Consider the following 114,415-nt stretch of genomic DNA (forward strand, 5'->3'; position numbering starts at 1 on the left):
TGGCGGCGCATCCGCTGGTGGCGGATGTGGCGGTGGTGGTGCGGGAGGACCGGCCGGGGGATCGGCGGTTGGTGGCGTACGTGGTGGAGGCCGCGGCGGACGTGGCGGTGGAGTCGGCCGGTGGCTCGGCTGGGGATGGGAGGGCATCGGGGGTATCGGGTGCGCCCGCCTTCCCGGATGTTGCGGGCCCGTCGGGTGTGCTGGGTGCGGAGCCGTCGGGCATGTCCGGTGCACTGGCTCCGTCGGCCCTGTCGGGTGGGTTGGATGTGGGGCGGTTGCGGCGGTTCGCGGGGGAGGTGTTGCCCGATTACATGGTGCCGTCGGCGGTGGTGGTGGTGGGGGCGTTGCCGTTGACGGGGAACGGGAAGCTGGATCGGGCGGCGTTACCGGCGCCTTCGGGGTCGGGGGTGGTGGGGGCCGGGCCGGTGTCGGGTGGGGGGCCGTTGTCGGTGCGGGAGGAGGTGTTGTGCGGCCTGTTCGCCGAGGTGCTCGGGGTCGAGCGGGTGGGGGTTGACGATGGGTTCTTTGATCTGGGTGGGGACAGCATCGTGGCGATTCGGTTGGTGGCTCGGGGGCGTGCGGCGGGGGTGGTGTTCTCGCCCAGGGATGTGTTCCGGTATCAGAGCGTGCGGGAGTTGGCTGCGGTCGCGGTCGAGGAGTGGCAGCAGGGTGAGCCGGAGGGGGCGGGGATCGGCTGGTTCCCCGAGACCCCGATCATGGCCTGGTTGCGTGACCTGACCGGGCCGATCGGTGACTTCAGCCAGACGGTCGTCCTGCAGGTTCCTCCCGGGCTGGGGCTGGATCGTCTGATCTCCGCGGTGCAGGTGGTGCTGGATCACCATGACGTGTTGCGGTTGCGGGTGTCGGCGGAGGGGGGGTACGAGGCCGCTTTGCGGGGGGCGGTGGTGGCGGACGGGTGTGTGCGCCGGGTGGAGGTGTCGGGGGATCTGGCCGCCGTGGTGGCCGAGGAGGCGGTCGTCTCGCGGTCGGGGTTGGATCCGGTGTCCGGGCAGCTGGTCCGGGTGGCGTGGTTGGACGCCGGGCCGGAGGTGTCGGGCCGGTTGGTGGTGACGGTGCATCATCTGGCGGTGGACGGGGTGTCCTGGCGCATCCTGCTGCCGGACCTGTTCACCGCCTGGAGCGCGACCGGTCAGGAAGCGGTCCCGCAGGTGGCGGTTCACGAAGGGGCCAGCCAACGATCGGCTCCGGGAAAGACGGCGGCGCACGAAGGGGCCGGTCAGGAAGCGGTCCCGCAGGTGGCGGTTCACGAAAGGGTCGCCCAACGATCGGCTCCGGGAAAGACGGCGGCGCACGAAGGGGCCGGTCAGGAAGCGGTCCCGCAGGTGGCGGTTCACGAAGGGGTCGCCCAACGATCGGCCCCGGGAAAGACGACAGCGCACGAAGGGGGCACCCGGCAAGACGCGACCGCTCAAGAAGGGCTCCTTCAGGGAACGGTCGCTCAGGTGAGCGTCCCGGTGCTGGAGCCGGTGCCCACCTCCTTCCGTACCTGGGCACGCCGCCTGCACGACGAGGCGGCCCGCAGGACCGGCGAGCTCGATCACTGGACCCGCACGCTCGGTGGCGGCACCGGGCGGCTGGACCCGTCCACGGACACCTTCGCCACCCAGTGTCACCTCACGCTCGAACTTCCCGCCGATGTCACCGTTCCGCTGCTCACCCGGCTCCCGGCGGCGTTCCGCGGCCGGGTCAACGACGTGCTGCTCGCCGGGCTCGCCCTGGCCGTGACCCGCTGCACCGGGCGGCGGGAGGTCCTGCTCGACCTGGAGGGGCACGGCCGTGCGGAGATCTTCCCCGACGTCGACCTGTCCAGGACCGTGGGCTGGTTCACCACCATCCACCCCGTCAGGCTCGACGCGGGCCCCGCCGACTGGACCGACCTTTCGGGTCCCACCGCCGCGCGGGCGATAAAACGGGTCAAGGAGCAGCTCCGTGCGACTCCCGGCGAAGGCATCGGTTACGGCCTGCTCCGCCACCTCAACCCCGTCACCGCGCGGGAACTGGCCCGCTGTCCCGTACCGGAGCTGGCTTTCAACTACCTCGGCCGCGTCGAGGCCGCCACAGGTGCGGACTGGTCCCCGGCGCCTGAGTCGGAGGCGGTGGGCGGAGGGCACGCGGCCGACCTCGCACTCCCGCACGCGCTGGAGGTCAACGCCCTCACCAGGGACCTGCCGGACGGGCCGCGCCTCTCGGCGACCTGGTCGTGGGCCGGGCGCCTGTACGGCGAGGAGCAGGTCAGGGAACTGGCCGAGGCGTGGTTCACCGCCCTCACCGGCCTGTCCCGACACACCGGAGACGGCCTGACCCCGTCGGATCTGCTGATTTCCATCGGCCAGGAAGAGATCGACGCGTTCGCGGCGGAACTTGACGCGGAGTGGAGCGCACGGTGAGCCAGCTTGAGGACATCCTGCCGTTGTCGCCGCTGCAACAGGGCCTGTTCTTCCACGCCCTGTTCGACGAGGCGGCGCCCGACGTCTACACCGCGCAGCTCGTGCTGGAGCTGGAGGGCGCCCTCGACGTCCCCGCGCTGCGGGACGCGGCCTGTCGGCTGGTGCACCGTCACGCCAACCTGCGGGCCTCGTTCCGGCAGCGGGCGGGGGGCGATCCCGTGCAGCTGGTGCACCGGCGGGTGGAGGTGCCGTGGCGGGAGGTGGCGGGGACCGACGCCGAGACGGTGGCCGCCGAGGAGCGGGCCCGGCGGTTCGACCTGTCCCGGCCGCCGTTGATGCGGTTCGTGCTGGTACGGAGTGGTCCCCAGAGATACCGGCTGGTTTTCACCAACCATCACATCCTGCTGGACGGCTGGTCGACACCGCTGCTGGCGGCCGAGCTGTTCGCGCTGTACTCGGGCCGGGAACCCGCCCCCGCGCCGCCGTACCGCGACCATCTGGCCTGGCTGGCACGCCAGGACCGGGCCGCCGCGCGGGAGGCGTGGTGCCGTGCCCTGGACGGGGTCGCCGGGCCGACCCTCGTCGCGGCGGACCTCGCCACCCGGACGCCGGTGAATCCCGGATGCGTCCGAGCCCAGCTCGACGAGGATCTCACCGGCCGCCTCGGCTCCGTCCTGCGCGCCCGATCGCTCACCCTCAACACGGCGGTCCAGGGGGCCTGGGCTCTGCTGCTGGCCCAGCTGACCGGCCGCGACGACGTCGTCTTCGGCGGTACGGTCTCCGGCCGCCCACCCGAGCTGCCCGGCGCCGAACGCATGATCGGACTGTTCATCAACACCCTGCCGGTCCGGGTCCGGCTGCACCCCGCCGAGACCCTGGCCGGGCTGCTCGAACGCCTCCAGGCGGAGCAGTCCGAGCTGTTCGCCCATCACCACCTCGGCCTGTCCGACATCCAGCGCGCCTGCGGGCTGGGACAGCTCTTCGACACCATGACGGTCCTGGAGAACTACCCTCTCGACACCGCGACCCTGAACGGCCGTTCCGTGGAGGCGGGCGTGGGAGCGGGACCGCGGCTCGCGGGCGCCTCGGGCAGCGACGCGACCCACTACCCGCTGGCCCTGGCGGTCGTCCCCGGTGAGCGGCTCTCCCTGCGACTCGACCACCGCCCCGACGTCGTTCCCCACGCCGAGGCCGCCAGGCTCCTGGACAGGCTCGTCCTTCTTCTCAAGGCCGTCGCCACCGACCCCGAACTGCCGCTCGCCCGGCTCGACCCGCTCTCCGCCGACGAGCGCGTCCGGATCCTTGACGAGTGGAACGGCCCCGAACCCCCGCCCGTGCCCGGGGCCGCGACGACGATCGCGGGTGCCTTCGCCGAGCGGGTGCGGCGGGCACCGGACGCCGAGGCCGTCGTCGGCGACGGTTTCTCCCTCAGCTACGCCGAGCTGGACGGCCGGGCCAACCGGCTGGCTCGCCGGCTGGTCAGGCTGGGCGTCCGCGCTGAGACGCCGGTCGCGGTCCTGCTCGACAGGTCCGCCGACGTGGTCGTGACGACCCTGGCCATCGCCAAGGCGGGGGGAGCCTACGTCCCGATCCACCACGGCCACCCACCGGACCGGATGAGCTGGGTGATGGCCGACACCGGCGCTCCGGTACTGGTCACCGACCGCACTCCCGGATTCGAGCACGCCGCCGAGGTGGTCCGGGTGGACGAGCCCGTCCCGGCCGATCCGGCACCGCCGGAGCCGCGGGTCGAGGTTCACCCCGAGCATCTCGCGTACGTCATCTACACCTCGGGTTCGACGGGAACGCCGAAGGGGGTCGCGGTGCGCCAGCGCGACGTCGTGGCCCTGGCCGCGGATCGCAGGTGGGAGCGGCACCGGCGGGTGCTGATGCACTCGCCGCACGCCTTCGACGCCTCCACCTACGAGATCTGGGTGCCACTGCTCCGTGGCGGTACCGTCGTCGTCGCGCCGCCGGGCGACCTCGGGCCCGACGCGTTCGCCGGCCTCGTCGCCAGGCACCGCCTGACCGCGCTGTTCATCACGACGGCACTGTTCAACCTGGTCGCGGAGGAGGCGCCGGGCACGTTCGCGCCGCTCGCCGAGGTCCTCACCGGAGGTGAGGCCGCCTCGGCCGCGGCCATGCGCCGAGTACTGGCGGCCTGCCCGCGGACCCTGCTCGGCCATGTCTACGGGCCCACCGAGACCACGACGTACGCCACCCACCACCCCGTCTCCGCTGTCTCCCGCGTCGGCACGCCGCCCATCGGGCGGGCCATGGACGGCATGCGCGCCTACGTGCTGGACGGCTTCCTGCGGCCGGTCCCGCCGGGGGTGCCGGGCGAGCTGTACCTGGCGGGCGCCGGGCTGGCCCGCGGTTATCTCGGTCGCCCGGCGCTGACCGCGGAACGGTTCGTCGCCTGCCCGTACGGCGGGCGGATGTACCGGACCGGGGACGTGGTCAGGTGGTCGGCGGACGGCGTGCTGGAGTACCTGGCCCGTGCCGACCGCCAGGTCAAGATCCGGGGGTTCCGCATCGAGCCGGCGGAGATCGAGGCGGCCCTGGCAGGGCACCCGGGCGTCGTCCAGGTGGCCGTGACCGTCCGCGACCGCCGCCTGCTCGCCTACGTGGTCGGCGCCGTGGCGCCCGAGGAACTGCGGCGGTTCGCCGAACGGACGCTCCCCGAGTACATGGTGCCGTCGTCGGTGCTCGGCCTGGACGCGCTGCCGCTCACCCCGAACGGGAAGGTGGACCGCGCCGCCCTGCCCTCGGGGTCCGCCCCCACCGCGGGGCGCGACCCCGGCACCCCCGAGGAGGAGTCGCTCTGCCGGCTGTTCGCCCAGGTGCTCGGCCTGGAGCGGGTCGGCGCCGACGACGGATTCTTCGACCTGGGGGGTGACAGCATCGGGGTGATCCGGCTGGTCTCCCTCGCGGCGCGGGAGGGGCTGGTGATCAGCCCGCGCGAGGTGTTCGCCCACCAGACGGCCGAGGCGCTCGCCCGCGCGCAGGGGGAGAGCACGCGGGACCTGGGAGAGGGAGGCCTGGAGATGCTGCTCCCGCTACGTGCCTCGGGCTCCCGGCCGCCGCTGTTCTGCGTGCACCCCGGTGCCGGGCTCGGCTGGCCGTACGCGGGACTGCTCCGCCATCTCGGCCCTGACCAGCCCCTTTACGCCTTCCAGGCCAGGGTGCTGGCCGAGCCCGACTACGTGGCCCCGTCGATCGAGGCGATGGCCCTGGACTACCTGGAGCGTCTGCTCCAGGTCCGGCCGCACGGGCCGTACCGGCTGGCGGGCTGGTCCATGGGCGGCCTGATCGCCCACGCCATGGCCGTGGAGCTGCGCGAGCGAGGGGAGGAGGTCGCGCTGCTGGCGCTGCTCGACTCCTACCCGGGCCAGGAGATCAACCCGGACGAGCGTGACGTGCTGGTCGAGTTGCTCTCGGCCATCGACTACGACGGGCCGGGCGAGATCGGCGACGTCGTGGAGTTCCTGCGCGAGCAGGGCGGCCCGTACGCCACGCTGGACGAGCGGACGCTGACGGCGGTCTACCGGAACTACCGGAACGGTGTGAAGATTTCCGAGGAGTACACGCCGAGGATGTTCGAGGGGGATGTGCTCTTCGTGACCGCGGCTCACGGCCACGAGGAGGGCGGCCCCACGGCCGCCGACTGGAAGCCGTACGTCACCGGCGCCATCCATGATCATCAGGTCGCCTGCGACCATGCGAACATGTTGAGTCCCGGGCCCATCGCGGAGATCGCCGCCCTTCTCAGAGAGGACACAGAGTGAGCAGCAACCCATTCGAGGACCCCGAGGGCGTCTATCTGGCGTTGATCAACGACGAGGGCCAGTACTCTCTCTGGCCCGCCTGGTCGGAGATCCCGGCGGGCTGGACCGTCGCCTTTGGTGAGGACTCCAGGCAGGCCTGCCTGGACCACGTCGAGGCCAACTGGACCGACATGCGGCCCAACAGCCTGATCAGGGCAGTGGAACAGTGAGCGGCCGAGTGCGCGGAGGAAACGCATGACCTGGCTGCGCTGCGCCTCCCCCCGTCCGGGGGCGACCACGCGGCTGTTCTGCTTCACGCACGCGGGCGGGTCGGCCACCGCCTACCGGGACTGGCCCGCGCTGCTACCCGACTCCGTCGAGCTCCACGCGACGCAGCTGCCGGGCAGGGCGGACCGGTTCGGAGAACCGTCGCCGGAGGACATGGACACGCTGGCCGACCTGGTGACCGAGGCGATGTCGCCGCTGCTGGACCGGCGTTTCGCGCTGTTCGGGCACAGCATGGGAGCGATGCTCGCCTACGAGGTCACCCGCCGCCTGGAGGCCAGGGGACTCGCCCCGGCACGGCTGCTGGTGTCCGGGGCGAGGGCACCGCACGATCCCCGGGAGAGGATCGCGGTCTCGGATTACGACGACGACCGCCTCGTCGCCGAGCTGGCCAAGCTCGGCGGTACCGAGGTGGAGATCCTCTCCCACCGGGCGATGCGCGAGATCGTCCTGCCCTACATCCGCGCCGACTTCCGACTGGTCGAGGCCTACCGCCATCGCCCGGGACCCCCGCTGCACACCCCGATCTCCGCTCTCGTCGGCGACGCGGACCCGGAGGTCACCCCGGCCCAGGCCAAGTCGTGGGAGGCCCGCACGATCACCGACTTCTCCCTCACGGTCTTTCCCGGCGACCACTTCTACCTGCAGCCGCAGCGCGCGCCGGTGGTCAGGGAGATCATCCGGCTGCTCGCGGGATGAACGAGCCGATCAGAGGATGAGCGCGAAGCAGTCCGGCCGGTAGCCGCGAGGCATCGGCCCGGGAGTCTCCAGCGCCTTGTTGACATAGGAGAGCATCACCGGATCGAGCGCCTCCAGGTTGTGCCCGATGGCACCCTCGATGATCCCCTTGAGCGGGCAGTCGTCCTGGAGCATCCGGTTGGTCACCTGCTCGGGCGGCCCCTCGACGAAGGTCGAGGCGGCCTCCTGCTCTGCCTTCAGCCCGAGCGCGGTGTAGTCGACGCCGGGCTCGACCATGGAGGGGGTGTTGAGCTCCTGCATCAGGGCCGAGTCCGAGTGGAGCTCGTCGCAGACCGTCTCCCCGCCGCAGCTCCTGCGCAGCTCCCCGGTCAGTTCGTGGTGCGGCGCCCCCAGGGTGACCAGCTCGGACACCTTGCCCGACCCGCCCTCCGAGCGCAGGTACGCCCGGGGGACGATCCCCCCGAGGCTGTGCCCGACGATCGCCACCTTCTCGGCCCCGGTGGCCTGGAGCACCCCGTCCACGAAGTTCCCCAGCGTCCGGGCCGAGCGTCTGATCGAGTTGCTCCAGCCGTAGTCGAGGGCGAAGACGCAGTAGCCCTGCTTGCTCAGGTAGGGGGCCGCGATGGGCCAGGTCGCCGCCCCCGTGCTTCTCGCGCCGTGGACGAGCACCACCGGGTACGGCGCGTCCTGGCGGGGCCGGCAGTCGAAGTCGTTGGCCTTCGACAGTCCTTCCGAGGCCAGCCGTCTGGCCTCGGCGACCATGTCCACCTTGGGCGGCGGGGACGCGGACCGCCCACCGGTGAGCGTGCCGGCCGCGACGGTGAGCACCGCGAACCCCGTCACGACACACAGGACGATCACGATGACGTGGCCGAGACGGAGCTGCCCCACTCGATCTCTCCTCAGAAAGAACGCCGGACAAGAGCCTTTCTCGCCACCCCGCACCGGAGCTATGCCCTGCCCGCGCCTGTTGCCGTCGCAAAGTTGGCACTCTCGCAACAAGCGGGGCCGGGGAACGTCCTCTCCCGGCGTCACAGCCGGGGGCGTCTACACCTCTGGAGACCACTCGGCTGGCGGATTGTGTCGAAGAGTTGGCCTTCCTTGGGCAGTGAGTGCCCATGAGACGAGGCGTGGGGGCCGTTAGCGTCAGCCTGTGGGTGAACGAGTACTGATCGCGCTCGGTGGCAACGCGATGACGGGGCCCGACGGCGGGGCCTCACCCGGCGACCAGCGCCGCGCGGTCGAGCAGGCCGTCCGCCATGTCGCCGCGCTCATCGCCGACGGCCACCAGGTGACCCTCACCCATGGCAACGGCCCCCAGGTCGGCAACCTGATCCTGAAGAACCAGCTCGCCGCGCACGTCGTGCCCCCGGTGCCGCTCGACTGGTGCGGGGCACAGACGCAGGCCACCATAGGCACCCTCGTCCTCAACGCGCTCGACGGCCGCGCGGCCGTCGTGGTCACCCGCACGCTCGTCGACCCCGCCGACCCGGCCTTCCAGGACCCGGTCAAGCCGATCGGCCGCTACTTCAATGAGGCGGAGGCCCGTCGTTTCGAGGAACTCGGGCAGACCTGGCGCCGCTTCGACCGGGGCTGGCGCCGCGTGGTGGCCTCCCCCGAGCCGCTGGAGATCCTCGACGCCCCCGCGATCGCCGCGCTGGTGGCCGCGGGCTTCACTGTCGTGGCCGCGGGTGGTGGCGGTGTGCCGGTGGCCCGCGACGCCGGAGGGCGGCTGGGCGGGGTCGAGGCCGTGATCGACAAGGATCTGGCGGCGGCGGTGCTCGCCCGGGACGTGCGGGCCACGGTCCTGGTCATCGCGACGGACGTCCCCGGGGCCGTCGTCGGGTTCGGCACGGCCCAGGCCAGACCCCTGGGCGCCGTCACCGCGGCCGAGTTGCGCGTACTACACGCCGCCGGGCACTTCGCCGGCGGCAGCATGGGGCCGAAGGTCGAGGCCGCGTTGCGCTTCGTCGAGCAGGGCGGCGACCGGTCGGTGATCACCTCCCTGGAGAACATCGGGGCGGCGCTCACCGGCGAGAGCGGCACCGTGGTGCGAAAGTGAACATGACGCGATTGAAAGGTGGCAGGGATGCCGGAACCCATTGAAGTGCGCAAGGTGCCCATCGAGAGCGTGACCGACGCCTCCGGGCTGGCCCGGCTCATCGACGACGGGGTGATCGAGGCGCACCGGGTGCTCGCGGTGATCGGCAAGACCGAGGGCAACGGCGGGGTGAACGACTACACCCGGATCCTGGCCGACAGGGCCTTTCGCGAGGTGCTGGAGGCCAAGGGGCATCCTTCCCCCGAGAGCGTGCCGCTGGTGTGGTCGGGTGGCACCGACGGCGTGCTCAGCCCGCATGCCACGATCTTCGCCACCACGGCGAACGCCGAGCCGAGCGACGAGCCGCGGGTGAGCGTCGGCATCGCGATGAGCGATGTGATCCTGCCCGAGGACATCGGCCGGCCCGCGATGGTGGAGAAGGTGGCCGCCGGAGTGCGTGAGGCCATGAAGCTCGCCGGGATCGACGATCCCGCCGACGTCCACTACGTCCAGACCAAGACCCCGCTGCTCACCCTGTCCACGATCAACGACGCCAAGTCGCGCGGCAAGGACGTGGTGATCGAGGACACCGGCCCGTCGATGGACATCTCCAACTCCACCACCGCGCTCGGCATCGCCGTCGCGCTCGGTGAGATCGAGATGCCCGCCGCCGACCAGATCCACCGCGACCTGTCGCTCTACTCCTCCGTCGCCTCGTGCTCCTCCGGCGTCGAGCTGGACCGGGCCCAGATCGTGGTCGTCGGCAACGTACGGGGCATCGGTGGCCGCTACCGGATCGGCCACTCGGTCATGCGGGACGCGCTGGACGCCGACGGCATCTGGGAGGCCATCCGCTCCAGTGGCATCGAGCTGCCCGACCGCCCCCACCCGTCCGACCTGGGTGACCGGCTGGTCAACGTCTTCATGAAGTGCGAGGCCGACCCGTCGGGCAGCGTACGGGGCCGCCGCAACATCATGCTCGACGACTCGGACGTGCACTGGCACCGCCAGATCAAGGCCACCGTGGGCGGCGTCGCGGCCAGCGTCACCGGTGACCCGGCCGTGTTCGTCTCGGTCGCCGCGGTCCACCAGGGCCCGAGCGGCGGCGGCCCGGTGGCCGCCATCGCCGACCTCGGCTGACGGGTACGCGCTCGGGTGGGGCGGAAATCCTCCCCGAGCGCCACCGCGGGTAGGCTCCCGGTTCGTGCCGAGTATTCCGCAGCCCCTGGTCCCCGGCGACGACGGCGCCGCCGACGCCACCGTGACATCCGCGCTCGCCGCCTTCGCCGCGGGGGAGGCGGAGGCCGGTGCGGTCGTCGCCGCGCTGAGCGGGACACGGCTGCTCGTGCCCGTGGTCGCCCTGCTGAAGGAGTCGGAGATCGGCGAGCACGGGTTGCGGCAGGAGAAGGAGAGCGAGATGGCCCTGCCGAAGCTCGTCGGCGCGGACGGGCGCGAGGCGGTGCTCTCCTTCACCGGGATGGAGCCGCTGCGGAGGTGGCGCCGGGACGCCAGGCCCATCCAGGCCACCATCCTTCAGGTCTGCCAGGCGGCGGTGCACGAGAACACCGCCGCGGTGGTGATCGACGTCGCGGGCCCGGTGCCCTTCGTGATCGAAGGTGCTCTGCTGCGGGCACTCGCCGCGGTCGAGTCGGGCACCCTTGACGAGCTGGGCCCCGAGGTCACAGTGGCACGGATGGAAGAGATCGCCGAGCCTCCCAGGCGTCGGCGGTTCGGTTGGCCACCGCGTGGACGAGGTTGACCGTCAGAATCGCCGGGGCGATCACGGCGACGAATCCGCCGAAGTCGCGCTCGAAGACCAGGGCGAGGATCACCGCGGTCACGCCGTTCTGCTGGGCGAGCCCCAGGTGCACCCGGTCGATCAGCGGCAGGCCGTGGGTGAGCACCAGCGCGGCGACCATCTGCGCGGCGTACGCGGCCAGCCCGAGCAGCACCCCCATGCCCATGTTCGTCCCGCCGACGAGCAGCAGGCCCATCAGGAACGCCGACAGCGCGAACGCCACGCTCACCGCCCGCCCCAGCCAGCGCGCGTCGGGCATGCGCAGGTAGAGCCCGGCGGTCGCCAGGCCGAGCATGAGGGAGCTCCACGCGGCCGACACGACGGCCCCGGCCGCCGTCAGGTAGGTCAGCACCGGCGGGGCGTTCCTGATCAGCCGCCAGAGCAGGTAGATCCCGGCCGCGAACAGCGCGTTCAACCCCAGGTCGGCGAAGTACGAGGCCGACAGGCCGCCCCCTCCCGAGCCGCTGACCAGCGCCGCCGCGTAAACGGCCAGGATGATCGTCACCGGGTCGTCGAAGGAGGACCACGCCCCGAGGATCGTCTTCGCCTGGCTTGAGAGCCGGCTGTTCCGCATCACCCCGGCGACCGAGAGCGGGTCGATCTGGGCGACCACCACCGCCATGATCAGTGCCCGGGGGTCGCCCGAGACGAGGTAGACGACACCGGCGATGAAGGCCGTCTTGAGCAGCACCCCGACGGTGACCGCGAGCACGATCAGCCGGGAGTGCTCCCTGGCCTCGGCGCGGTCGATCCCGTGCGTGCTGCCGTACAGGCCGATCGCCAGCAGCAGGCTGCTGAACAGCACGTACGCGCTTGAGTGTTCCAGGTCACGCAGGTCGCCCAGGTCGGCGGCCAGCCAGCCGAGGCCGACGACGACGATCAAGAGCCCGATTCGGGCCACCGCTCACTCCCTGGGATGGGTCGCAGGTGCCCCTGATGTCTCGCGGGGCGTTGTCGCTGGTTGATCGGCGGAAGGGTGAAGTGCCCGCGGATCGTGTCCACGAGCTTGGCCAGCTTGTCGTCGGAGACGTCGACCTTGCGCTGGTCCAGCGTCACCCCGATCAGGTAACGGGTCTCGTCGATCCAGTAGAAGAACATGGCCCCGCGCTCCACGTCGAGGACCGTGCGGATCAGGACGCCGCCCTCCAGCCCGCGCAGCTGCTGGTTGAGCCGCTGGGTGAGCCAGTTGAGCTGGTTGCCCGCCTTGAGATAGATCCTTCGGCGCTCTTCCGGGTCGGTGTCGTGGAAGAAGTGGGCCAGGTCCGCGTCGTCGAGCACGTCGGTGTAGAAGCAGCACCGCTGGTCGCCGAAGTAGGCCACGAAGTGCAGGTCCTCCTGGTCGACCATGGCGACGCAGCTGGTCAGCGCCTTCTCCACCGAGGGGCCGATGCCCGGCAGGGTACGGATCAGGATCTCCGACTCGCCGATCACCCTGCGCTTGGTGGCGGTGGGCAGCGGGCCCATCCCGGCCTCCAGGTACGGGAGATAGAGGCCCCGGCGATATTGGACGAGCAGGTAGACGCCGGTGACGACGGCGAACGCGCTCACCCCCGTGGTGACCAGGCCGTGCAGCTCGCCGGGCAGCCCGCCCCGCCAGAGCACGGGACCGAACGCCGCCACGAAGCCCAGCACCACCTCGATCGCCGCGGTGCCGGTCAGCGCGATCACCATCAGTATCGGAAGCCGCGCCCGGATCCGGCCGAGCACGGTGGAGATGAGGGCGAGCATCACGATCACCGAGACCACGGTGGCCGCGCGGGCCACGTCGTACTCCTCGCCCTCGATGTACCAGGCGAGGAGTTCGAGCAGCACCGGAAGGAGCACGAATGACGCGATGACCGCGGGCAGCTTGCTGAAGCGATCCGTGTCCATGCGCACCGTCCCTCCGGATATAGGGATCGGGTACAGCCTCTGTGATCATCGCGAGTCCCGTCAATGACCTTCGAGGTCACTTGGAGCCCTCAGATCCCCGGCGGGGCCGGGGTTCGCGGATTATGGTCGCTCCGTGAGCGAGTACGCCGAGCCGGCACACCGGCCCCCCAGTCCTCCTCGTACCGTCAGGCGCCCCCGGGTCTTCGGGGCGGTGGTGGTCTCGTGAGCCTCGTGGCGGCGCCGCTCCTCCCGGTCCTGGCGGCGGCCGCGTCGGGGGCGGTGATCGGGCTGTGGACGCGGCGCGTGGTGGCCCGCCACTCGGTGCCCGACGGGGAGCGGTCCGGGCGGCCCCGGCCGGTGGCGGGGGTCGTGGAGGTGACCACCGCGGTGGTGCTGGCCGCTCTCGCGCTGCGGGCGCTCTGGCCCGGCGTACCGGCCCAGGCGGTGACCACCCCGGCCGGGAGGGCCGGAGAACTGCTCGCCTTCGGCGGGCTGGCGGTGGTCGCCGTCGCCCTGTCCTTCGTCGACGCCGCCGTCCACCGGCTGCCCGACCGGCTCACCCTGGCCGCCTACCTGGGAACCGCCGTACCGCTCGCCGCGTCGGCCCTCGTCGACGGCCGCCTCGGCGATCTGCTCGGCGCGGGTCTCGGCGGTCTCGCCCTGGCGGGCTTCTACCTGGTGCTGCTCCTGATCAACCCGGAGGGAATGGGGCTGGGCGACGTCAAGTTCGCGGCGAGCCTGGGCACCGCCCTCGGCTGGCTGGGCTGGGACACCCTGGTCGCCGGGACCTTCCTCGGCCTGGTGGCCGGGGGCGTCTACGGGGCCGCCCTGATGGTCCTGCGCCGCGCGGGCCGCAAGAGCGAGATCCCCTTCGGCCCCTTCATGGCGATTGGCGCCCTCGCCGCGGTCCTCACCGCGCTCTGACCGCCGGCGGATGTCTCACTCCGTGAACCGGGGCCATTCCAGTGGGCGACACGTGGAAGACTTGTCAGCATGTTGCGTTGGTTGACCGCCGGAGAGTCTCACGGCCCCGAACTCGTCGCGATCCTGGAAGGCCTGCCCGCGGGGGTGGAGGTGACCACCGCCCAGCTGGACGAGGCGCTGCGCCGTCGCCGCCTCGGTTACGGTCGCGGGGCACGGATGAAGTTCGAGCAGGACGTCGTTACCATCGTGGGCGGGGTCCGCCACGGCCGCACGCTCGGCAGTCCCGTCGCCATCCGGGTGGGCAACACCGAGTGGCCCAAGTGGGAGACGGTCATGGCGGCCGACCCCGTCGACCCGGCCGTGCTGGAGGGGCAGGCGCGCAACGCGCCGCGCTCCCGCCCTCGCCCCGGCCACGCCGACCTCGCGGGCATGCAGAAGTACGGCTTCGACGACGCCCGCCCGGTGCTCGACCGGGCCAGTGCCCGGGAGACCGCGGCCCGTGTCGCGCTCGGCCAGGTGGCGCGGAGCTTCCTCAAGCAGGCCCTCGGCGTCGACATCGTCAGCCACGTCGTCTCGATCGGCGGGGCGGCGACCACCCCTGGTGTCATCCCCGGCCCCGGTGACCTGGCGGCGATCGACGCCGACCCGGTGCGCTGCGCCGATCCGGAGGGCAGTGCGGCGATGGTCGCCGAGATCGACAAGGCGCACAAGGACGGCGACACCCTCGGCGGCGTCGTCGAGGTGGTCGCCTACGGCCTGCCGCCGGGCCTGGGCAGCTACACCCACTGGGACCGCCGGCTCGACGCCCGCCTCGCGGCCGGCCTGATGGGCATCCAGGCGATCAAGGGTGTCGCCGTCGGCGACGGCTTCGAGACGGCCCGCCGCCCCGGCTCCCTGGCCCACGACGAGATCGAGAACACCGCGGACGGCATCCGCCGGATCACCAACCGGGCCGGTGGCGTCGAGGGCGGCATGACCAACGGCGAGCCGCTGCGCGTCAGTGCGGCGATGAAGCCGATCTCCACGGTCCCCAGGGCGCTGGCCACCGTCGACGTGCTGACCGGCGAGGCGGCCAAGGCCCACCACGAGCGCTCGGACGTGTGCGCGGTCCCGGCCGCCGCGATCGTCGCCGAGGCCATGGTGGCGCTGATCCTGGCCGACGCCGCGATCGAGAAGTTCGGCGGAGACTCCGTCGAGGAGGTCGCCCGCAACCTGTCCGGCTACCTCTCCTCGTTGGTGATCAAGTGAGCGGGCGCCAGGCCGGCGAGCCGCGGTCCAAGGAGGCCGGATGAGTCCCCGTGCAGTACTGATCGGCCCTCCGGGGTCGGGCAAGTCGACCATCGGACAGCTCCTGGCCGACCGGCTCGGGGTCGCCTTCCGCGACACCGACACCGACGTCGAGCTCACGGCGGGCAAGCCGGTGAGCGACATCTTCATCGAGGACGGCGAGGAGATCTTCCGCGAGCTGGAAGCCGACGCCGTACGGCGGGCGCTGGCCGAGCACGACGGCGTGCTCTCCCTCGGTGGCGGCGCGATCCTCGCCGAGGCCACCTGCGAGCTGCTGGCCGACCATCCGGTGGTCTACCTGGAGGTCGGTCTCTCCAACGCCGTCCAGCGGGTGGGCCTGGCCTCGGCGCGGCCGTTGCTCGTGCTGAACCCGCGCAGCCGGCTGAAGAAGCTGATGGACGCCCGTCGTCCCATCTACGAGAAGCTGGCCAGGATCGTCGTGGTGACCGACGAGCGCGAGCCCGGCCAGATCGTCGACGAGATCGTGAGAGGCCTGGAGCCATGACGATCTCCAGGATCAAGGTCGCCGGCGAGAGCCCGTACGACGTGGTGGTCGGCACCGGAGTGCTCGGCGAGCTGCCCGGCCTGCTCGGGCCGAAGGTCCGCACCGTCGCCGTGATCCACCCCGAGAGCCTGCCGGAGATCGCCCGCCCGGTCTGCGGCGCGATCGAGGCGGCCGGGTACGAGGTGGTCCCGTTGCCGGTGCCCGACGCCGAGCGTGCCAAGACCGTCGAGGTGGCCGCAGGGCTCTGGTCGGCCTTCGGCCGCGCGGGCATCACCCGGTCCGACGCCGTGGTCGGCGTCGGCGGGGGGGCGACCACCGACCTGGCGGGGTTCGCCGCCGCCACCTGGCTGCGCGGTGTCAAGGTGGTGCAGGTGCCGACGACACTGCTCGGCATGGTCGACGCGGCCGTGGGCGGCAAGACCGGTATCAACACCCCCGAGGGCAAGAACCTGGTCGGGTCCTTCCACCCGCCGGCGGGGGTCCTGTGCGACCTGGCCACCCTGGTCTCGGTGCCCCGCGACGACTACGTGGGCGGCCTCGCGGAGATCATCAAGGGTGGTTTCATCGCGGACCCGAAGATCCTCTCGCTCATCGAGGACGACCCCGAGGGGGCCAGGCTCCCCGAGGGGCGGCACACCCGCGAGCTGATCGAGCGCAAGATCCAGGTCAAGGCCGACGTCGTCGGCGCCGACCTGCGCGAGGGCGGCCTGCGGGAGATCCTCAACTACGGCCACACCCTGGCCCACGCCATCGAGCGCGTCGAGCGGTACCGGATGCGCCACGGCGAGGCCGTCGCGATCGGCATGGTCTACGCGGCTGAGCTGTCTCATCTGGACGGCAGGATCGGCACCGACCTCGTGGAGCGGACCAGGTCCATTCTGACCTCGGTCGGGCTGCCCACCGCCTACCGCCGCGAGGCCTGGCCCGAGCTCCGCGACCACATGCGCCTCGACAAGAAGAGCCGCGGTGCCACGCTGCGCTTCGTCCTCCTGGACGACCTGGCGAAGGTGTCCTCGCTGTCGGACCCCTCGGAGGAGCTTCTCGAAGCCGCCTACCGGGAGATCGCCCGGTGAGCTTCACGACACCGGTGCTCCCGGCGGGTATCGCGGGCCTCGGCCTGAGGTCGTACCTGCCGGCCCTGCACGCCGTCGCCGAGAGCACCTCCTGAATCCGGGCGACTCGGAACTTCCCGCGCTCCGGCGGCCGCACCCGGCCCCCGGCGATCCCGGTGCCGGGGTCGCCGGGGGCCGGGGCGGTTTCAGGAGGCGCTGAGGCGTTTGAGGGCGCTGCGGACCTTCGCCGGGTCGTTCGTGGGCCAGAAGGGCGGCAGGGAGTCGCGCAGGAACCCGGCGTAGCGGGCCGTCGCCAGCCGCGGGTCCAGCACCGCGACCACCCCCTTGTCGTGCTGGCTGCGGAGCAGGCGGCCCGCGCCCTGTGCGAGGAGCAGCGCGGCGTGGGTGGCGGCGACCGACATGAACCCGTTGCCGCCCTTGGCGGCCACGTGGCGCTGGCGAGCGGAGCTGAGCGGGTCGTCCGGGCGGGGGAAGGGGATGCGGTCGATGATGACCAGGCGCAGCGAGGGGCCGGGGACGTCGACGCCCTGCCAGAGGGAGAGCGTGCCGAACAGGCAGGTCGGCTCGTCCTCGGCGAACTGCTTGACCAGCAGCATCGTGGAGTCGTCGCCCTGGCAGAGCAGCGGCACGCTCAGCCGGTCGCGCAGGGCCTCGGTGGCCGCCTTGGCGGCCCGCATCGAGGAGAACAGGCCGAGAGTGCGGCCCCCCGCGGCTTCGATCAGCTCGGTGATCTCGTCGATGTAGGCCTCGGGCAGGCCGTCACGGCCCGGCTGGGGCAGGTGCTTGGCGACGTAGAGGATGCCGCTGCGGGGGTGGTCGAAGGGGGAGCCGACGTCGATGCCGTTCCAGCCGGCCCGGCTCTTGCCGGCCTTCTTCCCGGACTTGGGGGCGGCGCGCTCCTCGCCCGTCTCGTCCTCCTCGGCCGGCTTCCCGCCGCCCTCGGCGCCAAGGCCCCACTGGCGGGCCAGCCCGTCGAAGGCGCCGCCCAGGGCGAGCGTGGCCGAGGTCAGGATGACCGTACGGTCGCCGAAGAGCCTGTCGCGGAGCATGCCCGCCACGGTCAGCGGCGCCACCCGCAGCAGGGGCGGCCGCCGGTCGGTGCCCGCCTCCAGCCAGACCACCTCGGCCCGGTCGATCTCCTCGGCGTGGCCGAAGGCGTCGAGCATGCGCTGCGCGGTGTCGTGTACCTCGTCCAGGGAGGTGAAGGCCGCCTTGCGCAGTCCCGCGCCCTCCGGGTCGTCCTTGTCGCCGGTGCGCGGGCCAAGGGCGGTGATGCACGCCCACGCCGAGTCGCGGATCAGGGCGAGCGTCAGCCCGAGCACATCGGGAAGCTCGTCGAGGCGCCCGGCGGGGGCGGCGGCGAGGAGGGCCCTGAGGTCCTCTCCGGCCTCCATGAGCCGGTCGGCCAGGTGCTGCTCGATGAGCTTGCCGACCCGCCGCACGGCCACCGTGACCATGGTCTCCGACAGCTCGCCGCTGACCACCGAGGTGACGCGGTCGACCAGCTCGTGAGCCTCGTCGACCACGACCACCTCGTGCTCGGGCAGGAGCGGGAAGTCCTCCATCGCGTCGATGGCGAGCAGCGCGTGGTTGGTCACGACCACGTCGGACTCGCCGGCGCGGGCGCGGGCCAGTTCGGCGAAGCACTCCATGCCACTCGGGCAGCGCGTGGCTCCCAGGCACTCCCTGGCGCTGACCGAGAACTGGCGCCAGGCCTGCTCGTTGACGCCGGGGACCAGCTCGTCGCGGTCACCGGTCTCGGTCTCGTTCGACCACTCCTGGATGCGCTGGACCATCCGGCCCGTCGCGTTGACCTCCCGGGGGTCGAAGAGCTGGTCCTGCTCCTCGTCGGGCCACCCCGCGCTCGCCTTGTAGCGGCACAGGTAGTTGCGGCGGCCCTTGAGGATCGCGAACGTGGGCTCGTGCGGCAGCTGTGGGGCGAGGGCCTTGGCGAGGCGGGGCAGGTCACGGTCGACGAGCTGGCGCTGGAGCGCGATGGTGGCGGTGGAGACGACCACGGCTCCCTTGGAGGTCATCGCGTGCCTGATCGAGGGGATCAGGTAGGCCAGCGACTTGCCGGTGCCGGTGCCCGCCTGGACGGCCAGGTGGTCGCCCGACTCGATCGCGTGCTGCACCGCCCTCACCATGGTGATCTGTCCGGGGCGTTCGACCCCGCCCACCGCCTCGACGGCGGTGCTCAGCAGGTCCTCAACCGGGGGGATGTCCACCTTTGAGGAGACGTCTTCGGGAGCGGTGATGGAGTCGGTCGGCACGACAGCCAACCGTACCGGCTCGCTCCGACAAGCGTGGCGGCTCCGGCGGGAGCGGTGCGTCCCCGCCTTCCTCGGTCCTGTCGTGATCCACCGGCTGACTCCGGCACGTGTCACAGGTCCTGCTCCCGGTTCGGAAAGACGACCTGCCGGACCCTTCCGGGTGCTTTCACGTTCGGTCATCGGAATCGCCGGATGGAGGCCCCGTCGTTCACGGCGGGGAGGAAACGCGGAAAACGATGCCGTCCGGTGGCGGTGAGTGACAGACTCGGTACGTGCTGGTGACGGAAATGCTCAAGCTCGCGCCCTCGCCTGAGCAGGAGCAAGGGCAGGGGCAGGGGCAGGGGCAGCGTGCCGACCTGCACTCGTGGGATTTCCCTCGACTGCGGACGTTCGTGACGTGCAAAGCGGTTTCGGCCGGGGTGGCGGTGCGGCCGGTGGATTCGCGTGACACCTCCCGCACCTGCCCGGGGGGCGGCCACATCGACAAACGGAATCGTCCTACCCGGGATGACTTTCGTGGTGTTTCGTGCGGGCTCGCCGGCCCGGTGGATTACTTCGCGGCGATCGATATCGGTCGCCGGGCGGTGCGTCACGCTGCCGGCGACGCGGCCTGAACCGTCGAATCCATCGACGGCGAGAAACCACGGGCTCGGCCCCCGGGACAGAGAAGCTGACCTGGGCGTATGGCCTTCCCCTTGTGAGGGTCAAGCCTGGGGGGACATCTGGGCCCTGGAGCAGGTTCCCCCGCTCTTGAGCTTACGCTCGGATATAGTCCCCTTTAGGTGTTCTATTGCGTACCCTTTGCTCGTTAGGCGGTGACCGAGAGTGATGGTCGGCGTGACGGTGTCCGCCGCGATTGCACCGCGATTGCACCGCGTGAGGTGCGATTGCCCTGCAAAGTCCCTGCTCGAACTGGATGTTTGGGGCGTTTGAGTACATTATGTCCTCCATGTCGGAAGTTGTCCCGTTGCCGTCGTTCGGCGAGGTGTTCTTTGACGAGCGTGGCCAGGAGCGGGTGCTCCGGGTCACCTGGCACGAAGGCACGCTGGTGCTGAGCCTGTGGCGTGGCGAGATGTGCACCGCGAGTTTCCGCATGCCCATGAACGACGTGGGGCGGCTGGTCGACACCCTTGACGAGGGCTTCGTCCAAGCCGGTGGGCAGTACCCCGACGAGGTGGGCGAGCCCGTTCACACCGAGCAGCAGATCCACAGCGAGTATCCCGGCACCGGTCAGTACGCCAGACCTCGGCCCGAGGACTACGCCCAGCCCCAGCAGTATCCCGACCCGGCCGGTCACGTCCCCGTGCCGGACGAGCCCCGCCAGGCCGCCGCGCTCGGGCCGAACGACGTGCTCGTCGCGCGGGGAGTGGTGCCTCCGCCGGATCGGCCCGACTGGTCTCAGGATCGGATGGCGCCGGGGCACGGCTCCGCCGACGCCGTGCCGCGCGAGAACATGATCGTGAACGACGCCCTGCCCTACGGGCAGCCGCAGTCCTTCGATCCGCTCGGTACGGGCCCGGTGCCCGGCGAGGCCGCCTACCAGATGCCGGGCGACCGCTATCCGCCCGCGCAGCAGCCCGCTCCGTACGGCGCCCAGCAGCCGGACCCCTACGGCACGCCCGCGCAGCAGCCCGCCGACCGGTTCGGCGCCCAGCAGCCCGATCCGTACGGCGTGCCGCCCCAGCAGCGGCCCGTCGACCCGTTCGCGTCGCACGCCGACCAGTTCCCCAACCCCGCCCGCCGGCCGGATCCCGACCCCTACGGGCAGGGGCAGCAGAACTCGACGGACCCCTTCGGGTTCGCCGCCCAGCAGCAGGCCGGGGGCCACGGGACCCAGCAACCCGACCCGTACGGCTACCCGGCCCCCGCGCAGCCGGATCCCTACGCGTTCGGCACCGCGCAGCCGCACCAGGCCGGTCACCCCGCCGACCTCCGAGACCTGTACGGCTCGCCACCCGCCTACCCGCAGCAGGACGTCGATCCGTCCGACCCGCTGGGCCTGGGAGGCCAGTCCGCACCCGACCAGAGGCTGCCGCGCCCCTACCTCCAGGACCCGCCGCACTCCACGGGCGAGAGACTCCGCCCCGAACAGGGCTACGACGACCGGTACGACCGCCGTCGTGACGAGCACCAGTACGACGACAGGCGCCGCGAGGGCCGGCGCCGCGACGATCGGGAAGAACGCCGGGAGTGGTGACCCTCCAGGGGATGTGAGTTCCCCGGAGGGGGGTTCCGTCGTGTCCCGGGCGCGAGATCCACGTCTGGAGGTAGCGTCGTCCTGGCCGCCGGGGGCGAAACCCGGCGCTCCGCTGTTGCGGGTGGTTCGCGAGGCGCGCGGAGGCATGGAAGCCGATCGATCCCTACCGGGCGGGGTGGCGTGGACCAGTCGACCGTGGTGCAGACGCTGGCTGTGTCCGTCCTCGGCATCGCGGTGGCCGCGGTCGCCAGGCGCAGGGGGTGGCCGGCGCCGCTGCTGCTGGTGCTCGCGGGCCTGGTGCTGTCGCCCGTCCTCCCCGAGTACGAGCTCGACCCCGACCTGGTCCTGCTGGTCTTCCTGCCCCCGCTGCTCTACTCGGCGGCGGTCGACAGCTCCTACCTGAGGCTCAAGGACTTCCGCAGGCCGATCGGGCTGCTCTCGATCGGCTTGGTGCTGTTCACCACGCTGGTCATCGGGTGGATCACCCACCTGCTCCTGCCCGAGCTGCCGCCGGCCGCCGCGTTCGCGCTGGGCGCGATCGTGGCCCCGCCCGACGCGGTCGCCGCCGTCGCCGTGGCCCGCAGGCTCGGGCTGCCCCGCAAGACGGTCACCATCCTGGTGGGGGAGAGCCTGTTCAACGACGCCACCGCGCTCACCGCCTACCGGGTGGCGGTCGCGGCCGCGCTGGGCGGGGGCATCACCTGGCCGGAGGTCACCGCCGACTTCGCCCGGTCCGCGGTGGGCGGCGTGCTGATGGGCCTCGGGCTCGCCTGGATCCTGGCCCGGGTGCTGATCCGGTTGCGCGACCCGCTCATCGAGAACACCGTCATGCTGCTCGTCCCGTTCGCCGTCTACCTGGCGGCCGAGAGCGTGCACGTCTCCGGTGTGATCGTCGTGGTGATCGTCGGGCTCTACATCGGCCATCGCCTGCCCAGGGCGGGCTTCAGTACCCGGCTGCTGTCCGAGGCGGTCTGGCGGGTCCTCGGGTTCTTCCTGGAGACGATCGTCTTCGCGCTGATCGGCCTGCAGTTCTGGCCGATCATGAGAGGGCTGGAGTGGGCCAACCCGTGGAAGCTCGCCGGGATGGCGCTGGTCGTCTTCGCCGCCGTGGTGGTCACCAGGGCGCTCTGGGTCGTGCCCAGCCTCTACCTGCCCCGGATGCTGTCCGCGAAGATCCGCGAGAGCGAGCCCCACGCGCCGTCCTGGAAGCAGGTGACCATCGTGAGCTGGGCGGGCATGCGCGGAGTGGTCTCCCTCGCCGCGGCCTTCGCCATTCCGCAGACCCTGCGGGGCCGCGACCTGCTGCTCTTTCTCACCTTCTCGGTGGTGATCGGCACCCTCCTGCTCCAGGGCCTGACGTTCCCGGCGCTGATCCGCAGGTTGAAGATCTCCAACGAACGGGAGATCTACACCGACAACCTGGCCGAGGCGGCCGCCCAGCAGGCGGCCACCTCCGCCTCGCTGGCCCGGCTGGACGAGCTGGTGGGCGAGGGCGTCGACGAGGTCTATCGGGAGGTCGTCGACCAGCTCAGGGCACGTGCCGAGCGCCGTACTCTCGCCGCCTGGGAGCGACTGGGCAGCGGCACGGGACCACAGGGGGAGGAGACGCCCAGCACGGTCTACCGGCGGCTCCGCCGTGAGATGCTGGTGGTCGAGCGCGAGGTTTTCGTACGCCTCCGCGACGAGCGGCGCATCGACGACGAGGTGCTCCGCCGGGTTCTCCACGAGATCGACTTCGAGGAGGCCATTCTGGAGCGCGACTAGCCTCTGTCAGCCGCCCTGGGTGTAGACGGTCTTCCATCGCGAGCACCGCCCGGTCGGCCGTGCGGAGGTGCCCCGGCAGGTCCTCGCCTTGATCTGCAGGACCCCGCCGACGTTCTTGCGGAACGTTCCCGGGCCGGGAACGCAGTTGTAGTAGGACGCCGTGTGCCACCGGCCGTTCCGAGCGCTCAGGTAACGTATCTGGGCCCACGCGCAGCCCGAGCCACGGGTGTCCTCCAGCGTGCCGTACACGACGAGGCCCGACTGGCCGACGGCGACCTTGCCCCAGGCCGCGGCGAGCCCGTCGGTGGAGTGCAGGGGGCCCCATTTCCAGACCGTGGGGGCGGCGGTGGAGGCCAGCGCCGGGGCCGAACCGCCGAGAGCGAGCGCCGCGGCGGTGGTCAGGCCCAGCAGGACACGAAGACCGGTACGCATGGAGGGGTTCCAAACTCTTGAACATCGTTACATGTCAAGAGATAGGCCCCCGCGCTTGGAAAAGACTTGCGGCTGACATCCCCGCGGGGCGGAGGGACCCCCGCCGCCGCCGGTCAGCCGATGATTTTGTCCACGTAGCACCACCGCCAGTCCTCGCCCGGTTCGAACGAGGCGACGACCGGATGGCCGATCACCGTCGCGTGGGCGGTGGCGTGCTTGTTGGGAGAGGAGTCACAGCAGCCGATGTGCCCGCAGGACAGGCACTTGCGCAGGTGAACCCAGCGATCTCCGGTCGCGAGGCACTCCTCGCACCCCTGCGGTGTGCGTGGCTCCGGGTCCTGGGCCTGCGCGAGATGTTGACAGATCTGCATGGTCTTCCCTTCGTTCGAACACTGACGATCGTACGGCCGGAGCCGCGGTGCGGTCCCCAACGCCTCGCAGTCCGGGTAACGAGCCGGTACGACAGGCGCCTGCCGCACCGGCCCGTTGGGTAGGGTCTGGGCATGCGACCCCTTCCGCGACGAATCCCCGCCCTCGCCGCCTCAGCGCTCGCCGCCGCCCTGATCACCACAGGTTGCTCAGAGATCCAGGAGGTGAGCCAGGGTATCGACAAGGCACAGCAGTGCGTGCAGGCCGCGGGCATCGTCACCGAGACCGTCTCGAAGGTCTCCGGCCTGCTCAACGACCCCGCCGCGATGGAGCAGGCGCTGAAGGACGGGGGCACCAAGCTGGGCGACCTGGCCGACAAGGCGGCCAACACCTCGCTGAAGGAGGCGGCCGACAGCGTCTCCAACACCCTGGAGGGCTTCAACGTCCCCGATGCCAACAGCGCCATCGACACCGCGCAGAAGGTGGCGACCGACTCGGTGCGGTGGGTCGAGCAACTGACCGGCGCCTGCGGATAGCCCTCACCTGCGGAGGCTCCGTCAACCCGGGTTCTCGATGGGGAATGTGGCTGAAATAGCGTCGTTCTCATGAAGCCTCCGGAGCGTGAACCGGACCCCCGGTTCACCCTTGCCAACGAACGCACCTACCTGACCTGGCTGAGCACATCGCTCGCGCTGAGCGCGGGCGGTGTGGCCATGGCCGCGGTCTCCGCCGATGTCTTCGTCCCCTGGATGCGGACCCTGCTCGCGGTGGTCCTGGTGTCGTTGTCGGCTCTGGCGGCCGCGATGGCCTACCCCCGCTGGCGTCGTGTCCAGCATGCCCTGCGCAACTCCGCCCCGCTGCCGCCTCCCGCCCTCGCGCCCCTGTTCGGGTACGGCGTGGCGACGGTCGCGGTGCTCGCCCTGATCCTCATTCTGCTGTCGCGATGAACAGCCCCTGGGACGAGGGCCTGCAGAGCGAGCGGACCCAGCTCGCCTGGATACGTACCAGCGCCATGCTGGCCGTCACCGCCCTGGCCGGTGCGGGCATCGCCCTGCGCGCCGGCACGCCCCTGATAGCGATCATCCCCTTCGTTCCGGCCCTGCTCTGCGCCGGCCTCCTGCTGACCCACACGGGCATCCGGTTCCGCCGCGTCCAGGAGGCGCTCCACCAGAGCCGTCCCCTCGACAACCGGGCCGACGCCCTCATCGCCTGGCTCGGCACCCTTGCCACCGCGGCCGGAGCCATCGCCTTCGTGCTGGCGAGGTTCGGAGAATAGGGACCTCGCGGCGTGTCACGATTGGATGATCCGTCCGGCCGCCCGGCGCCGATCTCGGTGTACCTCGTCGCGAGCTGCGGGCCGTCCGCGCCGACCGGCTCCTCGGCCTGCCGCCGGGGCCCGTGCACGACCGGATCGAGGCGGAGACGAATCACCGCGCCGCGTGGCCGTACGAGATCCTGACCACCCGTGACCGGCGGACCCTGCTGCCCGGCCGGGGCGTCCCCGGCCCGCCGTGCGGCCGTGAAACGGCCCGGCCGGCACCGGAGGCGCCCCGTGAACCGGATCGGGCTCGGTGTCGAGGGCGGGTCCGGGCCGGACCAGGGCCGGATCATGGCCGGATCAGGTCCGGTGGGGGCCGGTCAGGAGCGGGGGTCGCCGCCGAGGGCGACGGTCTCGGCGACCTCCGCGTGGCGCTCGGCCTCCTCGGCGGCGAACCGCTCGGTGTCGAGCTTCTCGGCGATGTCCTCGTCCTGCCGCATCAGCGCATCCAGGCTCTGGCCCGCCATGTCCAGCACGCCCATGTCGGCGTAGGCCTGCTGCAGGCGGGGGCTCCACAGCCCGATGTCCTTGACGCAGGGAACGATGCGGCTGAAGAGCAGCGAGCGGAACAGCTTGAGATATTGGGATTTGTCAACGGATTCCATGGCATCGGCGACCTCGGCCTTGTTCAGGCCCAGGTTCTCCCAGGTCTCCTGGCCGCGCAGCCGGTCGCGCATCAGGTAACAGCCCTCGATGACGAAGTCCTCGCGCTCGCGCAGCTCCGACTCGCTGAGCTGGCGGTAGTAGTCGCGCAGCGCCATCCGGCCGAAGGCCACGTGCCTGGCCTCGTCCTGCATCACGTAGGCGAGGATCTGCTTGGGCAGCGGTTTGGTGGTGATGTCGCGCATCACGCCGAAGGCGGCCAGGGCGAGGCCCTCGATGAGCACCTGCATACCGAGGTAGGGCATGTCCCAGCGGGAGTCGCTCAGCGTGCTGTCGAGCAGCGACTTCAGGTGCGGGTTGATGGGGTAGGCCAGCCCCACCTTCTCCTGGAGGAAGCGGGCGTAGGTCTCGGCGTGGCGGGCCTCGTCCATGGTCTGGGTGGCGGCGTAGAACTTGGAGTCGAGGTCGGGGACCGACTCCACGATCCTGGCCGAGCAGATCATCGCGCCCTGTTCCCCGTGCAGGAACTGGGAGAACTGCCAGGAGGCGCCGTGCAGGCGCACCTCCTTGCGCTGCTTTTCGTCCATCCGCTCCCAGAGCGGGGTGCCGTGGATCGCGATGGTCTCGTCGGGGATGCCGAGCACGTTGTACGGGTCGACCTCCAGGTCCCAGTCGATGCGTTTGACCGAGTCCCACTGCTTGTCCTTGCCCTTCTGGTAAAGGGCGAGCATGCGGTCCCTGCCGTTGTCGTACTCCCAGGTGAAGCGGGCGGCTCCGGCCGCCTCGACGTCCCACGTGGAAAGCTCGGCGGGGATGGTGTAGAGATCGTGTGTCGACATGCGGCCTCCAGAGACGTACACCGTACGTACGCAACGAGCGTGCCACGTACACTGTACGTACGTCAATGGAACCAATGAGGGGACAATGGTCATATGCCTGCCGAGCCACTGTCCCGAGCGCGCATCGTCGCCACGGCGATCGACCTGATCGAGCGGGAAGGCGCCGACGCGGTGTCCATGCGCGCGATCGCCGCCGAACTGGGTGTGGGCGTGATGTCGCTCTACAACCATGTGCCGAACAAGGAGGCGCTGCTGGACGCGGTGGCCGAGAGCGTGCTGTCGCAGATCGAGTTCACCGACGACCCGGACGCCGAATGGACCGACCGGGTGCGCATGCAGGCGCTCGCCTTCCGGCAGATCGCGCATCACTACCCGCGGTGCACGATGGTGGTGGTCAGCCGCCAGCTCCGTTCCACCGCCGGGCTGCTCCCGGTGGAGCGGGCGCTGGCCACGCTGCGCGGCGCGGGCTTCGGGGGCGACGAGGCGGTGCGCGCCCTGCGGGTGTTCATCGCCTACATCGTGGGCTCGCTGCTGAGGGAGGTCGGGGTGACCCCGACGTTCGCCCCGGTGCACCGATCCGACGTCCGCGTCAGCGAGGTCGACCCCCTGCTGTTCCCGCAGGTCGGTGAGCTGGCTCCGGCACTCCACGAGTGCGACCACGAGGCGGAGTTCGCCTTCGGCCTCGAACTGCTCATCCAGGCGATGGCCCTGCAGCTCAAGAGGTGACGCCCGGGACCTCGCGGCCCCGGGCGCCGGAGAGTGTTCCCTTCCCCTGGACACTCTCCATGCGGGTCAGTACCAGTTGCTCGACCGGAAGTGACCCCACGCGCCGCACGGTGACCCGTAGCGGCTCTTGATGTAGCTCAGACCCCAGTGGATCTGCGTGATCGGGTTGTACCGCCAGTCCCCGCCGCTACCGCCCATTTTCGAGCCGGGCAGTGCCTGCGGGATGCCGTACGCCCCCGAGGAGTGGTTGTAGGCGCGGTGGTTCCAGTTGCTCTCCCTGGTCCAGAGGCTGTCCAGGCAGCGGAACTGGCTGTGCGGCCACGCGCGGCGGGAGACGAGACGATAGGCGATCGTCTTGTTCCTGCTCTTGGCGGTCCTCGCGACCGCCTTCACTCTTGGCTTCACCTGGGTGACCCAGGTGAGGCGATGAACGGTTCTCGCCGTCCCTTTCCTGGACGACTCGGCCGTGCTGTCGGCCTGTCCCGACGTCGAGGACCCGACCATCGCCGAGGCGGCGAGAACGGTCACGACTGTGTTGCGCAGAACGCGGTAGCTGTTCACATGGATCCTTGTCCTTGGGCCGCGTGCGGAAGTCGCAGGAGGGCACGTAGGTGCCTCTCGTACGGTCGGCGATCCGGCGCCCGTGGCTCGGGCGGGGAACGTCCGCGCGGTCTCGCCGGCCTGTTTCCGGCATGAGACGCCGCGGCGGTATCTCTAGGCGGCTTTCTAGTACGCGAGAGAGTGTCGGACGACGGATGGGACACGCGAAGGGAAGGTGTTTGCCCGATCTTCTTGATCTACGGGAGATTCGGCGAGGGGCCGGTTACGACCGGCGAATCGCCCATGCGTGGAGACGGTGTGAAAATCACCCCGTCATGGGGTTTCAGATCACCGCTTCGGGATCAGTGGATCAGTACCAGCCCCGCGAGCCGAAGTGCGCCCACGCCCGGCACGGTGATCCGTAGCGCTGCTTGATGTATCCGAGTCCCCATCTGATCTGTGTCCTGGGGTTGGTGCGCCAGTCGCGGCCGGCGCCGGCCATCTTGCCCGCGGGCAGTGCCTGCGGGATTCCGTAAGCCCCCGAGTAGCGGTTGCGGGCGCGGTGGTTCCAGTTGCTCTCCCTGGTCCAGAGTCTGCTGAGGCAGTTGAACTGGGCTCTGCTCCAGCCGTGCGCGGCCACCATCGGCCTGGCGACGGCCTGGTTGCCCGTTCTCGCCGAGGACGCCTGGGCGACCGTGGTGGTGGTGCCGAGGGTGAGCGCCGAGGCGATCATCAGCACACCGGTACGGCGTAGCGTCGACATGGGACTCCCTTGTGCCTTGGGGTTGAGGGACGGCCGCCACGATGCCCGGCGAGCCGCGGCCGGGCCAGTCGACAGTTTCTGTCAGGAGCCATGTCAAAGATCGGTAAGAAAATGATCAAAGCCTTGGTGAGGGGGGCGTCGTCTCACCTGTGGCCTCTATCACATTTCACTTTATGGACGACATAACTCTCAAATGTGACAGGGGGATTAGGGTGCGGAGCATGGGAATCCGTGATACCGCCATCCACACTCTTTCCGACGTGCCCACCACCCTGGCCGAGCTGGCCGGAGAGCGGGCGGTCCTCGTCGTCAACGTCGCTTCCAAATGTGGCCTGACCCCCCAGTACGCCGCTCTCGTTGACCTCCAGCGGACCTACGGCGATCGGGGCTTCACGGTCGTGGGGGTGCCCTGTAACCAGTTCTACGGACAGGAGCCGGGCACCGCGGAGGAGATTCAGGAGTTCTGCTCCACCACCTACGGCGTCGACTTCCCGCTCCTCGCCAAGAGCGAGGTCAACGGCGAGGGCCGGCACCCGCTCTACGACCTGCTCACCCAGACCCCCGACGGCGAGGGCAAGGCCGGCGACGTCGAGTGGAACTTCGAGAAGTTCCTCGTCTCGAAGGACGGGGAGGTGCTCGCCAGGTTCCGGCCGCGCGTCCTGCCCGACGACCCTGCGGTCATCGAGGCGATCGAGAGGTCCCTCTAGCCGCGCAGCTGCCCCTGACGATCAGCTCGGTGGGCAGCAGCACCCCGCGCGGCCGCCTGGTACCGCCGCGCAGCACCAGTTCGGCGGCGCGGTAGCCGATGTCCTGGGCCGGCTGGGCGATCACCGTCAGCGGCGGTGAGCACAGCTCCGCCCAGGGCACGTCGTCGAACATGATCAGAGACAGGTCCCTGGGGATGCGCAGGTCCAGCTCCCTGGCCGCCAGCACCGCCGCCTCGCCCAGCAGGTTTCCCCCCGCCAGCACCGCGGTCAGGTCGGGCCGGTGCTGGAAGAGCCCGGCCGCGGCGGCGTACGCGGAGTCGCGGCTGCCACGGGCGACGACGACCAACTCCTCGTCGACAAGGGGTCCGAGCGCCTGCCGGAAGAAGGACAGGCGCTGTTCCTGCCCGGGGCCGCCCAGGTAGGCGATACGGCGGTGCCCCAGCCCCTTCAGGTAGTCGACCGCGGTCCTGATCCCCGCGCGGTCGTCGGCCAGCACCGCGGGGATGTCGTCGTGCCCGGGGGAGAGCCGGTGCGCGAACACGGTGGTCAGCCCGGCCCGCAGGGTCGGCGCCCAGCCGTCGCCGTCACCGGAGGGGACCGCGATCACCCGGTCCACGCCCTGTTCGAGCAGCGTGCCGATCAGCTCGGCCTCACGCTCGGGATCGTCGCCGGTGGCGCCCAGGATCACCGGCTCTCCCGCCGAGCGCGCGCAGGTGAGCACGCCATCGGCCAGACGGCCGTAGAAGGTGTCGGTGATGTCGGGCAGCAGCAGCCCGATCCCGCCCGAGCGCCGCTGGCGCAGGTTGCGCCCGAGCGCGCTGGGCCGGTAGTCGAGCTGGGCCGCGACGTTCAGCACCCGTTCCCTGGTCTCGGGACTCGCCGATCCACCGGACAGAACCCGGGACACCGTGGCGACCCCCACCCCGGCCGCCTCGGCGACATCCTTGATCGTCGTACGACGCATGTTCATGGAAACGATTCCATCATGCTTTCCGTATTCGATCCAGCGCGAAGCGATAACGACTGCCCTGCTGACAGGCTAGAACCGGCCATCCCCTTGACAGGGGTATCCGTTTCCGGTGAGATGCATGAAAACGTATCCAATATCGGGTGAACACGGGGTTGCCCGAGGCGCTAAGGACTTCCATGGCATCCATCGTTCTCAGCAAAGTCGACAAGATCTACGCGGGCGGCGTCAAAGCCGTGAACGGCCTCGACCTTGAGATCAAGGACGGGGAGTTCATGGTGCTGGTCGGGCCGTCCGGCTGCGGCAAGTCCACCGCCCTGCGCATGATCGCCGGGCTTGAGGACATCAGCGGAGGCGAGATCGCCATCGGCGACCGGGTGGTCAACCACCTGCCTCCGAAGGACCGCGACATCGCCATGGTCTTCCAGAACTACGCGCTCTACCCGCACATGACCGTCGAGGAGAACCTCGCCTTCGGTCTGAAGCTCCGCAAGATGCCCAAGGCGGAGATCGCCAAGCGTGTCAACGAGGCCGCCAAGATGCTCGGCCTCGACCAGTACCTCAAGCGCAAGCCCGCCGCCCTCTCCGGTGGCCAGCGCCAGCGTGTCGCCATGGGCCGCGCCATCGTGCGTGAGCCGCAGGCCTTCCTCATGGACGAGCCGCTCTCCAACCTGGACGCCAAGCTCCGCGTCTCCATGCGGGCCTCCCTCAACACCCTGCACGAGCGCCTGGGCGTGACGACCGTCTACGTCACCCACGACCAGGTCGAGGCCATGACCCTCGGCGACCGCGTCTGCGTGCTCCGCGACGGCCTGCTCCAGCAGGTCGACACCCCGCAGAACCTCTTCGACAAGCCGGTCAACCTGTTCGTCGCCGGCTTCATGGGCTCCCCGTCGATGAACTTCGTCAACGCCGAGCTGGTGCGCGGCGACGGCGGCGCAGCCGTCGCCTTCGCGGGCTTCAATCTGCCGGTGCCGAACGAGACCTTCACCGAGAAGCGCGGCCTTGACCAGTACTTCGGCAAGAAGATCATCCTGGGCATCCGCCCCTCCGACTTCGAGGACTCGGTCGCCGCCAACGGCGCCTCGGGCGGCTGGACCCGCCTGCAGGTCCGCGCCGAGGTCACCGAGGAGCTGGGCTCCGAGATCAACGTGCTCTTCCTGATCGACGCCCCGCCCGTCCAGCACCAGGACACCGTGGCCGCCGCCGACGCCGACGGCGACGAGGAGGCGACGCTGCCGCTGGTGGGCGACAAGTCGCTGTGGACCGCCCGGGTCAACTCCCGCAGCCACGTCCGTCCCGGTCAGAGCGTCGAGCTGGTCGTCGACACGCACAACCTGCACTTCTTCGACCCGGTCTCGGGTCTGGCGATCGGCCACGAGGCCAACACCCGCGTCTGATCGGCCCGGCGGGCCCGGGGCCCGCCCTCGACCACCCTCGCAGGCCGGAAAGGGCCCGCGCCACGACCCCCTCCCGTGGCGCGGGCCCTTTCTGTCGGCAGTGTCAGGCCGGTGTCGTCAGGCCGGTGACGTCAGGCCGGTGTCGTCGTGTCAGTGGTGTCCGGTCAGCGGCGGCCGAAACGGCGGGAGACCAGGGCGATCACGTTGGCCGGAAGCAACCTGCTGACCCCGACGATGGCCTTGTAGCGAAGGTCGGGGACGCTCACCAGCACACCGCGGGCCAGATCGCGCATGGCCTCACGGGCGACGTTGTCCGCCGACAGCCACAGGAAGCCGGGGATGCCCGACTTGTCTATCGAGGCGCGCTCGTGGAACTCGGTGTGCACGAAACCCGGGCACAGGGCCATGACCCGCACGCGGCTGCCGGTCAGCTCCACGGCCGTGGACTCGCTGAAGTTGACCACCCACGCCTTGGAGGCGCTGTAGGAGCCCCCGGGCAAGAACGCCGCCACCGACGCCACATTGATCACCGCGCCTCGGTCCCGCTCCCTCATACCCGGCAGCGCGGCCAGCGTCAGCCGCAGCACCGCCTCGCAGTGCAGCTTGAGCATCCGCACCTCCTCCTCCACGGGGACGTCGAGAAAGTGGCCCCGATGGCCGAAGCCCGCGTTGTTGACCAGCAGGTCGACCCCCTCGCGGAGCCGTCGTTCCACCGCCTCCAGGCCCTCCTCGGTCGCCAGGTCGGCGGTGAGCACCTCGCTGCTCACCCCGTAGCGCAGGCGTAGCTCCTCGGCGGCCGAGGTGAGGCGTTTCTCGTCGCGGGCGACCAGGACGAGTGAGAATCCGTCGGCGGCCAGACGGCGGGCGAAGGCGGCGCCGATGCCGGCCGTCGCCCCGGTGATCAATGCGGTTGGCATACCCGCAGTCTAGGGACGACACGCTGGGGGAGGGGCGGGCGAACGCCCCGGGGCTTCCGGCCGGTGGCCGTGGCGACCTGTGATCGTCAAAGGGCGGAGAACAGTTGGCGATCTTTCGGTAAGTGTCACGAGGCGGCGAGCCCGTTCCCGACGAGGTTGCATATAACGGGTTCCAGGGACATGTCGCCCGCATTCCGGGTGTCGTTTCCGCAGCTTGAAATGCCGCCACCGGGGAGCTTGAAATGGCTGGAAAGTGTTTGGTACCCACCGTCTTGACGGTGACCGCCGGGGCCGTACTGGCCTTCGGAATATCGACGGCGGCCTCCGCCGCGACTTTGACCACCGTGACCGGTCTGTCCGCGCCGGCGGTCCAGCCGGGGCCGTACCCACCGCGTCCCGCGGAGCAGGTCAACGCGATCGCCCAGGACCAGGTCAACACGATCGACCAGAACCAGAAGCAGGGAAACCACATCCGCCTGGAAAACCGCAGGAGGCATCACCATCGTAACTGTGCGGAGGGCTGCCGTAACTGCGGAGGGAACTGCCGCGGTGGCGGCTGTGGGAGAAGTGGGAGAAGCTGCAGGCCGCGCGCGGTAGCGGGGAAGCAGTTGCCGTTCACGGGAGCACCCATGGGGTCGATGGCCGCGCTCGGCGGTGGCCTGCTGGCCGTGGGAGCGACCGGCACGCTGATCTCGGTACGGCGCCGTCGATCTGCCAGTGCCGAGTAGGCGACGACGCCGGATAGTCGTGGTGGGCCTGCTGGTCCCCGCAGCCCTGGGGCTGGCGGGGGGCTGGTCGGTCCACCTCGGCATGCGCGTGCGCGATCACCTGGAGGCGGCCAGGGGCGCGCTGGTCCAGTTGCGCGCGGTGGTGGGCGCGGGCGATCCGCGCCCGCTGACCGAGGCGCTGGCAGAGGCCCGGCGGCACGCGGCCGAGGCCCGGCGGCTCACCGAGGGCCCGGACTGGTGGGTGATCGCGCACACCCCGATCGCGGGGAACGCCGCGACCACCGTGCGCGGCCTCGCCGGGGCCACCGCCGAGCTGACCGATGTGCTCGCCGGCGTGCGGGAGGCAGCCGACCCGCTCCTGACGATCAGGACGCGCTCCCCGGGCGACCTGCGGCATCAGCTGGTCGCGCTCGACGCCGCGGCGCCGGCCCTGGACGACGGCGTCACCCGTCTCGGGCGGGTGCTCGCCCACCTGGCGGCCGCCCCGGACAACACCGGCCTGGGCAGGCTGGACGAGGCGCGTGACACGGCGCTGGGCGAGATCGGCCGGCTGCGTGGCCTGCTCCGTGACGCGGCGGACGCGGCCGCCCTGCTACCCCCTATGCTCGGCCGCGACGGCCCCCGCCGCTACTTCCTGGCGTTCCAGACCAACGCCGAGGCGCGAGGCACCGGGGGGCTGGTCGGGGCCTTCGGCATCCTGCGAGCCGACCGCGGCAGGGTCTCCGTCGAGCGCCTCTCCGCCAACAACGGCCTGGCCGCGAGTCCGGTCCCCGTCGCCGACCACGGCCAGGACTTCCTCGGGCGCTACGGAACGAGCGCGACCAGGATGCTCTCCGTCTCCAACCTCTCCCCGCACTTCCCGTACGCCGCGGCCACCTGGACGGGGCTGTGGGAACGGCAGGCCGGCGGGCGGCTGGACGGCGCCATCGCCACCGACCCGGTGGGCCTCGCCCACCTGCTGAGGGTGATCGGGCCGGTCCCGCTCCCCGGCGGGGGTGAGATCACCGCCGAGAACGTCGTCGATCTCACCGAGCGGGAGGCCTACGCCCGCTATCCCGACCCCGTGGCACGCAAGCGGTTCCTCATCGAGATCGCCGGCGCCGTCAGCGAGGCGCTGCCCAGGTCCCTCGCCGACCCCACCAGGCTGCTGCCCGCGCTGTCCGACATGGTGAGCGAGCGGCGGATCCAGATCTGGAGCCGCCACGAGGCCGAGCAGCGGCGGCTGGCGCGTACCCCGGTCGGCGGTGTGCTGCCGTCGAGTCCGGGCCCGTTCGCGGGACTGGTGGTCAACAATTCCGCCGGAGGCAAGCTCGACTACTACCTGGAGCGCTCCCTCGACTACGAGCTGGGCCCCTGCCGGGGCGGGCTGCGCTCCTCGACGGTGCGGATCCGGCTCACCAACGACGTTCCGGGAGGGACGCTGCCCTCCTACGTCACCGGCAGGCTCGACGCCCCGCAAAGCAGCCACACCCCCGGTTCCAACCTGCTGTGGGTGTCGCTGTACGGCGGACTCGACGCGAGGATGACCGCGGTCCGCCTCGACGGTGACCAGGTGAAGGTGATCAGGGAGGCCGAACGCTCCCACCCCGTCTACTCGGCCCTGCTGGAGTTCGCCCCGGGGCAGTCCAGGAGGCTGGAGTTCGACTTCACCGAACTCGCCTCCGACGATCCGCCAATGGTTCCGGTGCAGCCGCTGGTCCGTCCCCAGCGAACTCGCGTCACCCAGGACCCGCGGGGTTGCGCCTTCTGACGCCGAACTCCCCGGCGGGACGGCGGGTGGACCCGCCCGGCACCTGTCCTCGCGGGGCGCCGGCGCGCCGTATCGGCAGAAAAGAACAAAGAGGCGCGTGCCACGGGCGGTGGCGCACCGCGGGCGATCTACCCTCGCACCATGAGGGCTTCACCGGAGACCGATGGGATCGCACGGCACCCCGTGACCGTGGAAGGCGCCGGAGCACCGGGCGGGCACGAGGGCTGCGGGCAGCGCTGCTGGCGGGAGACAGGGGAGGCGCGGGTGCCGCGGGACGGTGCCCGCTTCCGCATCCTCTTCGTGTGCACCGGCAACGTCTGCCGCTCCCCGATGGCCGAGCGGCTGACCCGCTCCGCCATCGGGCCGTGCCCTGCGGTCCAGGTGATCAGCGCGGGCACCCACGCCGAACCGGGGCGGGAGATGACCGAGCATGCCCGGCGGGTCCTGATACGGCTCGGCGGCGATCCCACCGGCTTCGGCTCCCGCCCGCTCAGCCCCGAGCTGGTGGCCGCCGCGGACCTCGTGCTGACGGCCACCTGCGCGCACCGCGCGGAATCGGTGGCCATGCACCTCGCGGCGGCCACCCGGACCTTCACCATCACCGAGTTCGGCACGCTGGCGCGGGCCGTGTCGCCCGAGGAGATCGTCCGGCACCGGGAGCCCGCCCGGCGGGCCCGCGCACTGGTCGACGAGACGCGGGCGCTGCGCGGGCTGGTCCGGGTCGACCGGTTCGACATCGCCGACCCATACGGGCGATCCCGGCTGGTCTATCAGATGGTGGGACGGCGCATCGCGAGATCGCTCGCCGTCCCGCTCCGGTTGCTCACACGCTGACCGGCTTCTCGGCCGGTTTCTTGGCCTCAGCCTCGTAGCCATACCCGTAGTTGTAGCCGTAGTACGTGCCGCTACGGGCTGGGACGAAGTTCAGGACGGTCCCTACCACGCGGGCGTTGATCGACAACAGCAGTTCCGAGGCGCGGGCCATGTGCTCCCGGCGGGTCCTGCCGTACCGGGCGATGAGCAGCGCGCCGTCGCAGAGCGCGGTGATCGCCGCCGCGTCGGTGATGGGCAGCAGCGGCGGCGCGTCGATGATCACCATGTCATACGCCGCGGTGAGCTGGGCGAGCACCTCACGCATCCCGCCCGAGCCGAGCAGCTCGCTCGGGTTCGGTGGGATCTGGCCGCTCGGCAGGACGGACAGACCGGCTTCGCCCCAGACCTGGATGACCTCGTTCAGGCGTGCTCTGTCGATCAGCACGTCCGTCAGGCCGGTCGTCCCCTCGATGCCGAGGTAGCGAGGAATGCTGGGACGGCGCAGGTCGCCGTCCACCAGGATGACCCGCCAGCCGGCCTGGGCCAGCGTGATCGCCAGGTTGGCGGAGGTCGAGGACTTCCCCTCGCCCGGAAGGCAGCTGGTGACCACGAGTGACTTCGGCTGCCGGTCGACGCCGATGAACTGCAGGTTGGTCCGGAGCGCGCGGAACGCCTCGGACCTGGACGACCGGCCGTGGTTGCGCAGGATCAGGGGGTAGTGCCGCGCGTCCCGCTCGTAGCCGATGACCCCGAGGGTCGAGCTCCCCGACGCCTCCTGGAGCGCCTGGGAGGACTTGATGGTCGTGTCCAGCCGGTCGCGGAGGATGATCACGGCCATGGCGGAGAGCAGTGCGGCCAGCACGGCGACCACCAGGTTGGTCAGCGGCTTGGGGCTGACGGGCTCCAGCGGGACGTCGGCCTTGTCCACTATCGTGATCTTGACGGTGGGGAGGCTGCGAGGGGCGGGCCTCTCGATCTGATCGATCAGCTCGGTGAACCGGGCCCCCAGGTCATTGGCCAGCTGGGCGGCCCGTTCGGGGTCGGTGTCGGTGACCGTGGCACGCAGAAACACAGTGCCGGGAACGGCCGCGGCGGTGATGTTCTCCTGGAGGTGCCCGATGTCCTCGTCCTTGACGATCTGGCCGACCACCCGGCGGCTGGACAGCAGGTTGGCATAGGACTGTACCCGCTGGGCCGACAGCATGCCTGCCTGGTAGGCGGTGGAGAGGCTGCCCTCCCTGTCGTAGCCCGACACCAGCATGGAGATCGTCGCGACGTATTTCGGCGGTGTGTTCGCCGTGACGGCGAGCGCCGCGCCCACCGCCAGGGTCACCGAGAGGAGGATGAGCAGCCAGTTTCTACGCGTTAGCCGTACGTAGTAGAGCAGATCCACGGGGTCAACGCCGCCTTTCACGGATTTTCTGAGGGGTCTTGGGGCGCTGGACCGGCGAGTCGACGCTCACACCGCGCAGCAGACCGATGAGAACGACGGCGATCACACTCGCGACGACCAACGCGATGAGCGGTGACAGCCAGTCCAGGACCATCGCCAGGCAGAGGGCACCGGTGATCGTCGTGATCGTGCCCAGTGTGGTGGCGACCGTACGGGTTCCCAGACCCGTGCGGCGTAGCCGGTGCGACACGTGGTCGGTGCCGCCCTGCAACGGTGAGCGGTTCGTCAGTATGCGGGAGAGGAAGACCACGCAGGTGTCGACGGTCGCGACGAAGGTCGGCAGGAGCAATCCGGCGATCGTCTCGTCCGGCGGCCGTCCCGTGACCAGGACGGTCGCCGAGCAGGCCAGCGTGAATCCGAGGAACAGCGATCCGGAGTCCCCCATGAACATTCTCGCGGGTGCCCAGTTGTGCGGCAGGAAGCCCAGACAGGCGCAGGTGAGCGCGGCCAGCAGCACCGCGAGCGCGATATGGCCCTGGACCAGGGCCGTGGCCGCGAGGAGGCCGGCGGTCACGGCGGCGACGGTTCCCAGCGCACCGTCCATGTTGTCCAGCAGGTTGAAGGAGTTCGTCATCACGACGACCCACACCACGGTGAGGGCGCCGTCCAGCCACGTCCCGGTCACGGTCACCTGGACGCCGGAGAGCACCACCCCGATCGCCACCACGGCTTCCACGGTCAATCTGGTGGCCGCGGGCAGGGGGGCGATGTCGTCGATCAGTCCGAGGACGCACACCGCGGTGGCGGCCAGCAGGATCGCGGTGATCTGCAGGTCGGCGAAGCCGAGTGCGATCGCGGTGGGTACGGCCGTGCCCACCGCGATCGCGATACCGCCGAGGTAAGGGGTCGGGCGGGTGTGGGCCCTGTGCCCGCCGGGACGGTCGACGAGATCCCAGTGCAGCGCCAGGCGCCTCAGTGGTACGGCGACTGTCACGGTGAGGATGCAGGCGGTGCCCGCGGCGAGGGCGATCGTCCCGCTCACCGGGGGAGCACCACCGGATCGCCGGAGAACTCTCCGATGATCTCGGTGAGGATGTTGTCGAGAGAGCGCTGCGGAACCCAGCCGGTGAGCGCGTGGAGCTTCGCGGTGTCCGGAACCCTGCGGGTCATGTCCTCGAATCCCCGCTCGTAGGCCTCGGAGTAGGGGATGAGGTCGACCCCGGAGGTGGATCCGGTGAGCTCGATGATGACTTTCGCCAGCTCCATGATGCTGACCTCTTCGGCGGAGCCGACGTTGAACGTCTCACCGATGGCCGCGTCCTCGTCGAGTAGCCGGAGCAGCGCGTCGACCACGTCCGCGACGTGCGCGAAGCAGCGAGTCTGGGTCCCGTCGCCGAAGACCGTCAGCGGTGTGGCCGACAGGGCCTGCCGGACGAGGCTCGGGATCACCATGCCGTAGGTCGGGCTCTGCCGGGGGCCCACGGTGTTGAACAACCGGACGATGATCGTCGGCAGGTCACGCTCCCTGTGATAGGCGTTGGCGAGGATCTCATCGACGGCCTTGGCGGTGCTGTAGGCCCAGCGGACCACCGCGGGGCTGCCGAGAATGCGGTCGGCGTCCTCGCGCAGCGCGTCGGAGGAGTTCTTGCCGTAGATCTCGCTGGTGCTGGTGATCAGGATCTTCTTCCGGTACCGGTGCGCGGCCTCGATGACGATCTCCGACCCCCGGATGTTGGTCGTCAGCGACCGCAGCGGTTGTTCGACGATCAGCTTGACGCCGACCGCGGCCGCCATGTGGACGACGACGTCGCACCGGTGGACCAGCTCGTCGACCATGAGTTCGTCCAGGACCGAACCGTGCACGAAACGCAGGTCCGGGTGGGGCCGTAGGTTCTCCAGACGGCCCGTCGAGAGGTTGTCCAGGACGACGACGGAATCACCGCGGGCGAGCAGTGCGTCGGCCAGATGCGATCCGATGAATCCGCTGCCGCCCGTTATCAGATAGTTGGTTCTTGGTGCCGTGCTCACGGGTTCTCCTCATCACGTGTTTGGAGAGATCTCTGTTAGCGGGAGGAGGCGGTGGTTCACGCGTACGTGCCGAGCGTCGACTCGATGTCCGGAACCTGGGTTGTCTCGAACCAGCCCACCGTTTCGCGGAGCCCGTCCTGAAGCGGGACGGGACACACATCGGGGAACAGTTCGAGCAGAAGGTGGGGAGAGGCCTGGGACTGCCGGATGTCGCCCGCCCTCGGCGGTAGGTGAGCCGACTCGACCGGGCGGCCGAGGACCTCGGCGAGGACGTCTATCAGGTGCCGGAGGGAGACCGTGGCCCCGAACGCCAGGTTCACCGGCTTCATGCTCGTCACCCGGCGGACGGCCGCGTCGGCGATGACCCGCGTCACCGACTCCACGTAGGTGAAGTCCCGTGCCTGCAGACCGTCGCCGTGCAGCGGCACCGGCTCGCCCCGCAGCGCCGCCGAGACGAACGCCGGGATCACGGCGGCGTAGGCGTGGCCGGCGGTCTGCAGCGGGCCGTAGACGTTGAAGAAGCGGAACGGCAGCACCGGCAGCCCGAAACTGTGCGCGTAGGCCAGGGCGTAGGCCTCGCCTGCGAGCTTGCTGGCCCCGTACGGGCTGAGCGGCCGGGTCGGCAGGTCCTCGTGCTTGCGCGGTTCCGGACGTTCGCCGTACACCGACGAGGAGGAGGCGAGGATCACGTGCGGCCTGTTCGCGCGGCACGCCTCGAGCACGTGGAGGGTGCCCGTAGCGTTGACGGAGTGCGAGGCCAGCGGGTCGAGGAGCGAGCGGGGCACCGACGGGCGGGCGGCGAGGTGGACGACGGTGGCGACGTCCGCGACGAGGCCGGCCAGGAGATCCCGGTCCAGGATGCTGCCCATCACGAAGTCAACCTCGACACCATCGAGGTTGGTGAGATCTCCGCTGCTCAGGTCGTCCAGCACCCTGATGTTCTCGACTTCGGGCCGAGCCGCGAGCGCACGACACAGATTCGCACCGATGAACCCAGCTCCGCCGGTCACCAAGACTCTCACTTGTTCATTCCCCCCATGATTCCTGTTGTGACAAGGTGATTGCGGCGTTCCGCGCCCAGCGATCGATAAAGGGCTTCGGTGTCTGCGACAAGGCGCTCCACGTTGAAGGAGGCACCGGTCCATTGGCGGGCCGCCTCGCCCATCCGGCACGCGAGCACGGGATCGGAGAGCAGCTTCACGGTGTATCGCGCCAGCTCCTCGGCGTCGGCACCGGCCAGCAGGCCGGTGCGCCCGTCCTGGACGATCTCGGCGACGCTTCCGACCCGCGTGGAGACGGCCGGGGTTCCGGCCATCCCGGCCTCGACGAGGGTGAGGGGCGTGCCTTCGTTGTCGGAGGTCAGCAGGACCACGTCGGCGGCGGAGTACACCGTCTCCACATCCTTTCTCCAGCCGAGCAGGTGAAAGGCGTGCCGGATCGGCTCGATGTCCCGCTCGACCTGCTCGCGCAGCTCGCCGCCGCCGCAGACGACGAAGCGGCAGTCCGGCATCTGCCGGAGCACGGAGCGGGCCGTGGCGACGAACCGGTCGGGCCGCTTCACCCGGGTGAGCCGGCCCACGTATGCCACGACGGGCGCGTCGAGGGGCAGGCCCAGGGCGACGCGGGCGGCCCCGCGGTCGGGGACCGGGCCGAGCCGTACGCCGGGGGCGATCACCACGTACTGCTCCGGACGCCCGATCCGGGCTTCGAGCAGCTCGTCGCGGACGCGGGAGCCGACGGTCACCAGCCGGTCGGTCATGGAGGCGAGGATCCGCTCCGACCGCACGTAGAGCGCACGCTTCGGCCGCGTGAAGTAGCCGTTGAGGAGATGCCCGTGGAACACATGGATCCGGGCCGCACCGACACCGGACAGGCAGGCCGCCAAGCGCCCGAGGACACCCGCCTTCGCGGTTCTGGTGTGGACGACATGCGGCCGGAAATCGCGCATGGCCCTTGTCAACCGGATGAGGGCGAGGTAGTCGTCGGAGGGTTTGATCGACCTGCCGAGAGTCGGAATCAGGTGAACGCGCGCCCCCGGGCCCTTCAGGTTGAGGTGGTCGCCCTCATCGGCGTCGACATGGCCCGTGTAGAGGCGGTGGTCGAACTCCTTCAGTTCCAGCCCTTCGGACAGCCCCGATACCTGGGTAGCGGGGCCCCCCACGTTCATCCGGGCGATGATCTCCATGACACGAATTCGACCGTCCGGTTTCATGCGGGCTCCTCGGTGATGGCCTGTTCACGTCGGAGAAACTAGCTCAGGGATCGATCTGTCCCACTGATGCCGTCACAGTGGCGGCAAAGAGTTTCCATATTCCCTACCGGTACATGATCTAGCCGGTTCGCTCGCAATCATTCCTGGCAAAATATTTAGAAGTAGCAAAAATAGGATATAATTCTGTGTTTAATATTATGATGGTCCGTTTGTACCTCTGTACTACATCTGTAGATCGTTAACTGATTTGCCTGCGTGACTGTGGGTTGATGGGCGATGGTCTGCGAGTGACCTTATGTCTCACCTACGATCTCGTCGTGTCCTGGGATGCCGAACTCGCGGCGCTGACTGCGCGGATCGCCGATCCGTTGTTCAAGCGGCCCGAGCCGAAGGCGACGTTCGCGGACCTGGTGCGAGGCCTGCTGGCCGATGTGCCGCGCAAGAACTCCTGGCAGCTGGCCGACCACCTCGGGCACCAGACGGCCAACCGGATCGAGTGGCTGCTGTCGAGGGCACCCTGGGATGCCGACGCGCTGCGTGATGCGGTTCGGGCATACGTGATCGAGCACCTGGGCCGCCCCGATGGGGTACTGATCGCCGACGACACCCAGGCGATCAAGAAGGGCGACAAGTCGGTCGGGGTGGCCCGCCAATACTGCGGACTGACCGGCCAGATCGAGAACTACCAGGTGATGCCGATGCTCACCTACGCCTCATCGGCCGGGCACGCCTTCGTCAACCGGCGGCTGTACCTGCCCGAAAGCTGGGCCGGTGGCTTTGCCCGGCGCGCGGTGGCGGGCGTCCCCGAGCAGGTCGTCTTCGCCACCAAACCCCAGCAGGTCATCGACATCCTCACCGAGGAGATGGCCGCCGGCACCCCGTTCCGCTACTTCGCCGCCGACTCCGGTTACGGCCGCGACCCGGTTCTGCGCGCGTTCTGCCACACCCGCCAGGTCGCTTACGTGGTGGCCGTTCCGGTCGACCTGCCCGTACTCAAGGTCCGGGGCGGGAGTGAGCCGGTCGGTCATGTGCTGGATCGCCTCCTGGCCCAAGCCCCCACCGCCACCCCCATCACCGAGCTCATCGGTGTCGCCGGAGCGCGGTGGAAGACCGAAGAGAACAACGAGACCGGCAAGGACCTGCTCGGTCTTACCCAGTACCAGGTCCGTAAATGGGACGGCTGGCACCGGCACGTCACCAGCGTCATGCTCGCCCTGGCCTTCCTCGCCGTCAGCCACGCTCACCTCGATGACCAGCCCCGCCTCGAACAGGCACCTCCCGTCATCAGCGCCGGGCCGAACCAGGGAAAAGACCATCGTCTCCCGGAGCGCCCGAGCTGACCCCGGTCCGGCTGATCCGGCCCTCCCTCGCCGAGATCCGCCGCATCCTGGCCCGGATCCTCATCCCCGCGGCCAATGCCATCAGTCACGTCCTGGCCTGGTCCTTCTTCCGGCAGGCCCATCAAACCCGCGCCCTGATCAGCCACTACCGCCGACGAGGAGATCCACTCCCTCAAGATCTACGGAGGTAGTACCTGTGTCGGTGGACCTGGCAGGGCCGACCTGAATTGATGAGCTCGCCGGGAAAACCATGCTCAAGCACGCCGGCACAGGGCTGGCCCAGCTCAACTGTCTTGATTCTTTAAGAGGGGCTGGCTCCGGTCCAACGTGAAGACTCACATAAAGGAGTGGCAAGGACATTGCTGAGCGCGGGTGTTTTAGACCCCCTTGAGGCGCTCGCGTCGCGAGGCTTGTCCGCATGGTCAACGCCTCGCCGCCCCCGGGTTCTGTGTCGAGCCCACTCGAACCGATAAAAGACGTTCAAACGACTGGACTTCCATCCGAAGGAAGACATTCCACTCGATATCGAACGCTGAAGCGTTTTTCGGCGTTGCTGCCGACTGCGTTGGTGGCCGCTTTCGCGATGGCCGTGCTGAGTTTTTACGGCGTATCCGTGTCGGATATGGCATTCTTCGGTGTCTATGTCGTTCTATGTCTGGCGTTTCCAGGCCTGCTACTGATCCGGGCGCTGTACAGCGGTGACCGCACGCTGGCGGAGGAGATCGCACTCGGATTGGCGCTCGGCTACGCCATAGAAGTGATCACCTATATCATCGCTCGGGCTCTTGGGGCGCCACTGTTCGTCCTGGCATGGCCGATCATCACGTATGTGACCTTCCTCGCGGTTCCTCGACTGCGGAAACATTGGGCGAGTGCGTCTCTTACGCGTGCGCCGATCTGGTGGTCATGGTCTCTCGCGCTGATCGTTGCGTCTTTGATCGTCTGGAGTGCCCTCACCTTCTTTAGGTATGCCCTCACCTGGCCGGAAATCGGTGGATCTAACACCGATATGCCGTTCCACCTGGCCCTCATCGGAGAGGTGAGGCACCATGTGCCGCCCACGGACCCCATGGTCGTCGGTGAACCCCTCCTGTATCACTGGTTTGTCTACGCCCACTTCGCGGCGGCAAGCTGGGTGACCGGAGTTGAGCCGCTGGTGCTGCTGTTCCGGCTGGCCATGTTGCCCATGCTGGCCGGACTCGCCGTCGTCCTGGGGATGATCGGCAGGCGTGTCACAGGTTCGTGGGCGGGAGCCCTGCTGACTGTTGGGGGAACGTTCTTCATCGTGGCTCCGAGCCTGTATCTGGGCCCGAGCGTTGGGGTGTTCACATGGAAAGTTCAGTCATGGACAAGCCCATCCCAGACATTCGGGGCCCTCATATTCGCGCCGATCGTCCTTCTTCTGCTCGACCTTCTTGGACATCGGCGGCGCAGTGCTGGTAAGTGGCTTCTGCTAGGCATTTTTCTCGTGGTGGTCATGGGGGCCAAGGCCATATACCTCCCCCTGCTCACCGTGGGGTTGGTGACGGTGAGCGTGGTCGAGACGATCAGGCGACGCCGGCCACCTTGGCCTACGCTCGCCGCACTAGGAATGACCGTGGCATGTCTCCTTTTTGCTCATTTCGTGCTGTTCGGCCGAGCGCAGCAAGGAATGGTGGTCGATCCTTTCGCCCTCATGCGCGTCACCTGGAGAGAGCTAACCGGTCTAGAGGAAACGGCCGAGCCGGCGTCGACTGCGGTGCTTGGTACCGTACTCCTGTACGTACTGTGCTGGGTCATTACATGGTGTGGAATTCTTGGGCTACTGAGCCGGCCGCGGTTGCTCATGAAACCCGGAGTGGCCCTCATGCTCGGCATGGGCGCTGCGAGTATCGGCGTGTTGCTTCTATTCGGGCATTGCTCTATGAGCCAGATCTACTTTCTTGGAGGAGCCTATCCCTATGTGATGGTTGTCACCGCCTACGGGCTCATTGTCATCAGGCGGCGAGCACGGGTATCACCCAGGCAGATAACTGTCGCGGTTGCTGCAGGGGTGTTGGCCGCCTCTCTGATCCGTATCCTCTGTGGCGTCAAGGTCCCGTTGGATCCAGGCCAGGTGGACACCGTCCTGTATCGGCCGTACATAGTGCTGCTGGCCGTCACCGCCCTGGTCGCGGTCGCCCTGTTCCTCAAGGGGCGGCGCGGGATTCACCTCTGGGCCTTCATGATCTTCATGATCGCGGCTGTAGGCCTTCCCGCGGCCTGGGGCACACGTGTCCTTTCGCTCGTTGGTAACGATGTGGAGAACGTCGACCGGCAGGCGAGTCGTTGGGTTCCGGTCAGTGAGATCCCGCGAGGCGCCCTCACCGCAGCGCGATGGTTGCGCACCCACTCCGATCCAGACGACACGGTCGCCACGAACGCACATTGCCGCTGGGGGCATGAGAGTCCGTGCGACAGCCGCCATTTCTGGGTGGCCGCACTGACCGAACGGCGCGTGCTGGTCGAGGGGTGGTCGTACACGACAATGAATTTGAGCCGTTGGCGCCTGGGTCAGTCGTTTCAGAACATTCCGTTCTGGGATGCCGAGCGAATCCGGTCAAACGACGTGGCCTTTCAATCTCCCTCGCAGGCTGCGATCCAGCGTCTGAGAGAACGTTTCGGAGTGCGCTGGCTCTTCGTCGACGAGAGTCGTCTGAATTCCATCTCGAGGATTGAGGACTTCGCGAGACTCCGGTTCCGTTCCGATGATTACGCCGTTTACTCGATTTCGGACGGCTCTAGTTCGTGATCACACCAGAGATTACTCGACGCCCGCTGAGAAATGCGAACGGTACATGTCGCAGTGCGCTGTTGTTTCACTGCGACCATGAGCATGGCGCGGAGCTTGGAAAAGAATCTTTTGGCTGACTTCTGTTGCAGCTATATGGAGAGGTTGTTCGAGACATTGAAGAGCAGTGGAAAATCCCGCCTTTCGGAGACGACGTCATGAGCGGAGTGCATGTCTGCGAGGTGATCAAAACGCTCGATGTGGGTGGTGCCGAGGTCCTGCTCGTCGAGCGGCTACTCGCGGCGCCTCCTTCGGACAAGCGCTACACCGTTGTATGCCTGAGGGCATCTACTGCGGAGCTGACCGGGCGGCTACAGTCAGCGGGCATCCGCGTCGTCGATCTCACCCCTTGCCCGCGCCCGCTTCGCCCCGTTCGCCTCGTACGGGAGATCAGGCAGCTGGAACCCGATGTTCTCAACATCCACTCTCCTCTGCCGGCATCGCTGCTCCGGCCGGCGTCCCGGCTGTGGAAGTCTCGTCCAGTCCTGGTCTCGACTGTCCACAACGTGCGCTACTGCGCCCTGACGATGTTGCTCGACCGGGCGACCGCGTGGCTGGACACCCGGACTGTGGCTGTTTCCTCGCAGGTCGCCGACGCGCCCACGAGCAGCCGTGCCCGTGGCCTGTCCACCCGCGTGCACGGAGTCCGCGTCGCGGAACAGCGTCGCTGGGCGCTGCAGTCGGAACGGACCAGGCGGGAGTGGGGGGTTCCCGATGTCGCCTTCCTCGTCGTGCACGTGGCCAACTTCCGCACGCAGAAGAACCATGAGCTACTCATCGAGGCCGCGGCGAAAGTGGTCGCCCGGGAGCCACGTGCCCTGTTTCTGCTCGCCGGATCCGGCCCTCTTTATGAGCCGATGGCCCGTCGCGTCGCCGACCTGGGATTGAACGGTGTGCGACTCGTAGGACATGTGGCAGAGGCCGGCCGTCTGATCGCTGCCGCCGATCTTCTCGTACTCAGTTCCTTCTACGAGGGGCTCCCGGTCGTCGTCATGGAGGCTCTCGCCGCAGAGGTGCCCGTGGTATCCACCGCCGTCGGTGGAGTGCCCGACCTGATAGAGCACGGGCGAAACGGCCTTCTCACCAGGCCCGGGGATCCAGACGCCCTTGCTGAGGGCATCCTGCGGGCGATGCACCCAGAAGTCCACGCGCGTCTTCGCGAAGGCACACGAAACAGCGCGGAGCTCGTGGACATCAGCCGGACAGCGGAATGGTTCGACAAGCTATACGACGAAGTCTGCTCATAATCATCGGTTCATGCGTCCGAGACAGGGAAATATCAGGATTTTTGCATTTCTGTCCGAAGTGCACATCAGTGGGGGCGACAGCCGTCGGCGCCGGATGGGTCAGCGTTTCTTTGCGTGGATTTAGGAAAGGGTCCACCGCGCATTCGGACCCGTGGTATTCCACGGTCATTATCATCTACCGTAATGACAGGGAAAGTTGTTGTCACAGTCAGGGCATGACGAATGTCCGGCTGGTGAAATTGGCAGGTGCGAGTGGGCGGAGGTCGCCGCGCCAGTCGTATTGACGGGCCGCGATTTCTTCAACTACCCGTTCGTGGCTTGGGAGAGCGGCGGCGCCTTCGACGCCCAAATCGCTGCTCCGGCTCCGAGTCGAACGTCTCTGACTGGGTTCACGAGTAGCGATCCGACGATTATTAGGTGATTTACCATGGAGTACATCATCGTCGCTGCCATTGCAGTGATGCTAATTTTCATAGTCCGTGCGAGCTTCGATACACGATTGGCGAGCAGGGCGCTTCCCGTGCTGATGGCTGCTTTCGTTGTTCGGCTGGCAATCCATGTTCTGGTGATGCGATCCAGCATCATCGAATATGGCGGAGATAATCTCTACTATGAAGTCAGAGCCATGGAGATCGCTGAGTACTGGAGACGCGAAGGGATTCAATTCGTTAGTTCCGAGCAGATTGACTCTATCTATTCTGTTTCAGTGCCGTGTCATGTCTTTGCGGCTATTATATACCTATGCGGCGAGCGAGCCCCATTAGCGTGCACGGCCATTGTGGCGCTCATTGCCTGCGGGCTGTGCATTGTCATGTATAAATTTGCGCGACTCGTTGGCGCTGATGAGCGTGCGGCATTTCGGTTGCTTGTTATAACAGCTTTCGTTCCGGGATTCATGCTGCACACGTCCGACACGTTCAAAGACGGCTTCAACGCGTTCCTCGTTCTGGCGTGCCTCGGTCTCGCCGCTTCGAATATGCAGCGTTTCGACATGCGCAAACTGTTCTTTCTCGGCCCGTTGCTGTGGACGCTCTGGCATGTGCGTCCATATATGGTGTTCATGTGCGCTCTGCCTTTGCTTTTTGGTGTCGCGCGAATCAAACGCGCCCTCTCTGCACGCACCATTGTCGTCTTCACCACGCTGTTGATACCTGTTCTGATCTTTTTTCAAAGCGTTGATGAAATTGCTCCTGTCATGGCCCTGCAGGAGCAATTAGAGCGTGGTCAGTCGTCGCATGTCCGACTCGCCAACGCGGAGGGCGGTTCGGGTGTGATGTTCGAAGACGGTGGTAACGCGTGGAACGCGCTTGGACCGAAAATTATCTACACAATCCTGTCTCCGTTCCCTTGGATGAATGGCAGCCTGGCATTGCAGCTCGGCAAAATAGATACATTGCTCTGGTATTATCTTCTCTACTGTGCGGCGTATGGGATTCGTCGGCTGTGGTGTTACGACCGCAGAATGATGCTGATCATCCTGCTGTTCATCGTTCCAGGTACGATCGCCTACGCGACGACCGTTTCAAATATCGGCCTGATTTTTCGCCAGCGAATGCCGATCGTGATGGTTACGAGCCTGCTGGCCGCGATCGCATGGACCAAGACGCTGCGAAAAGAAGAACAGTCCGTGGCTGCATTCGCAGACGCAACGGCGTCCTCTGTTTCTGAATCACGGAAGTGAATTCGCCCCCGGCTCACAGTTCTCGCAGGGTGTGATGTCAACGGCACTCTTGCGAGTGAAATGCATAGTAATGCTGCTCTAAACGAAGGTCCTGTCATGACGGCAAGAGACGAAGTCAACGTTCAGCGTGTTGTACTTGTCACCGGGCACCTAGGGTTGGGAGGTGCGGAGAAACAGCTGTCTCTACTCGCACGAGAGCTGTGCGGCAGGGGCATCGAAGCGCACGTGTTCGTCCTGTCGAAAGGTGGTCCTCACGAAGCATCTCTCCGTGATGCCGGAGTCGAAGTGCATCATCTCGGCTTTTCCCGCCGGCCATCAGGCTCAGCGGTCCTGGTCGGAAACCTGCGGGCCTTCGCTCATCTCGTCAAGCTACTCAAACAACTCAGACCCGACGTCCTTCACGGATTCCTCTACGAGAGTTATGTTCTGGGATCCATCGCCGCACGACTGGCGCGAGTTCCGGTCGTGGTCGCGGGACGACGCACCCAGGGCTACCTCAAGCCGAGACCCCGGTGGTACACCGCTCTCGAAAAGGCTGTGACGGGAATCACTGATCACGTCATCGCCAATGCGGTGGCCGTCGCAGAAGGCACTTGCAAGGTCGAACGTGTGCCAAGCCACAAGGTGAGCGTGATCTACAACGGTCTTCCGGCTTCGGCGTTCGAGCCGGCCAAGCCGGAGAACATCGACACCGCGCTCCCCGTGGTGCTGTGCGTGGCACGTCTCAGCACAAACAAGGGGCATCGGTTCCTCATCGATGCCGCCGCGCTGCTTTCCCGGGATGGTCACCCATGCACATTTGTGCTCGTTGGAGACGGCGCCGAGCGTAAGCGCCTCCAGAGACACGTGAATGAGCTCGGTGTTGATGTCCGTTTTCTAGGTTTTCATACAAATATCGAGGGATTCCTGGCCCGCGCTGACGTGGTGGTCCTCCCTTCAATCTCCGAGGGCCTGAGCAACGCGGTCATGGAGGCGATGGCCGCCGGTCGGCCGATTGTCGCCACCAGGGTAGGCGGTACACCTGAACTGCTTGAGGGCCGCGGAATCCTCGCGCCCCCCTCGGACCCGGCAGCTCTGGCGGAGGGCATCGTCCGTCTGCTCGACGATCCTGAACTCGCCGTTTCGCTGGGGGCTGCGGCGCGTGTCTGGGCACGAAAGAACCTTGACATGGATGTCATAACTGAGGAGCACATTAACCTGTACCACCAACTCATGAAGGCTCGATGTGCGAAATAGGAGAACACGCGACCCTAGGTATCTGGTTCCCCCTGTTCCAGACATGAGTGACAAAAACCTCACCAAGGTCGTCCAAACGATGGCGAGTCAGGCGCTACCTCTGGCTCTGGCGGCGATGGCAGGCGTTCTTCTGGCGCGCATCCTGCAGCCCGAAGGCCGGGGCATCTACGCGACGATCACAACCACTGCCGGGATCGCGATCGTCTTGGGCCACCTTTCGGTGGGGAAATCACAGATAGTGTTCTGGCCGACTTGCGAACGGCATCGATCCCTTACCGGCAACGCCCTGATCCTCGGGTTGGTTCTCGGTCTGGTGTCCACTCTGGTCACCCTCGGGGTCGTGATTATCTTTCTTCCCCTCCCGGCGCCTTATCTGATGATCATAGCTCTTGTCGCGGTGCCGTTCGGCGTCGCGTCGGTCAATCTCAAGGGAATTCTGCTCCTTCAGGATCGTATCGGCTTGATCAACCGAGCGGTCGTTATGGCAGCGCTTTTCCTGTATATTCCGATCTTGGTGCTCGCGATCACGGGAAATCTCACTCTTACGATGGTGGTCGCCTGCTGGGCGATTTCCACGGTCGTTCCCTTCGTGCTGTTCACCCGGTCACTCGGTCTCCCCGCCATGCGGGGGGAGGCGGCGCTCGCCCGTGAGCAACTCTCGCTGTCTGGTCGCTACCACATTGGGCTAGTTGCCTTCCATCTACTGCTGACCGTCGACGTCTTGCTCTTGAATGCCTTTGTCTCACCGGCCGAGGTGGGCCTGTACACCGTCGCGATGGCGTTCCTCTCCCTCGCGAGGGTTCCGACCGACGCGATAGCGCAGGTCACGCTTCCTCGCCAAGCGGTCGAGGACGAGTTGGCCGCCCAGGACGTCACTGTGCGCACAATTCGGCTCAACCTGCTGCTCTCATCGGCCTGCGTCGGTGCGATGGCGATCACGTCACCGACGTTGATTCCGCTCTTGTACGGCGCTCCCTTCGCAGGGAGTGTGGCACCGTTGCTCGCCCTCGCTCCCGGCATGATCGCGTGGTCGCTTCTCCGGCCGGTCGAGCAGTACCTGGTGCGGTTGCGCCGCCCCATGACCATGGCCTCCATCGCCATCGGTGCCCTCGTGGCGAACCTCGGGCTGAACGCCGTGCTGATACCGCTGTGGGGAGCCACCGGGGCCGCACTGGCCTCTAGCGCGAGCTACATCGCTATAGCGGCGATTGAGGTCCAGTGGTTCGCCCGAACGGCCGGAACCGACGTGCGAGATTTACTGCCCCGGCTCTCCGACCTAATGAGAGCTACCAGGTCACTCCGCCCGCGGGGGCAGAGGCCGGGTAGTTAAGGCACTCGTGGTGCTGTCGAGCACGTGAGTTCCCGGGACATGGGAACGGAGATCCAGTAGACAGGTGATCTTCCACAACCATCCGTCAAAGAACTGGATCTCCGTTGATTGCCGAGTCTGCCAGGGTAGGCATTCGGAGGTTCGCGATCATGGTGTGAGCACCGCCCGCGCGGCGGGATGATCTTTGGGTGCCGAAGACCCCGGATCGCCGCCCGTCGTATGACGAGCTGGCCGCGTTGGTGGTCCGGCAGATGGCCACGATCGAGGCTCAGCGGGAGACGATCGCGCAGCTGGAAGCGACGGTCGAGCGGCTGACCGCGCGGGTCGCCGAGCTGGAACGCAGGCAGAGCCCGCAACTCGGGGAACTCCTCGCTGCCGCCGTCCAGTGACACCTTCGTCCGGTCGGACAAAAAGCCGCCGGCCAAGAGCGGGCGCAAACGGGGCCGCCAGCCCGGAGCACCGGGAAGCGGCCTGGCCGTGGTCGATACCCCCGACGAGGTCGAAGACCACGTCCCGGCCGCCTGTGGCGGATGCGGGAAGGAGCTGTCGGCCACCGACAGCGTGGGCTATTCGCGCCGCCAGGTCCGCGACATTCCCCTGGTCACCGTCACGGTGACCGAGCACCGCGCGTATCGGTGCCGATGCGGCGGGTGCGGCCGCCTCACCAGCGCGGACATGCCCGAGACGGTGGCAGGCGCGCCATCGTCGTACGGGCCGAACCTGCGCGCACTCGCCGCCTATCTGCTGGTGTTCCAGCACGTGCCGGTGGAACGCTGCGCCCAGTTGATCGCCGACGTCACCGGAGCCCGGGTCTCGCCGGGCTGGGTGTCGTCGATCCTGGCCGAGGCCGCCACCCTGGTCGCCTTGATGCTGGCGCACGTGCTGCATGTCGATGAGACCACCACCCGGATCGGGGCCGGGCGGCGCTGGCTGCACGTGGCCTGCATGAACACCTTGACCCTGCTCGGTCTGGGCGAACGCTCCCGCCAGGGTGCCAACTCCCTCTGTGGGCCAACAGATCGATGTTGGGAAGTACCGGCGCAGCAGGGCGTCGGTGGTCACCCCCGTGTCTGCGGGCAGGCGGCCCCGGTCAGGGCGGGTGCGCCTGGTACGGCGTGTGCCCGGTGCCAGAGTTCGAACTGCAGCAGGGCCCACAGGCGGTCGCTGTGGTCGGCGCCCTCGGCATGCCGCCGCAGTAGGTCCAGCACCGCGGCGCGGCGGAACAGCCCCTTGCTCCTGGCGGTCTCGTCGGTCAGGACGTCGTGGGACAGCTCGCGCAGCTCGCCCCGCAGCCACGCAGCGAGCGGCACACCGAAGCCCTGCTTCGGGCAGTTCAGCAACTCCTGGGGCAGCCAGGGCGCCATCGCCCGCTTGAGCAGCAGCTTGGTCCGGCGACCGCGGACGTTCATGGCGGCGGGCAGCCCAGCCGCCCATTCCAGCAGGTGGTGGTCGAGGAAGGGCGACCTGGCCTCAAGGGAGTTGGCCATCGTCGTGATGTCGACCTTGACCAGCAGATCACCGGGAAGATAGCTCATGGTGTCGACGTCGAGGACACGGCCGAGATCGGTCGCGGCCGACGACTCGCGGAAGAGCGTCTCAAGCAGGAGGAGGCTGTCCATGTCCGCCATCTGCTCGCGGAAGGCGTCCGTATAGATGGCCGCCTTCTGCTCCGGCTTGAAGCAGGACATGAGCGTGGCGTAGCGGCGGGAGGGCGGTTCCGCGACGAACCGCATCAGCCGCCCGACCTGCCGGGCGGGCGACTTGGAATGGCTCCGCTCAGTGATGAGGTTGCCGAAGCGGGCGGACGCCGTTGCAAGGGGACGGGGCAGAGCCGGGATCCGCCCGGCCTGGTTCATCAGGGCGTAGCGCTGGTAGCCGCCGAAGCACTCGTCGCCGCCGTCGCCAGTCAGCGCCACGGTGACGTGGCTGCGGCTGAGCTGCGCGACGTAGAAGCTGGGGATGGCGGAGGAGTCGGCGAATGGCTCGTCGAAGTGCCACGCGAGGCGCGGCAGGACATCGAGCAGGTCAGCCGACACGGCGAGCTCGTGGTGGTCCGTGCCGTACCGCTCGGCGACCAGGCGTGCCTTGTGCCGCTCGTCGTAGCGGCGGTCTTCGAAGCCGATGCAGAACGTCTTCACCTTTTCGGGGCTCTGCATGGCCATCGCGGCCACCACGGCGGAGGAGTCGATCCCACCGGAGAGGAAGGCACCGAGGGGGCGCTCGCTCACCATGCGGACCCGCGTCGCCTCCAGCAGCAGCTCCCGGAGCCGCTCCTCGGCCTCGCGCTCGTCGGTGAATCGCTGTTCGGCGCGGTCCAGCTTCCAGTACCGCCGAATGGTCGCTCTCCCGTGCTCCCAGATGAGAACGTGCGCCGGTGGGAGCTTCCGCACCCCTTCGTAGATGGACCAGGGGGCCGGCACGTACTGGTAGGTCAGGTAGTGATGGAGCGCGACGGGGTCGATCTCGCGGCGCATGCCGGGGTCTTGCGCGAGGGATTTCAGCTCGGATGCGAACCATATGGAGGAGTGGTCGGCTCGCCAGTAGAGGGGTTTCTTGCCGACCCGGTCGCGGGCCAGGATGAGCCTTTCCCGGGTGCGGTCCCAGATGGCGAAGGCGAACATGCCGCGGAGCCGGTCAAGCATGTCGGTGCCGTGTTCCTCGTAAAGGTGGACGAGGGTTTCCGAGTCGCCTTCCCCGCGGAAGCGGTGGCCTTTGGCGGTAAGTTCGCGACGTAGTTCTGCGTAGTTGTAGATTTCACCGTTGAAGACAGCCGTGATGGCGCTGTCTTCGTTGTAGACGGGTTGGTCGCCGGTGGCGACGTCGATGATGGCCAGGCGTCGCATGCCAAGTGCGGCGTGGTCGTCGTCGTGATAGCCGACGCCGTCCGGGCCGCGGTGTGTGATGACGTCGCACATACGGCGGACCAGATTGGTGTCGGGGGCCAGCGTCGACGCCATTCCGGCTATCCCGCACATCGGTCCTCCAGTGGTCGGCGATACAGGTTGACGTTCCGCAGTCTCCCGGCAGGACAGCTACTTGGTGCTAAAGACCTCGGCGACGCTCGATAAATACCTCACGCAGCACCAGGTCTTCCTGCTGACTATCGGCGAGAAAAGCCAGACGCGCCACACTGACCACGTCACTGACTACTCCGGCTATATTACGGATCGCGATTTCCCGGGGCACGAATCTGCGAGTGGTGTGTCTCGGAGCCTGGCCGGGGCACTCGCCCATCGCGACCTCATGTGTCCTTTACAGGAAAGGCCAAAGCCGGGATCCGGATAAAGAAGTGGCAAGAATTTTTTGTCGATCAAGAGCTTTGACCAAGCCGGAACGCTCCTGTCGCCACACTTTCGGTTCACGTCCAGAGTGGGCTTGTGCGGTCGGCTCGGGGCGCGGTGTCGGTGTTGCCACCGGTCCGTTTCCCCGAGCCGCCGTACCGCGCGAATGCTCCGCTGGACATAAGCAGCTAAGCCCTACGGTCCATGCCAAAACGCCCTCTCAGGGCTGCTCCCGCCCTCCCCGGCATCACCCGGATCAGGCTGCCCTCAGCTTCACCGGCCTGCTGCGACAGGTCGAAGGCGAAGGTCTCCCACCTCCGCTCAAATCACAGCGCCTCACGGCGCACGCCGTTAACTGGACACACCCGCTCCGAGGCCTGCGAGGAGTCGGCGAGCGGGCGAAGGCCCTGCTCACCGTCACCTTCAAAGCCTTACGCCGGGTCAGCCTCGACCCCTGGCGCATCGGGAAGATCGTCCAGGCCGCGCTCGTCCTGCTCAACCACGAACACAACTGGACCATGTCAGCGTCACACAACGTGATCTTCAGTTACTGACAATGGCTCAATGAGCACTTTCGCCGCAGACCTCGGTCACGTGGTACGCCAAGCTCCCGGTGTGGTCTCGGGCGTGCACGGTGATGACGTGTACTCACCGTCCTCTATTGCGCAGCTGTATCGCGTCCAGAGCAACCTGATACCACTCCTCGACCCTGCTCGCGACCGTCGGCCAGTTCAGGCTCGCCGCCGCCTGCATTCCACGCGCGCTCATTCGGTTGCGCTTCTCCTCGTCGTCGAGCACGGCACCGAGAACGGAGACCAGGTCGTCCAGCGAGCCGGACTCGAACGTGCAGTAGGCTTCGCTGTCCGGCACGGCCGGGTCGAGTGACGCCTCGGACGAGACGATCACAGGAGTACCGAGAGCCAGCGCCTCCAGGGCAGCGGTCGGTACTCCCTCACCTTTGCCGGGAAGGCGACGCGAAGCGAGAACGAAGACCTGCGCGCGCCGGAGGAGTCCGTAGACCTCATCTCGGGGTAGTTGGCCGACCAACTCGATCGCGCCGTCGGCTCCCGAGAGCCGAGACAGCCGACTTCTCTCCGGACCATCGCCGGCTATGACCAGGCGGACCTCTGGTCTGGTGAGGCGGATAAGGCGCACCGCCTCGATCACGAGCTCATGGTTCTTTACCGGGTCCAGAGAACCGACACTGACGATCAGGCCCGGGTCACGCGCGGCCGCGGATCCGAGACGGGACAGGATCGCAAGATCAAGTCCGCTCGACGTGGTCAGGATCCGGTGTGGATCAGCACCCAACGCGACCAGGTCACACATCGGCCGAGACCCGAGAGCGATGAACGCGTCAACCTTGCCCATCGCCCTCCGCGCTATCTGACGGTGGCGCCGCGCGAGGGCACCGTGCACGGTGAGCACCAATGGAATACCACGTCGCCGACAGACCGGTCCCAGGATGGCCGCCTCGACATGGTCTCCGTGAAGGTGCACGAGATCGGCTTGACCGGCATTCCTTAGTGCCTGCGCTACCTCTGCTGCGAACGCGAGGACGTCAGACCTCGCCGCAAGCGCCCGTGACAGCATGGTTGGCCGGATCGGCAACACGGTCGCCCCCTTTGGCACGGTGTCCCCGCGCCGGAACGCAAGCGCCACTTCGTGACCGCGTTTCAGCTGTTCTCGGGTGAGGCAGTCAACATGTCGTTCCTTGCCGCCCTGCTCGGACAGCACCCGATAGCTCACACGCACTATCCTCATACGCAGAATACTCCAATCCGGTTACGCATAGGTGAGTAGTGCTGACCGGTCTGCTGATTATCGTTCAGAACGACGACGCGATAGCTCGTGTAATGTTCTGGACACTTCTCGCGTCAGAGTTATTCAACATCAGCAGCTTCCCGCACGTCGATCTCGAATTGCATAGCGAGCTTGGGTCAAGCCGTCGGCTGGGAACTCGGCCGGGCGCGGCATGGTCCTGTCGCAGCACAGATAGACAGATAGGGCGTCGGCCCGCCGCCCGGGCCCAATCGGTCAGGAATTCGGCCCCGTCATCGTCCAGCATCTGCTGGACGATGACGGGGCCCGCCGCGGCGGGGTTGGCACCCCACAGCTCTTCGGAAACGATATATCCGATGTCCTGCTCAGGATTGGGAAGACCGAAGGAGCGGAAACCGCTTGAGTGAAGATGGCCGGCCTTTTTCTTCCGCGGCGTCGCGAGAACGGTTGATCCTCATCGCGGAAGGGCCCGCGAGGTCAGGGACAGGATGCCGGTGGAGGGCCTGACGAGCGCTGGTCTGACTCTGGTTTCCGTCAAAGAGCACGTCAACCCAGTAGTTGGCAGCTTTGTAAGTGCTGATTGGAAAGGTGTTCGTCGCGCTGTATTTGTACACGCCATTGCCTCCGGACGCGGCATCGGCAAGGGCGGTAAGCCGGCCACGCGTATATTGCGTGGTAAAGTATGGTCTTGTTAGCGAATAATACCCAGATGTCGTGTGATAAGAGGCTATGTAGGTAGTATTTGCACTGATCGCGACAGGTGTCGCAAAAATTGCCTGCTGCCATCCGGATGCGGTCTCGGCGGTGAAAGTCACCTGCGCGAGTAGCTGGCCGCTGCTGGTCCACAGGCTTCCGGTATGGGTCCCGGTGTTCTGGGGGCCTTTGTAGAATCTGATTCCATTGATGAAGCCCGGGACCGAGGCTTGGAATTTCACGCCGAGGGCAACCGGCTGGGTGTCGGGCTGGGATGCGACATCCGGCACTGTTGTATCATCCCACAGAGTGCTCAAATCTGAGAACACCACGTCGACCCAGGCATTGGTGGCTCTGTAGGTACTGGTCGGGAAAGTACTCACCGAACCGTAGCTGTACACGCCGTTACCGCCGTCTGTGCCATCCGCAAGCGCAGTGAGCAGGCCGTTCGAATATGCCTTGGTGAAGTAGTCTCTTGTTACCGAGTAGAACCCTGATGTCGTGAAGTAGGAAGCGACATAGGTGGTGTTGGCGCTCACCTCGACGGGTGTCGAAAAATTCACCTGCTGCCAGCCGCTTGCTGTTTCGTTGGTGAATTTCGCGCTTGCCAAGAGCACTCCTGTAGAGCTCCAGAGGTTGCCGGTGTGTGTTCCCGTGTTAAGCGAACCTTTGTAGAATCTGATTCCTGAGACATAGCCCGGGCTCTTGGAGCGGAACTTGACTCCGACTTCAATTCGCTTGGGGTCGTTCTTCGAAGCCTCAGCGGGCACAGCGTCCGGTGGCCAAATGGTACAGGGGCAACCTGTGTTAACAGTAACGCTTATGGAGGTCGGAGTTTTCTGGAGGTTGCCGATGTCGTCGACTGCTCGGGAGAGAATCGTCACCGGGCCGGTGGTGTTGGTCGCCCAATCAAACTTCCAATTTGTGCGACCTGTTGCCTGAGACCATGTGGTGCCACCGTCAACTGAGACCTCAACGCCTGCCACAACACCGCCTCCGGTGTCAGCTGCGGCCCCTTCGATCGAGATGCTCGCTCCACCTTCCACTGACGCACCACTCGATGGAGAGGTAATCGTCGACGTTGGGGGAGTGATGTCCGTTGACGCGGTCGCCGGAACCAAACCTGGTTGAAGGGTTGCCGGTTGGACCCGCATGTCAGCGAAGAGATTGACCGTTGCCTGCTGCATGCGAATATCTGTGGGTGTGCCCGCTCCTCGATCATGATTGGCATCCAGCCCCCACGACCATTGGATAGTTCCCGCGCCGAAGACAAGCGCACCGCTTGTGTGTTTGTAAAGCGTCAGGCGATGTGTGGCGACTCCGGCGCCATACGTACCGCCAAAGTCAAGCAGAATCTTGGAAGAATTGGCCAATGTTGTTTCGGAAAGCCTCACCGGCCCTTGCGGGGTAAACGCATCTTGCGGCGATTCATTCCACTCGTACCCCAGTGTTCCTGCAGGAAATACAGCCGTCTGGCCGGGTTGAAGGCTCGCGACGGATGTGTTGCGCCACAGTCGCATGGGGCCGTATGCCGCAGGAACAGCGATCGAATCGCTGACGTTGCCGTTGACCCTGAACAAGGTGCCGGTCGCGGCATTCTCCGGCCTGCCGCCGTCCGACGGTGGGGAGAAACGCGGATCTCGCCATGTTCCGGTCCACTGAGTATTCGGGTCGATCTTGGCGTTGGCCAATGTCTCTTTGTAGCAGACGAGTGTTCGATGTGAGGTATTCGTTCCGTCGATACTATCTTCCCATCTCGTCTTCCAGAACACATCGTTTCCACTGAAGAAAGCGAGGTTAACGCCGTTGTTTCGAGCGTTCTCCACATTGTCCCGCATTTCTTTGGACCAGTACTCGGCGTGCCCGACAGTGAGGAACACCCTATGCTTGAGCAGCTCAGATCCTCGCATGACGGTGTCGACGCTGGAGGTATAGCTCACGTTGTAGCTGTTGGCCTCAAGCCATCTGACCATGGGATACTCGGAATCGTAGAAATAAGTTTCCGGCCATCCGGCGCGTGTGATGACCGGACGGTTGTAGCTGACCTTGAAGGCACGCCCCGCAGGATTGCCTACATACAAGCTGTTTCCGCCATACGTGTTGTATGCCTGCCAGGTCGCATCAGAGGTTTGAAACAGGAGATCTGAATTGCCCGCGTCATCTCGGACAATAAATATAAGCTGACTGGCGCCGCTTACCCCGTCCTCTCGGATCATGTTCGCAATGTAGACTCCAGAGACGGCATCACTTGGCACGGCCCAGGAGGCGGATACGCTCCAGTTCCCGCAATCAATCAATCCGGTTGCCGTGTCATTCAAGCAAGCCGGCTGTATCTGGGGCAAAGACACAGAAGGTCTGATCGTTGTGATTTTTCGTGCCCCCATGCCGCCGTAATATCCAATGCGATAAATATCCATGCGGTAAGCGGTCACGGAGGTGTTCACCTTGAATTGCACGACCTCCCCTTTGTTGACGCTTATCTGAGCCGCATACCCATTAATATGACTGCTACCGGCTCCAGGTATGTTCCATTCACTGGGGGGACTACCGGGGAGGCTGTTCTCCAGGCAGATTATAGAAGTCGGCGGACAATCGGCGCGGAGCGCTCGGGAGTGGGCGGCTGCGGTCCGGGCCTTCTTGCCGCCGACGCGTGCCGCCGAGCGGATCACGTGTCTCTCCTGACGCATTCCATTCGCGGCTAAGCCGGTGAACCGGGACGGGTTCTGCATAACGTCCGCCGATGGAGTCGGGTTGACTTCCATGGGGTGGCTGTGCACCTTGCCCGAAGTCTCTTCCGGCGTAACCGGCGCAATCGGGGCAATCGGCTTAAGCGTGACGTCCATCCGGTTCTCGCCGAGAGCGCTGACGACCTTCAGTTCGCCTTGACTGATATCCGAGGCGGGGTTCTGCGCCCAGACGGATTGGGGCAGGCTGATCACGGCCACGATGGAGACACCAAAGGCTCGCATGGCGATCGGGACCATCTGCCATCGCCTCCTCCTGCTGCCGCTCCTCTTCTCGTTGCCTGGCATGCGCAACCCCCGTTTGTACTCCTGTGGTGAATCTTCATCAGCGAAGACCGATAAGCGAAAGATAGCGATGATCGCACCCTGGCCGGTATTACTCATAGAAGCGGCGATTTCCGCATCCAGCGGACACTGAAGCTGATTCTGTACAGGAGGGGTGATTCACGGCAAGGGTCGATTCGATCTAAAAAATCGCGAAAAACGAAAATTCTTAGCCCGTACGGTTGACGTAGAGGATCGCGTCCATGACATCGCGCAGGCTGGTGGTCGGGTCGGCGACGACGATCCCCGCCTGCCGGCGGGCCTCCAGCCGCTTGACGCGCCAGGCGGTGAGGGTCGGCTCGATCAGCGCCCAGCGGGCGTCGGACAGGTCAGACGGGTAGGGGCGGCGTGGGGTCACCCCACCGTGGTAGCCGATCTCGGGGAGAAGGCAAGCATCGCAGGATCGGGCGCGTCCATCCAACCCCGAGATCAGACGGAAACCAGGCCAGATATCGGGGCAATCTCTCGCCATGCTGAGGGTGCAGCCGCCCTCCAAAGGCCGTGATCCACACGATCCGCCCCTACCGCTCGGACGTCAGACCCCACCCTCAAGTAATCACGACAGCATGATCGACTAGCCCATTTACATGCAGAAAGTGCCCCTGAACTGGGAAAATCAAAGCGACCAAGCATTTGATCTGACCAGTTCGAGGAGCACTTTCCAGGTGTCCGGTCTTACCTCGTGGTCCCACGACCTCGCCGTCGAAATCGACGGACATGGCGTGGTCAACCACGCCGGAACGGCCGTACTTCGACTGTTCGCCGATGGCACCGGGCTGACCGGACGCCTGTCCAGGGCGCTGCGCCGCCGCGGCTTCGAACCGATCCACGATCGCGGACGGGTCTTGACAGACACCGCCGTAATGATCGCTGACGGTGGGCGGGTGCTGTCGGATCTGGCCACCCTGCGCGACCAGGGGGAACTGTTCGGGCCAATCGCCTCCGACCCGACCCCGCGCCGCGCGCTGACCGAGATCGATCCCCTGGCCCTGGACCGGATCGCCGCCGCCCGCGCCGCCGTACGCCGCCAGGTATGGCAGTTGATCGCAGCCCGGCACGGCGGCATCCCCACCTCCCGCGTCGCCGACCGTGACCTGGGCAAACAGATTGTCATCCGGCTGGACGCAACCGTCATCGCCAGTCATTCCGACAAAGAAGGCGCCGCGGCCAACTTCAAGGGGTACGGCCACCACCCTCTCGCGTCCTTCTGCGACAACACCGGCGAAGCCCTCGTCGTCAAGCTCCGCCCCGGCACCGCCGGCAGCAATACCGCCCGCGACCACATCGACGTCACCGACGCCTCGATCGCCCAGATCCCCTGGCCGTACCGGCGCAACCTCCTGATCACCACCGACGGCGCAGGCGCCACCCACGACTTCATCGACCACCTGCACGACCTGGCCCACCGCCGCGGCCGGCATCTGGACTACTCCATCGGCTGGGAGCTGGGCGAACGCGAACAGAACGCGATCCGCCTGCTGCCCGAAGACGCCTGGCAGCACGTCATCGATGCCGATGGCAAGGCGCGCGACCTCGACGACGCCGGTGTCGTCGAACTCACCGGGCTGCTCCGCCGCAGCGTCGGCGGCGACCAACTGACCGGCTGGCCCGCCGACATGCGAGTCATCTGCCGCCGTGAACGGCCCGGCAGCGGCGCTCAGTTGTCGCTGTTGGAGGAGGCAGACGGGTGGCGATACAGCCTGTTCGTCACCAACACCCCCGGCCGTCAGCTCGACTTCCTCGAAGCCCGCCACCGCGTCCACGCCCACGTCGAGGACCGCATCCGGAATGGAAAATCCACCGGGCTCGGTCACCTGCCCAGCACGTCCATGCAGGTCAACACCGCATGGTGTGTCGCCGCCGCGATCGCCACTGACCTGTTGTGCTGGCTACGGCTGCTGTGCCTGACCGGGACCATGGCCCACGCCGAAACTAAAACACTGCGCTACCGGCTCCTGCACACCGCTGTCCGGCTGGTGCGCGGCCAGCGCAAACGCAAGATCAAGATTCCGGAGACCTGGCCCTGGGCCGACGACCTGCTCGCCTTGGCCCCGCCAGGCTGACACGCAACCTGCCCCTTGCCCCCAACCCCCGGAGGAGCCCTCCATGTCGGCCCGTGGAACCGACGCCCACCCGACGCGACAGCCGGGCGGACACGCTGCCCCGCAGCTTGAAAACATGATCGACAAGATGGCCGAAGATCGGCTTCACGCCAACAAGACGCGCTCACGCCTCACACGTGACTGATCAAGGCCACCAAACCTGGCCAATGATTCGTGAGACGCTCTCTGAGGCGGTAAATCGGGTGACTTTGCCAGGGCCTGACCGGGTATGGCTGTCGGCCGGGGTGATCCCGGTCCGGAACGGCGACGGTGCGAGGACTACGTGGATCAGATTCTTGGCGACCTAGAAGAACTCGGATTTATCCTTGGCTTCGCCAATATAGTGCAAATTCGAACCTGCGGTCCCGGTAGGACGGCTCGGCATTCGTAAGACTGACGCTATGACCTGCGTATCCGTCGTGATCCCATGTTACCGATCAGTGCAGACACTTCCGACATTGGTGGATCGCCTCCTTGTCGTTCTGCCGACCGTCGCCTCCCTGTTTGAGGTCGTACTTGTCGTCGACGGTTCACCAGACAACACGTGGGAAGTCGCTCAAGAGCTTGCCGATCGGCATGAAACAGTCCGTGCGCTGCTGCTGGCCCGAAACTACGGACAGCACAACGCTCTTGTCGCCGGCATCCGCTGCGCTCGCTACGACATCGTGGTGACCATGGACGATGATCTCCAGCATCCACCAGAAGAGATTCCCAAACTCCTGGCAGGTCTCCGGCCTGAGCTCGACATCGTTTATGCAGTCCCACACACTGGGACACACGGATTTGTACGTGATCTAGCCTCGAAGTCGCTCAAAATTGGACTCTCTGGGCGGTTCGGCGGGGAAAACAGTCAAGATATTTGCGCGTTTCGTGCCTTCCGTAGTTTTCTGCGCGAATCATTGGACGGAGTCACAGGGCCGTACACCCAAATCGATATCGCATTTTCATGGGCGACCACGCGAGTCGGGACCGTCCGGGTGAATATGGAACACCGATCCGTTGGGAACTCCAATTACACTGTTCCGATGCTCGTTCGCCACGCGGTCGATGTACTGGTTGCGTACAGCACTATTCCGCTTCGCTTGGTCACCTATTTCGGATTGTTGGCGGGCGCTATCGGAACCATCCTTCTCGCGGTCTTTCTTTGGAAGTACTGGTGTGGAGATACCACGGTTAAAGGATTCACGTCGACGGCCTCCATGATTTCGCTCTTCGCCTCTGCCCAGATGGTTGCCCTTGGAGTCATCGGAGAATATCTCGGCAGGATTCATATGGAACGCATGGGGCGCCCAACGTACATCATTCGCGAACGGTCTGAAAGTCATGCTCCAAGCCTGTCGGTGACTCCTGATGTGAGCAGGGAAACTGTCATCCATCCGGGAGCCGGTATTCACGAACGATAGTCCCTAGGGGTTTCTCTGAGGGATTCATGCGAAGTTCGAACAAGTCGAAAGTGTAGGGCGCATGAAACGGGTTGCGATAGTTCAATCAAACTATATTCCATGGAAGGGATACTTTGACCTAATCGCCGGCGTTGACGAGTTCATCCTCCTCGACGAAGTGCAATACACTGACAGGGATTGGCGTAATCGTAACCGTATAAAGACGGCGACGGGTCTCAGGTGGCTCTCGATTCCGCTCAAGCGCGGTCCTCGGAGTCGGCTGATCAACGAAGTGACCATCACCGACCCGAACTGGAGCGTCGTGCACTGGCGAGTCCTCACGCAGGCCTACCGGAGGGCTCCCTATTTTGACGAGTTCGCATCGGCCCTGGAAAGACTTTACCGCGGATGTGGAAGTGACAGGCTGTCTGAAATAAACAAGCACTTCCTCGATGGGCTCTGTTTGATCCTTGGTATTGAGGCCAATCTGCGCTGGTCCACCGACTATGAAACGACAGGATCCAAGACAGAGCGCCTCGTCGATCTGTGCCAGAAGGCGGGCGCCTGCCAATATGTCACTGGTCCGGCTGCGCGGGCTTACCTCGATGAAGGCCTCTTCCGGAGAGCGGAAATCGAGGTTCGATGGTTCGACTACTCAGGCTACCCCGAATATCCACAGCTCCATCCGCCGTTCGACCACCGGGTGAGCATCCTTGATCTCATCTTCAACACGGGGCCGAACGCTGCCGAACATCTAAAGATCACTAATTTCGGGGGTGCATTACGATGAGTGCCGATTCGATCCTGAGCGAGTCGAATGTTGCTTCACCCGGAAGGCCGCGGCGTACTGCTGTCTCCGTGGTATGGCAGAGGCCGTGATAAAACTGGCGACCGAGATCGAGAAGTCGGTCATTCATGTACTGCATTCGTAAGGTAAGCACTCCCTGGTTCCGGCCCGCTGGATCTGACCCGAGGATGACGCTGACAGTGGGCTGCATCACGCGCGAGCAGTCTTCGGCTCCGGAACCTGATGAATGCTTACCGGATATCAGTGGAGTCAGCATCGGCTGACGCATCTCGACTCGTATTCTGTCATGTCGATATCACGTGATCGACTCCGAAAGAGGCTCGTGGACTCTCCTCTACGACGATGTTCTGCGGTTCGCGCCCGTCTAGCGACTGCCCGAACCGATCCGTCAGGCCGACCACTTCTCACGTCGGCGCCGCTGGAACCGCTCTGCCACGAGGCTTGCGCAGGCCGTATGAAAGGAAGGTCATGAAGGTCAAACTGAGGCCGGTCCGAGAGGAAGATCTGGACGTCTTCGAGGCGGAACGGGCTACCCCGGAGCGCAGAGGCGAGCTCCAGTGGTACGGACACCGCTCTTCTCACGGGCTGCGCCAAGAGTTCGCCGAGAACGGATTCCTCGGTGCTGACTCCGGCCGACTCACCATCGACGTCGACGAGGATGCAGCCGGATGGGTGGTGTGGTGGATGACCGCCTGGGGACCAGACTCTACGTGCTGGTGCTGGGCGATGGGCATCTGCGTCTTCTCCGGCTTCCGCCGCAAGGGAATCGGAACACTGGCTCAGCGCCAGCTTGTGGATTACTTGTTCGCCCACACGCGGGCCGAGCGCATCCAGTCCTTCACCGACATCGCCAACTACGGCGAGCAACGCGCTCTGGAGAAGATCGGGTTCGAACGCGAGGGGATCCTGCGCCGTGCCCAATGGCGGGATGGCGGCTGGCACGACCAGATCCTCTATTCGGTGCTGCGCCCTTGACATCCTCCCCTCCCCGAAGGGAGGGGAGTTCCCACGGCCACCCATGAATGCTTGCCGATTTTCGTCCACGCCGGATGGCCAAGGAGGCAAACGTGGCTTGATGCGGCATCAGCAGGTTGAACAGGCGGTGCCGGCTTTGCTCTGCCCGGATTCAGGCGGGTGCGCATTCTCCAGACGATCGGGGGCGGTGTGCTCTCACGATGAGGGAGACTCCAGGGAGCGACTTGAGCGGCAGGTACCTCTCAGCCGCGATGATGGCGCCAAGGCCCATGTTGGCCAGATATGGCATTTCCGTGACGTCGGACCCGGAGATGCGTCTCCTGCGCCAGGCGACGACCGGTCTCAGCAAGACGTTCCAGCTCCACATACGGTCGATGATCAGGCCTTCCCCGGTCAGCAGGGAGTTCAAGCCATCCCGTGTGTACCGACGGACATGGCAGGATGCCACGTCGTGTGCTGACCACAGAGCCATGTCGCATGGGACCGTGATCAGCGCCGTTCCGCCAGGTTGGAGCACACGTACGAGCTCGCGGACGGCTTTGTGGTCCTCCTCGATGTGCTCCAGCACGTCGAATGCCAAGACGAGGTCGAATCGCATGTCGGGCAGAGGTAGATCCCGCGCGTCGGCATGGACTGCCTGCAGGCCACGCTCGCGGGCAAGCTCTACCGCGGTTTCGGAGTAGTCCGCGGCCAACGCGTCCCACCCGTACTCGATGAGCACGCGGGTATTGCCGCCCCCTGCCGCACCGATGTCGAGCGCTCTGCCGGGCGTACTGATTCGACGGAGCTCACGCGCGAGGATGGCACGTCGCTCGCGATACCACCAGTGCCGGTCTTCCACCTCGACCGTGCGACGAATCTGAGTGGCCTCCATGACATACACCCTTCTAGGAGCTATACATGCGCGGAAAGTAGTTGCGATCTCATCATGTGTGCTTGCGAATCCAAGGCGCCCCACAACCTGGGAGGCATGACCAGTGCCCCGAAACCGCTGTTGGAGCGTTCGGTGAACTGCGGTACTCCAGCGATCACCGATCGGTTTTCTTCAGTCGACGCCACCAGTCCTGGTGATCGCGGTACCACCGCACGACTTGGTCGAGTCCTGCATCGAAGTCAATGCGGGGTTCGTAGCCGATCGCCTCGATCTTGCTGCTGTCCAGGGAGTAACGCTGATCGTGTCCGAGTCTGTCCGGCACCTGTGCGACACAGCAGTGATCGCACATAGTGGGAGCCGATGAATCCAGCGCCACCTGGAACAAGGATTTTCATGCCCGCACCTGAATCTTGCTGTGGTCGCCGACCATGAGTTGATGCGTGTTGGGCACTCCTCTGGCCCGGCTGACCTCGACGTTTCGGCCGATCAGGGAGTACGTGAGCCCTGAGACGCCTCTGATGGTGGACTCTCCCAGAACTATGCTGTATTGCACATCGGCGTCCTCCAGCACGCAGCCCTCGCCGATTGAGGTGTAGGGACCGATGTACGAACCGTTGATCTTGCTGTGGGCCCCGACAACCGCAGGCCCTCGGATCACCGAGTTCTCTACCACCGCCCCGGGCTCGATGACAACGCGTCCCGTTATCTCCGAGAACCCGTCAACGGTTCCCCGGATGTCTGGTTCGATTGCCTCCAAGACGATGCGATTACACTCCAGCATGTCCTGCAGACGCCCGGTATCCCTCCAGTAGCCGCTGACGAAGTGCGAACGGACGCGACCACCGTTGTCAATGAGCCATTTGATCGCATCCGTGATCTCTAGCTCGCCCCGGGCGGAAGGCGTGATCGCCCGGACGGCCTCATGAATGGCCGGAGAGAACGTGTAGACCCCCACGATCGCGAGATCGCTACGCGGGTGCTCCGGCTTCTCTTCCAGCCCGATGATCTCGCCGTCCGGCCCAAGTTCGGCGACTCCGTAGAATTGTGGTTCGGCGACTTTGGTGAGCAGGATCTGGGCGTCATTGTCAGCTTCACGGAAGGCATCTACCAGGCCAGCGATGCCGCCTACCAGGAAGTTGTCACCCAGGTACATCACGAATGGCTCATCGGCGAGGAACTCTCGGGCGATCAGGACACAGTGCGCAAGCCCAAGAGGAGCGTCCTGGGGGATGTAGGTCACGTCGAGGCCGAACTTCGAACCGTCCCCGACCGCTTCCTGAACCTCGCGAGCCGTGTCGCCGACGATGATTCCGACGCTGCTGATGTCCGCGTCCCGTATCGCTTCGAGTCCGTAATAGAGCACCGGTTTGTTGGCGACGGGGACCAGCTGCTTCGCCGAGGTGTGGGTCAGCGGGCGCAGCCTCGTTCCCTTGCCACCCGCTAGAACGAGTGCCTTCATGGTCCTTGAGTCCTTCCACGAAGAATGCTTGGCCGCAGCACGGTATGTCCGCTCAAATTTACGCGTAGCTCCAATTAGCGGCTCGTCGCCGTCCTTCGTTTTTGTCGAAGAGCGTGTGACATGTTGCCAAGACTAGACTTTTCCGCGATCAGGAAACGTCCATGTTCGATGTATGGCATAGCCTAGCGGTGGACTCGCGATTATTATCAGACCTTGCGCTACCATAATCGGAATACCAGCGAATTCAACCAAAATCGGGACACCGATAACAGATGCCGCCAGGAAGCTCAATCCGACCACGTAGAACCGCAGATAACCCGTAATCCACGATTCCCTGGAAACACGGAAGACCACCAGCCTGTACCAGGGATAGACGATGATCGAGGTGATCAAGTGGCTGACCACAAGTAGGGAAAGATAAGGAACCTCGTCTTTGGCGACAAGCAATCCCAGGCCAAGGAGAACGTAATAGACTGCAGCCGTCATGGCGCCGGCCAGTAGATATGTGATGCGTTGTCCCCCAAGCGCCGCGATCAGAGCTCGCCGCCAAAAATGTGAATTCCTGTCGCGGACGATTTGGTTTTCGACTTCAACCATATGGCAGTCACTCCGGACGATGATCAGGTGGCGGGATCAAACGAATCGTGACCGACTACCGGAAACTAATCGGTTGTTAATGTCAGGGGCGATGGTCATTCCGTGTTACCGCCTGAACGGACTCTTTCGGTGCTGGTGACCCGGCTCATGTCGGTCGTCGCGACCGGACGTGTCCGCCCATCATGAGGGGATCCTCGTTGTCGGCGGAGGTTCGGACGATACCCGGAAGGCAGCCGCTGACCTGGAGCCGACGCCGGCGGTGATTTCTGGGTCTGTACGGCTCGCGCCTCGATCACGTCACACATCATCAACTCACCCTGTAGGTCTGGACGGCGTCGATCACGTGTGTCATGTCGGCCTCATCCAGGTCGGCGAAGAGCGGAAGTCGTACGAGGCGATCTGCGACATCCTCCGTTACTGGGCATCCGCCCGAAGCCACCCGCCCATACCGCACGCCCGCGGGGGCGGTGTGCAACGGCTGGTAATGGAATGTCGCCTGCACACCTCTGCTCGAAAGATGGCTGATGAACGCCTGGCGGTTCTCCAGATCTGGGAGCAGTAGATAGTACAGATGTGCGGGATGCGCGCAGCCGTCCGGGATCATCGGCTGAGAGACCCCGTTCTTCGTCGCCCAGTCCGCCAGTTCCTTGTGATACCCGTGCCACGCGGTGTGACGCCGGAACTGAATCTTTTCGAAAGATTCCAGCTGGGAGGTCAGCTGTGCGGCGAGAACATCGGATGGCAGGTAGCTTGAGCCAATGTCGATCCACCGGTACTTGTCCACCTGACCCCGGAAGAACCGACTGCGGTCGGTGCCCTTCTCTCGGATGATTTCGGCCCGCGCAACGAGACCGGCATCGTTCAGGAGCAACGCGCCGCCCTCTCCGCACTGGACGTTCTTCGTTTCGTGGAAGCTCTGCGTGGACATGCATCCGAACGACCCCAGGGGCCGGCCCTGGTAGAACCCGCCCAGTCCGTGGGCGTTGTCCTCAACGAGAGCCAGGCCGTGCCGTTCCGTGAGTTCGCCGATGATCTCCATTGCGCAGCCGACACCCGCGTAGTGAACGACCACGATGGCCCGCGTGCGATCGGTGATCGCGGCCTCGATCAGGCGTTCATCCACGTTCAGGGTGTCGGGCCTGCAGTCGACGAATACGGGCACAGCCCCGCGTAGGGCGTAGGCGTTGGCCGCCGACATGAAAGTGAACGACGGCATGATCACCTCGTCGCCGGGCCTCAGATCCAGCAGGATCGCCGACATCTCCAGCGCATGCGTGCAAGAGGTAGTCAGCAGCGCATGGTTTGACCCGGTCATCTCCCTGAGAAGTCTGGCGGCCCGGTGGGTGAACGGCCCGTCTCCGGAGGTGGATCCTTGGCGTACGGCCTCCGTGAGGTAATTGAGCTCATTTTCCGAGATATGTGTTCGATTGAAGGGAATCGTCTTCAGTTCGGTTGGACTCACCGCCGCAGTGAACAACGAACCGACCTGTCGCCACACATTGCGCCCTCATTCCATTGGGAAACCATTGAGCAAGTTTTGCCCTTATGTGCTCAGGCCGATTTCGGACTTTTATCCCTTTTATTCTTTGCGGTGGTGTGGCTGGTTCTCCCGAGGTCGCTCCGGATGTCAGCTTCCACGGCCCGCGGGAGGTTCGAGGGGACCCCTTCGCGGGGGCTGTCCTCCGTCCTTCGGCGGACTTCCCTCGCCGGTCATGCCGCCGGCGACGCCATCAAGCCGGAGCCCAGCGCCCAGCGTCCATGCCGGACGCTGGGCGCTGGGCTCTGGGAAGCACTCCCCGATGCCGTACCGGCCGCCGTAGGTGTGTGGTCGTGGTCAGCGGCCGAGATGGTCTCAGTCGTCGCATCGGCCCGTTCGGGCCGATCCACGAGAAACTACGGTCGGCGCCACGGGCAATCCCACGAATGATTGAATAAGCCCTCAGCGCGGTAGGGCGCGGATCCGTCTTTAGTAACGAGTCGGCATGATAATGATCTATGACTGTAGTATTAGTTGCTTTCGAACATCACATCGACCCAGTAGTTAGTGGATTTATAGGTGATCGTCGGGAAAGTATTCACCGGACTGTAGCTGTATACGCCGTTGCCGCCTTCTTCGCCGTCTGCGAGTGCGGTGAGCGGGCCGTTCGTGTACTGCGAAGTGAAGTATGGCCTTGTCACTGAATAACGTCCGGTCGTGTAATAGGAGGCGACATAGGTGGTGTTGGCGGTGATCGGAATCGGTGTTGCGAAGTTCACTTTCTGCCAGCCGGACGCGGTCTCATTGGTGAAGGTCGCGGAGGTGAGCAGAGCGCCGTTGCTGGTCCACAGGCTTCCGATATGGGTCCCGATGTTCTGGGGGCCTTTGTAGAATCGAATGCCCGTGATGACTCCATCCACAGCGGATCTGAATTTTACGCCGACCGCGGCGTCCTGGGAGTCAGATTGAGATTGGACCGCCGGGGTAGCCGTGCTATCCCACAGACTGGTTGACGGCTTGAACACCACATCGACCCAGTAATTAGTGGCTTGGTAGGTGTTTGTCGGGAAAGTGTTCGCTGTGCTGTAGCTGAATACGCCGTTGCCGCCTTCTTCACCGTCTGCGAGTGCGGTGAGCGGGCCGTTCGTGTACTGCGAAGTGAAGTATGGCCTTGTCACTGAATAATACCCGGACGTGCGGTAGGAGGCGACATAGGTGGTGTTGGCGGTGATCGGAATCGGTGTTGCGAAGTTCACTTGCTGCCAGCCGGACGCGGTCTCATTGGTGAAGGTCGCGGAGGCGAGTAGAGCACCGTTGCTGGTCCACAGGCTTCCGATGTGGGTCCCGATGTTCTGGGGGCCCTTGTAGAATCGAATACCGGTGATGATTCCATCCACAGCGGATCTGAATTTTACGCCGACCACGACGTTCTGGGAGTCGGGTTGAGATTGGACCGCCGGGGTAGCCGTGTTATCCCACAGACTTTCTGACACAGACTGGGTCAGTTTGGGTGATGTGCTCGGGGCGAAGTGGATCACGTTCTCATGATCGAAGGTGTCCCCACCCAGGTAGACGGCGGTGATCTGGTGATCTCCTGGGGAGAGGTTTGAGGTCGTGAACGTGGCGGGGCCCAGGCTGCTGTGGTTACTCGAGCCGATGATGGTCGAGCCGTCCTTGAAGACCACTTCACCGGCGGGAATGACCGGGCCGGTGTTCGCCTTCACCGTGGCGATGAAGGTGATCGGTTCCCCCACCCCGGCGGGGTTGGGTGATGAGGTCAGGGTTGTGGTGGTCGGTGGGTCGTTCGGCACGGTGATGCGGGTGGCCGGCACGCTGGCGGTGCCCTGGGTGCTGACCGTGCCGTTGAGGGCGAAGACACGGCCGAAGACGGCCGCGCCGGTGTTTACCGTGACCGAGTTCTGCGCCAGGACGTTTCCGCGGAAGGTGCAGTACGTGCCCAGGGTCGCGTTGCCGCTGACCTGCCAGAAGAGGTTGTTCGCCTGCGCGCCCCGAAGGAGGGCGATGTTGCTGACGTTCGCCGTGGTCAGGGTGGACGCCTGGAAGATGAAGACGGCGTCCGGGTCGCCCTGGGCGTCGAGGGTGAGCGTGCCGCTTATCGCGAAGGTTCCGTTGGAGGAGTTGTAGACGCCCGGGGTCTTGGTCGTGCCGCCGAGCTGCGGGGACACGGTGGCGTCGGGCGTCCGCCCGGCGACGTCGTTGTAGGCGGCGACCAGGTCGGCCTTGGCCTGTGCCGCGGTGGCGTCGGTCGCGTGTACGGTTCCCGACACGGTGCCGGGAGGGAAGCCGACCACTGAGGAACCCGGGCTCACCCCGAGGTCCCCGGTGATTGAGGTGAGGTTCGTGTTGACAACGGCGGTTCCGGCCAGCGTTCCGAAAGGCGCGGCACTGCCGATGCTCACGGGCAGCGCCGCGTTCGCGCTGCCTGGCATTCCGGCGACCACGCCCATCACAAGGGCAGCGGTGAGAGACGCTCTCAGCCAGGAACGAATGAAATTTCGCGGAAGAACTTGAGAGTAACTGGCATTGATCGTAGGCGCGGTAGTTTTCCGTGCGGGTTCCGCACGGCGATTAACCGTTTCTGGATCCGTCAGAAGCTGTTGGGCAGTCGTTTCGTGCTTCATTTCTTCCGACGCAACCGTATCGGCTGTTTGATCAAACGCGTCGCGATAGGGATTGGACATGCGACACAACTCCTCGCTGACTTTGTGCTGTGCCAGGCGTTTGGTCTGGCCCGTAATCTGGAACTTGTTATGTTAACCTTTCGACATTCGTCTTGATTCTGTCTGGTTTGTCGTATTTGTCGCACAAGATGTCGAAAGGTAAGTGGCGAGAAATATCACCTGAATGTTGTCATACTGATGGAAGATGCCATGTCATACGCTGACGACTGTGCCTCGGAGGGGACGCACGCGGGTCTCTGGGAGATCAGAAAAGACGTATTTTAATACGTTATTAGAATAAAATTTACTTGTGCGTACTACTGGATACTCCTTGCTTTATATTGTGAAAATAGTTTCCGTTCTCTGTAGATGATCATTTCTTTGAGCTGAGTGGCAGGTTCGAAATCCGTTCGCGTTCATTAGGCGTGACCTAGGTGTCAACGATATAGATATATAACGGCATATATTCGTATTTCGATTAGTTTGTGACGTCTGGATGATGCGGTCACGTTATCGGCAGTCGTCTCAACGCGCTCGCCCACATCGCGCCAAACTCGATCAGGAGACGACACGCCCAGGTCGCAGCCGAATCGATGTTGTGAGAACTCCGGGCTCCTACAGTCGGGGTCATATCTCATCTCGAAGTGACGGGGGTCCTGACATGGGAGAGAAGCTGGTCGTTGTCGGCCAGGGTTACGTCGGCCTGCCTCTGGCGATGCGCGCGGTCGGCGCGGGGTTCGACGTGGTGGGGATCGATCTGGACGAGTGGCGGGTCAAGCGGCTCAACGCCGCCGAGTCCTATGTCGAGGACGTCGGCGACGACCTGCTGGCCGCCGCCCATCGTTCCGGCCGTTACCGGGCCAGCGCCGACTACGCCGACGCGGAGGCGTTCGACGTCTGCGTGATAACGGTGCCGACGCCTCTGCGCGAAGGTGTTCCCGATCTCCGCCACATCGGCTCGGCCGGCCGGTCCCTCGCCCCGCTGGTACGGCGAGGCGCGACGGTGATCCTGGAGTCCACCACGTATCCCGGGACCACCGAGGAGTATCTCCGGCCCCTGCTGGAGGAGGGTTCGGGGCTGCAGTCGCCGGAGGACTTCTTCCTGGGCTACAGCCCGGAACGGATCGACCCGGGCAATTCCCTGTGGCGTCTGGAGAACACGCCGAAGGTCGTCTCCGGGATCGACGAGACATCCCTGAGGAGGATCCGGACGTTCTACGGGCGGATCGTGCAGGAGGTCGTCCCGGTCTCCTCGCTGCAGGTGGCCGAGCTGTGCAAGCTTCTGGAGAACACCTTCAGGCATGTCAACATCGCGCTGGTGAACGAGCTTTCGATCTTCGCGCAGCAGCTCGGCATCGACGTCTGGGAGGCCATCGACGCCGCCTCGACCAAGCCGTTCGGCTACCTGCGCTTCACCCCCGGGCCCGGCGTCGGCGGTCACTGCCTGCCGATCGACCCGTCGTACCTGTCGTGGAAGGTCAAGCGCAGCCTGGGGCACAACTTCCGGTTCGTGGAGCTGGCCAACGACATCAACGACCACATGCCGGAGCACGTCGTGCACCGGGTCGGCCTCGCGCTGAATCGCCTGCGCAAGCCGGTCAACGGCAGCCGGGTGCTCGCGCTCGGCCTCGCGTACAAGAAGAACGCCGGAGACTGCCGCGAGTCGCCCGCGATAGACGTGGTCAGGGGCCTGCGCAAGCTGGGCGCGGACGTACGGGCCGCGGACCCGCATGTGGACTGCTTCCTGCTGCCGGAAGGCGTCGAGATCGTCGCCTTCTCGGAGCGGGAACTGGCGGCGGCGGACGTGGTGCTGATCCTCACCGACCACGACCGCTTCGACTACGAGCTCGTCCAGCGGGCGAGCGCCTTCGTCCTCGACACCCGGAACCGGTGCCGCGGGCCCAATGTCGAGAGGCTGTGACCCGCCTCGCCCCGCCGCGCGCCTTCCCTAAGACGGCGCGTCGGCGGCGCGGGGAATCTCGGTCCCCAAACGGGCCGAGAGGAGGTCGACGACGGTGACCCCGCCGGACTCCGCGGGGCTAAGACTTCATGACGCGGGCGATCAACTCCTCCACCTGGCTGTTGAGTTTGGCGCCTCGCGGCCACCCGGCGTAGTGGGTGAGGAAGATGACGATCTCGCGTAACTCGTCGGGGGTGAGGTCGCCGGTCCGTAGCGCCGCGTCCAGTTGGAGCCCGACGACGTCGTCCATGCCCTGTCCGACGAGCAAGCCGACCAGCAGCAGCCGCCGGTCGCGGGTCGAGATCCCCTCCCTGGACCACACCTCGGCGAACAGGTGCTCGACGGTCATCCCGAAGAAGTCGCCCGGCCCGTCCCCGACGTGATCCCAGCCGTAGACCTGTTTCATGATCTCCAATCCGCGCTTCCGGCGGTCAGGAGTGGTGTCATCCGTGTGATCGCTCATGGGGCACTCCGAGTCCGTCGGCCAGCTGTTCCAGGGCGAGGGCGGCCAGGGGGGTCTCCACCCCTCTGGCCCGTGCCAGTTCCAGTGCGAGGGTAAGGTCTTTCTCCCCCAGAGTCCTAACATGTAGCAATATGTCGTACCAGGGATCGTCCGGCGTTACAGGTCCCATCGTCTTCCTCAACATGATCGCCCCTGGGCCGCCGGTGATCGCGTCCGAGTGCTTGACGGCCCGCGCCGGCGCCTTCAGTGAGATCCTGCATGACTCGGCTGGCCGCTGCGCCTCCGCCGCCGCGGCGAACGACGCGAAGTGCAGCAGGTTGCGCGCCGGCTTCGCCCTGGTGCCGGCCCCGGCGGGGCCGACGTGCAGCACCAGCTCCGCCCAGCACCCGAACGGCTCCTCGCACCGCTCGACCGCCTCCTGCGCGCACGCCTCGGCCCTGATGTCGTGCACGAGCAGCCCGCCGGGCCGGCCGGCCAGGTGCGTGGCCATCGGCACGCCCATCTGCCCCAGCCCGATGAATCCGAGTCTCAACGGAGAACCCCCTCGTTGATTCGAAGGTCACACGATCGGGGTTGCGTCCACGTTGCGCCGCTCATGACCGGATCACCTGCCCGTCGTCCACGTTGAAGATCTGCCCGGTGATCCAGCCCGCCTCCTCCGACAGCAGGAACAGGCACATCCCCGTCAGGTCCTCGGGCCGGCCGAGCCGCTTGAGTGCCAGGTCACCGACCATCTGCTTGCGGTAGCCCTCGGGGACCACCGTCCGGGTGGCCTCGGTGTCGGTGGCGCCGGAGATCCGTTCGTAGACACGGAGCCCGATGCGGGCACGCAGCCGGAGGACGTTGGGCTCGTCGGCGAGCATCGCGGTGATGCCCCGGGCGCGCGGCACCGTACGGGTGCGGGAAAGTCGTGATAATCGGGGTATGCGGTTCGACGTTCTCGGCCCCACCCGGATCCGGCTCGATGATGGGCGCGCGGTCGTCGTGGGCGGGTCGCGGATGCGCGCGCTGCTCGTGATGCTCCTGCTCGACGTGGGAAAGGTCGTGACCACCGAACGGCTGATCGGCGGCCTGTACGGCGCCGATCCGCCCGCGGGCGTCGCCAATGCCCTGCAGTCGCAGGTCTCGCGGCTGCGCAGGGCACTCGGTGCCCAGGAAGTGATCGAGTTCCACCCGGCGGGCTACCGGCTCGTGGCCGGCGCCGATGCCGTCGACGCCCACCGCTTCGAGCGGCTCGCCGCCGAAGGCCGGCGTCTCCTGGCCTGCGGCGACCACGGGCGGGCGGTCGAACCGCTGGGCGAGGCGCTCTCGCTGTGGCGCGGGCCCGTGCTCGCCGACGTGGCGGAGTTCCCGTTCGCCCAGGCACCCTCGGCCAGGCTGGAGGAGCTCCGGCTCGACTGCGTGGAGGATCGCCTGCAGGCCGAGCTGGAACTGGGCCGCCATCGTGAGCTGGTGGCCGAGCTACAGGAGCTGACCGCCGCACATCCCCTCAGAGAGCGGCTGTACGGGCAGCTGATGCGCGCCCTGTACGGCTCGGGCCGGCAGGTCGAGGCGCTGGAGGCCTACGACAGGGCCAGACGGATCCTCGGTGAGGAGTTCGGCGTGGACCCGTCGGCGGAGCTGGCCGCCGTGCACCTGGCGGTGCTCAGGGCCGATCCCGAACTGACCGGTGCCCCCGCCGCCGATGCCCCACCCCTCCGGTCGGGTCTGCGGGCCCCGCTGACCAGCTTCGTCGGCAGGGAAGGCGAGATGTCCGAGCTCCGCGCGCTGCTCGGTGAGGCGAGACTGGTCACCCTGGTCGGCCCCGGCGGCGCGGGCAAGACCAGGTTGGCCGGTGAGGTCGCCGCCGGGGAGCAGGGGGAGGTGTGCTTCGTGGAGCTGGCCCCCGTCTTCGACGGCGGGGAGGTGGCCCAGGCAGTCCTCGGGGCGATGGGGGTCCGCGACGCCCGGCTGTTCCCCGGCCCCGGCCGGCCGGGGCCCACCCCCCTCGCCAGGCTGGTCGCGGTGCTGGCCGACCGTCCGCTGCTGCTCGTCCTGGACAACTGCGAGCACCTGGTGGCGGAGGCCGCCGAGCTCGCCGACCGCCTGCTCGCCGCCTGCCCGGCGCTGCGCGTCCTGGCCACCAGCAGGGAGGCGCTCGGCATCACCGGGGAGGTGATCCACCCGGTCGCGCCGCTGCCGGTGCCGAGGGCCGGCACAGTTGCCGGGGAGGCCACGGCCTACCCGGCCGTGCGACTCCTCGCCGACAGGGCGGCCGCCGTGTGCCCCGGTTTCCGTGTCGACGACACCAACGTCGAGCAGGTGCTGGACATCTGCCGGGCACTGGACGGCCTGCCCCTCGCTCTGGAGTTGGCCGCGGCACGCCTGCGCTCCCTGCCGGTGACCGAGGTGGCCTCCCGGCTGGGCGACCGGTTCCGGCTGCTGTCGCGTGGCAGTCGCACCGCGCTGCCCCGGCACCAGACGCTGCGCGCCGTGGTCGCCTGGAGCTGGGACCTGCTCGACGACGACGAGCGGTCGCTGGCCGGGCGGCTGACCGTCTTCGTGGGTGGCGCGACGCTGGAGGCGGTCGGGCGGGTGTGCGGGCTGCCGGAGGCCGAGGCCGTCGACCTGCTGAGCTCCCTGGCGGAGAAGTCGCTCATCGAGCGGGTGGGCGGGCGCTACCGCATGTTGGAGACCATCCGCGCGTATTGCGCGGAACGGCTGGCCGAGACCGGCGAGACCGAGGTGCGCCGCGAGGCGCATGCCTCGTACTACACGGATCTGGCGGCCACGGCGGACCGCCGGCTGCGCGGCGCCGGGCAGTTGGAGTGGTTGCGAAGGCTGGACGAGGAGCGCGACGACCTGCACGCCGCGCTGCGCTGGGCCGTCGACACCGGCAGGACCGGGCAGGGGCTGCGCCTGCTGGCCGGGCTCGCCATGTACTGGTGGATGCGGGGCCGCCGCTGGGAGGGCGCGAGCCTGGCCACCGACCTGCTCGGTGTGATCGGGCCGGCCCCGGTGGAGGGACTGGAGGAGGAGTACGCCATCTGCGTGCTCGTCGCCTTTGGTGGCGAGTCGCGGTCGCCCCGGCTGCTGGTCCTGCTGGAGGCGGCCGCACCGCTCGTCCCGGCGATCGACCAGCCGTACCGGTGGCCGTTTCTGGCCATGCTGCAGGCGATGTTCACCGGCCCGGTCGCGGACCTCCGCTCCCACCGGCCGCGGATCCCGGCCATCGCCGATCCGTGGGTCCGGGCTCTGTCCCACTTCGGCTGCGGCTACTTGCAGCTGTACGACGGCGACGCCGGGGGCGCCGAGCGCTCCTTCGAGGACGCGCTGGAGCTGTTCGGCTCCATCGGGGAGCGGTGGGGCAGTGCCCTCACCCTGGCCGAGCTCGCCGACCTGCGGCAGGACGTGGCGGCGTCGCGCGCGCTGGCCGACGAGGCGCTCCGGCTGGCCGAGGAGCTCGGATCGGCCGAGGACATCGCGGATCTCATCTGCCGCAGGGCCCTGGGAATCGTGCGTGAGGGCGACCTCGCGACCGCTCACGCCGAGTACCTGCGCGCGGCCGTGTACGCCCGCAGGGCGGGCACGCCCGATGTGATGGCCAAGGTACGGCACGGGCTCGCCGAGGTCGCCAGGCTCCGCGGCGAGCTGGACGAGGCCCGCACCCTCGCCCGCGAGGCACTGGAGCTGTGCCCGCAGGAGTGGTACGCCGCCGAGGAGACGCGGTTGCGCATCACCGTCGAACTGGGCCGGATCGCCACGTCGAGCGGAGACGGGGCCGGGGCGAGGGCCTGGTACCGCGAGGCGCTGGAACCGGCGCTACACCGCTACCTGCTCGTGGCGGGTTCGGCGATCGAGGGCCTGGCGGAGGTCATGCTGCTGGAGAACGACGTCCGGGGAGCGGCCCGGCTGCTGGGGGCGGCCACGGCTCTCAGCGGCGCCGCGGCGGCGCACCCGGACGCGGCCCGGGTCACGGCAGCCGTCCGCGCCCGGATCGGCGGCGCCGGGTACGAGAAGGAGCGGCGTGCGGGAACCCGCATGTCGCGGAGCGAGGTGCTTTCGATGCTCGAGGCATGACCATGTCCGGGTGACTCCGACCGCGCGGTTGTCAGTGGCCGTCAGTGGCCGTCAGCACGAGGTGCGCGGGCCGTCAGCGCCGACGATCACGATGGCGGGCATGACCGATCACCTCCCGATCACCGACCGCCGCAGGCGGGCGACCCTCGCCGTCGCCTGCCTGGCGGCGCTGCTGCTCTCTGTTGATGTCACAGTCCTGCACCTCGCCCTTCCCCAGTTGGTCGCGGACCTGCGGCCCTCGGCCACCCAGATCCTGTGGATCGGCGACGCGTACGGTTTCGCGCTCGCCGGCCTGCTGATCACGATGGGCAACCTCGGCGACCGGATCGGCCGCAGGAGGCTGCTCCTCATCGGCGCCACGGCCTTCGGGGTGGCCTCGGCGGTGACCGCCTACGCGCCCACCCCCGAACTGCTCATCGCGGCCCGCGTCCTGCTCGGCGTGGCGGGTGCCACGATCATGCCCTCCACTCTGTCGATCATCCGTAACGTCTTCACCGACCCGAGGCAGCGGACCACGGCGATCGGTCTGTGGAGCGGGATGGGCGCGGCGGGGTTCGCCCTGGGGCCGGTGGTCGGCGGTCTGCTACTCGATCACTTCTGGTGGGGGTCGGTCTTCCTGATCAACGTGCCGGTGATGGCGCTCATCGTGGTCGTCGGCCTCGCCGTGCTGCCGGAGTCACGCAACCCCGCCGCGGGGCGGGTGGATCCCGCGAGTGTGTTGCTCTCCCTCGTCGGCGTCACCTCTTTGATCTACGCTGTAAAGGAGGCGGCCGGGTACGGTCTCACGGATGCCGGAGTACCGGTGGCGGCGGTCGTGGGGATCGCCGCGCTGGTGATGTTCGCCCGGCGGCAGACTCGGCTGGCCGAGCCGCTGATCGACGTTCGTCTCTTCCGGCGCCGGGCCTTCACCGCGTCGGTCGGCGCCAACCTCATCGCCATCTTCGGCATGTCCGCGCTGTCGCTGATCTTCGCCTGGTACTTCCAGCTGGTCCTGGGCTGGTCGCCGCTGCGTGCCGGTCTCGCGGGACTGCCCGGTGGCCTGTCGGCGGCGGTCGGCGGGGTGCTGGCGGCCGGGTTGATCACCCGATGGGGCCGGGCCAGGGTGGTGGCGCTGGGCCTGGCGATGGCCGCCGCGGCCTTCGCCTGCTACAGCCGGGTCGGGCTCGACACCCCCTACCTCTACTTTCTCGTTCCCATGATCGTCTGCGGGGTGGGCATCGGGCTGACGTTCGCGGTCACCAACGACACGGTGCTCGCGAGCGTGCCCAGGGAGCGGGCCGGTGCCGCGGCGGCGATCTCCGAGACCTCCTTCGAACTGGGCGGCGCGTTGGGCATCGCGATCTTGGGCAGCATCCTGACCGGTGTCTACCGGGGCGACCTCCGGCTCCCGGCGGGGGTGCCGGGCGAGGTGACCGCCGCCACGGCGGAGTCGCTGCCCACCGCTCTGAGGGCCGCCGCGGCGCTCCCGGCCGAGCTGGGGGAGGTCGTCGCCGAGGCGGCCAGGCGGGCCTTCGTCACCTCGGTCGGGGTGACCTCGCTCGCCGCCGCGGTGCTGATCGCGGTCCTCGCCGCGGTCTCGCTCGCCGGTCTGCGCGGCGTGCCCGACGTGATCCCCGAAGAACTCCTTTCCGAACCGCGTGGCTGACCTGTAAGGCGCACGGATCACGTGGGTGCCGCGGCCCGCCACAATGGCCCTCCACTCGGGTCCGCGTCACCAGGGGCAAAGTAGCTCTGCGTGATCGCCTGTTCGGGGCAGTTGGTAGGCGGATGGCTAGCTTCGGAACTTGCGGAAGATAACGGAGGGTTGCATCTCGAGTCCGCTACGTCGTGATCGCGGCTCCGCTATACCAGTCGGTAGCTGAACTGTTACAAATGATGTTTTCTCCTGACCTTCAGCGAGATCGGGGAGAAACAGGGGGCGGGCATGCGGCGCGAGTGGGCGTTAGAGGACCTGATCGAGTGCTGGACGCTGGATGAGGAGGAGTTCGCCCTGCTGGCGAACAAGTCCGGGGCCACGCGGCTCGGCTTCGCGCTGCTACTGAAGTTCTTCGAGCTGGAGGCTCGCTTTCCCCGGCGCGAGGACATCCCCCGCGCTGCGGTGGACTTCATGGCCGGGCAGGTCAAGGTGGAGGCGGCCTCGTTCGCCGCCTACGACTGGTCGGGCCGGACCATCAAGAATCACCGGGCGCAGATTCGGGAGTTCCACGACTTCCGGGAGCCGACGCTGGGCGATGAGAACAAGCTCGCCGACTGGCTGGCCACCAACATCTGCCCGGTGGAGATGTCGCGGGACCGGCTGCGCGGTGCGCTGCTGACGCGCTGCCGCGAGGACCGGATCGAGCCGCCTGATGGACGCCCTGGACGTGCTGGAGGTGCTGGAGCGCTACCAAGATACGGATCAGGAGTTCTACGCCGCCGCCGAGGGGGTGCCGCTGGAGCATGTGGTGCCCGAGGACTGGCGCGAGGCGGTCGTCGACCCCGACACTGGGCTGGTCGAGCGCATCCCGTACGAGTTGTGCGTGCTGGTGGCGTTGCGCAAGGCGATCCGGCGCCGGGAGATCTGGGTGGAGGGCGCCAACATCTGGCGCAATCCCGACCAGGACCTGCCGCCAGACTTCGAGGACAACCGGGACGTGCACTATCAGGCTCTGGCCATGCCCCGCGATCCGGCCGACTTCATCGCCGACCTCAAGAGGCGGCACGTGAGCGCGCTGGATCGGCTGAACAAGGGGCTGAAGAAGAACACCGATACGCGCGGAGCTTCGATCGTCGGGTTCGCCTTCTCGCACCTGTTGGACTTCCAGCTACTGCCGAGGTTGAAGAACATCGGCTCGGCGCGGCTGTATCGGCCGGGCCTGAGCGAGGGTGAGAGCTGGTCACGGCTGGAGGAGGTGCTGTCGGGCAAGAGCATCGACTGGGAGCTGATCGCCAATCAGTACGACCAGATGATCAAGTACGCGACCGTGCTGCGGCTGGGCACCGCCGAGGCCCACCAGATGCTGCGCCGCTTCACCCGCGGCGGCCCCAAACACCCCACCTACCGCGCCATCGAAGAACTCGGGCGCGTGATCCGCACCGTCTTCATCTGCGACTACCTTGCCGACGAACAACTGCGCCGCGAAATCCACGAAGGCCTGAATGTGGTGGAGAACTGGAACTCGGCCAACGAGGGCATCTTCTACGGCAAGGCCGGCGACCTGACCGGCGATGACCGCGAACACGTCGAGGTCTCCGCCCTCGCCCTTCACCTGGTCCAGGCCGCGATCGTCTACCTGAACACCAGGATGGTGCAGATTGTGTTGGCCGAGCCGAAGTGGCGAAAGAGACTCACCCACGCCGACCGGCGCGGCCTGTCGGCCCTGTTCTGGGCCCATGTGAACCTGTACGGCAAGTTCGAGCTCGGCATGAGCAAACGGCTCGACCTCGGCCCCGATCTCGACCCCGACGTGGGAGTCGATCAGAGCGCCTGACCGCTGTGGGACCAGGGCGGCCGGGATCTCCTCGGCCCGCTCGGGGCGATGGAGAAAATCGGCGCCGGGAGATGTCGTATCGGGGCCTGCGCCGATCGTCGTGCTGGTGAAGGGCCTGGTCCACAGGCCACCAGGAAAACACAGGGAGCACGAGTCATGAATCCGACGCTCAACGCCATCGATGTCGTGGTGTCCGATCTGCGGGCCTCGATGGCCTTCTACGCTCGGCTCGGGCTGGAGTTCAAGATCGATGAGCACGCGCCCGAGCACGCCGGCTGCGACCTGCCGAACGGGCTGCACGTGATGCTCGACACCGAGGGCTTCCGCACCCCGTTCCTGCCCGGCTGGAGCAAGCCGTCGGGCGGGCCGCGCACGCTGCTGTGCTTCGAGTTCGAGGACCCGGCCGGGGTGGATGCCAAGTACGCCGAGTTCGTCGAGGCCGGCTATCGCGGGATCGCCGAGCCGTTCGACGCGTTCTGGGGAATGCGGTATGCCACGGTGGCCGACCCGGACGGGTGCGGCGTCGACCTGTATGCCGCGTTGCCGGTCGGCTGAGCCGCACCGGGTACATCATCGTCGAGCAGGAGGTTCAGCCAGGTGAAGTACGTGCTGATGTTCATCGAGACCGAGCAGTTCGCCCAGCAGCTGGAGGCGATGGGGGAGCTGGAGCAGCGTCAGGCCTATGAGGCGGTGGGCCGGTGGTTCGCCGACAACGCCGAGGTGATCACGCACCATGTGCATCTGGCTCCGGTGCACACGGCCACCACGATGCGCTTGGACGGCGCCGAGCCGGTGGTCACCGACGGGCCGTTCATGGAGGGCAAGGAGGTGGTGAGCGGGTTCGCCGAGGTCGAGGTGGCCGATCTGGATGAGGCGTTGAAGCTGGCCCGCTCGTGGCCGGCGTGCCCGATCGTGGAGATCCGCCCCGCCTCATGACCAGCTCTGCGGACCCGCCCGCTGCCGAGCTCGCCGGCGGCCCTGTCGGTGAACGGCCCGGCCGTACTGGTGAGGACCTGGGTGGTGACAGCGGGCGGGTGCTGGCGCGCGTGGTGCGCGAGCACGCGGGTCGGCTGGCGGCGAGCCTGATCTCGTTGCTGGGTGACTTCTCCGCCGCCGAGGACCTGGTGCAGGATGCCGTCGAGACCGCGTTGCGTCGCTGGCCGATGGAGGGGATTCCGGAGCGTCCGCAGGCGTGGCTGTACACGGTGGCGCGGCGGCGAGGGCTGGATGTGCTGCGGCGGGAGTCGAACTACCGGGCCAAGCTGGCTCAGCTGCGCTGGCCGGAGCCGCAGGCGGCTGACGACCGGCTGCGGTTGATCTTCACCTGTTGCCATCCGGCGCTGGCTCCGGCAGCGCGGATCGCGCTGACGTTGCGGGTGGTGTGCGGGCTGTCCACCGGGCAGATCGCCGCGGCGTTCGTGGTGCCGGAGGCCACGGTGGCCCAGCGCATCACCCGGGCGAAGAAGAAGATCGGCCAGGCGGGCATCCCCTACCGCGTCCCTGCGGCCGAGGAACTGCCGGAGCGACTGGCCTCGGTGCTGTCGGTCATCTATCTGCTGTTCAACGAGGGCTACCTGTCCAGCACCTCCGAGCGGGCGCAGGCGCGCGACCTGGTAGACGACGCCGAATGGCTGGCCGCGCTGCTGGCGAGTCTGGCACCGGGTGAGCCGGAAGTGGCCGGGCTGCTGGCGCTGATCCGGCTGCATCGAGCCCGCGGCGCCGCCCGCTTCGACGAGCAGGGCCGGCTGGTGCTGCTGGCCGATCAGGACCGCTCCCGCTGGGACCACCACGCGATCGAGCAGGCGACCGCGCTGCTGACGCGGGCGGCCCTCGCGCATCGACGGCCGGGGCCCTACCAGGTGCAGGCGGCGATCGTCGCCTGTCACGCGGAGGCGACCGTATTCGCCGACACCGATTGGGCGCAGATTCTGGTGCTCTACGACATGCTGCTGCACCTGGCCCCGTCGCCGATCACCCGGTTGCAGCGGGCGATCGCCCGACGCCACGTGCACGGCGCCGCGGCGGCGCTGCCCGAGGTCGACGCGCTGGAGCACGACCTGACGTCCTACGCGCTCTGGCATGCCACCCGTGCCGAGCTGCTGCGCGAGCTGGGCGAGGCCGAGCAGGCGCGGGCCTGCGACAAGCGGGCGCTGGAGCTGACCGCCAACCCCGCACAGCAGGCGCTGCTGACCGAGCGGCTCACCTGGAACTGACCGAGGGCCTGGTGCTCAGCTGCCGGGCCGCCAGGGCGCGCCCAGGTCCACGCCGCGGGCCTGGCCGCTGACCTGCAAGGCGTAGGTGGGCCGCGCGCGGTCGGGGACCGGGCCGAGGTGGAGGTGGCCGGTCAGGTGGCACCAGGCGGGCAGATCCAGCGGCGCGGCCGGGTCGGTGGCGATCACGTGCACCACGCTGCCCGGTCTCAGCTCGGTGATGAGGCGGGCCAGCCGGGTGAGCAGCAGCACGCAACGTGCGTCGCCGCCGTCCAGCACCACCGGCGTCGGCGAGACCGCGCGATCGCCCGCCGCGCCGTATGGCTGGCTGGTGCTGGTCATGCGGCGACCGGCAGGCCGGCCAGCCGCCATTCGAGCATGCCGTCGGCCAGCCGTACGGCGCGGCGGCCGCATCCAGCCAGGAGGTGGACGGCCTGGTAGGCGAGCACGCAGTAGGCGCCGCGGCAGTAGGCCACGATCTCCTGACCGTCGGGCAGCTCTGCCAGCCGGTCGGCGAGCTCCTGCAGGGGGATCGAGATCGCGCCGGGGATGTGCCCGGCGGCGTACTCAGGGCCGGGCCGCACATCGATGAGCGCCACCTCACCGCTGGCCAGCCGTTGCCGTAGTCGCTCGCGCGTGACCTCCTCCATCTCCCCGGACGTGCCCGTTGCGCCGGTGCCGAGGTAGGCCGCGGCGGCGCGCTCGACCTGGGCCGCATGGGCGGATCCGACCCGGCGTAGCAGCGCCCACAGCTCGGCCACATCGTCTCCGGCCAGCCGGTAGAACACGCGGGTGCCTTGGCGGCGGGTGGCCACCAGCCCGGCGGCCTTGAGTATCTGCAGATGGTTGGAGACGCTCGTCAGACCGAGCCCGGCGGCTCGTGCCAGGTCCTCGACCGGGCGCTCGGCCTGGGCCAGTAGCTCGATCAGCTCCAGGCGGCGGCCGCTGGCCAGCGCCTTGCCCACGCCCGCGAAAGCCTCGAACAGCTCGTGCTTGCCCGACCCCGCCACCTGGCCCGCCCCATTCGTCTAATTCCATAATTTCATGGAATAGTGTAATGGTGTGAAACGGATCGATCACGGTGCGGACCTGGGGCAGGCTCAGCACGAGCACTGGCAACGCACCTACGCCGCGCATCCGGGCATGTACGGTGCCCGCCCGTCGGAGCCCGCTTTGTACGCCGCGGAGGTGTTCACCGGCCGCGGGGCGAGCGAGGTGCTGGAGCTCGGGGCCGGGCACGGCCGCGACGCGCTGTACTTCGCCGAACGCGGCCTGACGGTCCAGGCGACCGACTTCAGCGAGCAGGGCCTGGCCCAGCTGCGCGTGGCCGCCGAGGCGGCCGGGCTGGGCGGGCGGGTGCGCACCCTGGTGCACGACGTGCGCGAGCCGCTGCTGCTGGCCGACGCTTCGGTGGATGCCGTCTACGCGCACATGCTGCTGTGCATGGCGCTGTCCACGACGCAGATCCACGCCCTGGCCGCCGAGGTGGGACGGGTGCTGCGGCCGGGCGGCAGCTTCGTCTACACCGTGCGCCACACCGGTGATGCCCACCACGGCAGCGGGATCGCCCACGGTGACGACATCTTCGAGCACGGCGGGTTCGCGGTGCACTTCTTCTCCCGGGACCTCGTCGACGCGCTTGCCCGAGGCTGGGACGGCCCGCACGTGCACGCTTTCGACGAAGGCGAGCTGCCGCGCCGGCTGTGGCGCGTCACCCAGCGCCGCCCGCTCGAGTGACGCCGCCGCTGCTGGGAATGGCGGTGCCGAGCACATAGAAGGAGAACGGGGTTCGCGCCTGCGGCAGCAGGAAGCGCTCCATCCAGGTGACGGTGAGCCCGGCACGCTGCAGCGCGGTGAGGGTGTCGCGGCCGGCGTGGCAGCCGCCCGCCAGATGGGGCCAGACGACGTCCAGTAGCTTCTGGGCGCGGACCAGCCCTGCGCTGTCGGCTCGCACGTGCTCCAGGAAACGCACCTGCCCGCCCGGCTTCAGCACCCGTACGGCCTCAGCCAGCGCCGTGGCCTGCTCGCGCACTGAGCACAGCACCAGCGCGAACACCACCGCGTCCATGCCGGCCCCGGCGAGCGGCAGCCGCGGCGGCGGCGGCCAGGGCGCGCAGGCGGGGCTCCGGCTCGATGGCCAGCACCCGCTCGACACCGGGCGGGTAGCAGGCGAAGGTGGCGCCGTCCCCGGCGCCGACCTCCAGAACGTGCCCCGACAGGCCCGCCAGCAGCTCGCGCCGCCGCGCGCTCATCCCGGCTCGGTCCAGGGCGCGGGCCATCGCCGGGTACACCCGGCCGAAGACCGGCCGCCGCGGCGTGTTCGCCGTCTTCCCGGCCATGCCGGTCACCAGGTGACCGGCAGCGCGGCCAGCCCGCCGGTCAGCGTGCGGACGTTGAAGGTCAGCTCTCCGGGCGCGCAGCCCAGTTTCAGGGTGGGGAAGCGGGTGGCCAGCTGGGAGAAGACCGCCTGGAGCTCGATGCGGGCGAGGGGCGCGCCGATGCAGTAGCGGGAGCCGTGACCGAAGCTGAGATGCGGGGTGGCGGGCCGGGCGAGGTCGAAGCGGTCCGGGTCGATGAACACTGCGCTGTCGTGGTTGGCCGCGCCGGTGTCCAGCAGCACCAGATCGCCTGCGCGCACCGGCACCCCGGCGATCTTGAGGTCGGTGCGGGCGTAGCGGGGGATGCCGCCGCTGCCCAGGCCGGGCGCGCGCAGGATCTCCTCCGCCGCGGCGTCGACCCGAGACGGGGCGTCGGCCAGGGCCTGCCACTGGCCGGGGGTGGCCAGCAGCCACAGCGCTCCCTCGCCGATCGCGGCGACCGTGGTCTCGTGCCCGGCGAACAGCAGGAACATGCCCATCGCGGCGGCCTCGTCGTCACTGACGCCGTCGGTGGCGGCCAGCCGGGAGATCACGTCGGCGCCGGGGTCGGCTTCGGCCCGTTTGCGGGCCACCAGCTGCTGGCCGTAGCCGAACAGCTCGGCCAGCCCCTGTTCCGAGCGCGCCCGATCGGTGATGTCGGCCGCGGCCTGGGTCCATGACCGGAACCGGTCGCGGTCTTCGTACGGCACGCCGAGCAACTCGCAGATGACCGCGATCGGCAGCGGCAGCGCCAGCGCGGCATGCAGGTCCGCAGGCGGTCCGGCCGCTTCGAGCTCGTCCAGCAGAGCCTTGGTGAGGGTCTCGACGCGGCCGCGCAGCGCACGCATCCGCCTGGGCGAGAAGTGCGGCTGCAGCAGCGAGCGCATTCGCCGGTGATCGGCCTGCTCGGTGTCGAAGTCGCCCAGCGGGCCGCCGAACATTGCCGACTCCCCGCTGCGGGAGGCGCGCTCGGGCTCGCGGTGGGCGCGGCCGAGCCGATCGTCATCCAGCAGACGGCGTACCTGCTCGTAGCCGGTCACCAGCCAGGCCGGGTCGCCGACCGCGGTCCGTATCGCATGGATCGGCCCGCGGTGCTGCAGCCGGCGCAGCAGCGGGGCGGGCCGCATCGGGTCGGGTTGCTCGAACGGCAGCCGGACGGTTTCAGGCACGGCGATCCTCCAATCGGTATACACAGGTTTATATACTCAAATGTCTACTAAACTACTTGTACACTTTGAGTTCTACAAGTGGAGGTGTGGATGAGCAACCCGGATGCCCCCGAAGGCGACGTTCTCGCACTGGCCGCCGGGCAGGCGCCGGTACGGCGGCTGCGCCGCGCCGAACGCCGCGAGCAGATCCTGGACGCCGCCACCCGCGCCTTCGCCCGTGCCGGATACGCCGCCACCGGCCTGGACGACATCGCCGCTGAGGCCGAACTCACCCGGGCCATGCTGTATCGGCACTTCGACTCGAAGGCCGACCTGTATCGGGCCGTCCTCGACCGCGCCTGCACCCGGCTGGCCGAGGCCACCGGAGCCGACGACTTCGACGACAGCGCCATCCCCGCCCTGCTGCGCGCCGCGTCCGCCGATCCCGACGGCTTCCGGCTGCTGTTTCGCTACGCCGCCCGCGAGCCCGACTTCCGCGACCTGATCGACTCCATCACCGCCGCCTCGCGCGAGGTTGCCCACCGCAACCTCGCCCGCCGCATACCGGCGGGCCCGTGGCTGGACTGGGCCGCGAACCTGATCCCCGCCGTCACCCTGGAGGCCGTCATCGCCTGGCTCGACGCTGGCCAGCCCGACCCCGGCCAGGCCGCCGACCGCATCGCGGCGGCTGTGCACGGCGTGATGGCCGCCGCCCAAACCGACCTCTGATCGTGGGGAATTGTCGGCCTGTCCTGGTTGGCTATGCGGCATGACCACGGTGAACTGGGAGCGCGAGCCCGGGGAGAAGGTGGAGGAGTTCGTCGCGGCGCTGCTGCTGCTCAAGCACCCGCACGGCAGCCGGATCACGCCTTCCAAGGGCGACCGGGGCGTCGACGTACGGGTCTGGAACCCCGACGGCTACGATATCTACCAGGTCAAGCGCTACAGTCGCACATTGACGGCCAAGCAGGCCGCCAGCGTAGAAGCTTCCTGGAACACCTTCACCGCCGAGACGCTGCCGGTGCTGCCGGTGCGCTCCTGGACCCTCGTCACCCCCTGGGAGCCCACCAACGAGCGGCTGGACTGACTAAGCAGCTCACCGGCGGCCACGGCATCCGCATCCACTGAATGGGCGGCAACACCCTCGACGGGATGGCCGCCGACAACCCCACGCTGGTGGAGTACTTCTTCGGCGGTGGCGGGCAGCGCCTGATGGCCGACGCCCTGCAGGGCGGGCGCGACATTTCGCAAGGAGTGCCTGGCGAGGACCTGCTGGAGGCCATCGTGGCCCGCCAGCGCAGCCTGGCAACCGCCGAGGATAAACCGGACGCGCGCCAAGCAATGATCGGCTCTCGCAGAACTGGTCCCCCCATTTCTGTGAATCACACACCGTCACCATCGTCACGCAGAGCTACTTTTCCCTTGGCGGCGCGGCCCCAAGCAGAGGGTCACAGTGGGGGCGATTTCACTCGTGGCAGGAGAGCCGTGAAATCCTGAGAAGTCAGGAAAGGGGAAGCGGATGGGATGCGCGCTTGTCACCGGGGCCTCGCGGGGGCTCGGCGCCGCCATCGCCGTGCGGCTCGCCGAGGACGGCTGGACCGTCGCCGTCAACTACGCCCGCGACACCGCGGGTGCCACGGCCGTCGTCGAGCGTATCTCCGCGGCCGGGGGCCGGGCGTGCGTGGCCCGCTTCGACGTGACGGACGAGGAGTCGGTACGGCGGGGGATCGCGGAGGTGGCCGAGAAGGCGGGACCGGTCGAGATCGTGGTCAACAACGCGACCGGGCCCCAGCCGCTGGTCCCCCTCGCCGAGCAGACCTGGGAGCATCACCTCGACCAGCTCCGGTTCTTCGTCAAGGCGCCGCTGCTGATCCTGCGGGCCGTGCTGCCCGCGATGCGCGAGGCCGGCCGGGGCCGGATCGTCAACGTGGGCAGCGAGGTCGTCGACCTGGGCAACGTCGAGATGGGGCACTACGTCGCGGCCAAGGCGGCGCTGCACGGTCTGACCCGTTCCTGGGCCAACGAGCTCGGACGGTACGGCATCACCGTCAACACCGTCGAGCCCGGCTGGATACCGGTGGAGCGCCACGAGGGAATGGACGTCGAGGAGTACCGCGCGGGCCTGCCGCTGGGCCGGATGGGGGTGCCCGCCGAGGTGGCCGACGCGATCGCCTTCCTGGCCTCGCCCGGCGGCCGTTTCATCACCGGCCAGCGCCTGGCGGTCAACGGCGGCAACACCATGTCCTGAGGCGCGCGGGCCACCGCCGGCCCCGCCTCCGGGACGCGTCGATCCCGTTTCCGGCCGGCACTCGTTCCCGGCCCGTGGTCCACGTGCTCCCGGCGCCCGGGTCCGAGCCGTCGCGAGAGCGCCGGTCGCCGGCCCGTGTCCTGACGGCCTGTCGGCCCGCCCGGCTCGGACAGTGCCCGCCCGGCTTCTGAGAGCGCTCTCAGTGGGGTGGAGTTTGGGCCGTCCGGCCAGGGGTGATGTGGCTGTATCGCGTTGCGAAGGGCCTGGTGGGCGGGGTTTGCAAGTCATGGGCCAGGCATCGAACAGGAGTTCAGTCGAGAGAGCGCTCTCGCGAAACTATTGACTCGGCAGCGTCACAGCGTAAGGATCTGCGAAGTGCGGACTCGGGGGCCGCCACGACCGTCGCTGTGCCTGGAGAACGGACCTTCGATGATCAGACCCTTCGCCCGGCCGGGCGCCAACCGGAGCCGGCTCGCGGTACTGGCGAGCCTCACAGTCCTGGCGGCCGGTGTCGCCGGAATCCCGAGCGCGGGCGCCGAGACCGCGACGGGCGGCCGGCAACCGGTGATCGGCAAGCCGGCCCTGGACGCCCGCGGCTGCGCCCGCATCGAGAAGAAGCTGCCCACCCTCGCCGAGTGGCCCAAGGTCGACAGCGCCATCGATCAGAACCGGTCGGACGAGAAGCGGGTGGCGAAGATCCTCGCGGGCATGACGCTCGCCGAGAAGGTCGGCCAGATGACCCAGCCGGAGATCACCGCGATCACTCCCGACGAGGTCAAGCAGTACTTCATCGGCTCGGTGCTCAACGGCGGCGGCGCGTGGCCCAACCGTGACAAGCACGCCGCGCCGAAGGCCTGGCTCGACCTCGCCGACGCCTACTGGAACGCCTCCGTCGCCACCCGGACGAAGATCCCCGTCATCTGGGGCATCGACGCCGTCCACGGCAACAACAACGTCTACGGTGCGACGGTCTTCCCGCACAACATCGGCCTGGGCGCCGCGCAGGACCCGTGCCTGGTGCGTGACATCGGGGCGGCGACCGCCAGGCAGATTCGCGCGACCGGCCAGGACTGGGCGTTCGCACCCACCCTCGCCGTCCCCCTCGACGACCGGTGGGGCCGTACCTACGAGGGCTTCTCGGAGGACCCCCGGATCACCCGCGCGTACGGCTACGAGGCGGTCAGGGGACTGCAGGGCAAGCACCCGCGCGGCATCGGCTCCGACGGCGTCATCGCCACCGCGAAGCACTTCATCGGTGACGGCGGCACCGTCAAGGGCGTGGACCAGGGTGTCAACCCCTCGTCCGAGGCCGAGATGATCAACGTGCACGGCCAGGGCTACTACAGCGCGCTCGCGGCCGGCGCCCAGAGCGTGATGGCGTCGTTCAACAGCTGGACCAACGCCGACCTGGGTATCAACGAGGGCAAGCTGCACGGCAGCAAGCGAGCCCTCACCGACATCCTCAAGCAGAAGATCGGCTTCGACGGCATCGTCGTCTCCGACTGGAACGGCATCGGCCAGGTCGCCGGGTGCACCAATGCGAGCTGCCCGCAGGCGATCAACGCGGGCATCGACGTGGTCATGGTGCCCAACGACTGGAAGGCGTTCATCGCCAACACGATCGCCCAGGTCCAGAGCGGTGAGATCCCGATGGCGCGCATCGACGACGCGGTGACCCGCATCCTGCGCGTGAAGCTGCGCACCAACGTGCTCGACGGGCCGAAGCCCTCCAAGCGCGCCTTCGCCGGTTCCACCGACGCGCTGCAGGCGAGGAAGCTCGCCAGGGAGGCGGCGCGCAAGTCGCAGGTCCTGCTCAAGAACAACGGCAAGGTCCTGCCGCTGGCCGCGAACTCCAAGGTCCTCGTGGTCGGTAAGAGCGCCGACAGCCTGCAGAACCAGACCGGCGGCTGGACCCTCACCTGGCAGGGCACCGGTAACGTCAACGCCGACTTCCCCAACGGCACGACGATCCTGGGCGGCCTGCGCGAGGCGCTCGGCGCGGCCAACGTCACCTTCAACGAGACCGGCGAGGGCGTCGACCCCTCGGCGTACGACGCGGTCATCGCGGTGATCGGCGAGACGCCGTATGCCGAGGGCGTCGGGGACCTCGCGCGGCGCTCGCTGGAGGCCGCCAAGATCTACCCCGCCGACCTCGCCGTGCTGGAGCGGGTCCGCGGCAAGGGTGCGCCCGTCGTCACCGTCTATGTCAGCGGCCGGCCGCTCTGGGTCAACAAGGAGCTCAACCGCTCCGACGCCTTCGTCGCCGCGTGGCTGCCGGGCACCGAGGGCGGCGGCGTCGCCGACGTGCTCGTCCGGGGCAGGTACCGCGACGGTTTCACCGGCAAGCTGCCCTACTCCTGGCCCAAGAGCGCCTGCCAGACGCCGCTCAACGCGGGCACCGAGGGCTATGACCCGCTCTTCCCGCTCGGCTACGGCCTGCGCAACGGCCAGACGGGGTCGGTCGGCACGCTCGACGAGACCGCGCCCGAGTTCGGCTGTGGCGGGCAGGGCGGCGGCGGTGAGGCGAGCGAGGATCTGGAGATCTTCAACCGGACCGACATCGCGCCCTACAAGAGCTTCATCGGTTCGGCGGAGAACTGGGGCGGCACCGAGATCGGCGCCGACGGCCAGGCGTCGCACGCCGAGATCTCCGTGGTGCAGTCAGACGTCAACGTGCAGCAGGACGGCCTGAAGGCGACCTGGAGCGGCACGGGCCCGGCCCAGATCTACATGCAGGACCCGGCGGGTGGCTCCGATCTTCGGGGCTATCTCAACTCCGACGCGGCCCTGGTCTTCGACACGATCGTCCACCAGGCTCCGGCCGCCAGGACCGTGCTCAGCGTGCACTGTGTCTATCCGTGCTTCTCCGAGGTGGTGGCGACCTCCCTCTTCCAGGGACTCCCGGCCGGGAGCAAGGCGACGGTCAAGATCCCCATCGCCTGCTTCGCCGCGGGGGGCCTCGACCTTGAGGTGGTCAACACCCCGTTCCTCGTCTACACCGACGGAGCCTTCTCCGCCTCGTTCGCCAACGTCCGCTGGGTGCCGAAGGCGGCCAACGACCCCGACGCCAAGAAGTGTGAGGACCTGACCTAGGGCTCTTCCACACGAGAGACGCGAGGGACGGGGTTCGGTGGTGTCCGGCCATCGGGCCCCGTCCCCCGCGTCTCCGGTCCGGGCCGGGGACGCGGGGGTCAGTCCGTGGGAAGCAGGGTTCCGAGCGGTCCGAGATCGAGGTTGAGGTCGGAGGGCGAGAGCCCGAAGCGTTCGCACAGTTCGGTCATCGCCTCCTCAAGACGCATGAGCGTCAGGCCCAGCACCTCGACCTGCTCCTCGGTCAGGTCCCCCTGCTCCATCCGGCGCACGCACTGGCGTTCCACCAGCTGTCGCACGAGTTCGACGAGAGTGAGTACGAGGCGGGTCAGGTCCCGCTCGACCGCCTCGGGGTCGGTGTTCACCCGCCACCGGCTGTCCCGCGCCGCTCTCCGGGTGTTCCGGAAGCCCTCCCAGGTGTTCACGGAGTCCTTCCGCCCGCTCGCCGGAGTCCCTTTCGCCGGAGTCACCGAGCGCGCCCTGCCGGATGTCCTCCGCGCGGTTCGCAGGTCCTCCGCGGCGGCGCGGAGCCTCTCCCGGGTGACGCCGGGGTTCTCCGTCTCGCGAAGGTTCTCCGCGGGCGGGCCGCCGCCGGGACGGTTCACCGTGGGGACCCGTGGTCCGGTGGGTCGAGCGCGCTCGCCGGGGTGGTCGCGTCGGATGTCCGTACGACCGTGACCGCGCCCGGCGGGTGCACGGAGGGAATCGCGTCGGACGCCCGTACGGATGTGATCAGGGCACGCAGTGAGATGCGGACGAGGTCGATGTCGGCGATGGAGAGCACGAGGTCGCCGCTGACCACGACCCCGCCCGCCAGCAGCCGGTCGAGCAGGTCGACGAGTGCCACGCGTTCGGCGGGCAGGCGTCCCTGGGCGGCGAGCGCGGCGCCGCGCGGGCGGCGGTCAGGTGTCATCGGGCACCTCCCGGCCGGTCGTGCCGAGATCCAGCACGGTGAAGGAGTACGGCGCCCAGGGGCCGGTGAGCTCCAGGTCGACCCCCTGCCCGCGCAGGCCGTCGACGGCGGCGACGAACTCCTCGGCGTGATCCTCGTCGACGAGGTAGGCGCCGTTCAGCACCATCGGGTCCTCGCGGCCGGACAGCTCCGGATCCTGGGGCCGGTGCCGGTGGCTCGCGACGGAGGTGGCGGCCAGGGTGGCGTGGATGTGCTCCGCGCGCTCGGCCGCCTGGCGCCACGCGTCCTCCCGGTTGCGCAGGCTGGCCCGGCGGCGTTGCAGGTAGGCCGTCCCCGGCTTGCCGCTCTCCGCGGCACTCTCCCCTGCCGGCGGCGAGTCGGCCGCGGCCGGGGCGGTGTACGCCTTCACCCCCCACTCCCTGCGCCCGGTGACGTGGGCGAGCACCGCGGCGAAGTCGTCATGCCTGCGCCGCAGCAGGTCGCGGACCTGCTCCTCGCCGGTGTAGACCGTCACCAGGCGGACCGGTGCGGTGGGGGCCTCCTCCGCGACGGTCTCCACGACGCGATGGTGAGCGCGGGCCGTGTCTCCGACCCAGTCCAGATCCTCCAGAGAGCGCCGTAGCGGCTCCTCGCCGAACTCGTCCAGGGGCACCGGGCTCACGTACGCGACCAGGCCCTCGTGCGTGATCGCATGTACGGGCGCATCGGCCACGCCCGTCACGCCGGCGGGGAGGGCGCGGCCCAGGTCCTGGGCGATCGCGTAGAGGTACGTGCCCGCCTCAGCCATCGCGGTCCCCCTTTCTGGACCTTCTGGGCTCGCGAGGCTCCCGGTACCGCCTCGGCTCTCCGGCACCCCTCGACTCCCTGACCTCTTCGGGGAATCTGTCCAGGGAGCGGCGCCTCGGGGTCTCCCAGTCCTCCTCCGCGGCGGCCAGCCGGCGGCGCAGGCGGCGGTTCTCCTCGACCAGGTCACGGTCCTGCGCGGTGAGCCAGGGATCGTGCTCCCACCAGTCGATGCCCAGCTCCCGCGCCGTGTCGACCGAGGCGATGAGCAGGCGCAGCTTGATGGTGAGCAGCTCGATGTCCAGCAGGTTCACCCGGATGTCACCCACGATCACGATGCCTCTGTCCAGCACCCGCTCCAGGATGTCGGCGAGATTGGCGGGCTCCCGCCCGCCGGACGCTCCCCGGCCGTAGGGCTGGGAGAACGCGCCGCCGGGGCGTGCCACCTCGGCCATGTCAGCTCGCCTCGCCGCTGTCGGCCCTGCCGCGCCGGTAGCGCTTCACCCTGCGATAGGACAGCAGGTCCCCCTCGGGGCCCAGCTCGACCTGGTAGAGCGCGAGCATGTCGCCCGACGAGGGGATGTGCCGGTCCTCGACGACCTCGACCTCGACCAGCCAGCCGCCCTCCGCCGGTCGTACCTGTGTCACCCCCTCGGTGTCCTTCGAGGTCAGCTCGGCGATGTGCCGCAACCCGGTCGTTCCCGCGGTCGCCGCGGACAGGGCAGGAGAGCGCCGTCCCGGACGGCGGGCCTTCGCCTGTGGCCTGTCCTCCTCCAGGTCCTCCTCGTCCTCGACCTCCTCGTAGAACTCCTCGTCCTCCTCCGGCTCCTCCTCGTCGAAGGCCTCGTCGGAGGTCTTGTAGGAGTCGTCGGCAGGGCGCTCCGCACGGGTTCTGCGCTTGACAGGCACGGGATCGCTCCCCTCGTCGTCTCTCCGTTCTCCGCCGGTGCGGCCGTACCGGCGGAGGTCCGGGCTAGGTGATCATCTCTCGGAGGATCCGCTCCGCGGCCATGGACTCCTCTTCCTCGGAGATCTCGCCGGATGCCCTGGCCTCCGCGAGCTCCTCCAGGCGGCGTCTGACCGCCGCGGGGCTCCGTAGTTCCATCTCGGCCTGTTCCTCAAGCAGCTCCGCGAGCCGGATCAGCCCGCGCAACGGCGCGAGCGGCAGACTGAAGATCAGTCCCAGTGGGTCCATGGTCGATCACCTGCCTTCAGGTCCTGACGAAGTCGTACGGTGCCAGCGGGCCGAGCAGGCGCAGCCCGACCCGGCCCGCCCACCGGGTTCCGAACTCGGCCAGGGCCTCCTCGATCTCCGGCTGCCGGTCGGTCTGCGCGAGCAGGGCCAGATGGGCGGCGTCCTGCTCATGGGTGGGCTCGCGTACCGCGATGGCGACGCAGAGCGGGGTGAAGACGTCGAGCAGCGCGGCGGTGTCGGCCTCGCGCTTGGCCGCGATCGATGTGTTGATCAGCTCTCCGAGCCGCATCCTGGTGTCCCACGTCGCCTCTTCGGGGCGCCCGCGGATCTCGTCGCGCAGCCTCGCCGTCTCGGGGTTCTCCTCCAGGACCTCCCGCAGGATCGTCTGCTCGACATAGCGCCCTTTCACGATGTACTCCGCTCGGCCCTCCAGTTCGTTCAGCGTGTTGCGGAAATCGTCGTGGTACGGGGTGAGCAACTCGTCGACGACCGCCTGCGCGTCCGTCACCACCGCCCCGAAGCGGAGCGGGAGCACGGGTACCTCGGCGGCGGCTTCGTCCAGCAGCCGCTGGTGGGCCATGAGATCGTCCGGCCTGCCCAGCGGGCGGTCGGTGGGGACGTCGCTCACCAGGGCGGCGATCTCGCCGTACCGCACCAGCCGGACCTGGCCAGGAGGATCTCCCACGCCGAGGGTGTCCGGGGTCAGCTCGACGTCCGCGGGAACGATCCCGTAGATGTAGGAGCCGGCTCCGCGCTCGGGGGCGCCGGACCTCTCGGACCCGGTGGGCCTGGGCCGCTTACCGGAACCGGTGCCACGCCGTCCGGACGGCTGGCGCTTTTCGGACTTCGATCTGTCGGACTGGGCGGTCCCGGACTTTCCACTGGGATCGCGCATCTCACTCTTCCCTCCGTCGTCTGCGCCGGGGGGCCGGTTCGCGCTCTTCTTCCTCCTCGAACTCCTCCTCCTTGGACCCGCCGGTCAGGCTGCGGAGCTTCTCCCCGGCCGCGTCCAGCAGCCCGTCCGTCGCGCCCTTGACCTTCGCCTTGCTGCCGCTCTGGGTCATGTCCTGCATCAGCTCCGGCAGCCCCTTCTGGCTGCCGACCTGGGAGAGGTCGAGGCGGTTGACCGCCTCCGCGAAGCGCAGGTAGGTGTCAACGCTGGCCACCACGATCCGTACGTCGATGGTCAGGAGTTCGATCCCGACGAGGGAGACCCTGACGAAGGCGTCGATCACGAGCCCCTTGTCGAGGATCGTCTCGATGACGTCGGCCAGACCCGATGAGGATCGGTAGCCGCTCGCTCCGCCCCCCGAAGGTTGGACAATGGTCATGGTGTTCCTCTCCGGTACCTCCTTCGATCACGCCCTGGTGGCCGTCTTGCGACGGGCGGGACGCCTGGGCGGTTCCTCCTCCGATCTGCGGGACGCGCCGGAACCGCGGCGTCGCAACGGGCGCCTGGGCGGCTCCTCCTCTTCCTCGTATTCGCTCTCCTCTTCCTCGGCTTCCTCCTCGCCGGGCTCTTCTTCTTCGAGTTCCTCTTCTTCCTCGGGGCCCTCTTCCTCTCCCTCGGGGCCCTGGGCCTCCTCCTCTTCCCGGAGAGCCGTCTCCTGGTCCTTGACGACCTTGCTGTCGTGGATCTCGCCGCGCCAGCCCTGAAGGTCGTCGGGGTGCAGGAGCACCTCGTTCATGACGTGCCGGCGGAAGTGCTTGAGTTCGAGGCGCGCGCGCCTGCCCTGGGCGCGCCACAGGTTGCCGGTGCGCTCGAACAGGCCCTGCGGGTGGTACTCCAGGACGAGCAGGATCCGGGTGAGCTCGGGGGCGATCTCGTGGAAGGTCACGGCGCCGTCCACGTAGCCCTTCGCACCCTTCGAGCGCCAGATGATCCGCTTGTCGGGCATCTGCTCGATGATCGTCGACTCCCAGTCGCGGTGGGATAGGAAGACCTGCGCCTTCCAGTGCAGCTTCTCGTCGGACGGCTGGTCGACGTTCTCGACCTTCTTCATGAACTTCGGGAAGTCGCCGAACTGGGTCCACTGGTCGTAGGCCATCCGGACCGGAACACCGATGTCGATCGTTTCGATGATGCTCGTCAGCTTCAGCTTCTTGCCTTTACCCCCCTTTCCGCCCTTGCCTCCGGTGATCTTCTGTATCAGGCCGCCGACGGCCATCTTGCCCAGTCCCTTGATCAGGCCCCCGGCCATCGATCCTTTCGAGCCGCCACCTGTCACGGCGCTCATCAGGCTCGATCCGTTGCCTCCGGCGTAGTCGGTCAACCGGCCGGTCGCGCCCTTGACCTTGTCACCCACCGATGACAGCGCCCGCTCCCCGGCGGCTCCGAGGAGATTCTGGAACTCGTGGGTGAGCCGGTTCATGGGGGACTCCTGGCCGTTCTGCTGCTTGGGCCGGTCCGTCGAGGTCTTAGCCATCGAGATCACCCCCGTGCCCTGGCGGGTGCCCGCCTGGTGCGCGGCGGTGCCGATCCACGGCGGGAGGGGGCCCGGCTCCTGGGCCTGGCCGGCGCTTCCTCCTCTTCCTCTTCCTCTAGCTCCTCCTCTTCCTCCTCCTCGGGCTCTTCTTCCTCTTCTTCCTCTTCTTCCTCTTCTTCGTCCCTTGGCCGGGACTTCTCACGGGCTCTCGTGGCCTTCCCGCGGCGCTTCCGGCGTTCCTCGAACTCTTCTTCCTCTTCTTCCTCTTCGGCCTGCTCAGGGCTTCGCAGTGACTCGGCCCGGTCGTGCAGCCTGCTGCTCAGCGAGTCGATCTGCTTGCTCACCGCTGCTTTGGCGGCGTCCTTGCCCGCGTCCAGAAGATCGCCGCGAACGTTTTCGATGATCTTTTCCACTTCCGGAGAGGAGGTGAGCATCTTCAGCCCCTGCTGCAACAGGTCGCCCTTGCCGGCGCGCAGGTGGCCGGTCACGCCGGCGATGGCCAGCACAGCCGCCAGTCGGTATTTCCCGCGCCCCAGAAGGTAACCTCCGGCCACGGCGAGGGCCATTCGCACTGCGTTGTTCACGATCACCACTCCTTGTCGATTGTCCTGCTGCGGAGTCCGTCTCATCTCTTCGAGTCCTCGGGGCCGGACCCCGTCGGCGCACCACGGAGAAAGACGACATTGACCAGAGCCGACGCCCGTTGCGGTGAATGTGGGAAGAGCATTCCGTTCCCACAATTTCATTTCCCCATACCCTAGAAAACCCCCATAAAAGCATATATGGGCAAAAAGGGGATAAAAGGGATATTGCTCTGGCTGAGCCTCCCTCGGGGGTCGGATTTCCGTCGTGGGCCGGGGGTGGAATAACCGCCCATCCGCCTCTGGTCTACGGCAGAGGTTGAGAGTTCAATGATGTGTCGGGGCCAACGACGGAGCTTTGTAACAAGTGAAGCCAGGTTCCCGGAAAGATTTGGTCAAGATTCCTAAGACGAATGAGCCGAGACAGGAGAGAGGCGCTTAAAAAACGGGCACAACCACCTCGTTAACCCGTAAAGCGGAGGTACAGCCCTGGTGAGAAGATCGAGGGCCGGGTTCGCCTTGGTTGCCATGACGGTTGTTTCCACCATGGTCGGCGGGCTCACGGGATGTGCACGTGCGGAGTTCACCTACGTCCGCCACGACGACGGGCAGACGTACTTCAAGGTTCCGGCGGCCTGGCAGAAGGTCGACCAGACGGCGCTGGACAAGGCGACCATCGGAGCCGACCTCGAATCGGCCACCGCGCAGCTGCGCAAACAGCTCATCTGGTCGACCGCCTACGACGCCCACAGCAGGCCGTCTCCAGATCACCTGCTCGGCTACGGCACCGAGGACGAACCATTCGTCTTCGCCCGGATCGCCAAGCTCCTTCCCGAGGAGCAGGACGCGCTCTCCCTGAACAGCATGCGCAACTCCGTCCTGCCCGTCACCGAGACGGTGCGCAAGGAGTACGCGGAGATCCCCGGTTACCCGCTGAAGGACTTCGAGCTTCTCGCCGACGAGGTGCTCCAGCCCGGAGACGGCCTGCGCGGGGTGCACGTGCGGTTCAACTACGCGATCGAGGGCGCCGGGACGGAGACCTTCGACCTCACCTCCTATCTGGCCCCGGACGGCAAGCAGATCTCCACCCTGCTGATCCGCTGCTCGGCCGCCTGCTACCGGAAGCGCGCCGGGGAGTTCGACAGGATCGCGCAATCTTTCAAGGTCAAACGACTCACCGGGTGAGGAGAAGCCCGTACATGAAGTCACCTCCGCAGCCCCCCACCTTCGAAGGACTACGGGCCCCCGGCTCGGGTCCGACGGACCCGCATCCCGACAAGCGTAAGAAGATGCCGTTCTGGGATCGGATCAAATTCCTCCTCATCCTGACGATCATTTATTTCATCCTGGTGTGGAGTGAGATGGCCTCATTCGAGGGCATCATGACGTTCCAGGATGCGATGATCACTACCGCTGTCGCGGCGCCGTGGATCTTCTGGCTCCTGGGCGCCGAGTTCCTGCGCCAGCTCCACTTCTTCGTCAGCGAGCGCTCCGCCGGATACAACCGGTTCTGGACGCGCGGTGTGTTCGGCGGCTTCGAGCGCTGGACCCACCGCCGCTTCTCCGACTGGAATCGCTTCAGGATGGCACGTGCCATCAAGTGGCTGTTCTGGATCGCGGTGCTCGCCCTCATCCTCGGCGAGGTGCTGGACACCTCTCCCGCGCTCGCGTTGTTCCAGGCGCCCGCGCTGCTCTGGCAGGCGCTGCCGTACATGGCGCAGCTCGCCTTCGCGTTCTTCTTCATCGCCTTCCAGTTCATCGGCCTGTTCTGGCTGCTGTCGCGGGGCGGAGTGGAGACCTACTTCCCCGACGACATCAAGACCCGCTTCACCGACGTGTGGGGCCAGGACCACGTCGTCGAGCGGGTCAAGGAGAACATCGTCTTCCTGGAACGGCCGGACGCGATCGAGGAGCGCGGTGGCTACGTGCCCAGCGGCCTGCTGCTGTGGGGCCCGCCGGGCACCGGTAAGACCCTGATGGCTGAGGCCGTGGCCGGGGAGACCGGCAAGCCGTACGTGTTCGTCGACCCCGGCGCGTTCGTCAACATGTTCATGGGCATCGGCATCCTGAAGGTGAAGTCGCTGTTCAGGAAGCTCCGCAAGCTCTCGCTGCGGTACGGGGGCGTGATCGTCTTCTTCGACGAGGCCGACTCCCTCGGACGGCGTGGCTCGCTGGCGCAGCAGGGGCCCAGGGGCGGTCCCGGATTCTCCCCGCACGCCGCCGGGTGCCATGGCTTCGGCTACCTCAGCGAGGACACCCGCTGGTTGCTGACCCGCAAGGGCGCGGCGGAGCGGGAGGAGCCGGACACCGGCCGCAGCCGCTTCATGATGGGCGGCATGGGCGGCGGAGGCGGCGACCCGGGCACGCTGCAGGCGCTGCTCACCGAGCTGTCGGGCCTGAAGAAGCCCCGGGGCATCGTCAACCGGCATGTGAGAAGGCTCTTCGGCATGCGGCCCAAGCCGCCGCCGAAGTACCGGATCCTGGTCATGATGGCCACCAACATGCCCAACTCGCTGGATGAGGCGCTGCTGCGGCCGGGCCGCATCGACCGCATCTACAAGGTGGGCTACCCGTCGAAGGCGGGCCGGGTCCGCACCTACCGGGGCTACTTCGACAAGGTCGACCACGAGCTGACCGACGAGCAGCTGGACAAGCTGGCGACGATCACGCCCTACGCCACCGGTGCCACGATCAAGGACCTGGTGAACGAGTCGCTGATCACCGCGATCCGCGATGGCCGGGAGGTCATCACCTGGTCGGACGTGACCAGGGCCAAACGGCTCAAGCAACTCGGACCGCCCGAGGACGTGGAGTACATCGAGCGCGAGCGGCACGCGGTCGCGGTGCACGAGGCCTGCCACGCCGTGGCGGCCTACCGTACCCGCTACCACCTCGAGATCGACATCGCCACGATAGAGAAGGGCGCCGACTATCTCGGCATGGTCGCGAGCATCAAGCCCGAGGACCAGTTCACCCGCTGGAAGTCCGAGCACGAGGCCGACATCATGGTCTCGCTCGCCTCACTGGCGGGGGAGCGGATGTTCTTCGGCGAGGACAACTCCTCCGGCGTCTCGGGTGACCTGTTCTCGGCGACGTACCTCACCGCACTGATGGAGGCGCACTGGGGCATGGGGCGCGGGGTGACCTCGGTGCCCGCGCTGCAGGAACTGGAGATCATGGGAGGCAAGTCGATGCCCAAGCCCGGCGGCGGTGGCATCGGTTTCACCAAGACGCCGGGTGGCGGGCAGTCGCCGGCCCCCGACGTGCTGGGTGAGCGCATCGAGTTCAACCTGGTGCGCCTGCTGGACCGGACCGAGGAGCTGCTGCGCGAGCACCGGAGAGACGTCCTGTGCCTGGCCCACGCGCTGGAGACGCACAAGACGCTCAACGGTGACGACGTGGTCGCGATCCTGGAGCGGAGGCAGGGGCCGCTGGTCGACGGCTCGGTCTATCTCTCGGACGACTTCTACGCCGAGATCGAGGAGTATCACCTGGAGGCGGCGCGGGCGCATCGCGAGCACAGCCACGTGTCGCGCACCCTGCCCGTCCCGGCGGCCCTGCTCAGGCTCGAACCCGCCGTCGCGGTCGTGCAGGGAGCGGTGGTGACGGGCAACGGCCACGGCGCCACGATGTCGGCCGGGCCGGCCTCGGCGGTCGCGGCCGAGCCGGACTTCGTGCCGTGGGGTGACGGCGGTCCGGTGCCCCGGCTGTCACCGCCAGCGCCCGTGCCGTTGCCACAGCCTCCGCCGTCCGGCGTTCCCGAGCCGCGGGGTGGGCGGCTGAGGGTGGTGCTCCTGGTCGTGGCCAGCCTGGTGGCGCTGGCGGCCTTCACCCTGCTGGGCGTGTACCTGCTCAATGGCGGGAGTGCCGTGATGGGCGGGGCGGGCTCGCTGGAGTCCGGCACGCTCCCGGTGGTGCTCGTCGCCGTACTGGCCGCGATCGTGGGAGCGGGCATCGTCGCCGCGGTCACCCGGGGATCGCGGGCGGCCAGGGCCAGGGCCGAGGCCCAGCGTGACAGCGCCGTGGAACGGGCACAGTTGCTCGCCGCGGCGATGGACCCCGAGGTCGCTATGCGGGTCCTCGGCTACAAGGGCACCGATGAGCGGCCCCCGCGCTGAGGGCTTCGAACACGCACAGCCCGCCGGGCCGAGGCCGCGGGCGGGCTGTGCGGTCGGGAGGTTCCGGGGGAGCCGGTGAGCCGGTTCCCCCGGAGGCCCGTCAGTCGAACTCGCCGTCCTTCACGCCGCCGACGAAGGCGTCCCACTCGCTTCGGGTGAACGCCAGAGCCGGGCCGCCCGGATCCTTGGAGTCGCGGACGAGGTAAAGCCGATCGGCGTCGGCCTTGTGTCGGGCAACGGCCGGATCACCGGGGACGACCGCCACCTCCACGCAGTCGCCTCCGTTGGTGCTGCGACCGCTCTTACGCCACTCGGCGTCGGACAGATCCATCGTGGACCCTCGCACTTTTTCTTCCTTCTACGGCTAGGGGGAGGAAAACCTTCTCGCCATCTGGGCGATGAAGGCCGCCGACTCCTCCTGACCGAGTGCCATCTCGCAGAGGCTCTCGAACATGGAGGCGTATCGGCTGACCTGCTCCGGGTCGTCCGGCACGAGCCCGCTCGAGGCCTGCTCCAGATAGAGCAGGTCGGGAACCTCGGGCTCGGGGAAGCTGAGCAGGCAGAACTTGCCGTCCATCGCCGCGTGCGCCCCCGCGGAGAACGGGGCGACCCGGATCTCCACGTTGGGCAGCGCGCCGAGGTGGACGAGATGTTCCAACTGCTCCGACATGACGTCGCGCCCGCCGATCTGACGCCGGATCACTGCTTCGTCGAGCACCGCGACAAGGTGGATCGGGTCACCGGGTCCGTGCAGCAACCGCTGGCGCGAGATGCGCACGGAGACCGTCTCCTCGACCTGGGAGGGGGTCTGGACAATGGAGGTCGCCTCGATCACCGCGCGTGCGTACGGTTCGGTCTGCATCAGGCCGGGAACGACGAGCGGCTCGTACGAGCGCACGAGCGACGCCTCCGCCTCCAGCCCGATGTAGGAGTCGAAGCCCGGTTTAAGGGCTTGGCGGTGGGGGTGCCACCAGCCGCGCCGCCGGGCCTCCACGGCCATCTGGATCAGGGAGTCACGTGCCTCCCCGGTCACGCCGTACACATCGGTGAGGGCCGACACGTCCGAGGGGCGGGGACGGGTCAGACCCGTCTCGTATCTCCAGACGGTGGTGTCGGTGGAGCCGATCCGCTCGGCCACCTCCACCCGTGTCAGCCCGCTGTCCTTTCGCAGACGGTTCAGTTCAGCCATCAGGCGGCGATGACGGGCCGTGGGGCTGCGTCGAGAAGCCACGCATCTACCTCCCTCCGTCCTTTGATAGCAAATCTGTGGAATCTCAACATGAGGTATTGCAGTCCTTGATAGAACAGTTCACCGTGAGTGAGTGTGCCATCTCAGACGGCGATGTGCATGGAATGTCAACAACCCCCTCCTGCAGGAGGGGGCTTGAGGCGCGGTGATGCGCTTCGAAGCCCCGCGTTGACCAGCCCTGGCCATCATGAACTGGAGGTGTGATCCAGATGGCTACGTTGAACACAAGATTGCAGACCGACCTTGGGGTGCTTCCTCAGCTCCAAGCTCTCGAATCCGTGGGAGCAGACACGCCCGAGGGTGGGCACGAAACGGCTCACGGACACCGCCTGGCGGCGGTACCTGGTGTTCGACCTGGGCGAGGGGAGATCGAGCGGACCGGCACCCGGTCTGCTCGGCGTCACCCCGAGGGCGCTTCGGTGTCCGAGGGAGCGAACCGTGAGGTTCACCCGGCCGTGTTCGTCCTGGACGCCCGCGGCCACCCGCTCGACCCCTGCCACCCCGCCCGCGCCCGCCGCCTGCTGGCGGCCGGGCGGGCGGTGGTTCACCGTCACACCCCGTTCGTCATCCGTCTCAAAGATCGCGATGCGGCGACCTCGGCCATCGAAGGCGTGCAGGTCGGCATCGACCCCGGCAGCAAGCACACCGGCCTGGCGGTGTTCACCGACCACGGCGGAAGCCGGAGCGGGAAGTATACGATCCGGCTCGACCACCGAGGCGCAGCGATCCGAGACAGGCTCAGCGCGCGGGCCGCGCTGCGCCATGCTCGCAGGTCACGCAATCTGCGTCACCGCGCCCCCCGGTTCCTCAACCGCACCAGACCCCAGGGGTGGCTTGCGCCGTCGCTGCGCCACCGCGTCGACACCACCGTGTCGTGGGTGGTGCGGCTCGCCCGGTGGGCGCCGGTGCGGGCCGTGCACGTCGAGCGGGTGGCGTTCGACACCCACGCCCTCAGCGCGGGCAGACCGCTGCAAGGGGTGGAATACCAGCGGGGCACCCTCGCCGGGTACGAGGTCCGCGAATACCTGCTCGCCAAGTGGGGGCGGGCGTGCGCGTACTGCGGTGCGACCGGTGTGCCGCTCAACCTCGACCACATCCACCCGCGCAGCCGGGGCGGCTCCGACCGCATCTCTAACCTGACCTTGGCGTGCATCGGCTGCAACCAGGCCAAGAACGCGACGCCGGTGGAGGAATTCCTCCGGGCCAAGCCCGCACTGCTCGCGAAGATCCTCAAGCAGGCCAAAGCGTCACTGCGCGACGCCGCCGCCGTCAACGCGACCCGGTGGGCGCTGTGGCGGGCGCTGGAAGCCACCGGCCTGCCCGTGTCCACAGCCTCCGGTGGCCGAACGAAATGGAACCGTTCCCGTACCGGTGCCGCCAAGTCGCACACGTTGGACGCGCTGCACGTCGGCCACCTGGAGACCGTCGCCACCTGGCCCTCGGCGGTCCTGGTGGTCAAGGCGACCGGGCGCGGCACCTACGCCCGCACCCGCACCGACCGCTACGGCTTTCCCAGGCTGCGGCTACCCCGGACCAAGCGGGTCAAGGGGTTCGCCACCGGCGATCTGGTCCGCGCCGTCGTAGCGAGCGGCAAGAAGGCCGGGGTCCACCTCGGCCGCGTCGCGGTCCGCAGCACCGGCAGTTTCAACATCACCACCCGGCACGGCCTCGTGCAGAGCATCGGCCACCGCCACGTCCGCCTGCTCCAGCGAGCCGATGGCTACGGCTACACCACCCACCCAGAAACGCGGCACCGTGCCACGTTTCCTTCCCCGCCTGAAGGCGGGGGTCTCCACGCTGGAGGTATCTGATGACGACCGGACGGCAGGCCGTCTCACCTCGATCCACGGTGACCCTCAAGGGGGTCCCGGAGTCGGTGTCGATGGCGCGAAGCCGGGTCAGGGAGCTTCTGGGCGAGGGACACCCCGCGTCCGACGACGTCATTCTCCTGGTGAGCGAGGTGGTGACCAACTCCGTGCTCCACTCGGGTTCCGGAGGGGGTGGAGAGGTCGCGATGACCGTGGCGGTGGGATCGGCCGTGGTGCTGGTCGAGGTCTGTGACGCCGGGTCCGGCGCGTCGATGCCGCACGTGCGCAACGACCCCGAGGCGGAGGGCGGGCGAGGCATGTTCCTGGTGGACCTGCTCGCCGACAACTGGGGCATCCAGGACGACGCTCCCGAGGGCGCCAGGACGCTCTGGTTCGAGGTCGTCTTCTGATCTCGGGACGAAGGGTGTGCGGCTCCTAAAATTTGGGCCTTTGCTAATCAACCTCCCTGTCTGACTCTCAGTGGAGGCACGCGACAAATCCCTAGAGTGCGTGCCTGAGGAGGACGCAGGTGAGACGCCGTCTGATCGTGGTGTTCGCCGCTTTGGCGCTGTTATGTCTTGGTGTGAACGGGGTGGGAGCCTCGGCCGAGCCGCAACCGAACAGCCAGTACAAGGTCCAGGGGCCGAGCACCTCCCAGCAGCGAAGCGCGATCGCGGCCACCGGTGCCGCGATCGATCAGGTCGATGCCGACTCGGTCGTGGTCACCGCCAGCGAGGCCGAGGTCGCCGAGATCAAGAAACTCGGCCACACCGTCACGAGGATTCCCCGGTCCTTATCCCCGACCGGGGCCGAACGGCGCTCGGACTTCCCCTCGGCCGACTCCGCCTACCACAACTACGCCGAGATGACCGCCGCGGTGAACCAGATCGTCGCCGACCACCCGACGATCGCCCGCAAGATCAGCTATGGCACCTCGTACGAGGGACGCGACCTGATCGCCGTCAAGATCAGCGACAACGTCGACACGGACGAGAACGAGCCCGAGGTGCTGTTCACGCACCACCAGCACGCTCGCGAGCACATGACCGTCGAGATGGCGATCTACCTGCTCAACCTGTTCACCGACGGCTACAGCACCGACAGCCGCATCGCCAACCTGGTCAACACCCGCGAGATCTGGATCATGCCGGACCTCAACCCCGACGGCGGCGAGTACGACATCGCCACCGGTTCCTACCGCTCCTGGCGCAAGAACCGGCAGCCCAACTCCGGCTCGTCGTACGTGGGCACCGACCTCAACCGCAACTGGGGCCACCAGTGGGGTTGCTGCGGCGGCTCCTCCGGCTCCAGCTCCAGCGACACCTACCGGGGTTCCGCGGCCGAGTCGGCTCCCGAGGTCAGGGCGGTGGCCAACTGGGTCCGCAGCAGGGTCGTCGGCGGCGTGCAGCAGATCAAGTCGCACATCGACTGGCACACCTACGGTGAGCTGATCCTGTGGCCGTACGGCTACACCTACAACGACACCGGCCCCGGCCTGACCCAGGACGACCGCGACGCCCACGCGACCCTGGGCCAGAACATGGCCGCCACCAACAACTACACCCCCCAGCAGGCCAGTGATCTCTACATCACCGACGGTTCGATCGACGACTGGATGTGGGGCGTCTACAAGATCTTCAGCTACACCTTCGAGATGTACCCGACCGGTTCCTCGCCGGGCTTCTACCCTCCCGACGAGCAGATCGTCCCGCAGACCACCCGTAACCGCGAAGCCGTGCTCCGCTTCCTGGAGTACTCCGACTGCGTCTACCGCATCACCGGCAAGGAGTCGCAGTACTGCGGCACCGGCACCCCGCCGGTGACCGTCTACTCCGACGAGTTCGAGACGGCGACCGGCTGGACGACCAACCCCTCGGGCACCGACACCGCCACCTCGGGCCAGTGGGAGCGCGGTGTCCCGCAGGCCACCACCTCCAGCGGCGCCAAGCAGCTCGGCACCACGGTCAGCGGCACCAACGACCTGGTCACCGGCAGGCTCGCGGGCACCGCGGCGGGCGACTACGACATCGACGGAGGAGTCACCAGCATCCAGTCACCGGCCATCACCCTGCCGTCGACCGGGACGCTGAACCTGTCGCTGTCGTGGTATCTGGCGCACGGTTCCAACTCCTCCACCGCCGACTTCCTGCGGGTGAAGGTCGTCGGCTCCACCACCACCCAGGTGTTCCAGCAGCTCGGCGCGGCCGCCAACCGCAACGGCGCCTGGGCGGTCGCCACGGCCAACCTCTCCGCCTTCGCGGGCCAGACGGTCCGCATCCTGATCGAGGCCGCCGACGCCTCGGGTGCCTCCCTGATGGAGGCCGGCATCGACAACGTCAAGATCACCCAGCAACCCTGACCCTCCGCCGGGGCGCCTTCGCCGAGGGCGCCCCGAGCCCTTCACCGGTGGGCTCGGGGCCGGTCAGACGCGGCAGATCAGCTCGCCGTGGAGCAGCGACAGCCAGCCGTCCCGCTCCTCCGCCCAGGCCCGCCAGCCCTCCGAGAGACGGCGCAGGTCCTCCTCGGTGCTGCCCGAGGCGAGGGCCTGGCGGGCCATGTCGGACTTCAGGATCCGCTCGGCCCACATGCCGCCCCACCAGGCGCGGTCCTCGGGTGTGGCGAAGCACCAGGTCGAGGAGGTGGCCGAGACGTCGGTGAACCCCGCCGCGTGCGCCCAGGAAAGCAGTCGCCGCCCCGCGTCGGGCTCGCCGCCGTTGGCCCTGGCCAATCTCAGGTAGAGGTCCAGCCACTCGTCCAGTTCGGGCATCTCGGGAAACCAGGTGAACGCGGTGTAGTCACTGTCGCGTACCGCGACGATCCCGCCCGGCCTGCAGACCCGCCGCATCTCGCGCAGCGCCAGCACGGGATCGCCGACGTGCTGGAGCACCTGGTGGGCGTGGACGACGTCGAAGGTGTCGTCGGGAAAGCACAGCTCGTGCACGTCCGCCACGGAGAACTCGACGCCGGAGCGCCCGCGCCGCTCCACCTCCGCGCGGGCCAGGCCGAGCGCCTCCTCGCTGATCTCGGCCGCGGTGACCGTGCCGGGCGCGACACGCTCCGCCAGGTCGGCGGTGATGGTGCCGGGCCCGCAGCCCACGTCCAGCAGCGTCATGCCCGCTCTCAGGTACGGCAGGAGGTGGGCCGCCGAGTTCTCCGCGGTACGCCACCGGTGGGACCTGAGCACCGACTCGTGGTGTCCGTGCGTGTAGACGGCGTCCTTGCCTGTCATGGGAGACCCCTCCTTCTGTCCGTCGGTCCCGACCGTAGCAGGAATCTCATATTTCAAGAAGAATCGTCTCATTATATGGTCTCATTGTGCGGTCGTAACAGATTTCGCACCTTTTCATCGCTTGCTGTAACGGGGGAGGGCGCCCACACTCAGATGGGATGTTCGCTGACACAATGGGGGTGGTCCTCGTGCACGAGGAGTTCAGCGCTCACGAGACCTGGCCACTGGGGTGCACGCGCTGCGGGCACCTCTGGCAGGAGGAGTACCTCGTCCGTCACCTGACCGACGGGCACGGACACGACGTCGTGCTCTGGCTGAGGTCGGGCGTCATGGTCCAGCCGCCCTGGTCGGGACTGAGCTGCCCCGCCTGCGGCTGTGACGGTGTTCGCGTCTTCCCGGTGGGCGCGCACCCCCAGAACGGCACCCCGTTCCCCGCCGCCACTCTCACCCCCGGCCCCGCCCCGGCCCCAGACCCCGGTCCGGCCCCGGTCCCCGCGCTGGGAGCCGGTGCCTCGCCCGCCGGGCCCCGGCCGCGTCGCCGCGTGCCGCAGCCGGCCCTGCTGTACTCCCTCATCGTGGCCGCGTTCCTGCTCTTCACCAGCTTCGAGCTCTTCGAACACGTGATTCCCCACCACTGAACCCGCCGCCACGGACCACCGGACCCCGCCGCGGGGCGGGGTCCGGTGGTCACCGGGTATCAGAGGCGGAAGTCCAGGTCGGGGACGATCTCGGCGACGTCCATCTGGGCCTTCTGCAGCCTGCCCGAGTAGTCCCAGTTCATCGCCTGCCAGCGGGTGAACTGGTCGAGAACCCATACCCCCGACTGGCGGCTGCCGTTGCCGGATCTGCCGTTGCCGCCGAAGGGCAGGTGAGCCTCCGCGCCGGAGGTGGAGTTGTTGACGCTCACCATGCCCGCGCCGATGCCGGCGCGGAAGTGGAACGCCGACTTCGGGTCGGTGGTGTAGATGGAGGAGGAGAGCCCGTAGCCGGGAAGGTTGGCCAACTCGACGGCCTCCTCCAGCGTGCTGAAGGCGGTCACGCCGACGATGGGGCCGAAGGTCTCCTCAAGGAAGAGCCGGTCGCCGGGGCGGACGCCGTCCACGACCACCGGGTGGTAGTAGAGGCCGCCCTCCCCGGTGAAGCCGGCGCGTGGGTTGTCCGGGGTGATGCGGCCGGTGGGACCGGAGACGACGGTGTGGTGCGGCTGGATCCAGCCCAGGTACTCCTCGTAGCGCGAGGCGAACCTCTCCTCGAGCAGCGGGCCGCAGAGCACGTCCCCGGCGGGGTCGCCGATCGCCGCCTCCGCCACGGCGCGCGCGTACCGGCGGAGGAACTCCTCGTGGACGCTCTCGTGCACGATCACCGTGCCGAGTGACGTGCAACGCTGCCCGGCGGTGCCGAAGCCCGCGAACAGCGCGCCCTCCACGGCCAGGTCCAGGTCGGCGTCCGGCATGACCACCATCGGGTTCTTGCCGCCCAGCTCCAGGCAGGGGGACTGCAGGTGGCGCCCGCACAGCTCGCCGACGGCGCGGCCCACCGCGGTGGATCCGGTGAACCCGACCTTGTGCACCGTGCCCTCGGCCAGCGCCGACTCCAGGCCCTCGAACGTCGTGGCACCGTCGGCGAGGACCAGGTTCAGCACGCCGTCGGGCAGCCCGGCCGCCGTGAACAGCCGGTAGAGCGCGTGCGCGGAGGCCGCCGCGTACTCGGCGGGCTTCCACACCACCGCGTTGCCGCACAGCAGCGCCGGGACCAGGTACCACGACGGCACCGCGACCGGGAAGTTTCCCGCCGTGATCACCGCGGCCACTCCCACGGGGACCCGGAAGGTGAACAGGTTCTTGTCCGGCATCTCTGAGGGAACCGTCTGCCCGTACAGCCGTCTGCCCTCGCCGAGGAAGAAGTCACAGGTGTCGACGATCTCGCGTACCTCGCCCAGCGCCTCGGCGTACGGCTTGCCGATCTCGCGGGTGACCAGGCGGGCCAGTTCCTCGGCGTTGGCCTCCACCAGCCGCCCGATCGAGGCGATCACCCGCCCCCGGACGGGCGCGGGAACCCGAGACCACTCCCGCTGGGCCGCGGTGGCCGTGCGGCACGCGGAGGAGAACGTGCTCGCGTCCGCCAGCCGGACCCGCGCGACCACCTCGTTCAGGCGAGCCGGGTTGACCGACTCGTAGGCGGTGCCGTTGGACGCTTCTTTTCCGCCGATGACGGAGACGATCTCGCTGGTCACCTTCGACCTCCCGGTATGGACCTGTGACCGCATTCTCCCCGCGAAGGACGAGGCCGTCACATCAGCCGGAAGTCGGCGAAGTCGAAACCCGGGGACACCACACAGCTCACCAGCACGGCCTCGTCCCCGGCGGGGCGGGCGGCCTGCCAGGTGCCGCCGGGCACCACCGCCTGCGGGACCTGGCCCTCCTCCACCAGCGGACCCAGGGTCACGGAGTGGGTGGGCTGGCCCTCGTGGCCGCCGAGGACCAGTGTCAGCGGGCCGCCCCGGTGCCAGAGCCACACCTCGTCGGAGGCGACCACGTGCGGGCGCGACTCCTCGCCGGGCCCCAGCAGGAAGTAGATCCCCGTCGCGGTGGCCCGCGCTCCGGTGTACCCGGGCGGGGTGAGGTCGACGGAGGTTCTCCAGGTCTCGCGGAACCAGCCACCCTCGGGGTGCGGCAGCAGGTCCAGGGTCTCGGCGAGCGGAGGACGGGAAGAGGTCGTCATCGCACCGATTCTAGGGACCCGGCTCCTCGGACGGACCGTATGAGGTCCGGGTGCGCACCGACGTATTGCCGACGCGTGGGTGTCGGACGGTGCGGGGGCCCCGCGGCGGAGGCCGTCTGGACGGTCGGCGGGGCGGGCGCGCGAGGAGGCGCGCGTACCGGGCGCGACGAGGGCTGCCGATCGGTGCGGGAGTCACCGGGGTGACGGAGATCGTCCTGCGGGGTGAGTGGTCCGGATTTGTCGGAGGGGTTGGCTAGGTTCGGTCCGTGATCGAACGGTGGAACCGGGATCAGGTGCTGGCGCTCGCGCCCGACGCCTCGTCCCAGAAAGCGGCCGGGACAATCTCCTCCCCCAGAAAGTGGTCGGGGACCGGAGTCACCGCCGACGCGGTGTGGGGCGAGTGCGCGGGCAGCGGCTCCAAGCCCTACCGGGCCTGCGTCGACCTGTCCGAGCCCGCCTACCGATGCACCTGCCCCAGCAGGAAGTTCCCGTGCAAGCACGCTCTCGGCCTGCTGCTCCTGTGGTCGGCCGACGGTGTCCCCGTCGCGGAGGAGGTCGCCGACTGGGTGGGTGAGTGGCTCGACGGGCGGCGCGACCGCGCGGCCAGGGCGGTGGAGGCCGGGGCGACCCGCGCCGCCAGGTCTGCCGAGGCGGCTCCCGCCGACGGCCGCCGGGCCGCGCTGCGCGAGCAGCGCGTGAGCGCCGGTCTGTCGGATCTGGAGCGCTGGCTCGCCGACCAGGTCAGGCAGGGCCTCGCCGGGTCACGGCGTCACGACCAGTGGGACGACCTGGTCAAGCGCCTGATCGACGCCCAGGCGCCCGCCGTCGCGGGCTCGCTGTCGCGCCTGCCCGCCGTGCTGGACGGCGATGACTGGCCCGCCCGCCTGCTCAGCGAGTACGCGCTGCTGCACCTGCTCTGCGTGGCCCACCGCAACCTCGCGGCTCCGGCCGGCGAAGGGACCGGCGACGTAACCGGCGACGGGACCGGTGGCGGCCCGGGGGATGTGCCGGAGGCCGCGCCCGCGGGGCTCCTGGAAAGGGTGCGCGACCGGGTCGGTTTCTCGGTGACGAAGGAGGAGGTGCTCGCGGGGGAGGTCGTCCGCGACCTGTGGGACGTGCTGGGACGGCGCGACGAGGAGCACGACCGGCTGATCGCGCGCCGGGTCTGGCTGCGCGGGCGCCAGACGGGCAGGGCGGCACTGGTGCTCTCGTTCGCACCGGTCGGACAGGCTCTCGACGCCTCGCTCGTCACCGGCACGACCATGGACGCCGACCTGGCGTTCTACCCCGGCTCGACTCCGCTGCGCGCGGTGGTCGCCGCCCGGCACGACGCCGCCCCGGCCGGCCCGCCGCCCGGCCAGAGCATCGAGCGGGCACTGGACGAGGTGGCCGAGGCTCTGGCGGGCGACCCCTGGCTCGACTCCTGGCCGCTCGTGCTGGAGGGGGTGACCCCCGCGGGGAGTGGTTCGCGGCTCCTGGCCGGGCCCTCCGGCGGGCTGCCGCTCCACCCGTCCGCGGGAACCCCGTGGCGGCTGGTCGCCACCTCGGGCGGCCATCCGCTGACCGTCGCCGCCGAATGGACCCCGAGGGGCCTGCGCCCCCTCACGACCTGGGATGAGGAAGGCCGGGTGATCGCCCTGTGAACGCCTCCGCCGACTGGGAGGAGCTGGTGTCCACCGCGCTCGTCGGGACCGACCGGCGCCCGCTGCCCGGAGAGGGGGCGAGCGAGGTCGAGCTGCTCGGGCGCGCGGCCGTGCACACGCTGCGGATGCGCGCGGGGCGGCGGCCGGTCGCCCCGGGCGAGCCGCCGAGTCTCGCGGCGCCCGAGGAGCAGCCGGAGGTCTCGCGCGCCGCGGGCGACCGGCTTGCCCGCGTTCTCGGTGGTGAGCAGCCGAGACTGCTCACCGAGTGGCTGGAGACCGCGGCCGGGCGTGGCTACCGCCTCTCGCCCCACCTGCTGCCCGAGCTTCTCGACCACGCGGTCAGGGACAGGTCGATCCGGCCGTATCTCGGTGTCCTGGCGGGCAACCGGGGGCGCTGGCTGGCGGGGCTGAACCCGGCGTGGGGTTTCCTGCTCGAGGAGGTCACGGGAGTGGCCGCGACCGACTCTGGGCCGACCTCGCAGGTCTGGGAGTTCGGCACCTCGGGTGACCGTCGCGTCCATCTG

Annotated in this window: 101 protein-coding genes and 3 pseudogenes (1 of these 104 cut by a window edge); 56 read left to right on the top strand and 48 right to left on the bottom strand. The window is 67.8% G+C overall.

Annotated elements, in window-relative coordinates; genetic code table 11:
• From ABT061_RS13705 to ABT061_RS13720, 4 genes are all read left to right on the top strand, one after another.
• On the top strand, nucleotides 1-2,408 hold a 2,408-nt coding region (locus ABT061_RS13705; protein ID WP_350916161.1), incomplete at its 5' end, for a condensation domain-containing protein.
• Nucleotides 2,405-6,196, top strand: a complete 3,792-nt coding sequence (locus ABT061_RS13710; protein ID WP_350916163.1) for a non-ribosomal peptide synthetase — start codon at nucleotides 2,405-2,407, stop codon at nucleotides 6,194-6,196. The genes ABT061_RS13705 and ABT061_RS13710, both read left to right, overlap by 4 nt.
• Nucleotides 6,193-6,405: an MbtH family protein gene (locus ABT061_RS13715; RefSeq protein ID WP_350916165.1), complete on the top strand. Its 213-nt coding sequence runs from the start codon at nucleotides 6,193-6,195 to the stop codon at nucleotides 6,403-6,405. Before ABT061_RS13710 ends, ABT061_RS13715 begins: the two co-directional genes overlap by 4 nt.
• Before the next feature lie 25 nt (nucleotides 6,406-6,430).
• Nucleotides 6,431-7,159 carry a thioesterase II family protein gene (locus ABT061_RS13720; protein WP_350916167.1) on the top strand — a complete coding sequence of 243 codons (729 nt, stop codon included), beginning with the start codon at nucleotides 6,431-6,433 and terminating at the stop codon, nucleotides 7,157-7,159.
• Between the two features lie 9 nt (nucleotides 7,160-7,168).
• Here ABT061_RS13720 and ABT061_RS13725 read toward each other — a convergent pair whose 3' ends face one another.
• Nucleotides 7,169-8,050: an esterase/lipase family protein gene (locus ABT061_RS13725; RefSeq protein WP_350916168.1), complete on the bottom strand. Its 882-nt coding sequence runs from the start codon at nucleotides 8,048-8,050 to the stop codon at nucleotides 7,169-7,171.
• Between the two features lie 262 nt (nucleotides 8,051-8,312).
• On the opposite strand from ABT061_RS13725, the gene ABT061_RS13730 reads away from it, so the two are divergent.
• From ABT061_RS13730 to ABT061_RS13740, 3 genes are all read left to right on the top strand, one after another.
• Nucleotides 8,313-9,221 (top strand): carbamate kinase, encoded by a 909-nt coding sequence (locus ABT061_RS13730; protein ID WP_350916169.1) that lies wholly within the window; start codon nucleotides 8,313-8,315, stop codon nucleotides 9,219-9,221.
• 27 nt (nucleotides 9,222-9,248) lie between these two features.
• Nucleotides 9,249-10,340 carry a barbiturase gene (gene bar / locus ABT061_RS13735; protein WP_350916171.1) on the top strand — a complete coding sequence of 364 codons (1,092 nt, stop codon included), beginning with the start codon at nucleotides 9,249-9,251 and terminating at the stop codon, nucleotides 10,338-10,340.
• 64 nt (nucleotides 10,341-10,404) lie between these two features.
• Nucleotides 10,405-10,959, top strand: a complete 555-nt coding sequence (locus ABT061_RS13740) for an SseB family protein (RefSeq protein ID WP_350916173.1) — start codon at nucleotides 10,405-10,407, stop codon at nucleotides 10,957-10,959.
• Here the strand turns inward: ABT061_RS13740 and ABT061_RS13745 are convergent.
• Both ABT061_RS13745 and ABT061_RS13750 read right to left on the bottom strand, forming a co-directional pair.
• On the bottom strand, nucleotides 10,880-11,899 hold the full coding sequence (locus ABT061_RS13745; RefSeq protein WP_350916174.1) for a cation:proton antiporter: 1,020 nt from the start codon (nucleotides 11,897-11,899) through the stop codon (nucleotides 10,880-10,882). The genes ABT061_RS13740 and ABT061_RS13745 overlap by 80 nt on opposite strands.
• Nucleotides 11,878-12,870 carry a hypothetical protein gene (locus ABT061_RS13750; RefSeq protein ID WP_350916176.1) on the bottom strand — a complete coding sequence of 331 codons (993 nt, stop codon included), beginning with the start codon at nucleotides 12,868-12,870 and terminating at the stop codon, nucleotides 11,878-11,880. Before ABT061_RS13750 ends, ABT061_RS13745 begins: the two co-directional genes overlap by 22 nt.
• Before the next feature lie 222 nt (nucleotides 12,871-13,092).
• Between ABT061_RS13750 and ABT061_RS13755 the strand changes: the two genes are divergently transcribed.
• From ABT061_RS13755 to aroB, 4 genes are all read left to right on the top strand, one after another.
• Nucleotides 13,093-13,794 (top strand): prepilin peptidase, encoded by a 702-nt coding sequence (locus ABT061_RS13755; RefSeq protein WP_350916178.1) that lies wholly within the window; start codon nucleotides 13,093-13,095, stop codon nucleotides 13,792-13,794.
• A gap of 69 nt (nucleotides 13,795-13,863) precedes the next feature.
• Nucleotides 13,864-15,042: a chorismate synthase gene (gene aroC, locus ABT061_RS13760; RefSeq protein ID WP_350916180.1), complete on the top strand. Its 1,179-nt coding sequence runs from the start codon at nucleotides 13,864-13,866 to the stop codon at nucleotides 15,040-15,042.
• 40 nt (nucleotides 15,043-15,082) lie between these two features.
• On the top strand, nucleotides 15,083-15,586 hold the full coding sequence (locus ABT061_RS13765) for a shikimate kinase (protein WP_350916182.1): 504 nt from the start codon (nucleotides 15,083-15,085) through the stop codon (nucleotides 15,584-15,586).
• Nucleotides 15,583-16,659: a 3-dehydroquinate synthase gene (gene aroB, locus ABT061_RS13770; RefSeq protein ID WP_350916184.1), complete on the top strand. Its 1,077-nt coding sequence runs from the start codon at nucleotides 15,583-15,585 to the stop codon at nucleotides 16,657-16,659. Before ABT061_RS13765 ends, aroB begins: the two co-directional genes overlap by 4 nt.
• A 185-nt stretch (nucleotides 16,660-16,844) precedes the next feature.
• On the opposite strand, the gene ABT061_RS13775 is transcribed toward aroB, so the two are convergent.
• Entirely contained in the window at nucleotides 16,845-18,932 is a 2,088-nt protein-coding gene (locus ABT061_RS13775) for an ATP-dependent DNA helicase (RefSeq protein WP_350916186.1), read from the bottom strand.
• Nucleotides 18,933-19,204: 272 nt separating this feature from the next.
• Here ABT061_RS13775 and ABT061_RS13780 point away from each other — a divergent pair, with 272 nt between their 5' ends.
• From ABT061_RS13780 to ABT061_RS13790, 3 genes are all read left to right on the top strand, one after another.
• Complete coding sequence (locus ABT061_RS13780) at nucleotides 19,205-19,546, top strand: zinc ribbon domain-containing protein (protein WP_350916188.1); 342 nt, start codon at nucleotides 19,205-19,207, stop codon at nucleotides 19,544-19,546.
• 335 nt (nucleotides 19,547-19,881) lie between these two features.
• On the top strand, nucleotides 19,882-21,129 hold the full coding sequence (locus ABT061_RS13785; RefSeq protein ID WP_350916190.1) for a hypothetical protein: 1,248 nt from the start codon (nucleotides 19,882-19,884) through the stop codon (nucleotides 21,127-21,129).
• Nucleotides 21,130-21,309: 180 nt separating this feature from the next.
• On the top strand, nucleotides 21,310-22,893 hold the full coding sequence (locus ABT061_RS13790) for a Na+/H+ antiporter (protein ID WP_350916192.1): 1,584 nt from the start codon (nucleotides 21,310-21,312) through the stop codon (nucleotides 22,891-22,893).
• 6 nt (nucleotides 22,894-22,899) lie between these two features.
• Here the strand turns inward: ABT061_RS13790 and ABT061_RS13795 are convergent, their stop codons facing one another.
• Both ABT061_RS13795 and ABT061_RS13800 read right to left on the bottom strand, forming a co-directional pair.
• The gene (locus ABT061_RS13795; protein ID WP_350916193.1) at nucleotides 22,900-23,325 is read right to left on the bottom strand and encodes a hypothetical protein; all 426 of its coding nucleotides are present in this window, start codon (nucleotides 23,323-23,325) and stop codon (nucleotides 22,900-22,902) included.
• 113 nt (nucleotides 23,326-23,438) lie between these two features.
• Nucleotides 23,439-23,696 (bottom strand): ubiquitin carboxyl-terminal hydrolase 14, encoded by a 258-nt coding sequence (locus tag ABT061_RS13800; protein ID WP_350916195.1) that lies wholly within the window; start codon nucleotides 23,694-23,696, stop codon nucleotides 23,439-23,441.
• 132 nt (nucleotides 23,697-23,828) lie between these two features.
• Between ABT061_RS13800 and ABT061_RS13805 the strand changes: the two genes are divergently transcribed.
• The 3 genes from ABT061_RS13805 (at nucleotide 23,829) to ABT061_RS13815 (ending at nucleotide 24,970) form a co-directional block, all read left to right on the top strand.
• Nucleotides 23,829-24,230, top strand: a complete 402-nt coding sequence (locus ABT061_RS13805) for a DUF8711 family protein (protein WP_350916197.1) — start codon at nucleotides 23,829-23,831, stop codon at nucleotides 24,228-24,230.
• Nucleotides 24,231-24,299: 69 nt separating this feature from the next.
• Nucleotides 24,300-24,641: a YidH family protein gene (locus ABT061_RS13810; protein ID WP_350916199.1), complete on the top strand. Its 342-nt coding sequence runs from the start codon at nucleotides 24,300-24,302 to the stop codon at nucleotides 24,639-24,641.
• Nucleotides 24,638-24,970 carry a DUF202 domain-containing protein gene (locus ABT061_RS13815; RefSeq protein WP_350916201.1) on the top strand — a complete coding sequence of 111 codons (333 nt, stop codon included), beginning with the start codon at nucleotides 24,638-24,640 and terminating at the stop codon, nucleotides 24,968-24,970. The genes ABT061_RS13810 and ABT061_RS13815 overlap by 4 nt, the downstream gene beginning before the upstream one ends.
• Before the next feature lie 362 nt (nucleotides 24,971-25,332).
• On the opposite strand, the gene ABT061_RS13820 is transcribed toward ABT061_RS13815, so the two are convergent.
• Nucleotides 25,333-26,454, bottom strand: coding sequence for a ferritin-like domain-containing protein (locus tag ABT061_RS13820; RefSeq protein ID WP_350916203.1), 1,122 nt, complete (start codon nucleotides 26,452-26,454; stop codon nucleotides 25,333-25,335).
• A gap of 93 nt (nucleotides 26,455-26,547) precedes the next feature.
• Between ABT061_RS13820 and ABT061_RS13825 the strand changes: the two genes are divergently transcribed.
• Nucleotides 26,548-27,180, top strand: coding sequence for a TetR/AcrR family transcriptional regulator C-terminal domain-containing protein (locus ABT061_RS13825; RefSeq protein ID WP_350916205.1), 633 nt, complete (start codon nucleotides 26,548-26,550; stop codon nucleotides 27,178-27,180).
• 66 nt (nucleotides 27,181-27,246) lie between these two features.
• Here ABT061_RS13825 and ABT061_RS13830 read toward each other — a convergent pair whose 3' ends face one another.
• Both ABT061_RS13830 and ABT061_RS13835 read right to left on the bottom strand, forming a co-directional pair.
• Nucleotides 27,247-27,741, bottom strand: a complete 495-nt coding sequence (locus ABT061_RS13830) for an aggregation-promoting factor C-terminal-like domain-containing protein (protein WP_030923427.1) — start codon at nucleotides 27,739-27,741, stop codon at nucleotides 27,247-27,249.
• Nucleotides 27,742-28,090: 349 nt separating this feature from the next.
• Nucleotides 28,091-28,483, bottom strand: a complete 393-nt coding sequence (locus ABT061_RS13835) for an aggregation-promoting factor C-terminal-like domain-containing protein (RefSeq protein ID WP_350916207.1) — start codon at nucleotides 28,481-28,483, stop codon at nucleotides 28,091-28,093.
• 221 nt (nucleotides 28,484-28,704) lie between these two features.
• Between ABT061_RS13835 and ABT061_RS13840 the strand changes: the two genes are divergently transcribed.
• Nucleotides 28,705-29,190: a glutathione peroxidase gene (locus tag ABT061_RS13840; RefSeq protein ID WP_350916209.1), complete on the top strand. Its 486-nt coding sequence runs from the start codon at nucleotides 28,705-28,707 to the stop codon at nucleotides 29,188-29,190.
• Here the strand turns inward: ABT061_RS13840 and ABT061_RS13845 are convergent.
• Complete coding sequence (locus ABT061_RS13845; RefSeq protein WP_350916211.1) at nucleotides 29,162-30,160, bottom strand: LacI family DNA-binding transcriptional regulator; 999 nt, start codon at nucleotides 30,158-30,160, stop codon at nucleotides 29,162-29,164. The genes ABT061_RS13840 and ABT061_RS13845 overlap by 29 nt on opposite strands.
• A gap of 176 nt (nucleotides 30,161-30,336) precedes the next feature.
• Here ABT061_RS13845 and ABT061_RS13850 point away from each other — a divergent pair, with 176 nt between their 5' ends.
• Nucleotides 30,337-31,557, top strand: a complete 1,221-nt coding sequence (locus ABT061_RS13850; RefSeq protein ID WP_350916213.1) for an ABC transporter ATP-binding protein — start codon at nucleotides 30,337-30,339, stop codon at nucleotides 31,555-31,557.
• Nucleotides 31,558-31,721: 164 nt separating this feature from the next.
• Here the strand turns inward: ABT061_RS13850 and ABT061_RS13855 are convergent, their stop codons facing one another.
• Complete coding sequence (locus ABT061_RS13855; protein ID WP_350916215.1) at nucleotides 31,722-32,474, bottom strand: SDR family NAD(P)-dependent oxidoreductase; 753 nt, start codon at nucleotides 32,472-32,474, stop codon at nucleotides 31,722-31,724.
• Nucleotides 32,475-33,224: 750 nt separating this feature from the next.
• On the opposite strand from ABT061_RS13855, the gene ABT061_RS13860 reads away from it, so the two are divergent.
• Nucleotides 33,225-34,952 (top strand): DUF4012 domain-containing protein, encoded by a 1,728-nt coding sequence (locus tag ABT061_RS13860; protein ID WP_350916217.1) that lies wholly within the window; start codon nucleotides 33,225-33,227, stop codon nucleotides 34,950-34,952.
• A 141-nt stretch (nucleotides 34,953-35,093) separates the two neighbouring features.
• Nucleotides 35,094-35,786, top strand: coding sequence for an arsenate reductase/protein-tyrosine-phosphatase family protein (locus tag ABT061_RS13865; RefSeq protein WP_350916219.1), 693 nt, complete (start codon nucleotides 35,094-35,096; stop codon nucleotides 35,784-35,786).
• Here ABT061_RS13865 and ABT061_RS13870 read toward each other — a convergent pair.
• Genes ABT061_RS13870 through ABT061_RS13890 form a run of 5 tightly spaced genes read right to left on the bottom strand, consistent with a single transcriptional unit; the run spans nucleotide 35,776 to nucleotide 41,398 of the window.
• On the bottom strand, nucleotides 35,776-37,158 hold the full coding sequence (locus ABT061_RS13870) for a tyrosine-protein kinase domain-containing protein (RefSeq protein WP_350916220.1): 1,383 nt from the start codon (nucleotides 37,156-37,158) through the stop codon (nucleotides 35,776-35,778). The genes ABT061_RS13865 and ABT061_RS13870 overlap by 11 nt on opposite strands.
• Nucleotides 37,159-37,162: 4 nt before the next feature.
• A complete protein-coding gene (locus ABT061_RS13875; protein ID WP_350916222.1) occupies nucleotides 37,163-38,200 on the bottom strand; it encodes a glycosyltransferase family 4 protein in 1,038 nt (345 codons plus the stop codon).
• Nucleotides 38,197-39,186 (bottom strand): NAD-dependent epimerase/dehydratase family protein, encoded by a 990-nt coding sequence (locus ABT061_RS13880; RefSeq protein ID WP_350916224.1) that lies wholly within the window; start codon nucleotides 39,184-39,186, stop codon nucleotides 38,197-38,199. Before ABT061_RS13880 ends, ABT061_RS13875 begins: the two co-directional genes overlap by 4 nt.
• A 56-nt stretch (nucleotides 39,187-39,242) precedes the next feature.
• Entirely contained in the window at nucleotides 39,243-40,208 is a 966-nt protein-coding gene (locus tag ABT061_RS13885) for an NAD-dependent epimerase/dehydratase family protein (RefSeq protein WP_350916226.1), read from the bottom strand.
• Nucleotides 40,205-41,398, bottom strand: a complete 1,194-nt coding sequence (locus tag ABT061_RS13890; protein ID WP_350916228.1) for a glycosyltransferase — start codon at nucleotides 41,396-41,398, stop codon at nucleotides 40,205-40,207. Before ABT061_RS13890 ends, ABT061_RS13885 begins: the two co-directional genes overlap by 4 nt.
• Nucleotides 41,399-41,685: 287 nt before the next feature.
• Here ABT061_RS13890 and ABT061_RS13895 point away from each other — a divergent pair, with 287 nt between their 5' ends.
• The 8 genes and pseudogenes from ABT061_RS13895 to ABT061_RS13930 all read left to right on the top strand — a co-directional run.
• On the top strand, nucleotides 41,686-42,738 hold the full coding sequence (locus ABT061_RS13895; RefSeq protein ID WP_502991441.1) for an IS701 family transposase: 1,053 nt from the start codon (nucleotides 41,686-41,688) through the stop codon (nucleotides 42,736-42,738).
• A 418-nt stretch (nucleotides 42,739-43,156) separates the two neighbouring features.
• Nucleotides 43,157-45,508 carry a hypothetical protein gene (locus ABT061_RS13900; RefSeq protein ID WP_350916232.1) on the top strand — a complete coding sequence of 784 codons (2,352 nt, stop codon included), beginning with the start codon at nucleotides 43,157-43,159 and terminating at the stop codon, nucleotides 45,506-45,508.
• 125 nt (nucleotides 45,509-45,633) lie between these two features.
• A complete protein-coding gene (locus ABT061_RS13905) occupies nucleotides 45,634-46,794 on the top strand; it encodes a glycosyltransferase (protein WP_350916234.1) in 1,161 nt (386 codons plus the stop codon).
• 427 nt (nucleotides 46,795-47,221) lie between these two features.
• Nucleotides 47,222-48,475, top strand: a complete 1,254-nt coding sequence (locus ABT061_RS13910; RefSeq protein ID WP_350916236.1) for a hypothetical protein — start codon at nucleotides 47,222-47,224, stop codon at nucleotides 48,473-48,475.
• A 96-nt stretch (nucleotides 48,476-48,571) separates the two neighbouring features.
• Complete coding sequence (locus ABT061_RS13915; RefSeq protein WP_350916238.1) at nucleotides 48,572-49,711, top strand: glycosyltransferase; 1,140 nt, start codon at nucleotides 48,572-48,574, stop codon at nucleotides 49,709-49,711.
• Nucleotides 49,712-49,754: 43 nt separating this feature from the next.
• Entirely contained in the window at nucleotides 49,755-51,041 is a 1,287-nt protein-coding gene (locus ABT061_RS13920) for a lipopolysaccharide biosynthesis protein (RefSeq protein WP_350916239.1), read from the top strand.
• A 188-nt stretch (nucleotides 51,042-51,229) separates the two neighbouring features.
• Nucleotides 51,230-51,430 carry a hypothetical protein gene (locus ABT061_RS13925; protein WP_350916241.1) on the top strand — a complete coding sequence of 67 codons (201 nt, stop codon included), beginning with the start codon at nucleotides 51,230-51,232 and terminating at the stop codon, nucleotides 51,428-51,430.
• Nucleotides 51,431-51,518: 88 nt separating this feature from the next.
• Nucleotides 51,519-51,935, top strand: a pseudogene (locus ABT061_RS13930) (IS66 family transposase zinc-finger binding domain-containing protein); the annotation flags it as partial.
• Nucleotides 51,936-52,099: 164 nt separating this feature from the next.
• Here ABT061_RS13930 and asnB read toward each other — a convergent pair.
• The 4 genes and pseudogenes from asnB to ABT061_RS13950 all read right to left on the bottom strand — a co-directional run.
• Nucleotides 52,100-54,016, bottom strand: coding sequence for an asparagine synthase (glutamine-hydrolyzing) (gene asnB / locus ABT061_RS13935; RefSeq protein WP_350916243.1), 1,917 nt, complete (start codon nucleotides 54,014-54,016; stop codon nucleotides 52,100-52,102).
• Between the two features lie 954 nt (nucleotides 54,017-54,970).
• Nucleotides 54,971-56,071 (bottom strand): glycosyltransferase family 4 protein, encoded by a 1,101-nt coding sequence (locus ABT061_RS13940; protein WP_350916245.1) that lies wholly within the window; start codon nucleotides 56,069-56,071, stop codon nucleotides 54,971-54,973.
• 398 nt (nucleotides 56,072-56,469) lie between these two features.
• Nucleotides 56,470-59,781 carry a DUF4082 domain-containing protein gene (locus tag ABT061_RS13945; RefSeq protein ID WP_350916247.1) on the bottom strand — a complete coding sequence of 1,104 codons (3,312 nt, stop codon included), beginning with the start codon at nucleotides 59,779-59,781 and terminating at the stop codon, nucleotides 56,470-56,472.
• Nucleotides 59,782-60,037: 256 nt separating this feature from the next.
• Nucleotides 60,038-60,223 (bottom strand): annotated as a pseudogene (locus tag ABT061_RS13950) (transposase); the annotation flags it as partial.
• Nucleotides 60,224-60,530: 307 nt separating this feature from the next.
• Between ABT061_RS13950 and ABT061_RS13955 the strand changes: the two are divergent.
• The 4 genes from ABT061_RS13955 to ABT061_RS13970 all read left to right on the top strand — a co-directional run bounded on the left by ABT061_RS13955 (nucleotide 60,531) and on the right by ABT061_RS13970 (nucleotide 65,132).
• A complete protein-coding gene (locus ABT061_RS13955) occupies nucleotides 60,531-61,928 on the top strand; it encodes an IS1380 family transposase (RefSeq protein WP_350916249.1) in 1,398 nt (465 codons plus the stop codon).
• Nucleotides 61,929-62,368: 440 nt separating this feature from the next.
• Nucleotides 62,369-63,370 (top strand): glycosyltransferase family 2 protein, encoded by a 1,002-nt coding sequence (locus tag ABT061_RS13960; protein WP_350916252.1) that lies wholly within the window; start codon nucleotides 62,369-62,371, stop codon nucleotides 63,368-63,370.
• A 61-nt stretch (nucleotides 63,371-63,431) separates the two neighbouring features.
• Nucleotides 63,432-64,139: a WbqC family protein gene (locus ABT061_RS13965; protein WP_350916255.1), complete on the top strand. Its 708-nt coding sequence runs from the start codon at nucleotides 63,432-63,434 to the stop codon at nucleotides 64,137-64,139.
• Between the two features lie 486 nt (nucleotides 64,140-64,625).
• Nucleotides 64,626-65,132, top strand: coding sequence for a GNAT family N-acetyltransferase (locus ABT061_RS13970; protein WP_350916258.1), 507 nt, complete (start codon nucleotides 64,626-64,628; stop codon nucleotides 65,130-65,132).
• 151 nt (nucleotides 65,133-65,283) lie between these two features.
• Here the strand turns inward: ABT061_RS13970 and ABT061_RS13975 are convergent, their stop codons facing one another.
• From ABT061_RS13975 to ABT061_RS13995, 5 genes are all read right to left on the bottom strand, one after another.
• Nucleotides 65,284-66,006 carry a class I SAM-dependent methyltransferase gene (locus tag ABT061_RS13975; RefSeq protein WP_350916261.1) on the bottom strand — a complete coding sequence of 241 codons (723 nt, stop codon included), beginning with the start codon at nucleotides 66,004-66,006 and terminating at the stop codon, nucleotides 65,284-65,286.
• A 391-nt stretch (nucleotides 66,007-66,397) separates the two neighbouring features.
• A complete protein-coding gene (locus ABT061_RS13980) occupies nucleotides 66,398-67,465 on the bottom strand; it encodes a glucose-1-phosphate thymidylyltransferase (RefSeq protein WP_350916264.1) in 1,068 nt (355 codons plus the stop codon).
• A gap of 132 nt (nucleotides 67,466-67,597) precedes the next feature.
• Nucleotides 67,598-68,062: a GtrA family protein gene (locus ABT061_RS13985; protein ID WP_350916267.1), complete on the bottom strand. Its 465-nt coding sequence runs from the start codon at nucleotides 68,060-68,062 to the stop codon at nucleotides 67,598-67,600.
• A 307-nt stretch (nucleotides 68,063-68,369) separates the two neighbouring features.
• Nucleotides 68,370-69,524: a dTDP-4-amino-4,6-dideoxygalactose transaminase gene (gene rffA / locus ABT061_RS13990; protein WP_350916270.1), complete on the bottom strand. Its 1,155-nt coding sequence runs from the start codon at nucleotides 69,522-69,524 to the stop codon at nucleotides 68,370-68,372.
• A 545-nt stretch (nucleotides 69,525-70,069) separates the two neighbouring features.
• Nucleotides 70,070-72,241, bottom strand: a complete 2,172-nt coding sequence (locus tag ABT061_RS13995) for a DUF4082 domain-containing protein (protein WP_350916273.1) — start codon at nucleotides 72,239-72,241, stop codon at nucleotides 70,070-70,072.
• Nucleotides 72,242-72,881: 640 nt separating this feature from the next.
• Between ABT061_RS13995 and ABT061_RS14000 the strand changes: the two genes are divergently transcribed.
• The gene (locus ABT061_RS14000; protein ID WP_350916276.1) at nucleotides 72,882-74,141 is read left to right on the top strand and encodes a nucleotide sugar dehydrogenase; all 1,260 of its coding nucleotides are present in this window, start codon (nucleotides 72,882-72,884) and stop codon (nucleotides 74,139-74,141) included.
• 118 nt (nucleotides 74,142-74,259) lie between these two features.
• Here the strand turns inward: ABT061_RS14000 and ABT061_RS14005 are convergent, their stop codons facing one another.
• The 3 genes from ABT061_RS14005 to ABT061_RS14015 form a co-directional block, all read right to left on the bottom strand.
• Nucleotides 74,260-74,643, bottom strand: coding sequence for a carboxymuconolactone decarboxylase family protein (locus tag ABT061_RS14005; RefSeq protein ID WP_350916279.1), 384 nt, complete (start codon nucleotides 74,641-74,643; stop codon nucleotides 74,260-74,262).
• On the bottom strand, nucleotides 74,624-75,175 hold the full coding sequence (locus ABT061_RS14010) for an NAD(P)-binding domain-containing protein (RefSeq protein WP_350916282.1): 552 nt from the start codon (nucleotides 75,173-75,175) through the stop codon (nucleotides 74,624-74,626). Before ABT061_RS14010 ends, ABT061_RS14005 begins: the two co-directional genes overlap by 20 nt.
• A 61-nt stretch (nucleotides 75,176-75,236) precedes the next feature.
• The gene (locus tag ABT061_RS14015) at nucleotides 75,237-75,533 is read right to left on the bottom strand and encodes an SDR family oxidoreductase (protein WP_350916285.1); all 297 of its coding nucleotides are present in this window, start codon (nucleotides 75,531-75,533) and stop codon (nucleotides 75,237-75,239) included.
• A gap of 34 nt (nucleotides 75,534-75,567) precedes the next feature.
• On the opposite strand from ABT061_RS14015, the gene ABT061_RS14020 reads away from it, so the two are divergent.
• The 7 genes and pseudogenes from ABT061_RS14020 to ABT061_RS14050 all read left to right on the top strand — a co-directional run bounded on the left by ABT061_RS14020 (nucleotide 75,568) and on the right by ABT061_RS14050 (nucleotide 84,385).
• On the top strand, nucleotides 75,568-78,702 hold the full coding sequence (locus ABT061_RS14020) for an AfsR/SARP family transcriptional regulator (protein WP_350916287.1): 3,135 nt from the start codon (nucleotides 75,568-75,570) through the stop codon (nucleotides 78,700-78,702).
• A 100-nt stretch (nucleotides 78,703-78,802) separates the two neighbouring features.
• Nucleotides 78,803-80,347 carry a DHA2 family efflux MFS transporter permease subunit gene (locus tag ABT061_RS14025; protein WP_350916290.1) on the top strand — a complete coding sequence of 515 codons (1,545 nt, stop codon included), beginning with the start codon at nucleotides 78,803-78,805 and terminating at the stop codon, nucleotides 80,345-80,347.
• A gap of 279 nt (nucleotides 80,348-80,626) precedes the next feature.
• Nucleotides 80,627-81,037 (top strand): annotated as a pseudogene (locus ABT061_RS14030) (DUF4158 domain-containing protein); the annotation flags it as partial.
• A gap of 13 nt (nucleotides 81,038-81,050) precedes the next feature.
• Nucleotides 81,051-82,172 (top strand): Tn3 family transposase, encoded by a 1,122-nt coding sequence (locus ABT061_RS14035; RefSeq protein ID WP_350916293.1) that lies wholly within the window; start codon nucleotides 81,051-81,053, stop codon nucleotides 82,170-82,172.
• Between the two features lie 156 nt (nucleotides 82,173-82,328).
• Nucleotides 82,329-82,727: a VOC family protein gene (locus ABT061_RS14040; protein WP_350916296.1), complete on the top strand. Its 399-nt coding sequence runs from the start codon at nucleotides 82,329-82,331 to the stop codon at nucleotides 82,725-82,727.
• Nucleotides 82,728-82,769: 42 nt separating this feature from the next.
• Complete coding sequence (locus tag ABT061_RS14045; RefSeq protein ID WP_350916299.1) at nucleotides 82,770-83,108, top strand: YciI family protein; 339 nt, start codon at nucleotides 82,770-82,772, stop codon at nucleotides 83,106-83,108.
• A complete protein-coding gene (locus ABT061_RS14050; protein WP_350916302.1) occupies nucleotides 83,105-84,385 on the top strand; it encodes an RNA polymerase sigma factor in 1,281 nt (426 codons plus the stop codon). The genes ABT061_RS14045 and ABT061_RS14050 overlap by 4 nt, the downstream gene beginning before the upstream one ends.
• Nucleotides 84,386-84,400: 15 nt before the next feature.
• Here ABT061_RS14050 and ABT061_RS14055 read toward each other — a convergent pair whose 3' ends face one another.
• Nucleotides 84,401-84,724: a sulfurtransferase TusA family protein gene (locus tag ABT061_RS14055; protein ID WP_350916305.1), complete on the bottom strand. Its 324-nt coding sequence runs from the start codon at nucleotides 84,722-84,724 to the stop codon at nucleotides 84,401-84,403.
• Entirely contained in the window at nucleotides 84,721-85,392 is a 672-nt protein-coding gene (locus tag ABT061_RS14060) for an ArsR/SmtB family transcription factor (RefSeq protein ID WP_350916308.1), read from the bottom strand. The genes ABT061_RS14055 and ABT061_RS14060 overlap by 4 nt, the downstream gene beginning before the upstream one ends.
• 52 nt (nucleotides 85,393-85,444) lie before the next feature.
• On the opposite strand from ABT061_RS14060, the gene ABT061_RS14065 reads away from it, so the two are divergent.
• Complete coding sequence (locus ABT061_RS14065; RefSeq protein WP_350916311.1) at nucleotides 85,445-86,119, top strand: class I SAM-dependent methyltransferase; 675 nt, start codon at nucleotides 85,445-85,447, stop codon at nucleotides 86,117-86,119.
• On the opposite strand, the gene ABT061_RS14070 is transcribed toward ABT061_RS14065, so the two are convergent.
• Genes ABT061_RS14070 through ABT061_RS14080 form a run of 3 tightly spaced genes read right to left on the bottom strand, consistent with a single transcriptional unit; the run spans nucleotide 86,094 to nucleotide 87,908 of the window.
• Nucleotides 86,094-86,450: a methyltransferase domain-containing protein gene (locus ABT061_RS14070; protein WP_350916314.1), complete on the bottom strand. Its 357-nt coding sequence runs from the start codon at nucleotides 86,448-86,450 to the stop codon at nucleotides 86,094-86,096. The genes ABT061_RS14065 and ABT061_RS14070 overlap by 26 nt on opposite strands.
• A complete protein-coding gene (locus ABT061_RS14075; protein WP_350916316.1) occupies nucleotides 86,386-86,721 on the bottom strand; it encodes a hypothetical protein in 336 nt (111 codons plus the stop codon). The genes ABT061_RS14070 and ABT061_RS14075 overlap by 65 nt, the downstream gene beginning before the upstream one ends.
• Before the next feature lie 5 nt (nucleotides 86,722-86,726).
• The gene (locus tag ABT061_RS14080) at nucleotides 86,727-87,908 is read right to left on the bottom strand and encodes a cytochrome P450 (RefSeq protein WP_350916319.1); all 1,182 of its coding nucleotides are present in this window, start codon (nucleotides 87,906-87,908) and stop codon (nucleotides 86,727-86,729) included.
• Nucleotides 87,909-87,998: 90 nt separating this feature from the next.
• On the opposite strand from ABT061_RS14080, the gene ABT061_RS14085 reads away from it, so the two are divergent.
• From ABT061_RS14085 to ABT061_RS14105, 5 genes are all read left to right on the top strand, one after another.
• Nucleotides 87,999-88,616, top strand: coding sequence for a TetR/AcrR family transcriptional regulator (locus ABT061_RS14085; protein ID WP_350916322.1), 618 nt, complete (start codon nucleotides 87,999-88,001; stop codon nucleotides 88,614-88,616).
• A 40-nt stretch (nucleotides 88,617-88,656) separates the two neighbouring features.
• Nucleotides 88,657-88,974 carry a hypothetical protein gene (locus ABT061_RS14090; RefSeq protein WP_350916325.1) on the top strand — a complete coding sequence of 106 codons (318 nt, stop codon included), beginning with the start codon at nucleotides 88,657-88,659 and terminating at the stop codon, nucleotides 88,972-88,974.
• Between the two features lie 41 nt (nucleotides 88,975-89,015).
• Entirely contained in the window at nucleotides 89,016-89,384 is a 369-nt protein-coding gene (locus tag ABT061_RS14095) for a hypothetical protein (RefSeq protein ID WP_350916328.1), read from the top strand.
• 22 nt (nucleotides 89,385-89,406) lie between these two features.
• Nucleotides 89,407-90,135 (top strand): SDR family oxidoreductase, encoded by a 729-nt coding sequence (locus ABT061_RS14100; protein ID WP_350916331.1) that lies wholly within the window; start codon nucleotides 89,407-89,409, stop codon nucleotides 90,133-90,135.
• Between the two features lie 429 nt (nucleotides 90,136-90,564).
• The gene (locus ABT061_RS14105; protein WP_350916334.1) at nucleotides 90,565-93,228 is read left to right on the top strand and encodes a glycoside hydrolase family 3 N-terminal domain-containing protein; all 2,664 of its coding nucleotides are present in this window, start codon (nucleotides 90,565-90,567) and stop codon (nucleotides 93,226-93,228) included.
• A gap of 98 nt (nucleotides 93,229-93,326) precedes the next feature.
• Here ABT061_RS14105 and ABT061_RS14110 read toward each other — a convergent pair whose 3' ends face one another.
• The 10 genes from ABT061_RS14110 to ABT061_RS14155 form a co-directional block, all read right to left on the bottom strand.
• Nucleotides 93,327-93,830, bottom strand: coding sequence for a gas vesicle protein K (locus ABT061_RS14110; RefSeq protein WP_350916337.1), 504 nt, complete (start codon nucleotides 93,828-93,830; stop codon nucleotides 93,327-93,329).
• Nucleotides 93,827-94,138, bottom strand: a complete 312-nt coding sequence (locus ABT061_RS14115) for a gas vesicle protein (RefSeq protein WP_350916340.1) — start codon at nucleotides 94,136-94,138, stop codon at nucleotides 93,827-93,829. The genes ABT061_RS14110 and ABT061_RS14115 overlap by 4 nt, the downstream gene beginning before the upstream one ends.
• Nucleotides 94,128-94,925 (bottom strand): GvpL/GvpF family gas vesicle protein, encoded by a 798-nt coding sequence (locus ABT061_RS14120; RefSeq protein ID WP_350916343.1) that lies wholly within the window; start codon nucleotides 94,923-94,925, stop codon nucleotides 94,128-94,130. Before ABT061_RS14120 ends, ABT061_RS14115 begins: the two co-directional genes overlap by 11 nt.
• A complete protein-coding gene (locus tag ABT061_RS14125) occupies nucleotides 94,918-95,376 on the bottom strand; it encodes a gas vesicle protein (protein WP_350916346.1) in 459 nt (152 codons plus the stop codon). The genes ABT061_RS14120 and ABT061_RS14125 overlap by 8 nt, the downstream gene beginning before the upstream one ends.
• A 1-nt stretch (nucleotide 95,377) precedes the next feature.
• Entirely contained in the window at nucleotides 95,378-95,830 is a 453-nt protein-coding gene (gene gvpO / locus ABT061_RS14130) for a gas vesicle protein GvpO (protein WP_350916349.1), read from the bottom strand.
• A 64-nt stretch (nucleotides 95,831-95,894) separates the two neighbouring features.
• On the bottom strand, nucleotides 95,895-96,116 hold the full coding sequence (locus ABT061_RS14135; protein WP_350916352.1) for a gas vesicle protein GvpG: 222 nt from the start codon (nucleotides 96,114-96,116) through the stop codon (nucleotides 95,895-95,897).
• 16 nt (nucleotides 96,117-96,132) lie between these two features.
• Nucleotides 96,133-97,011, bottom strand: a complete 879-nt coding sequence (locus ABT061_RS14140) for a GvpL/GvpF family gas vesicle protein (protein WP_350916355.1) — start codon at nucleotides 97,009-97,011, stop codon at nucleotides 96,133-96,135.
• Nucleotide 97,012: 1 nt separating this feature from the next.
• Nucleotides 97,013-97,447, bottom strand: coding sequence for a gas vesicle protein GvpJ (gene gvpJ, locus ABT061_RS14145; RefSeq protein WP_350916358.1), 435 nt, complete (start codon nucleotides 97,445-97,447; stop codon nucleotides 97,013-97,015).
• Between the two features lie 27 nt (nucleotides 97,448-97,474).
• Nucleotides 97,475-98,542, bottom strand: a complete 1,068-nt coding sequence (locus tag ABT061_RS14150) for an SRPBCC family protein (RefSeq protein WP_350916361.1) — start codon at nucleotides 98,540-98,542, stop codon at nucleotides 97,475-97,477.
• Nucleotides 98,543-98,547: 5 nt separating this feature from the next.
• Nucleotides 98,548-99,132, bottom strand: coding sequence for a hypothetical protein (locus ABT061_RS14155; protein ID WP_350916364.1), 585 nt, complete (start codon nucleotides 99,130-99,132; stop codon nucleotides 98,548-98,550).
• A 519-nt stretch (nucleotides 99,133-99,651) separates the two neighbouring features.
• Here ABT061_RS14155 and ABT061_RS14160 point away from each other — a divergent pair.
• Together ABT061_RS14160 and ABT061_RS14165 are read left to right on the top strand one after the other, a co-directional pair.
• A complete protein-coding gene (locus ABT061_RS14160; RefSeq protein WP_350916367.1) occupies nucleotides 99,652-100,308 on the top strand; it encodes a hypothetical protein in 657 nt (218 codons plus the stop codon).
• A gap of 14 nt (nucleotides 100,309-100,322) precedes the next feature.
• Complete coding sequence (locus ABT061_RS14165) at nucleotides 100,323-103,241, top strand: AAA family ATPase (RefSeq protein WP_350916370.1); 2,919 nt, start codon at nucleotides 100,323-100,325, stop codon at nucleotides 103,239-103,241.
• Between the two features lie 100 nt (nucleotides 103,242-103,341).
• Here the strand turns inward: ABT061_RS14165 and ABT061_RS14170 are convergent, their stop codons facing one another.
• Both ABT061_RS14170 and ABT061_RS14175 read right to left on the bottom strand, forming a co-directional pair.
• Nucleotides 103,342-103,572, bottom strand: coding sequence for a DUF397 domain-containing protein (locus ABT061_RS14170; protein ID WP_030922935.1), 231 nt, complete (start codon nucleotides 103,570-103,572; stop codon nucleotides 103,342-103,344).
• A gap of 33 nt (nucleotides 103,573-103,605) precedes the next feature.
• Complete coding sequence (locus ABT061_RS14175; protein WP_350916373.1) at nucleotides 103,606-104,430, bottom strand: helix-turn-helix domain-containing protein; 825 nt, start codon at nucleotides 104,428-104,430, stop codon at nucleotides 103,606-103,608.
• Between the two features lie 479 nt (nucleotides 104,431-104,909).
• Between ABT061_RS14175 and iscB the strand changes: the two genes are divergently transcribed.
• From iscB to ABT061_RS14190, 3 genes are all read left to right on the top strand, one after another.
• Nucleotides 104,910-106,301, top strand: coding sequence for an RNA-guided endonuclease IscB (iscB, locus tag ABT061_RS14180; RefSeq protein WP_350916376.1), 1,392 nt, complete (start codon nucleotides 104,910-104,912; stop codon nucleotides 106,299-106,301).
• Complete coding sequence (locus ABT061_RS14185) at nucleotides 106,301-106,708, top strand: ATP-binding protein (RefSeq protein WP_350916379.1); 408 nt, start codon at nucleotides 106,301-106,303, stop codon at nucleotides 106,706-106,708. The genes iscB and ABT061_RS14185 overlap by 1 nt, the downstream gene beginning before the upstream one ends.
• Before the next feature lie 119 nt (nucleotides 106,709-106,827).
• The gene (locus ABT061_RS14190) at nucleotides 106,828-108,657 is read left to right on the top strand and encodes a M14 family metallopeptidase (RefSeq protein WP_350916382.1); all 1,830 of its coding nucleotides are present in this window, start codon (nucleotides 106,828-106,830) and stop codon (nucleotides 108,655-108,657) included.
• Between the two features lie 63 nt (nucleotides 108,658-108,720).
• Here the strand turns inward: ABT061_RS14190 and ABT061_RS14195 are convergent, their stop codons facing one another.
• Nucleotides 108,721-109,527 (bottom strand): class I SAM-dependent methyltransferase, encoded by an 807-nt coding sequence (locus ABT061_RS14195; RefSeq protein WP_350916385.1) that lies wholly within the window; start codon nucleotides 109,525-109,527, stop codon nucleotides 108,721-108,723.
• A gap of 158 nt (nucleotides 109,528-109,685) precedes the next feature.
• Here ABT061_RS14195 and ABT061_RS14200 point away from each other — a divergent pair, with 158 nt between their 5' ends.
• On the top strand, nucleotides 109,686-110,165 hold the full coding sequence (locus tag ABT061_RS14200) for a hypothetical protein (protein ID WP_350916388.1): 480 nt from the start codon (nucleotides 109,686-109,688) through the stop codon (nucleotides 110,163-110,165).
• A gap of 59 nt (nucleotides 110,166-110,224) precedes the next feature.
• Here ABT061_RS14200 and ABT061_RS14205 read toward each other — a convergent pair whose 3' ends face one another.
• Complete coding sequence (locus ABT061_RS14205) at nucleotides 110,225-111,760, bottom strand: aldehyde dehydrogenase family protein (protein ID WP_350916391.1); 1,536 nt, start codon at nucleotides 111,758-111,760, stop codon at nucleotides 110,225-110,227.
• Between the two features lie 56 nt (nucleotides 111,761-111,816).
• A complete protein-coding gene (locus tag ABT061_RS14210; protein WP_350916394.1) occupies nucleotides 111,817-112,248 on the bottom strand; it encodes a cupin domain-containing protein in 432 nt (143 codons plus the stop codon).
• Nucleotides 112,249-112,514: 266 nt separating this feature from the next.
• On the opposite strand from ABT061_RS14210, the gene ABT061_RS14215 reads away from it, so the two are divergent.
• On the top strand, nucleotides 112,515-113,891 hold the full coding sequence (locus ABT061_RS14215; RefSeq protein WP_350916397.1) for an SWIM zinc finger family protein: 1,377 nt from the start codon (nucleotides 112,515-112,517) through the stop codon (nucleotides 113,889-113,891).
• Nucleotides 113,888-114,415, top strand: partial view of a DUF5691 domain-containing protein gene (locus ABT061_RS14220; RefSeq protein ID WP_350916400.1) — the start only. Its footprint extends 888 nt past the window's final position; only the first 528 of its 1,416 coding nucleotides appear in the window; the start codon lies at nucleotides 113,888-113,890; the stop codon falls past the right edge of the window. Before ABT061_RS14215 ends, ABT061_RS14220 begins: the two co-directional genes overlap by 4 nt.

The sequence above is a fragment of the Streptosporangium sp. NPDC002544 genome (genome assembly GCF_040295965.1).
Taxonomy (GTDB): Bacteria; Actinomycetota; Actinomycetes; order Streptosporangiales; family Streptosporangiaceae; genus Streptosporangium.

Excerpts from the sequence above, each read along its gene's own strand:
- ABT061_RS13815 (WP_350916201.1), top strand. The coding sequence starts at position 24,638 with ATGAACAGCCCCTGGGACGAGGGCCTGCAGAGCGAGCGGACCCAGCTC.
- ABT061_RS14150 (WP_350916361.1), bottom strand. The coding sequence starts at position 98,542 with ATGGCTAAGACCTCGACGGACCGGCCCAAGCAGCAGAACGGCCAGGAG.
- ABT061_RS14095 (WP_350916328.1), top strand. The coding sequence starts at position 89,016 with ATGGGCGGCAACACCCTCGACGGGATGGCCGCCGACAACCCCACGCTG.
- ABT061_RS13840 (WP_350916209.1), top strand. The coding sequence starts at position 28,705 with ATGGGAATCCGTGATACCGCCATCCACACTCTTTCCGACGTGCCCACC.
- ABT061_RS13750 (WP_350916176.1), bottom strand. The coding sequence starts at position 12,870 with ATGGACACGGATCGCTTCAGCAAGCTGCCCGCGGTCATCGCGTCATTC.
- ABT061_RS14175 (WP_350916373.1), bottom strand. The coding sequence starts at position 104,430 with ATGGCTGAACTGAACCGTCTGCGAAAGGACAGCGGGCTGACACGGGTG.
- ABT061_RS13765 (WP_350916182.1), top strand. The coding sequence starts at position 15,083 with ATGAGTCCCCGTGCAGTACTGATCGGCCCTCCGGGGTCGGGCAAGTCG.
- ABT061_RS14090 (WP_350916325.1), top strand. The coding sequence starts at position 88,657 with ATGACCACGGTGAACTGGGAGCGCGAGCCCGGGGAGAAGGTGGAGGAG.
- aroC (WP_350916180.1), top strand. The coding sequence starts at position 13,864 with ATGTTGCGTTGGTTGACCGCCGGAGAGTCTCACGGCCCCGAACTCGTC.
- ABT061_RS14125 (WP_350916346.1), bottom strand. The coding sequence starts at position 95,376 with ATGGCCGAGGTGGCACGCCCCGGCGGCGCGTTCTCCCAGCCCTACGGC.
- ABT061_RS13845 (WP_350916211.1), bottom strand. The coding sequence starts at position 30,160 with ATGAACATGCGTCGTACGACGATCAAGGATGTCGCCGAGGCGGCCGGG.
- aroB (WP_350916184.1), top strand. The coding sequence starts at position 15,583 with ATGACGATCTCCAGGATCAAGGTCGCCGGCGAGAGCCCGTACGACGTG.
- ABT061_RS13720 (WP_350916167.1), top strand. The coding sequence starts at position 6,431 with ATGACCTGGCTGCGCTGCGCCTCCCCCCGTCCGGGGGCGACCACGCGG.
- ABT061_RS13915 (WP_350916238.1), top strand. The coding sequence starts at position 48,572 with ATGACGGCAAGAGACGAAGTCAACGTTCAGCGTGTTGTACTTGTCACC.
- ABT061_RS13810 (WP_350916199.1), top strand. The coding sequence starts at position 24,300 with ATGAAGCCTCCGGAGCGTGAACCGGACCCCCGGTTCACCCTTGCCAAC.
- ABT061_RS13985 (WP_350916267.1), bottom strand. The coding sequence starts at position 68,062 with ATGGTTGAAGTCGAAAACCAAATCGTCCGCGACAGGAATTCACATTTT.
- ABT061_RS13855 (WP_350916215.1), bottom strand. The coding sequence starts at position 32,474 with ATGCCAACCGCATTGATCACCGGGGCGACGGCCGGCATCGGCGCCGCC.
- ABT061_RS13835 (WP_350916207.1), bottom strand. The coding sequence starts at position 28,483 with ATGTCGACGCTACGCCGTACCGGTGTGCTGATGATCGCCTCGGCGCTC.
- ABT061_RS14000 (WP_350916276.1), top strand. The coding sequence starts at position 72,882 with ATGGGAGAGAAGCTGGTCGTTGTCGGCCAGGGTTACGTCGGCCTGCCT.
- ABT061_RS13975 (WP_350916261.1), bottom strand. The coding sequence starts at position 66,006 with ATGGAGGCCACTCAGATTCGTCGCACGGTCGAGGTGGAAGACCGGCAC.
- ABT061_RS14005 (WP_350916279.1), bottom strand. The coding sequence starts at position 74,643 with ATGAGCGATCACACGGATGACACCACTCCTGACCGCCGGAAGCGCGGA.
- ABT061_RS14135 (WP_350916352.1), bottom strand. The coding sequence starts at position 96,116 with ATGGACCCACTGGGACTGATCTTCAGTCTGCCGCTCGCGCCGTTGCGC.
- ABT061_RS14050 (WP_350916302.1), top strand. The coding sequence starts at position 83,105 with ATGACCAGCTCTGCGGACCCGCCCGCTGCCGAGCTCGCCGGCGGCCCT.
- ABT061_RS13945 (WP_350916247.1), bottom strand. The coding sequence starts at position 59,781 with ATGGTCCCGATCGCCATGCGAGCCTTTGGTGTCTCCATCGTGGCCGTG.
- ABT061_RS14105 (WP_350916334.1), top strand. The coding sequence starts at position 90,565 with ATGATCAGACCCTTCGCCCGGCCGGGCGCCAACCGGAGCCGGCTCGCG.
- ABT061_RS13900 (WP_350916232.1), top strand. The coding sequence starts at position 43,157 with ATGGTCAACGCCTCGCCGCCCCCGGGTTCTGTGTCGAGCCCACTCGAA.
- ABT061_RS14200 (WP_350916388.1), top strand. The coding sequence starts at position 109,686 with ATGTTCGCTGACACAATGGGGGTGGTCCTCGTGCACGAGGAGTTCAGC.
- ABT061_RS13850 (WP_350916213.1), top strand. The coding sequence starts at position 30,337 with ATGGCATCCATCGTTCTCAGCAAAGTCGACAAGATCTACGCGGGCGGC.
- ABT061_RS14120 (WP_350916343.1), bottom strand. The coding sequence starts at position 94,925 with ATGGCTGAGGCGGGCACGTACCTCTACGCGATCGCCCAGGACCTGGGC.
- ABT061_RS13910 (WP_350916236.1), top strand. The coding sequence starts at position 47,222 with ATGGAGTACATCATCGTCGCTGCCATTGCAGTGATGCTAATTTTCATA.
- ABT061_RS13970 (WP_350916258.1), top strand. The coding sequence starts at position 64,626 with ATGAAGGTCAAACTGAGGCCGGTCCGAGAGGAAGATCTGGACGTCTTC.
- ABT061_RS13995 (WP_350916273.1), bottom strand. The coding sequence starts at position 72,241 with ATGTCCAATCCCTATCGCGACGCGTTTGATCAAACAGCCGATACGGTT.
- ABT061_RS14025 (WP_350916290.1), top strand. The coding sequence starts at position 78,803 with ATGACCGATCACCTCCCGATCACCGACCGCCGCAGGCGGGCGACCCTC.
- ABT061_RS14170 (WP_030922935.1), bottom strand. The coding sequence starts at position 103,572 with ATGGATCTGTCCGACGCCGAGTGGCGTAAGAGCGGTCGCAGCACCAAC.
- ABT061_RS14160 (WP_350916367.1), top strand. The coding sequence starts at position 99,652 with ATGACGGTTGTTTCCACCATGGTCGGCGGGCTCACGGGATGTGCACGT.
- ABT061_RS14040 (WP_350916296.1), top strand. The coding sequence starts at position 82,329 with ATGAATCCGACGCTCAACGCCATCGATGTCGTGGTGTCCGATCTGCGG.
- ABT061_RS13965 (WP_350916255.1), top strand. The coding sequence starts at position 63,432 with ATGAAACGGGTTGCGATAGTTCAATCAAACTATATTCCATGGAAGGGA.
- ABT061_RS13785 (WP_350916190.1), top strand. The coding sequence starts at position 19,882 with ATGTCGGAAGTTGTCCCGTTGCCGTCGTTCGGCGAGGTGTTCTTTGAC.
- ABT061_RS14100 (WP_350916331.1), top strand. The coding sequence starts at position 89,407 with ATGGGATGCGCGCTTGTCACCGGGGCCTCGCGGGGGCTCGGCGCCGCC.
- ABT061_RS14020 (WP_350916287.1), top strand. The coding sequence starts at position 75,568 with ATGCGGTTCGACGTTCTCGGCCCCACCCGGATCCGGCTCGATGATGGG.
- ABT061_RS14185 (WP_350916379.1), top strand. The coding sequence starts at position 106,301 with ATGACGACCGGACGGCAGGCCGTCTCACCTCGATCCACGGTGACCCTC.
- ABT061_RS14075 (WP_350916316.1), bottom strand. The coding sequence starts at position 86,721 with ATGGCCGGGAAGACGGCGAACACGCCGCGGCGGCCGGTCTTCGGCCGG.
- ABT061_RS14165 (WP_350916370.1), top strand. The coding sequence starts at position 100,323 with ATGAAGTCACCTCCGCAGCCCCCCACCTTCGAAGGACTACGGGCCCCC.
- ABT061_RS14140 (WP_350916355.1), bottom strand. The coding sequence starts at position 97,011 with ATGCGCGATCCCAGTGGAAAGTCCGGGACCGCCCAGTCCGACAGATCG.
- ABT061_RS14035 (WP_350916293.1), top strand. The coding sequence starts at position 81,051 with ATGGACGCCCTGGACGTGCTGGAGGTGCTGGAGCGCTACCAAGATACG.
- gvpJ (WP_350916358.1), bottom strand. The coding sequence starts at position 97,447 with ATGACCATTGTCCAACCTTCGGGGGGCGGAGCGAGCGGCTACCGATCC.
- ABT061_RS13960 (WP_350916252.1), top strand. The coding sequence starts at position 62,369 with ATGACCTGCGTATCCGTCGTGATCCCATGTTACCGATCAGTGCAGACA.
- ABT061_RS13890 (WP_350916228.1), bottom strand. The coding sequence starts at position 41,398 with ATGAAACCGGACGGTCGAATTCGTGTCATGGAGATCATCGCCCGGATG.
- ABT061_RS14195 (WP_350916385.1), bottom strand. The coding sequence starts at position 109,527 with ATGACAGGCAAGGACGCCGTCTACACGCACGGACACCACGAGTCGGTG.
- ABT061_RS13820 (WP_350916203.1), bottom strand. The coding sequence starts at position 26,454 with ATGTCGACACACGATCTCTACACCATCCCCGCCGAGCTTTCCACGTGG.
- bar (WP_350916171.1), top strand. The coding sequence starts at position 9,249 with ATGCCGGAACCCATTGAAGTGCGCAAGGTGCCCATCGAGAGCGTGACC.
- ABT061_RS14085 (WP_350916322.1), top strand. The coding sequence starts at position 87,999 with ATGAGCAACCCGGATGCCCCCGAAGGCGACGTTCTCGCACTGGCCGCC.
- ABT061_RS13795 (WP_350916193.1), bottom strand. The coding sequence starts at position 23,325 with ATGCGTACCGGTCTTCGTGTCCTGCTGGGCCTGACCACCGCCGCGGCG.
- ABT061_RS13800 (WP_350916195.1), bottom strand. The coding sequence starts at position 23,696 with ATGCAGATCTGTCAACATCTCGCGCAGGCCCAGGACCCGGAGCCACGC.
- ABT061_RS13825 (WP_350916205.1), top strand. The coding sequence starts at position 26,548 with ATGCCTGCCGAGCCACTGTCCCGAGCGCGCATCGTCGCCACGGCGATC.
- ABT061_RS13805 (WP_350916197.1), top strand. The coding sequence starts at position 23,829 with ATGCGACCCCTTCCGCGACGAATCCCCGCCCTCGCCGCCTCAGCGCTC.
- ABT061_RS13865 (WP_350916219.1), top strand. The coding sequence starts at position 35,094 with ATGAGGGCTTCACCGGAGACCGATGGGATCGCACGGCACCCCGTGACC.
- asnB (WP_350916243.1), bottom strand. The coding sequence starts at position 54,016 with ATGTGCGGGATAGCCGGAATGGCGTCGACGCTGGCCCCCGACACCAAT.
- ABT061_RS14055 (WP_350916305.1), bottom strand. The coding sequence starts at position 84,724 with ATGACCAGCACCAGCCAGCCATACGGCGCGGCGGGCGATCGCGCGGTC.
- ABT061_RS14070 (WP_350916314.1), bottom strand. The coding sequence starts at position 86,450 with ATGGACGCGGTGGTGTTCGCGCTGGTGCTGTGCTCAGTGCGCGAGCAG.
- ABT061_RS13980 (WP_350916264.1), bottom strand. The coding sequence starts at position 67,465 with ATGAAGGCACTCGTTCTAGCGGGTGGCAAGGGAACGAGGCTGCGCCCG.
- ABT061_RS14115 (WP_350916340.1), bottom strand. The coding sequence starts at position 94,138 with ATGACACCTGACCGCCGCCCGCGCGGCGCCGCGCTCGCCGCCCAGGGA.
- ABT061_RS14210 (WP_350916394.1), bottom strand. The coding sequence starts at position 112,248 with ATGACGACCTCTTCCCGTCCTCCGCTCGCCGAGACCCTGGACCTGCTG.
- ABT061_RS13920 (WP_350916239.1), top strand. The coding sequence starts at position 49,755 with ATGAGTGACAAAAACCTCACCAAGGTCGTCCAAACGATGGCGAGTCAG.